Origin of the sequence: Thalassoglobus sp. JC818, from assembly GCF_040717535.1 — a bacterium.
Lineage (GTDB): Bacteria > Planctomycetota > Planctomycetia > Planctomycetales > Planctomycetaceae > Thalassoglobus.
In genome coordinates, this window is record NZ_JBFEFI010000010.1 from 1 (window position 1) to 115,343 (window position 115,343).

Annotated in this window: 83 protein-coding genes and 1 tRNA gene; 34 read left to right on the plus strand and 50 right to left on the minus strand. The window is 52.3% G+C overall.

What is annotated here, in order from left to right; translation table 11 throughout:
• Positions 1-240: 240 nt before the first annotated feature.
• From AB1L42_RS20660 to AB1L42_RS20670, 3 genes are all read right to left on the minus strand, one after another.
• Entirely contained in the window at positions 241-540 is a 300-nt protein-coding gene (locus tag AB1L42_RS20660; RefSeq protein ID WP_367060812.1) for a hypothetical protein, read from the minus strand.
• Positions 541-665: 125 nt separating this feature from the next.
• Complete coding sequence (locus AB1L42_RS20665) at positions 666-1,646, minus strand: hypothetical protein (RefSeq protein WP_367060815.1); 981 nt, start codon at positions 1,644-1,646, stop codon at positions 666-668.
• A gap of 1,293 nt (positions 1,647-2,939) precedes the next feature.
• Positions 2,940-3,398, minus strand: coding sequence for a hypothetical protein (locus tag AB1L42_RS20670; RefSeq protein WP_367060818.1), 459 nt, complete (start codon positions 3,396-3,398; stop codon positions 2,940-2,942).
• 1,190 nt (positions 3,399-4,588) lie between these two features.
• Between AB1L42_RS20670 and AB1L42_RS20675 the strand changes: the two genes are divergently transcribed.
• The 4 genes from AB1L42_RS20675 to AB1L42_RS20690 all read left to right on the plus strand — a co-directional run bounded on the left by AB1L42_RS20675 (position 4,589) and on the right by AB1L42_RS20690 (position 9,000).
• A complete protein-coding gene (locus AB1L42_RS20675) occupies positions 4,589-5,251 on the plus strand; it encodes a PEP-CTERM sorting domain-containing protein (RefSeq protein WP_367060821.1) in 663 nt (220 codons plus the stop codon).
• A 786-nt stretch (positions 5,252-6,037) separates the two neighbouring features.
• Positions 6,038-6,877, plus strand: coding sequence for a hypothetical protein (locus tag AB1L42_RS20680; protein ID WP_367060824.1), 840 nt, complete (start codon positions 6,038-6,040; stop codon positions 6,875-6,877).
• Between the two features lie 369 nt (positions 6,878-7,246).
• Positions 7,247-7,555 (plus strand): hypothetical protein, encoded by a 309-nt coding sequence (locus tag AB1L42_RS20685; protein ID WP_367060827.1) that lies wholly within the window; start codon positions 7,247-7,249, stop codon positions 7,553-7,555.
• 335 nt (positions 7,556-7,890) lie between these two features.
• Positions 7,891-9,000 carry a PIN domain-containing protein gene (locus AB1L42_RS20690; RefSeq protein WP_367060829.1) on the plus strand — a complete coding sequence of 370 codons (1,110 nt, stop codon included), beginning with the start codon at positions 7,891-7,893 and terminating at the stop codon, positions 8,998-9,000.
• Between the two features lie 521 nt (positions 9,001-9,521).
• On the opposite strand, the gene tssH is transcribed toward AB1L42_RS20690, so the two are convergent.
• The 12 genes from tssH to AB1L42_RS20750 form a co-directional block, all read right to left on the minus strand.
• Positions 9,522-12,236, minus strand: coding sequence for a type VI secretion system ATPase TssH (tssH, locus tag AB1L42_RS20695; RefSeq protein WP_367060832.1), 2,715 nt, complete (start codon positions 12,234-12,236; stop codon positions 9,522-9,524).
• Positions 12,237-12,642: 406 nt separating this feature from the next.
• Positions 12,643-13,752, minus strand: a complete 1,110-nt coding sequence (gene tssG / locus AB1L42_RS20700; protein ID WP_367060835.1) for a type VI secretion system baseplate subunit TssG — start codon at positions 13,750-13,752, stop codon at positions 12,643-12,645.
• Positions 13,710-15,548, minus strand: a complete 1,839-nt coding sequence (gene tssF / locus AB1L42_RS20705) for a type VI secretion system baseplate subunit TssF (RefSeq protein ID WP_367060838.1) — start codon at positions 15,546-15,548, stop codon at positions 13,710-13,712. The genes tssG and tssF overlap by 43 nt, the downstream gene beginning before the upstream one ends.
• 8 nt (positions 15,549-15,556) lie before the next feature.
• On the minus strand, positions 15,557-16,042 hold the full coding sequence (gene tssE, locus AB1L42_RS20710; RefSeq protein ID WP_367060841.1) for a type VI secretion system baseplate subunit TssE: 486 nt from the start codon (positions 16,040-16,042) through the stop codon (positions 15,557-15,559).
• Between the two features lie 117 nt (positions 16,043-16,159).
• Positions 16,160-16,960 (minus strand): type VI secretion system accessory protein TagJ, encoded by an 801-nt coding sequence (locus AB1L42_RS20715; RefSeq protein ID WP_367060844.1) that lies wholly within the window; start codon positions 16,958-16,960, stop codon positions 16,160-16,162.
• A gap of 4 nt (positions 16,961-16,964) precedes the next feature.
• Positions 16,965-18,551, minus strand: a complete 1,587-nt coding sequence (gene tssC / locus AB1L42_RS20720; protein WP_367060847.1) for a type VI secretion system contractile sheath large subunit — start codon at positions 18,549-18,551, stop codon at positions 16,965-16,967.
• A gap of 186 nt (positions 18,552-18,737) precedes the next feature.
• Complete coding sequence (tssC, locus tag AB1L42_RS20725; protein ID WP_367060850.1) at positions 18,738-20,228, minus strand: type VI secretion system contractile sheath large subunit; 1,491 nt, start codon at positions 20,226-20,228, stop codon at positions 18,738-18,740.
• Entirely contained in the window at positions 20,225-20,758 is a 534-nt protein-coding gene (gene tssB / locus AB1L42_RS20730; RefSeq protein WP_367060853.1) for a type VI secretion system contractile sheath small subunit, read from the minus strand. The genes tssC (AB1L42_RS20725) and tssB overlap by 4 nt, the downstream gene beginning before the upstream one ends.
• A gap of 327 nt (positions 20,759-21,085) precedes the next feature.
• Complete coding sequence (gene tssA, locus AB1L42_RS20735) at positions 21,086-22,186, minus strand: type VI secretion system protein TssA (RefSeq protein WP_367060856.1); 1,101 nt, start codon at positions 22,184-22,186, stop codon at positions 21,086-21,088.
• Positions 22,187-22,494: 308 nt separating this feature from the next.
• Complete coding sequence (locus AB1L42_RS20740; protein ID WP_367060859.1) at positions 22,495-23,184, minus strand: sigma-70 family RNA polymerase sigma factor; 690 nt, start codon at positions 23,182-23,184, stop codon at positions 22,495-22,497.
• Between the two features lie 4 nt (positions 23,185-23,188).
• Entirely contained in the window at positions 23,189-23,578 is a 390-nt protein-coding gene (locus AB1L42_RS20745; RefSeq protein ID WP_367060862.1) for a hypothetical protein, read from the minus strand.
• Between the two features lie 377 nt (positions 23,579-23,955).
• Positions 23,956-25,308, minus strand: a complete 1,353-nt coding sequence (locus AB1L42_RS20750; RefSeq protein WP_367060865.1) for a YHS domain-containing protein — start codon at positions 25,306-25,308, stop codon at positions 23,956-23,958.
• A gap of 549 nt (positions 25,309-25,857) precedes the next feature.
• Here AB1L42_RS20750 and AB1L42_RS20755 point away from each other — a divergent pair.
• The 6 genes from AB1L42_RS20755 (at position 25,858) to AB1L42_RS20780 (ending at position 34,480) form a co-directional block, all read left to right on the plus strand.
• Entirely contained in the window at positions 25,858-27,609 is a 1,752-nt protein-coding gene (locus tag AB1L42_RS20755; RefSeq protein ID WP_367060868.1) for a hypothetical protein, read from the plus strand.
• Positions 27,610-28,102: 493 nt separating this feature from the next.
• Positions 28,103-29,185 (plus strand): DUF1559 domain-containing protein, encoded by a 1,083-nt coding sequence (locus AB1L42_RS20760; RefSeq protein WP_367060871.1) that lies wholly within the window; start codon positions 28,103-28,105, stop codon positions 29,183-29,185.
• Positions 29,186-29,814: 629 nt separating this feature from the next.
• Positions 29,815-30,906, plus strand: coding sequence for a DUF1559 domain-containing protein (locus tag AB1L42_RS20765; RefSeq protein WP_367060874.1), 1,092 nt, complete (start codon positions 29,815-29,817; stop codon positions 30,904-30,906).
• Between the two features lie 209 nt (positions 30,907-31,115).
• Entirely contained in the window at positions 31,116-31,532 is a 417-nt protein-coding gene (locus AB1L42_RS20770; protein ID WP_367060877.1) for a hypothetical protein, read from the plus strand.
• 68 nt (positions 31,533-31,600) lie between these two features.
• A complete protein-coding gene (locus AB1L42_RS20775; protein ID WP_367060880.1) occupies positions 31,601-33,358 on the plus strand; it encodes a CRTAC1 family protein in 1,758 nt (585 codons plus the stop codon).
• Between the two features lie 75 nt (positions 33,359-33,433).
• Complete coding sequence (locus AB1L42_RS20780; protein ID WP_367060883.1) at positions 33,434-34,480, plus strand: tetratricopeptide repeat protein; 1,047 nt, start codon at positions 33,434-33,436, stop codon at positions 34,478-34,480.
• 64 nt (positions 34,481-34,544) lie between these two features.
• On the opposite strand, the gene AB1L42_RS20785 is transcribed toward AB1L42_RS20780, so the two are convergent.
• From AB1L42_RS20785 to AB1L42_RS20795, 3 genes are all read right to left on the minus strand, one after another.
• Complete coding sequence (locus AB1L42_RS20785) at positions 34,545-35,756, minus strand: cytochrome c3 family protein (protein ID WP_367060886.1); 1,212 nt, start codon at positions 35,754-35,756, stop codon at positions 34,545-34,547.
• 493 nt (positions 35,757-36,249) lie between these two features.
• A tRNA-Ser gene (locus AB1L42_RS20790) sits at positions 36,250-36,334 on the minus strand.
• 223 nt (positions 36,335-36,557) lie between these two features.
• The gene (locus AB1L42_RS20795) at positions 36,558-37,463 is read right to left on the minus strand and encodes an STAS domain-containing protein (protein WP_367060889.1); all 906 of its coding nucleotides are present in this window, start codon (positions 37,461-37,463) and stop codon (positions 36,558-36,560) included.
• Positions 37,464-37,992: 529 nt separating this feature from the next.
• Here AB1L42_RS20795 and AB1L42_RS20800 point away from each other — a divergent pair.
• Together AB1L42_RS20800 and AB1L42_RS20805 are read left to right on the plus strand one after the other, a co-directional pair.
• Positions 37,993-39,828 (plus strand): sodium:proton antiporter, encoded by a 1,836-nt coding sequence (locus AB1L42_RS20800; protein ID WP_367060892.1) that lies wholly within the window; start codon positions 37,993-37,995, stop codon positions 39,826-39,828.
• 175 nt (positions 39,829-40,003) lie between these two features.
• A complete protein-coding gene (locus tag AB1L42_RS20805; protein WP_367060895.1) occupies positions 40,004-40,957 on the plus strand; it encodes a peptidylprolyl isomerase in 954 nt (317 codons plus the stop codon).
• 22 nt (positions 40,958-40,979) lie between these two features.
• Here AB1L42_RS20805 and AB1L42_RS20810 read toward each other — a convergent pair whose 3' ends face one another.
• From AB1L42_RS20810 to AB1L42_RS20835, 6 genes are all read right to left on the minus strand, one after another.
• The gene (locus tag AB1L42_RS20810; RefSeq protein WP_367060898.1) at positions 40,980-41,816 is read right to left on the minus strand and encodes a hypothetical protein; all 837 of its coding nucleotides are present in this window, start codon (positions 41,814-41,816) and stop codon (positions 40,980-40,982) included.
• Positions 41,817-41,986: 170 nt separating this feature from the next.
• Positions 41,987-45,664, minus strand: a complete 3,678-nt coding sequence (locus tag AB1L42_RS20815) for an FG-GAP-like repeat-containing protein (protein WP_367060901.1) — start codon at positions 45,662-45,664, stop codon at positions 41,987-41,989.
• Between the two features lie 46 nt (positions 45,665-45,710).
• On the minus strand, positions 45,711-46,085 hold the full coding sequence (locus AB1L42_RS20820) for a hypothetical protein (RefSeq protein ID WP_367060904.1): 375 nt from the start codon (positions 46,083-46,085) through the stop codon (positions 45,711-45,713).
• Complete coding sequence (locus AB1L42_RS20825; RefSeq protein ID WP_367060907.1) at positions 46,057-46,815, minus strand: metallophosphoesterase family protein; 759 nt, start codon at positions 46,813-46,815, stop codon at positions 46,057-46,059. Before AB1L42_RS20825 ends, AB1L42_RS20820 begins: the two co-directional genes overlap by 29 nt.
• A gap of 96 nt (positions 46,816-46,911) precedes the next feature.
• Positions 46,912-47,898: an adenosine kinase gene (locus tag AB1L42_RS20830; RefSeq protein WP_367060910.1), complete on the minus strand. Its 987-nt coding sequence runs from the start codon at positions 47,896-47,898 to the stop codon at positions 46,912-46,914.
• A gap of 290 nt (positions 47,899-48,188) precedes the next feature.
• Entirely contained in the window at positions 48,189-51,464 is a 3,276-nt protein-coding gene (locus tag AB1L42_RS20835) for a response regulator (RefSeq protein ID WP_367060913.1), read from the minus strand.
• Positions 51,465-51,810: 346 nt separating this feature from the next.
• Here AB1L42_RS20835 and AB1L42_RS20840 point away from each other — a divergent pair, with 346 nt between their 5' ends.
• From AB1L42_RS20840 to AB1L42_RS20850, 3 genes are all read left to right on the plus strand, one after another.
• Positions 51,811-53,589, plus strand: coding sequence for an ABC transporter ATP-binding protein (locus AB1L42_RS20840; protein ID WP_367060916.1), 1,779 nt, complete (start codon positions 51,811-51,813; stop codon positions 53,587-53,589).
• Positions 53,586-55,508 carry an ABC transporter ATP-binding protein gene (locus AB1L42_RS20845; protein WP_367060919.1) on the plus strand — a complete coding sequence of 641 codons (1,923 nt, stop codon included), beginning with the start codon at positions 53,586-53,588 and terminating at the stop codon, positions 55,506-55,508. Before AB1L42_RS20840 ends, AB1L42_RS20845 begins: the two co-directional genes overlap by 4 nt.
• Positions 55,509-55,982: 474 nt before the next feature.
• The gene (locus AB1L42_RS20850; RefSeq protein ID WP_367060922.1) at positions 55,983-56,984 is read left to right on the plus strand and encodes a nuclear transport factor 2 family protein; all 1,002 of its coding nucleotides are present in this window, start codon (positions 55,983-55,985) and stop codon (positions 56,982-56,984) included.
• Positions 56,985-57,102: 118 nt separating this feature from the next.
• Here AB1L42_RS20850 and AB1L42_RS20855 read toward each other — a convergent pair whose 3' ends face one another.
• Complete coding sequence (locus tag AB1L42_RS20855) at positions 57,103-57,621, minus strand: hypothetical protein (protein WP_367060925.1); 519 nt, start codon at positions 57,619-57,621, stop codon at positions 57,103-57,105.
• 149 nt (positions 57,622-57,770) lie between these two features.
• On the opposite strand from AB1L42_RS20855, the gene AB1L42_RS20860 reads away from it, so the two are divergent.
• The 3 genes from AB1L42_RS20860 to AB1L42_RS20870 all read left to right on the plus strand — a co-directional run bounded on the left by AB1L42_RS20860 (position 57,771) and on the right by AB1L42_RS20870 (position 60,673).
• Entirely contained in the window at positions 57,771-58,286 is a 516-nt protein-coding gene (locus AB1L42_RS20860) for a hypothetical protein (protein WP_367060928.1), read from the plus strand.
• Positions 58,265-59,263, plus strand: coding sequence for a tetratricopeptide repeat protein (locus AB1L42_RS20865; RefSeq protein ID WP_367060931.1), 999 nt, complete (start codon positions 58,265-58,267; stop codon positions 59,261-59,263). Before AB1L42_RS20860 ends, AB1L42_RS20865 begins: the two co-directional genes overlap by 22 nt.
• 444 nt (positions 59,264-59,707) lie before the next feature.
• Positions 59,708-60,673 carry a protein phosphatase 2C domain-containing protein gene (locus AB1L42_RS20870; RefSeq protein WP_367060934.1) on the plus strand — a complete coding sequence of 322 codons (966 nt, stop codon included), beginning with the start codon at positions 59,708-59,710 and terminating at the stop codon, positions 60,671-60,673.
• 176 nt (positions 60,674-60,849) lie between these two features.
• On the opposite strand, the gene AB1L42_RS20875 is transcribed toward AB1L42_RS20870, so the two are convergent.
• The 4 genes from AB1L42_RS20875 to AB1L42_RS20890 form a co-directional block, all read right to left on the minus strand.
• Positions 60,850-61,587 carry a DUF1080 domain-containing protein gene (locus tag AB1L42_RS20875; protein ID WP_367060937.1) on the minus strand — a complete coding sequence of 246 codons (738 nt, stop codon included), beginning with the start codon at positions 61,585-61,587 and terminating at the stop codon, positions 60,850-60,852.
• Between the two features lie 210 nt (positions 61,588-61,797).
• Positions 61,798-62,973: a hypothetical protein gene (locus AB1L42_RS20880; protein WP_367060940.1), complete on the minus strand. Its 1,176-nt coding sequence runs from the start codon at positions 62,971-62,973 to the stop codon at positions 61,798-61,800.
• Between the two features lie 86 nt (positions 62,974-63,059).
• Positions 63,060-65,168 carry a hypothetical protein gene (locus AB1L42_RS20885; protein ID WP_367060943.1) on the minus strand — a complete coding sequence of 703 codons (2,109 nt, stop codon included), beginning with the start codon at positions 65,166-65,168 and terminating at the stop codon, positions 63,060-63,062.
• A 172-nt stretch (positions 65,169-65,340) separates the two neighbouring features.
• Positions 65,341-66,822 (minus strand): MotA/TolQ/ExbB proton channel family protein, encoded by a 1,482-nt coding sequence (locus AB1L42_RS20890; RefSeq protein ID WP_367060946.1) that lies wholly within the window; start codon positions 66,820-66,822, stop codon positions 65,341-65,343.
• A gap of 179 nt (positions 66,823-67,001) precedes the next feature.
• Between AB1L42_RS20890 and AB1L42_RS20895 the strand changes: the two genes are divergently transcribed.
• The 3 genes from AB1L42_RS20895 (at position 67,002) to AB1L42_RS20905 (ending at position 72,503) form a co-directional block, all read left to right on the plus strand.
• The gene (locus AB1L42_RS20895) at positions 67,002-68,126 is read left to right on the plus strand and encodes a hypothetical protein (RefSeq protein WP_367060949.1); all 1,125 of its coding nucleotides are present in this window, start codon (positions 67,002-67,004) and stop codon (positions 68,124-68,126) included.
• Between the two features lie 307 nt (positions 68,127-68,433).
• A complete protein-coding gene (locus tag AB1L42_RS20900) occupies positions 68,434-69,474 on the plus strand; it encodes a KpsF/GutQ family sugar-phosphate isomerase (protein ID WP_367060952.1) in 1,041 nt (346 codons plus the stop codon).
• 2 nt (positions 69,475-69,476) lie between these two features.
• Complete coding sequence (locus AB1L42_RS20905) at positions 69,477-72,503, plus strand: hypothetical protein (RefSeq protein WP_367060955.1); 3,027 nt, start codon at positions 69,477-69,479, stop codon at positions 72,501-72,503.
• Between the two features lie 125 nt (positions 72,504-72,628).
• Here the strand turns inward: AB1L42_RS20905 and AB1L42_RS20910 are convergent, their stop codons facing one another.
• Positions 72,629-73,630: a sugar phosphate isomerase/epimerase gene (locus AB1L42_RS20910; RefSeq protein WP_367060958.1), complete on the minus strand. Its 1,002-nt coding sequence runs from the start codon at positions 73,628-73,630 to the stop codon at positions 72,629-72,631.
• A gap of 173 nt (positions 73,631-73,803) precedes the next feature.
• On the opposite strand from AB1L42_RS20910, the gene AB1L42_RS20915 reads away from it, so the two are divergent.
• The 3 genes from AB1L42_RS20915 to AB1L42_RS20925 all read left to right on the plus strand — a co-directional run bounded on the left by AB1L42_RS20915 (position 73,804) and on the right by AB1L42_RS20925 (position 77,679).
• A complete protein-coding gene (locus tag AB1L42_RS20915) occupies positions 73,804-74,259 on the plus strand; it encodes a hypothetical protein (protein ID WP_367060961.1) in 456 nt (151 codons plus the stop codon).
• Positions 74,260-74,978: 719 nt separating this feature from the next.
• Positions 74,979-76,646, plus strand: coding sequence for a sigma-70 family RNA polymerase sigma factor (locus AB1L42_RS20920; RefSeq protein WP_367060964.1), 1,668 nt, complete (start codon positions 74,979-74,981; stop codon positions 76,644-76,646).
• A 172-nt stretch (positions 76,647-76,818) separates the two neighbouring features.
• Positions 76,819-77,679, plus strand: a complete 861-nt coding sequence (locus tag AB1L42_RS20925) for an alpha/beta hydrolase (protein WP_367060967.1) — start codon at positions 76,819-76,821, stop codon at positions 77,677-77,679.
• 61 nt (positions 77,680-77,740) lie between these two features.
• Here the strand turns inward: AB1L42_RS20925 and AB1L42_RS20930 are convergent, their stop codons facing one another.
• Genes AB1L42_RS20930 through AB1L42_RS20940 form a run of 3 tightly spaced genes read right to left on the minus strand, consistent with a single transcriptional unit; the run spans position 77,741 to position 79,966 of the window.
• Positions 77,741-78,649 (minus strand): DUF1559 domain-containing protein, encoded by a 909-nt coding sequence (locus AB1L42_RS20930; protein ID WP_367060970.1) that lies wholly within the window; start codon positions 78,647-78,649, stop codon positions 77,741-77,743.
• Positions 78,650-78,666: 17 nt separating this feature from the next.
• Positions 78,667-79,350, minus strand: coding sequence for a hypothetical protein (locus tag AB1L42_RS20935; RefSeq protein WP_367060973.1), 684 nt, complete (start codon positions 79,348-79,350; stop codon positions 78,667-78,669).
• Positions 79,334-79,966, minus strand: coding sequence for a hypothetical protein (locus tag AB1L42_RS20940; protein ID WP_367060976.1), 633 nt, complete (start codon positions 79,964-79,966; stop codon positions 79,334-79,336). The genes AB1L42_RS20935 and AB1L42_RS20940 overlap by 17 nt, the downstream gene beginning before the upstream one ends.
• Positions 79,967-80,502: 536 nt before the next feature.
• Between AB1L42_RS20940 and AB1L42_RS20945 the strand changes: the two genes are divergently transcribed.
• The 4 genes from AB1L42_RS20945 to AB1L42_RS20960 all read left to right on the plus strand — a co-directional run bounded on the left by AB1L42_RS20945 (position 80,503) and on the right by AB1L42_RS20960 (position 85,816).
• Entirely contained in the window at positions 80,503-81,423 is a 921-nt protein-coding gene (locus AB1L42_RS20945) for a hypothetical protein (protein WP_367060979.1), read from the plus strand.
• 158 nt (positions 81,424-81,581) lie between these two features.
• Positions 81,582-83,525 carry an SHD1 domain-containing protein gene (locus AB1L42_RS20950; protein WP_367060982.1) on the plus strand — a complete coding sequence of 648 codons (1,944 nt, stop codon included), beginning with the start codon at positions 81,582-81,584 and terminating at the stop codon, positions 83,523-83,525.
• Positions 83,526-83,747: 222 nt separating this feature from the next.
• Entirely contained in the window at positions 83,748-84,479 is a 732-nt protein-coding gene (gene rph, locus AB1L42_RS20955) for a ribonuclease PH (RefSeq protein ID WP_367060985.1), read from the plus strand.
• A 275-nt stretch (positions 84,480-84,754) separates the two neighbouring features.
• Entirely contained in the window at positions 84,755-85,816 is a 1,062-nt protein-coding gene (locus tag AB1L42_RS20960; protein WP_367060988.1) for a hypothetical protein, read from the plus strand.
• Between the two features lie 155 nt (positions 85,817-85,971).
• Here AB1L42_RS20960 and AB1L42_RS20965 read toward each other — a convergent pair whose 3' ends face one another.
• Complete coding sequence (locus tag AB1L42_RS20965) at positions 85,972-86,982, minus strand: trypsin-like peptidase domain-containing protein (RefSeq protein WP_367060991.1); 1,011 nt, start codon at positions 86,980-86,982, stop codon at positions 85,972-85,974.
• 270 nt (positions 86,983-87,252) lie between these two features.
• On the opposite strand from AB1L42_RS20965, the gene AB1L42_RS20970 reads away from it, so the two are divergent.
• Positions 87,253-90,411 (plus strand): fused MFS/spermidine synthase, encoded by a 3,159-nt coding sequence (locus AB1L42_RS20970; protein WP_367060994.1) that lies wholly within the window; start codon positions 87,253-87,255, stop codon positions 90,409-90,411.
• Positions 90,412-90,510: 99 nt separating this feature from the next.
• Here AB1L42_RS20970 and AB1L42_RS20975 read toward each other — a convergent pair whose 3' ends face one another.
• The 9 genes from AB1L42_RS20975 to gcvT all read right to left on the minus strand — a co-directional run bounded on the left by AB1L42_RS20975 (position 90,511) and on the right by gcvT (position 99,581).
• Positions 90,511-92,031, minus strand: coding sequence for an inverse autotransporter beta domain-containing protein (locus tag AB1L42_RS20975; RefSeq protein ID WP_367060997.1), 1,521 nt, complete (start codon positions 92,029-92,031; stop codon positions 90,511-90,513).
• 242 nt (positions 92,032-92,273) lie between these two features.
• Positions 92,274-94,025: a phosphoenolpyruvate--protein phosphotransferase gene (ptsP, locus tag AB1L42_RS20980; protein WP_367061000.1), complete on the minus strand. Its 1,752-nt coding sequence runs from the start codon at positions 94,023-94,025 to the stop codon at positions 92,274-92,276.
• 84 nt (positions 94,026-94,109) lie between these two features.
• Complete coding sequence (locus AB1L42_RS20985; protein ID WP_367061003.1) at positions 94,110-94,391, minus strand: HPr family phosphocarrier protein; 282 nt, start codon at positions 94,389-94,391, stop codon at positions 94,110-94,112.
• A gap of 152 nt (positions 94,392-94,543) precedes the next feature.
• Complete coding sequence (locus AB1L42_RS20990) at positions 94,544-95,014, minus strand: PTS sugar transporter subunit IIA (RefSeq protein ID WP_367061006.1); 471 nt, start codon at positions 95,012-95,014, stop codon at positions 94,544-94,546.
• Positions 95,015-95,138: 124 nt separating this feature from the next.
• Positions 95,139-95,498 carry a ribosome-associated translation inhibitor RaiA gene (gene raiA, locus AB1L42_RS20995; RefSeq protein ID WP_367061009.1) on the minus strand — a complete coding sequence of 120 codons (360 nt, stop codon included), beginning with the start codon at positions 95,496-95,498 and terminating at the stop codon, positions 95,139-95,141.
• A 361-nt stretch (positions 95,499-95,859) separates the two neighbouring features.
• Positions 95,860-96,363, minus strand: a complete 504-nt coding sequence (locus AB1L42_RS21000; RefSeq protein ID WP_367061012.1) for a hypothetical protein — start codon at positions 96,361-96,363, stop codon at positions 95,860-95,862.
• A gap of 118 nt (positions 96,364-96,481) precedes the next feature.
• Positions 96,482-97,264 (minus strand): SDR family oxidoreductase, encoded by a 783-nt coding sequence (locus AB1L42_RS21005; RefSeq protein WP_367061015.1) that lies wholly within the window; start codon positions 97,262-97,264, stop codon positions 96,482-96,484.
• A gap of 363 nt (positions 97,265-97,627) precedes the next feature.
• Positions 97,628-98,341 (minus strand): pyridoxine 5'-phosphate synthase, encoded by a 714-nt coding sequence (locus AB1L42_RS21010; protein ID WP_367061025.1) that lies wholly within the window; start codon positions 98,339-98,341, stop codon positions 97,628-97,630.
• Between the two features lie 154 nt (positions 98,342-98,495).
• The gene (gcvT, locus tag AB1L42_RS21015; protein ID WP_367061028.1) at positions 98,496-99,581 is read right to left on the minus strand and encodes a glycine cleavage system aminomethyltransferase GcvT; all 1,086 of its coding nucleotides are present in this window, start codon (positions 99,579-99,581) and stop codon (positions 98,496-98,498) included.
• 120 nt (positions 99,582-99,701) lie between these two features.
• Between gcvT and AB1L42_RS21020 the strand changes: the two genes are divergently transcribed.
• Positions 99,702-100,859, plus strand: a complete 1,158-nt coding sequence (locus tag AB1L42_RS21020; protein WP_367061031.1) for a serine hydrolase domain-containing protein — start codon at positions 99,702-99,704, stop codon at positions 100,857-100,859.
• 60 nt (positions 100,860-100,919) lie between these two features.
• On the opposite strand, the gene AB1L42_RS21025 is transcribed toward AB1L42_RS21020, so the two are convergent.
• Positions 100,920-101,576: a Maf family protein gene (locus AB1L42_RS21025; RefSeq protein WP_367061034.1), complete on the minus strand. Its 657-nt coding sequence runs from the start codon at positions 101,574-101,576 to the stop codon at positions 100,920-100,922.
• A 26-nt stretch (positions 101,577-101,602) separates the two neighbouring features.
• On the minus strand, positions 101,603-102,355 hold the full coding sequence (locus AB1L42_RS21030; RefSeq protein ID WP_367061037.1) for a protein phosphatase 2C domain-containing protein: 753 nt from the start codon (positions 102,353-102,355) through the stop codon (positions 101,603-101,605).
• A 169-nt stretch (positions 102,356-102,524) separates the two neighbouring features.
• Here AB1L42_RS21030 and AB1L42_RS21035 point away from each other — a divergent pair, with 169 nt between their 5' ends.
• A complete protein-coding gene (locus tag AB1L42_RS21035) occupies positions 102,525-103,334 on the plus strand; it encodes an alpha/beta fold hydrolase (RefSeq protein WP_367061040.1) in 810 nt (269 codons plus the stop codon).
• A 40-nt stretch (positions 103,335-103,374) separates the two neighbouring features.
• Here the strand turns inward: AB1L42_RS21035 and AB1L42_RS21040 are convergent, their stop codons facing one another.
• The 4 genes from AB1L42_RS21040 to AB1L42_RS21055 all read right to left on the minus strand — a co-directional run bounded on the left by AB1L42_RS21040 (position 103,375) and on the right by AB1L42_RS21055 (position 109,753).
• Positions 103,375-104,949, minus strand: coding sequence for a hypothetical protein (locus tag AB1L42_RS21040; RefSeq protein WP_367061043.1), 1,575 nt, complete (start codon positions 104,947-104,949; stop codon positions 103,375-103,377).
• Entirely contained in the window at positions 104,949-107,492 is a 2,544-nt protein-coding gene (locus AB1L42_RS21045) for a cytochrome oxidase (protein ID WP_367061046.1), read from the minus strand. Before AB1L42_RS21045 ends, AB1L42_RS21040 begins: the two co-directional genes overlap by 1 nt.
• 324 nt (positions 107,493-107,816) lie before the next feature.
• Positions 107,817-108,593 (minus strand): FliA/WhiG family RNA polymerase sigma factor, encoded by a 777-nt coding sequence (locus AB1L42_RS21050; protein ID WP_367061049.1) that lies wholly within the window; start codon positions 108,591-108,593, stop codon positions 107,817-107,819.
• A gap of 731 nt (positions 108,594-109,324) precedes the next feature.
• A complete protein-coding gene (locus AB1L42_RS21055) occupies positions 109,325-109,753 on the minus strand; it encodes a hypothetical protein (RefSeq protein WP_367061052.1) in 429 nt (142 codons plus the stop codon).
• 362 nt (positions 109,754-110,115) lie between these two features.
• Between AB1L42_RS21055 and AB1L42_RS21060 the strand changes: the two genes are divergently transcribed.
• The 3 genes from AB1L42_RS21060 to AB1L42_RS21070 all read left to right on the plus strand — a co-directional run bounded on the left by AB1L42_RS21060 (position 110,116) and on the right by AB1L42_RS21070 (position 114,803).
• Entirely contained in the window at positions 110,116-112,164 is a 2,049-nt protein-coding gene (locus AB1L42_RS21060) for an ABC transporter ATP-binding protein (protein ID WP_367061055.1), read from the plus strand.
• A gap of 168 nt (positions 112,165-112,332) precedes the next feature.
• Positions 112,333-113,682 carry a sigma-54 dependent transcriptional regulator gene (locus AB1L42_RS21065; RefSeq protein WP_367061058.1) on the plus strand — a complete coding sequence of 450 codons (1,350 nt, stop codon included), beginning with the start codon at positions 112,333-112,335 and terminating at the stop codon, positions 113,680-113,682.
• A gap of 20 nt (positions 113,683-113,702) precedes the next feature.
• Positions 113,703-114,803 (plus strand): prenyltransferase/squalene oxidase repeat-containing protein, encoded by a 1,101-nt coding sequence (locus tag AB1L42_RS21070; RefSeq protein WP_367061061.1) that lies wholly within the window; start codon positions 113,703-113,705, stop codon positions 114,801-114,803.
• A 17-nt stretch (positions 114,804-114,820) separates the two neighbouring features.
• On the opposite strand, the gene AB1L42_RS21075 is transcribed toward AB1L42_RS21070, so the two are convergent.
• Positions 114,821-115,342: a hypothetical protein gene (locus AB1L42_RS21075; RefSeq protein ID WP_367061064.1), complete on the minus strand. Its 522-nt coding sequence runs from the start codon at positions 115,340-115,342 to the stop codon at positions 114,821-114,823.
• Position 115,343: the final 1 nt, after the last annotated feature.

Genomic DNA, 115,343 nt, shown 5'->3' on the forward strand with positions numbered 1-115,343 from the left:
AGAACGGAGAGCTTATGTTCGCCAACAAGACAATGCAAATAACGACTCGTTTTAGATATGTCGTGAAAGAACATTAAATTTCAACTTTCCAGGTCCTGCGCTCTTCATTCTTCAGGGCTTGCCACTTGACCCGGTCATCAAAGCTCGACCGAAATCGAGCCTCTTAGCCAGTGTCAAATCTGGATTGTCAATGAACTTCGATGTCGGCCGAATATTTTGACCAAAAGCGTTCGAAAAATTCTAGTAGTCATAATGCTTGTCAATGCACTTCCCTTCATCATCAAAGGAAATTAGGACGACCGGCCAGGAAAATGGACGGGAGAACTCCCATAACGTATCATAATCATGTTGATTATCTGGAGTTCCAAGCAACTCAACAACTTCGTCTTTACGCATTCCAACCGCAATCATTGTGAACTTCTGCATGTCAACGGGAGGAGTGTCAAATGTCACAATGCCATAGCCAAATAGTAACAGTCCGAATAGTACGAGCGTCGCGGTGACGACAAACAACTGTTTTAGGGTACTCGAAGAAATCATGACTTTGTTTCGCGCGGGTGCCATGCCCTCGCTTGCGTGGGCATGACTCCCGGGTTGGGGGACGATTCAATCAATCGGTGTTCACGCATCACTCAATAATTTGTAAGCCCCAGCCTACTGGACCCTTATTGGAGAAGCTTTGGATTCCAGGGACCAAAATCAACGCCGTCCCATGTCTTCATTTCCGGTTGTCCATCGCGTCCTCTAAACTCAACGGTTGTACCTGGGACGAGTCCGAGTGATTCCCACGTAAAGATCTCATCTTGGAGTGGAGAATAAAGCTGCACAATCTCCGTAGTAACAGCTTCATCAACTCTTAGTACACCATCAACCCAGTGTTTGTACGTAATCTCTTCAGGAAACCAACAGCTGTGATCCACTCCAACGTGTTCTCTCCAAGAGATCGCCTTCTCGCTTCTTGAAGTTCGGGACATTTCATCCGATGAAACCGCCACAGCCTTCGTGGGAATGAAATCACGCTCAGGATCGAGTTCGTATGACAAAATAGCCCCGCGGTCTGACAATAGGATGAGCCTGGAAGGTTGCTCTTTTCCTTCGTCAGCAAACCCGACTTTTACTTCCAAGCTGTTTTCGATGAGTTTGTGTAGAAGTTCAGAAGCGAGCTTCGATCGACATGTAGCGAATGACCCCGGCCAGAACCCCAAATGCGTTGTTGGGCAAATCTGAAAATCAGCGCTGGCTCTTAGATTTCCGACTGGAGGAAGTCCGGTGTCGTCTTCATGAGCGATGGTATTCTCATTTCCGATTGCTGAAATATATCTTCGAGTGTCGTAACGTCTCGCATACACACTACCTGCGATTTCCTCAACATCCTGCAATGTGATCGATGCTCGGTCGGACCGAAAACCATCTTCATCGAAGTAGAACTTTTGCCTGACTGGAATGTTCTCAACGGGATCCCTTCGTTCAGGTGTGCTGTCATCGTCAATTTTTCGGATTGATTCGAATTCGACTATTCCCGAATGAGGAAAATCGACTTGCCGCCGTTTCCACAAGACTTCCCAAATCTTAACAGCATCGTCTGTTGAAACTTCGATAAGCGGGGTGCTTGACTCACGTTCAAGCTCTGCAAAAACGTGCTGCATCCTCTCTTCGTTGAACTGGAATTCAGACGCCTGAGATGGGGGTGCGTTCTCCTGAGCCAAAACTGAGCGACCCGCAGTTGACACAAATGGCAACATACATAGGCAGCAATAGAACATTCTCATAGCAATTCTCCTAATGGGCACCACGGAACCATCAAGTATCAAGCATCACAGCCGAACGTTCAATAGCTGGTTGGGGCGAGTCGTCATTTCCTCTCCGATCGTACACAGCCTGGGTGCCGTGCCCTCAAGTACTTTCCGAAGTGCCACCCAGCCTCAAATACACGGCTACTTCGGTCAGTTGGTTGCGGTGGTCCCAGGCATCGGTCAGGTAATCTGTGTCCTCCCTCAGTTCCGTCCCCTGCATGCGGTTGCCTTCGTAGAGTTTGCACGCTTCCGGAAAATCATAAAGGCCCCGCAATGATGCTGGTGTATCACAACATACCAGAACGTCGGGCAATAGCCCGACCTACGCTTACTTCTGGCTCTACAACAAGAATGCTGTGATCGGCCTGTCGAAGATGAACCCGTTGCCACGGGATCCCGCCGTCAACAAGAACTTGAGCAAGAAGCCCAAGCCGCCGCCAGCAGTCGTGCCGGTGTTCAAGCCGTGGAAGCCTGCTCAACCGGCGAAGCTCCAACCATTCAAACCGGCACGGCCTGCGAACATTGTGATACAGAAGTGACTGGAAACGCAAAGATGCTATCGCATCCGTGCCTCGAAATCCCCGCATTCAAACCGGAGAATTCGCTCTTGTTCTGGGTCCCGAACCAGATACTCGCTCTCAACTTGAGGTAAGCTATACCCCGGTAGAATTTCAACATGGGAAAGCGTTATCTGACTTAGCTCCGGCTGTTTGATCTCTAATCGTCTCACGCCAATGAAGTCCAGAGAGAGCTTTGTGTTGGAGTCGCCACTGTCTTTGCAAAGCACAATTGACAAAGACTGTTGCATGATACCAGTTGCCCCGAATCCCTGACGTATCGTGAGCGACTCAAGCAATGTGTACTCCGTTGGTTTCAACGCATAATACTCTGAGATTTTGTCATCAACAGCTTGTGTCATCGCGAAATCTCTCCCGGCAGATGGCTCCCTGATTCACGACCTAGCCGGAACTCCGGACTGTATTCATAAAGATAATGATAAATGTCGGGGATTCCCGCAGCCTGGGTGCCATGCCCTCGATTGCGTGGGAATGCCTCATTTGCTCGCGGACGATTCAATCAAATAGTCCCTGAGACTGGAAAGTTATTGATGCAAATCAGTCACATAGGGCCAGTCTGCTCCGCCTGTCAATCTCCTTCCAATGCAGCAATACGAACTCTGTGTTTTTCAATCTCGACTCTCATCTCTTGGATTGCCAACGCATCGCGAGTGCTATCAAAACTGTTGCCTACGATTAAACTAGCTTCTTCAATCAATGCACTCCCTCGCTTGGGATGACCCTGATCTTCACACCAGGCAGCGAAAATGAGCAATTGGGAGTATCGGTCATAAGGTGTATTGTGGCCCACAGCCACGCAGTGCTGAAAAGTCTCTTCCATTTCTTCAATCGGTCCCAGGAAATAGGCTGTGGCGACCAAGAGTTGATTGGATAGAAAGCGGATCAGAAAAACATCATCAGCGTGATCTTTTCTCGACTTATCGATCAATCGTTTTAGTTCAGCCCGAACTGTTTCGTATCCGGTTGAATGCACGTCTCTCAACAGTCGTCGCGACTTATCACGCAATTCGTTCGCCGTTTCCGACACAACTCAGTCTCCTCGGCCACTACACGGTCCGCACCCGAGCATGAGTGAAAATCTTCTGTCGAAGGTTCAGAAACCTATCAACGTTAATCGCATTGCATTTCATCCAAGGAAACGACTTCAAAACCATGTCTGCCAATCTCTTGACGCACTTACGGTTCGTAGTGTCAGTTTAAATCCGTAGCCTGTTCGATCCAACGCTTGCCCATTGAGGCGACATGCTCTTTCCTCATCACGACTCTCTGCTCATTTCGAATGCTCTCGACGACATGCGACTCACATTTTCTCTTTCCATAGTCTGGATATGCGCGTTCGAGTTTCTGCACGAGCGTTCTTGCCTTTTCGAACTCACCTTCGTGAGCAAAGCACACACATTCCACCTCGATATCGAACACGGGAGCATTCCTGAAATCGCACCAATCTACGATTCCCGAGTCTTTCTCCAAGCAGAGGTCTGCCGGAGCTGTCCTCACCCGAGCAGATTCACATGTCGCCAGAAGCCACCGCAGCCATTGTCTCGCACGTATGCAATCTGAGTCTTCTCTTACGACGCGACAAAACAAGTGAAAAGATTCTTGATACTCTTGGTAAAAATACGCACACACTGCTTCATAAAACAGCCGAGCATCCACCAAGTTGCCAACCCACGGTTCGGAGCTGGACTTCATTCGCGTTACCGACTCTCGACGCGCTCGAAAAAATGCAAATGCCAGATCAAAACTTCCCGTTCTCATGTACCCAACTGCAAACTTATCCAGCTGTCGCATGACACGTTCTTGTTCATACTTCTGAACCTCTCTCCAAACTCTCCATCCCCCAAGCAGCCAATAATCCACAAACTTCTTGAAGTGACCAATCATTCGCATGCAACACTTCTGGCTTCAGGTATCTCTTTAAGCGCCACTAATTCGTGATGATCAACGGAATCACTTTCTTGCGAGGAGTTTCCCCCACTCATCACTCACGAAACAGCGTGTCGCAACGCTTGGTCCAATTTTGTAAACCTCAACGATTGACAGCTACTCCAATGTCCCGAATCCCTCTCTTGATCTAAGGGATTCGGTCTATTTTTCTGGATTTTCTTGCAACACGTCTCCAGCAATTCTACGGTCGAACTTCGCGAAATTTCTAGTCAACCCGAACATGTCGGGACGAGCTACGCCATTGGTGAACATGACCGGAGGATTTAAACGATGAGGTCTCACATTTTACTACTCGCCGTCATCGCCTTCTGCGGATTGGCGGCAATTACACCTGAGTCGACTCGGGCTGGATTGATTACAAACGGAGGTTTTGAAGCCGCAACCGCAGGGCTTCCCGACGATTGGAATTCCACAGGAAATCTCAGGGTTGTTGGGAATCAAGGCGTGACGGAGGGATCACTTGCCGTCGCGTTCAGCCATGGCAATCTTCCATCGACAGGGGCGCTTTGGCAAACTTTCGCCACGCAAGCAGGTGTGGAGTATTTGCTTACATTCGACTTTGGAAAGTACTCGGTCAACCAGCCAAACCAAGCTGCAACTCTCTATGTAGATCTCATCAACGGTGCTGGGCTCGGCGGAACTTCCTTTATGTTCGATGTTGTGACAGACTCAACGCCTGGCCCGGGTAACTCCAGTCCTTCAGCAGATGTTTACAATTCCTATTCATACTGGTTCATCGCCGTTTCAAGCTCCACGACTTTGCGATTCGCCGACTATTCTGACCCTCAAACGGCAGGTGGCGGGTTCGACGCAATGCTGGACAACGTTGATGTCAACCCATTTAATACGGTACCAGAACCGACGTCGATGGCGCTCTTCGGCCTAGGTGCAAGCACGATCGCATACGGTACACGTCGACGACGGAAACCGTAATCAACTCCCTGCCGCTGTCGAGCACACTCCCCCCTCCGCCACGCTTTACGAATGAATCTCATCAACACGCTTGGGTGGGTCCCCGCGTGCCACAAGCTTTCCAATGCGATGAGTCTAGACACGCCGGGCACCACTGCTTTCTTGTCTAGCAGTGTTTGCTGGACGTACGATGGTTTGACCAGATTCCACACCGGAAACGGATCAAACACTTTCTCGAAGCCGGGCAGTTGGACGAGCCGACCTTCTCCTGTTATGGACGAATGACCTTGTTTGCCAATGACTCTTGGAGAGCGACGTTCTCAGAGAGCGTAGACCGTGCCACGCAGCCGTAGGTATGGCACCCAGCACCCAAGTTCTTTCTGCAATGCCGCCGGCCTGGCAATTCTAAGTACCGCCATGGAATAATGTGTGGAGGCTTATGCAAGCGAGGGCATGGCATTCCGGCCCAATGAATTTGATTTTGATCATTCTTCAATGGAAGCGGCTATCATGAACAAGTGCCTGACGATTTCTTTTCTGGCGATTTCAGGTCTGATGCCATCGGTTGCACTTGCAGACGAGAATTCCCCGTCCACAAGTGAAATGTCTACAACGATCTCTGAAGCTCGTGAGTTAATTCTGGCGGCTCGGTTGCGTGAGAATAGAATCCTGAAAAACATTCGTCTGAAATGGGTTCATCAATTTGGAATCTGCAAAGATCCCGACCAAGTGTTGGACGAAGGATTCGACCGAAGCTCCCCCGTCTCAACAACATTTTGCAGTTGGCTATCTAATGACGGGACATTTATGAGCAAAGCCAAAGGAGAACCGTCGTCTGTAGATCCCGTTGACAAAGACGATCAAGTTGTCTTAGCCCAAACCAACTTCTCTACATATTTTCTGGAAACTCCTGCCTCGCGTCTTTATGTGGCAATGCACAAACAGCGTTCCAAACACGATATCTGGCGTGGACACGTCCAGTGCCGTGAATTTGGCTTTGACGAGCGCGCGGGCGTTTCTCCTGCAGTCCCCGTCGGGGCAACCGGTTCTCGATCGAGAGATCTTTCCATTTTACTGTCACTACTCAATTCGAAAACCGCGACGGTCTCTCTCACAGACGGTGTCAGCGACTGTGGAATTCCGTCGAAAGTATTGCAGATCAAACGCGCTCCCCCTGTTGATTACACTGTGAGTGTCTATTTTGACCCGGAGCATTCCATGGTTATTCAGCACAAGCAGAGCAGGGGAGGAGTTTTGCAGTCGAACAGCGTCGTCGTTGAAACAATGACCGTTGCAGACGGGGATCAGGAGTTCGTCCTTCCAGAAGTGATTGTCACGTCCAGTCGAACCCCTATTCCAGGACCAATACAGATTCAATTTCCAGGACCTATAAACCTTCAACGAAGAGATCAATGGACACTACATCGAAGCATCGTGACGCTCGCCAAATTCCAGTCTGTTCCCCTGGAAGAAATGGTCATCGATTTGCAGGGAGCCGAGCCGAGGTTTTCCCGTCAGGGGATGCTTGATGGCAAACGGAAGCGTTACCCAAGCAACCAGCTGACGGGAGTTGAAAGAATCACCGCACAGAATTTGGACGAACTTGTGAGCGGGCTGTTTGCAAATGTGAAAGAAAAAACCGAATGAGAGGGGTTGATCTCACTCGTTTTGAGCCGCCGAATGCCACCTGAGCTGCTTGAGTTATTGGAACAGCCTTGCCGAAAGTGTAGTAAGTGCGGGGCAATGCCCAGAAGGCCTCCCATGATTTCTGACAATGTAGCAGGCTGGTCAAAATGGGCAATATCGCACGTGGCTAAGATAGCTATGGTAATATCCGCCGTGCTCGTCGTGCTGACTGGCACGTCAATACTGATAGTTGGAGGCAGTAAGCCCAGATTTAGCACTCCGTCTGCATCGGCTCACAAGGCCAAGGCTCAAGGCTTGCTTATCGCCAGTGTAACTTTAACTAAGACGACCGAAGATCCAAGCAGTGACTTTCTCCCAAAGGAGGCATGGGTGGAAGCGATCCCTGAGTACTACGAGTCATTTCCTGTCAGAAAGAGAATCACTTCGAGAAAGCGGTTGTGTATACGGATTGATTTCGCTGAGTCAACGCTATTCTCGAAGGGTACGTTGTTGTTCGATATTGACATGAAGTGTAATGGACAAGAGTTACCGTCTGTTGGCGGAGGTCGAGATCGCAATGGGTTTACATTTAAGGTCGACATTGATGACTATAACACCTTTCCCAAATCTGGGACAGTCACGTTCATTCAAAAGAAGATGGAGATTGCGACACATTTCAACTACGAAATCCATAAATGAATTACCTTTGTCGGAGCAGGCAGCGCGAGGTGGCCCGACCGAGATCGGCTGGGCCACCCTGCGGACCGTACGTTGCTGGCATGTTCGGCCGTTAACCGACAGAGGAAGTCGACGAAACCACGAAAACGTCAGGAAATGGGTATCTGCGTCAATGCTGTAGACTCTTCGAGTTTTTCGATGGAAAGAATGCATCGCCAACTTTACCATCCAACAACGACCAAAGCATGCCCACGCAAGCGAGGGCATGGCACCCGGCTCAGTAGTTCTTTCTGCAATGCCACCCAGCCATCGCGAAGTCGGGCGAAATCAAATGTACAATCACTTGTCGCGACTCCGTGTTTTTGGAAGTTCTGTCGCGAGATCATTTCCTTTTCAGTTGTTCCGAGATAGCGTTGCATTACCTTATTCTTGACACATGTGTTTGGGTTGACCTCGCGGTATTCGAGGTCAATCTCATCGCCAAGCTCGCCAAGTTGGTCGATGACGGTAAGGCCACGGTAGTTCTTCCGGAGCTCATTCGATCCGAATGGGATGGCTGCAAAAGAAAGATCGTGGACCAAATCACGAATCAAGTCGTTGAAAGCCGACGGTCTGCACTTCAATTCCAGTCGTTCGTCGCCGAAGGTGATTCCAATACTGTGCCAGACCAAATCTCCTCTGTTGATCCCAAGGCACTGGGGGCAAAGATAGCCGCCAAACGAATTGTTGCTATTGAGAGGATACTTGATTCGGACGAAACTATTGGAGTATCAGTGTCGAGTAACAGCCGGTCGTTAGCAATTCACCATGCTCTCGAGAAGAAGGCGCCGTTTCGGATGCGAAATAGTATGGCGGATGCATTGATATTTTTTTCAGCGGTTGAATGGGCAAATGCGATGCCCGAGGATAGATCGGTCTTTGTGACTCACAACACAAAAGACTTCTCCGACGAAAAGAGAGGCGAAGATGACAATGCATTCAAAGACCGTATTGCTCCTGAGTTGCAATCACTCATCGAGAATAATGGCCTGAAATACTTCGTCGTTGTCGGACGAGTTCTCAATGAGATTGAACAGTTCGTAGCTACGGAAGACGAAATCGCACGAGAAGAAGCTGTTGTCGAGCGGACACACACAATGGACGAATTGCTGGAAGAGATTATTTCTTGCGATGGAATTGCGCAACAAGAGATGAAGGAAATGCTATCCGGTAGTGCAGTGACCAAGATGCTCGAAGAACAACAAAAGATCAAGGAAATGCTATCCGGTAGTGCCGTGACCAAGATGCTCGAAGAGCAACAAAAGATCAAGGAAATGCTATCCGGTAGTGCCGTGACCAAGATGCTCGAAGAGCAACAAAAGATCAAGGAAATGCTATCCGGTAGTGCCGTGACCAAGAAGCTCGAAGAGCAACTGAAGAGAAAAGACCAAGACATAGACAAGGACGGAAATGCGGTTCACGAGTGAAAGATGCATGGGCATCGTTCGTCTACGCGACAGAACCATCCGGCGACCCTGAGCGTCGGATTTGAAGGCAATGGTTTGAAATGCCTCTAGAGTTTGAACCAGGCTTTTGAGAGTTGGGGTTAGGGAAGTAAGTCAGTGTGCTGGAGGGGAGGAAAACGTGGAGTCGTAGGCGGAACGTGCTCTGGAACGAAAGCACGGGTGCCATGCCCTCGCTGGCGTGGGCATGTTTTCCAGATGGCATTCCAAATTCGATTGATGAAATTCATCAGTTCAAATGAGGTCCTGGTTCAATCCATCCTCTCAAGAGAATTCCAGAGCAGATCACTCTTCACTCTGCCAATCTCCATCGATACAGACATGGGGTTTGACGTCCCCAAACATCTTAATAGCTGTTCTCACTGCTTATACAGCGAGGAACGCTATCTCACATTCGACAGTCGGCCCGCTGGTAGTTATTGATTCAGAGATCGCTGGGCGGCTCGGGTACGTCTTGTCCGGGCCGCCCAGTCGATGCGTTTTGATTAGCTCAGTGTAAAGACGAACTCGCCATCTTCGCCGACGTCAACGGTGGCTTGATTGGTCTTTGTTCCTTCCGCCATGCGTGACAGGAATTCGGCGGACATTTGGGGCAGCATGGAACCGTTGAGAATTTTGTCGACGTTTCGAGCTCCGCTATCGACTTCTGTGCAGCGACTCACGATGTGATCGAGAACGGCATCGGTCCAGACGAGTTCTGCTCCGTGGTGTTCAGCAACACGCCGTTTGACTTTGCCGAGTTTCAGCTCCGCGATCTTTCGAAGAATTTCGTCCTTCAGCGGGAAGTACGGGACGATGTTCATACGGCCGAGGAATGCCGGCTTGAACGTTTTGAGAAGTTCCGGATGAAGTGCTTCGGCGAGTGCTTCTGGTCCGGGCATCAGTTCTTCGTCGGCACACAATCCCATGATGGTGTCAGTCGCAGCATTTGAGGTCATGAGGATGACGGTGTTCTTGAAGTCGATGTCTCGTCCTTCACCGTCTTTCATGTTCCCCTTGTCGAAGACCTGATAGAAGATGTCCTGAACACCCGGATGGGCTTTCTCCATTTCATCGAGCAAGACGACGCTGTAAGGCTTTCGACGAACAGCTTCGGTCAGAACGCCGCCTTCGCCGTAGCCGACATAGCCGGGAGGCGATCCCATGAGCAGAGAGACTTTGTGTTCTTCTTTGAATTCGCTCATGTTAATGGTGGTCATGTTCTGCTCTCCGCCGTAGAGCAGTTCCGCCAGCGAGATTGCCGTTTCGGTTTTTCCCACACCACTTGGTCCGACTAGGAAGAAAACCCCGATCGGTCGACTTGGATCGGTCAGATTCGCTCGTGATGTCTGGATACTTTTCGTGATCGCCTTCAGAGCATGATTCTGACCGACGACACGATCTGCGAGTCTCTGTTCAAGCTGGAGGATAGTATTGATCTCATCGCTGACCATTCGCCCGACCGGAATCCCTGTCCAGGAGGAGACAATTTCCGCGACCGACTGACTGTCAACACAGGGCTGCAGAAGCGGCTCTTCGCCTTGAATCTCTGAAAGCTCCAGCGTCAGTTTTTCGAGATCTGCCAGAAGCTTTTGACGGTCCTCATCGGAGAGTTCCGCTTGCGCGGCGGCTTCGGTTTTTGAGGAGTCTTTCTCACCTGTTTCGCTCCCGGGTGGGAGAACAAGATCTTCGAGAGAATTTCCGGAGAGCTGAGCCCGGATCTTTCGAATTGTTCCGACGAGTTCGCGTTCCTTTTCCCAACGCTCCATCAATTCATCGTATCGAGCGTGGCACTCTGCTTTGACCTTTTTAAGACTCTCGATTTTCTCTTGGTTGTCGGCACCAATCGCAGCTTCGCGTTCGAGTGATTCGATCGCGACCGCCGTTTGATCGATGGTTCTTTGACAGTCTTCGATGCTGGCGGGAGTCGCTGTGTGGCTGATGGCAACACGGGCACAGGCGGTGTCGAGCAAGCTGACGGACTTGTCGGGGAGTTGCCGGCCGGAGATGTACCGGTTCGACAAACGGACGGAGTCTTCAATTGCTTCGTTGAGGATCTCGACATTGTGGTGTGACTGCAACGTCGCAGCGAGTCCACGCATCATGTTGATAGCTTGTTCTTCGCTGGGCTCTTCAACTTTGACGACCTGGAAACGACGAGCGAGCGCGGCGTCCCGTTCGAAGTACTTCTTGTACTCAGCCCATGTCGTTGCAGCGATGGTTCGAAGTTCTCCACGAGCCAGTGCAGGCTTGAGCAGATTCGCAGCGTCCCCTTGCCCGGCCTGTCCCCCTGCCCCGATCAGAGTGTGGGCTTCATCGATAAACAGAATGATCGGTGTGACTGAGCGATTGACTTCTTCAATCACCGATTTGAGACGGTTTTCAAACTCTCCTTTGACGCCGGCTCCAGCTTGCAGAAGGCTGAGGTCGAGCGTTCTCACAGCGACGTCTCGAAGTGCGGGAGGAACATCTCCTTGAGCGATGCGGAGAGCGAAGCCTTCGACGACCGCGGTCTTTCCCACCCCCGCTTCACCTGTCATGATTGGATTGTTTTGACGTCGTCGCGTCAGGATATCGACGATCTGACGAATTTCTCGATCTCGCCCAAGCACGGGATCGATCTTGCCATTGCGGGCACGTTCAGTCAAATCGATCGTGTATTGATCGAGAGACGGAGTTTGTGATGGTCCTTTGCCTGGTGTTGCACCACCGGCGCTGCCTTTGACAGGCTCGGTATAGCCAGCTTCGACGGACTCGGAGGTGATGTCGAGAAAATCTTTCGCGAGCGACTCTGACGAGATCTTCTGAAGCTCAGGAGAAACTCCTCGCGCGATCTGACTCAAGGAACTGTCATCGAGCAGTGCAAGGACCAGATGTCCGGAACGAGTTCGTGGGGCTGCGTAGTTGACGGAACCAATCACCCACGCTTCGCGTGCCAGATCAACCACGTGCTGAGACAGAACGGGCTGGCTCGAATTGCCGGACTTGAACTTGTCGATCGCTTTAGTGAGATCGCTCGTCAGTCGAGAGACGTCGACGGAAAACGCGTTGCAGATGGCTGCGAGATCGCTGTTCGGCACTTCCAGAAGCTTCAGCAACCAGTGCTCCACTTCAACATTGTAATGCGTTCTTGAAAGACATAATCCGGCAGCTGCTTCGAGCGTCCGCGTGGATGTGTCGTTCAGCTTTGCGATCAATGGTTTTAATTGAAGACTTGCCATGGTGCCGCCCACTATTCGAGTGATGAAATGCTGAGAGCGAATTGCTCATGCGAGTTGGTGAAAAGTACTTTGAAAACTGTTCTGGAAGTGAAACTATTAAGGTGCGAATCGAAGAGTTCTCTTAAAACACCCAACGATTCAATTTCCGCTTTGATGCAACTTTTGAGCAAACCGCTCACCCCTGTGAAGACTCTCAATGACTCTTGGTTCCCGCGATGTTCGTTCGTTGACTCAGTGCCTGCCAATTTCAATTGTTTCGGTCCGAATTGATTCTGCTGACCTCGAAGTCGTCATGGTCTTGTGTGACCGATTCAAATTCAAGTTTCAGCAGGAGTTGTGAATTCATTTCACCGGCGAATTTATCCCCGTTTGCTGTCAGTCAGCATCTTCAATCGCGTTTGTTCCTTCAGTTCGAAAACGGCATCCCGCCGTATCCGTATCGGAATCGTGCATCATTGACTCTGGTGTTCTCCGGTGGCTTTCCTAACCAGGTCGTCCATCCCAGCATCGGTTTCGACTCATCACTGCGATTGAGCGACATCGGACAAACTTCTTCAGAGGGGATCGAAAACTCGAGTTCAAAATCGAGGTCAATGCCTGCATAGTGATGAACAAGTTCAGTCACTTGCTGATGCCCATCACTTCCCGGAAGGAACGTGAGGAACTGCTTCCAAGTCATCAGCCGAAAAATGACTCGGAACAGACTCTGGATCTCACGCATTCGTGAGCCTGCGACGACGTTCGCGCCCAGCTGCATGTTTCCGCCGAGCATTGAGTTGCCAACAACGAACGACGACAGACATTCACTCGGCAAGTACATCCAACGTTCGCACATTTGTTCAACGTCGACATCGGATTGAAAATACGCCTGCAACAGTTGTTTCAGTCCGGCCGCACTTCGACAACGATCGGCAAACAAACCTCCGAAATACAAAATAACTTCGTCGTGAAAAGAACTGCGATCCTTTAGACCCGGACCGGCAATGCCTGTCACAGCTCGCAGCGAAGTCGTGATCGCATTCTCTCGGTGTTCAATGAATTGGCTTCGCTCGTACACAAAGGGCAAACGATGTTTCTCGCTCGCCTGAAAGAAGAACGAAAGGGCTCGATGATTGAACAGATCGAAAAAGTCTCGGAGAGAATAGTCCTTATTCTGGACGTGAGATCTTTCAATGACGAGCGAAGTGTAGTGCGGAGGAAGAACTCCATTCGGGCCGGTCAGCCCCATGAATGTCGCTGTCACTTCCGCCGACGGGTTATCGTCGTCGTCCAACTGCCGAATCCGCGATATTTCCGTCGAAGGGAACGTCAGCGACTGGAACGACCGAAAACGGATTCTCTCATTCTGGAACAATGCGTCCATCCCGATGGACCGTCGGTAGCGGCTGTCGACTTCCAGCATCAACGCACTCTGCAACAGTCGCACAGCCTGAAAGAAATCAAACTCCGCATACCGCTCGGTGAGAAGGCGGATCAGATCAGAGGTCGATGACCGACCTTCGGCACCCACTTCCATGATGTGACCCCTTTCTCTTTGCGAAGGACTGTATTGGCACTGGTGCGAGTGAACGAATTGAGCGAAGAATACATCGATAAGAATCGGTCGACGACGCTGCAAAAGAGATACGCGCTGTCGCCGGTGTAGCTTTCGTCATCGAGGAGAAATTGGACTTCTGTCCCACGTGCAAAGATTCCCGCCACGCGAGCGACACAAGGTTCTGCCTGCACTTCCAGAAGACCTGAAACGAGTTTCTCGGTGTGCACGGAAGCAATCGGATCGTTAAGCCGCAGAATTTCCTGGAGAGCTTTCAATCCTTCCTGACCGGTCAGCGACAGGTGATTCAGAGATAACTGAGAAATCAGCGGCCACAAGTTGCGGATGCCGAGATGTTGCCGGACCGTTCGTGTTGGAGAAACGAGACAATGAATACTCCCGACGACGCCGAGTCCGCCAACAGGATTCAGGCGAATTTTCGATAACTCGCGTTTGCTCAATTGCTCGGGAATGAGCCTGTTGAAGCATGTCAGCCGGGTGCGGAGCGTTCCGTTCCCTTTGCGTAAGTCGCGAAACTGTTCATCCACGAAAGTCATATAGACTTCAGAAGGACCATCGGAGTTCCCGACGTCGCGAGCTTTCGGGCCGGGACGCCGGGTCGCGTTCCAATATCTTGACGACCGGCCATGTTTGTGAGAGACGGAGAAGAAAGGAGCATACACATCTTCGGAATCGTCATCGGTAACGCGGACGTCGTCGATCGTGTAAATCTCTTTGAAGCCTTCGGCCCGTCCATCGGGAATGAGACGGTATTCGGAGCGATTTCGCCCGAGTGGAATGGCATCGGCTGTCTGTTGAAACAAGTTGACAATCGGTGTGCATCCCAGCTTGATGACCGACGGTCGCACTAGTGATTCGAGATCTTTGTCATGTATCTTGAGATACACCCAGAGATCCAGCTTTGAGCCGGCCGCTTTACGCACTTCGGGTGTTAACCCGGTGATTTCGAAGAAGAGAAATTTGCGAGGCAGAATGAAGTATTCCGTCAGTAATCGATACCCGGGAAAAGACTGAACGGGTGTTGGAAGCACTGCGTCTTCATCATCGAATCCGACTTGTCGGAGAGATGAAGCTGGGAGGACGCATGCTGGTTTGTCCGGATCATCCCCGCCGATTGCGACTTCGAGGCTGGCTGTGGAGAGCAATTCGACGAGGCGAGCAGCCCGCTCGAAGTTGCTCATGTCAACATAGAAGCGCAGCTTATCGAAGTCGTACTCTGAGATGCGTTTCTTTTGATCAAACGGCTGCAAAGTCAAATGCAACGCAGACTCGGCATTCGCTGACTGTGACGTCTGAGGACCCTGAAATGGTGGGGGAAGAATCTCTGCGTTTTGTACGGTCAGGGGGAACAGACGAACTGATGAACATGTTCGATAGCTGCCCGAGAAGCCATCGACTCGTTCTGTCTCGAGAGGAGTTCCTCGGGGAATCTCTGATCCTCCGACCAGATCTTGCTGCTTGGGGCTCATCGCGAATTCGACGATCGACATCGAGGGAATCGGCGACACCAGATGCGGATATAGAATTCCGAGAATCGCATCGACGAGTTCAGGAAACGTATCGTCCAGCTTCTGCCGCACGCGAGCGTTGAGAAAGGCGACTCCCTGCAGCAATCGTTCGACGTGCGGGTCTTGTGTTTCAGTGGCACTCAAACTCAGGCGGTCTGCAATCTTCCCGTATCGCTGCGCAAAGTCTGCTCCAGCTGTGCGCAGATATTCCAACTCGCGTTGGTACCAGGCATCAATTGAATCGGCCATTCTTCCGTTTACCCCACTTCAAATTGGCCGGAGGCCGATTCCATGATCGAATCAAACCGAACGTCCTGTTCGAGCGACTCGATGACCAGTGTCGCCAGAATGCGGAAGCGAAAAGTCCGATCGTAGTAATCTGGATTCTTGACTTTCTCGACGCGTACATTCTTCAGCCTTGGCTCGAAAAGCCGCAGCGCTGTCTTAATGGACGAGATCAGCACGTCCGGCTCGTTGATCGCATTGAATCCGGCGGCTGTAAAATCGGGAAGTCCGTAATTGATCAGCGAGTCCTCGAGCGAATCGAACTGCGGTGGCCAATCCTGACAACGGTACTTGGTGTTCAGCAAATCTTCGACATCCCTGCGGACTGAGTCCTCGATCTTCCTCAGCAGTTGCGTCTCAGTGACTGGGTCATCCTGCTGTCGATCTGGTTCATCATCCATCAGGCGATCGAGTACGGACTGGCGAATCTGGTGACGATGACGGTCCCCCTGACTCATCGAACGTCTCCTTCCGTCGGTTCAGTGAAATTCGTCGCCATCAACACTTCTTCAATCTCGAATATCTGCCAGCACGCAGGTCGCACGTTTGATCCCAGCTCGGAGCCTACGATTCACTTACTCTCGTTCGATGACGATTTCCGTGATTTCCAGAATGGACTTCACATCTTCCCCGACGAGGATTTCTCGTTGGCCTTGTCCGCAGACAGGTCCGTTCGGCACTTTCTGCACCCAATCCGTTGCTCTTCCAACGTGAACTCTTCCATCTTCATTGGAAGCAGAATCGAAGTAAATTGCTGGCACGCAGACACGTCCTGAAAGTTCTCCGACGGTTTTAATGCGTGCCTTTCGCCACAGTTGATCGACGAGATTGGTTGGAGCGTCAAATTCCAGATCGTCAATTTCCTCAAGGTTGACCCAGTAATACTCACCAGTCGCTGTGAAGACTTCCAAAATCGGCCCCATCAGGTCGTCGAGATCTCGAATCCCTTGAAATGGCTCGCGATTGCATTTGCCGGTTAGTTCCGGTTCTGCTTCACTGGCTTGCTGAATCTTCTCGACAGCTGCGGCAACATCTCCTTCACGCAAGCAGGTGAGTGCTTCGAGTCGTTTCTGTGTTGAGTCATTCGGTTGCTTGATGAACTCAGGCACGCGGCCTTGCTCGAAAACTTCTTCTCTCGCAACCTCACACCGAATCAGATGACGAATCATCGCCGCCCCGATCATGGCGTCTTTGTCAATCTTCGTGATCGCTTCCAGTTGCTTGTCCGCGCGTTCCCAGTCGCGAGTGAAACAGAGAAGCTCACAGTAAAGGCTTCTCTTCGTCACATCTCCCGGCGTTGAACGGACATCGTCAGCGGCCTGTGCCACAGCTTCGGAGAGCTTTCCCTGCTGAAAGAGTTCGATCGGTGTCGTCATGCCACTAGTCCTTCTTTCCTTGACTTCCGGGAGCACTGACCTCCCGCGCCGTCAATGTCATTGTTGATGTGAGTGCGTCCAGTTGATAGTGCGGCAACAGGTGGATGAGCACTTTATAAGTTCCCGGCTTTCCGGGTACTTCGTCGACCTGAATCTCTGCTTTGAGGAGTGGATACTTCGCCTTCATTTCTGGCGAAGCTTTCTCATCGGGAGTGACGTAATCAGTAATCCAGCGTCCGAGATGATCCTCGACCGCCTGGGCACTTTGCAAGGTTCCGATTTTGTTTCGAGCTTCGATCCGCAGAAAATGAGAGATACGCGAACAACACAAAACATACTGAAGCATCGCCGACACGCGTGCGTTCATCGTCGCGACGTCGTCAGTGTAAGTCTGTGGTTCGTGAACCGATTGATTCGAGTAGAAAGCCGAGAACGGAGTGCCGTGGCAGGCTGAAAGCGGAATGAAACCGTGTTGCGTCAGGTCCTGTTCCAATCGATCACTCAACGCCACTTCGACCGACGTCTTTTGGGCAGCGCTCGAATTGTCCGTTCCGAAAGAGTGCGTCGGGAATTCCGTCACCACTCCTCCACCATCGACTCCGCGCTGCATCCCCCGAATGTCTGCGAACCAGCCACTCTGCAGGTAAGCTCGCAGAACAACGCAAGCGAATCCCCACGAAGCTGGCCCCCACAGGTAGTTTTCTCGATTGGGTGCGGTGAGATCTTCCTGAAAACGAAAGCCCTGAGGCGATGCCCCATCATCATCGTGTGGCAACCGCATCAGCAGTCTTGGAAGAGTGACCCCGAGGAACTGTGTGTCTGGGTTTTTGCGGAGTGTGAGCCACTTGCGAAACTTGACCTGCTGAAAGATCTTGTCGATCTGAAGAGGTTGATCGAGCTTGCCGAAGTCGCTGACACCCAGCATTTCTGGAGTCGCAGAAGTGATCACCGGACAGAATGCAGCTGCCCCCACTCCGGAGAGTTCATTGAGTAAATCGATGTCGTTGGGATGATTGGTGAACTCGAAGTTCGCAAGCAAAAGTCCGTAAGGAGTTCCTCCGGACATTCCGAATTCTTCCTCGTAGATCTTCTTGAACATCTGACTCTGGTCAAACTCGACAGCATTGTCGAAGTCTTTCCGCACTTCACGCTTTGTCACGGAGAGAATGCGAATCTCGACGCCACCGGTCGATTCGTTGCCACCAGCGTCTCGCTGCAGTTCATCAGACCGATCGCAAAGGATCTTGAGTCCTCGCCAATTCGACTCCAGATCCTGAAACTGCGGGTGATGCAGCACAGCATTGACTTGTGCTGCGATGATCGAGTCGAGTTCCCCGATCGCATCCGAAAGACGATATCGAATTTGATCAATTGACTGGCTGGACTTTTTTAGAGAGAGGGCCCACTTGTGAATCCACGATTCCCAGTCACCATCAATACTCTCGTGTTGTGGAATCTTCCCACTTCGGTGAGGCGCGACGAACTTTTGATCAACGGTCGAAAGAATGGACTCCAACAGGGTTGGTTCTTTGGATGTTGCGTCAACAGTCTGATTCAGGGACGTTGTTGAACTCACCAGTTCACCGCCCATGTTCAATCCCTCCCCATCTTCAGCGCTTCACCAACTCCAGCGAGACTTCGACCCACTCTTGCTTCGAACTCAACGAAATCGAAGGACTTTGTTTCCTGATGAAGACCCGATTTCGACCGAGCTTCAAGAGGCGCAAAAAAAGAGGTCCCGCCATCGCGTGACGGCAGGACCTGTCGTCTTCACTTCCTAAGCTTTCTGAGGAAGTTTGGCGACCATTCTCAACGAGGTCGTCAATTCTTCGAGTTGCAGCCACGGACGCAAATGGGCCACGGCATTGTAAGATCCAGGAGAACCTGGAACTTCTTCGACGACGATCTGGGCTTCTGCCAATGGATATTTGGCTTTCATTTCGCCAGATGCGTTTTCATCATCGAGCACGTAGTCGGCGATCCATTTTCGCAGGAAGTCTTCCATGTCCTTGCGTTCCATGAACGAGCCAATTTTGTCCCGAGCAATACACTTCAGGTAGTGAGCGATTCGCGAAGACGCCATGATGTATGGCAAGCGAGCGGAAATCGCTGCGTTGGCTGTCGCTTCCGGAGTGTTGTACTTCTTCGGACGCTGACATGTCTGTGCTCCAAAGAAGACCGAGTAGTCGGTGTTCTTGAAGTGACAGAGCGAAAGAAAACCTTCTTTGCTCAGCTCTGCTTCACGACGGTCAGTAATTCCGATTTCAGTCGGACACTGTGAATCGACGTCTCCGTCGTCACTCATGAAGTTGTGAACCGGAAGACCTTCGACTTTTCCGCCGTTCTCAACACCTCGAATGGCAGTACACCACTGAGTTTGAGCGAACGCTCGTGTCATGTTTGTTCCCATGACATACGCGGCGTTCATCCAGCAGTAGTCTTCGTTCTTCGTAGCGACTGCTTCGCCACTCTCGTCGAGTTCGACTTCTTCGTAACCGAACTCATCGATCGGCTTAGTGCTGGCACCGTAAGGCAGGCGAGCCAGAACGCGAGGCATAACGAGACTCACGAAACGGGAATCATCCGAATCTCGGAAGGAATTCCACTTCGTGTATCGTTTCTGCATGAAGATCTTTTCGAGATCGCGAGGCTTCGAGAGCTCTGTCCACGATTCGAAACCGAACAGCTCTGGAGCTGCTGCTGAAACGAATGGACAGTGGGCTGCCGCAGCCGTTCCCGAGATTTTCTCGAGGAGATCAATGTCATCGGGATGATTGGTGAACTCGTAGTCCCCGATCAAAGCGCCGTAAGGCTCTCCACCGGGCATGCCGAATTCTTCTTCGTAGAGCTTTTTGAAGAGTTGGCTCTGGTCGAATTCGACTGCTTTGTCGAGATCTTTGAAGAGTTCTCGCTTGGTGAGGTTGAGCATTCGCAGCTTCAACATCTTGCTCGTTTCCGAGTTCATCACCAGGTGATGAAGACCTCGCCACGAACCTTCAAGCTTTTGGAATTGCGGGTTGTGCATCACCTCAGCAAGCTGTTTCGACATGGTGGCGTCGAGCTGCTCAATTGCTTTGCGAATCTTCGCAATCGCACTTTTACCGACGAGGTTCTGCCCTTGAGTCGCAATCTTCACGAGATTCCGAATCAAGTCTTGTCCTTCATCTTTTTGCACTGATGAAGGCATCGATGTCAGCATCTGGTCAAGCAGGCTGACCTCCGAAGTTGACTCGGCCGCTGCTTGATCCTGTTGTTGTTCGGCGCTCATTCCTCACCCCCTTTGTCGCTGTCAGATGAATCAGTTCCGATTTCCTCGGCAATTTTCTTTAACTGCTCAGTGTCACTCAGAATCTTTTCGAGCGCCTGCTCGAGATCTTCTGACTGGTCCATCGTGGTCAACAGATCTCGGAGCTTATCACGTGAGTCGAGGAGTGCCTTCAAAGCGGGAATCTGCTCGACGATCTTGGCTGGATCGAAGTCGTCCATCGAATTGAACTTCAACTGGACGGCCATCTCTGAATCTTCTTCCCCTTCGACCATGGTGTTTTTGACACGCATGTTCAGCTCAGGAGAGATGTTCGACATGATGTCGTTGAAGTTGTCTCGATCGATTGAGACAAACTTGCGCTGGCTGAGGCTCTTCGGCGGGTTGGTTGGATTTCCTGAGAAATCGCCCATCACACCCATGACGAACGGAAGCTCTTTCTTGACGATTGCGTCACCAATTTCGACATCGTAAGTGATGTGGACCCGCGGTTTCCGCACACGATCAAGCTTGTGCTGGATAGATTCTGGCATCGACGCATTCCCCCGTTCTTCGGTGACTGAGTGTGAAAACTCACCAGTTTGTAAAAGACAAGATTTGGAAGAGTCAAACGGTCAAAACCGCTCAGCGACCCTTCAACTGTGCGGCAAAACGATTGCTGTTGTCAAGTTGAACGCACACTCGAAAACGATGTGCAACTTTGAAGACAGGTCATTCGTCAGGGCAATCATTCATACTACGTCAATCACAGAACCGGTTCATCAAAAACTCAGGTGTGAGTCAGATCGAACTCATCGGCAGCGAAAAATGGGGATTGAAATGGCCTCAACGAACTCTTCGTCCAGTCTGCAAAACTCCTTTTAATACTCTTCGTCCGGAACAACGATTCCGACATCGCGATACAAAGATCGCCGAACATCAGAGTCGCTGATCAAATCTTCGTACAACTCCTGCGGAGTCATTTTTCCGCGTCGGATCACTTTGCGAATCTCCGACGGAAGCAAACTTTGCGGCTCATGTTGTTCGATCCAGCGAGCCACTTTCTCGAGCTGATCAAAAGCATCGTTCCGACTTTGAATACCATCGCGTTTCGCGGGCGGGGCAGTTGCTCCTGCTTCGCCGGTTCCTTCGCTGGCAGCTTGCTCATCCGATTCTTCTGCGTCGTCTTCATACGCAAGGCGATCTCCTGCCAACTGCATGAGAACGTCATCAGCCTCGCGAATCGCTGCTTCGAACTTGGAGAGATTCGGCGCAAACTCATCGCCGGCATGTTCACTGAACACATCATTCAGTCGCGACAGCTCAGTCTGACACAGCGCGAGATTCGCTTTCGTCTCGGTGAAGAATTCCGTCGGCGTTTCTGCAACAGCCTGACGAAACTGCTCTAGCGTTACTGCCCCGCGAGAGATTCGGATTTCCCGTTCAGCGGGGTCGAGCTGTTCGATCTGCTGAGCCTGAATGTATTGCCACATCACAAGATGACCGAACGAGCCATCGCTCGTCAGCGGCACTCTCATGAGAGGATACGAAATCACGTCCCCGTTCAGTCTGGCAATGGGGAGCAGAGTAGTTTCGATACCGTCTTCATCCGGAGTGGGTAGAAGTTCACCCCAGAAACGGGTGACCAGTTCGGACGTTAATTCGATTGACTTGGCGAATCCTGCAAAGCCATCAAGACGGATGGCCGCCTCAATCATATAGGCAGCGATTTCGAGATCTTTCGCTTGGGTGCGAAGGTACTCTTGCCCTTCGTCCCAAACTTCACGCCAGAACGGAATCGAACTCGCCGAAGATTCACCGTCCTGATCGCTTTGTGTTTCTTCCTGACGAGCGGAATTTCGCGCATCTTTCACACGACGAAAAATATTGTTGGGATCGTCATCGTCGCGTAAATCGATGCCGCCCGGCTGATCTTCACTGATCGGTTCAAGCAACAAGGGGAGATCAACGTCGGTTCCCATCGGCCCCTTTCTAATGTCTTCTCAATTGCCAAATGCATTCACCAGTCTCTGCGGAGAAGTTGGTGAATCCGCACGATCTTTGCAAATGGTTCCTGTGAAGCGTCGAGCACTGGACGCACCACGTTTGGTTAAAGTCGTATCAATTCGACTCAACGCTGCATCATCTTCTTTGAGAATTCTGGCCATTCGCAAATTTTGGTCGAAGAATTTGCTCGTGGAAGTTGAGAAGTTCTGAGAAGAAAATGCAATTAAACTCTTTCCCTACTCTTTCGGGAGTCTAACGCCCGAAACACAGAGTTTCAAATATTTTACACGATTTGCGAATTCGTGAGCCGCATCATTAACGTTTCGAGTGCTTGTTTGTGGACTCGACTCGCCCAGGCTTTGCTGATTCCGACTCGCTCGCCAGCTGCTTTGATGGTCATCCCGTCGTAGTAGACTCCCTCCACAATTTCACGCTGCTGCTCCGGCAACTCCTTGATCAAATCCCTTAGTTTCTCCAGAAGATCAAGCTGCTCAACCTGCCGCTCTTTCTCTTCATAAGAATTGTCGACGGCCTCTCCTCCCGGCCTGTCTTCACTTCCGAGTTGGGAGACAAGGAACACCGTCGCCAACGCATTGGTCGTTGAAGCAAACCACGAGAGGTCTTCGTTATTCGCTCCGCCAGAAGAACTCGTCGCGAGCACATCATTGGCACTTTGCTCGTATCGTCCGCGATTAAAGTCGGCCTTGCTGAACCATGACATCTTTCCGAGACCGTCCAGAATCGCTCCGCGAATGCGGTAGTAAGCATAAGTCGAAAAGCTGACCCCGCGTCGCGCGTCGAAGTCTCGCGCAGCTTCCGCGAGCCCGATCTGCCCGAACCCGATTAGGTCATCGAGATCGACATGCTTGGGGAGCCGTTGATGCAACTTCCACGCAATCGACCGCACCAACCCCTGACAGCTGTTGACGAGGTCACGTGGAGACGGAACACCCTTCTCACCTTGAGTCGTCATTGCACTATTGCCCCGTCAAATCCGACCAAATTTTTTCCAGCCGACGACGTGAAACGGGGTCTTCGCAGAGAGTCTCAGCGACCCAGTCCACAAGCTTCTTCGATAGCGGAGCTTCAAGACCTTCGATCTTCGAGGTCACCACTTCAATCATCTCAGCAGCTACTTCGGTATCGAACGATCGATTTGTTCCCAACCGATTCCTCAACTCCTGAAGCTCCTGGCGAAGTTGATCGGTTTCCTGAGAGTCGACGTTTTGAGCGTCTGCAGAACTCAATATCTGCGACAGAAGATTCAGCTTGGGAAGCCGCTGGACGAAATCTTCAGACCCATCTCGATTCGTTTCTCGAGGTGAGTTTGAGTGCTGGTCGCCTGAGCTTGAATTGACTCCACTCATCGTGCCCCCCAACTAGTGACCGCTGCCATCCACTTCGCAAATTAGATCAAGTTGATCCATTGACTGCACTCGCCCCAACTCGTTTCTTTCGATGAATACGGCGTTTGCTGATGCAGATTCGCAAAGGCTCTCAATGAAGTACTCTCAGATATATTGTCTCAAGATTGTGCTTAAACCACCATCTTCAACTCGCACATCCAATCAAGTTCAAGATTACTTCACAATCGAAACGGTGCTGCCCAGCATCTAAAAAACTCGCCTCTTTCAATCGCATCGACAGAGAAGCTCAAGTTCTCAAAAAACAAATGACCTTGCGACAACATTCGCCGCAAGGTCATTTGTGAAGATGGCAGACACGTCAATCCGTGTCAGAAAGCTCACTCGTTTCCTGAAACCTGGACCACTCGATCCTGCTTCAGTGAATAGCTCTCAGGTTGAGCATTGAACTCTTCGAGGTTTTCAATGCTTGAGAACATGTAGAAGCGACCACCGCAATCGACGAGGTAGCGTCCGACTTTCACTTCGTGAGTTTTCACAAAGTGAACTGGATCACATCCACCAAAGGCGACAGCGTACTTCTCTGGATCTGCCTGAAACTTGCTCAGACATTCTTCGCTGGCGAAGTGATAGATCCGACCTTTATAGACAGCTTCCTGTGCTGGATCGGGAGTGACTCGAACGCCTTCTCTCCAGGAAACGATGCAGATCTTTTCCAGATGGCTGATTGGTGACGGAGCAACTGGCTGAGCAGTTTCTTCAACCTTTGGAGCTGGAGTTTCTGTCAGTTCTGGCAGAGGTGGCAACTGAGCTTCCTGCGGAACTTCTGGAACTTCTTCCATGTCAGCATCCATCGGAGTCCGGTCGATCGCTGGCACTTCTTCAGCGTCGATCACTGGAACTTCTTTGAGTTCTGGAGCTGGGACATCTTCTGGATCGAGTGGTCGAACAGCTTCTGGGTCAACCATTGGCTCTTCGGGTTCGACAGCTGGCATCGGGCTGACTTCTGTCGAAACGTAGTATGGTCGGTAGTGGCATTCGATGCCGCAAACGCTGATCGCTTCAACAGCCATTTCGCGAACACGTGTGGACGGTTCAACTGGGCAGCCTTTTTCGTCCATTTCGTAAGCTGTTTTGGCAAGTGCGTTCAGAGTGTCTTCATCGCAGCAGTTCTTGCAGCGGCAATCTTCAGCGCGTTCTGCTTGTCGTTCACGTCGTTTCATCTTGTGTTTCACAGAATCGACGGCAGTCGTGTAGAAGCCAACGCAGCTGGCCCACACTCCCTGACTCTGCTCACAGCTTTGGCAGTTGTTGCGACCTCGTCCGGAGTTGCATCCGTTGCGGTCCAGCATGTCGCGCAAACCCTTTGCCGCAGCAAATCGAACGCGTTCGAACTGATCTTCCTGCATCGCGACGATCAGCATTTCCTTGGCTTCTGGAAATTGGCTGCAATCGAGCGAGGCGAGATATTCAATCGCTTTGATTCGGTTGGGAACGTCGAGTTCACGAGCGCGAATTTTGGAAGCCAAGCCTTTCGGAGTGGTTTCCTCAGCCATATGAAATGGCTCTTTCAGGAGACGATCCTTCTCGAAGCGACGCAGGAATTCACCCCAGGGAGGCGCACCTTTGTCTTGTGCTTCGGAAATTGAAACGAAACCGGTCGTCAGACACATCAGGCACAGGAAGACCATGGCTGCCCGACTCGGTGTTCGCCGTGTGATTGTGGCGGACATTGGTTAAGACCTCCGTGAGAAGAGTTGAGAAATCGATTCATTGTCTTCATTCGGAATGAGTTGTCTTCTCCGACAAGACCGCTTTGGTCGATGCAAGTGGTTCGACAGGAAACAACCGCGAAACTGCGCGTTGGTCTGAATAGGTAAACTCTACGGAAGGAATCCACCGGCAACTTCCGCCGAACCGGCAGCTTCGCGCGCTCAAATTCACTGTCAACCGCGACCTGTGCTTGTCGCTCGAACCCGTTATCTTCTCACAAGATCGAGGCAAGATTCAGTTCGCCCCACCAAAAACGACGCACTCAATCAGGCACTACAAAGTCGAGTCCACACTCTTGAATGACCCGTGATGGTCGTCTCGACGATGTCAGTTCCGCCTCAGAACGAGAGAACAAGGAACGGGACTCCAACCCAGAGAGACGTTTGTGAAGCGAACCGTCACACTCTTATGATGCGAACGAACCGATCACCACTCCATGGGCCTTCAATCGTTCGCGTGCTTGCAGACTGGCCCAAAAAGAGTCTTTCAACTCGAAATCCACGATCCTGATGACCAATCAAGAAACCGAACCAGCAGCGACCACAAAACGGACTCCGCGCTCGCGAAGTCGAAAGTGGATCTTCCGAGTCATTGTGATCGCCTTTCCGTTTCTATTGATCGGACTGTCAGAAGTCGTCTTGAGAAGCATCGGATATGGGACGGATCTCTCACTGGTCATTCAATTGACAGATCTCGATCGAGACCTGCCGTGGCAGATCAACCCGCGAGCAGATCGCGTTTACGTCGGGATTGGTGACGTCATGGGCCCTCAGCCTCGCCGCATCGACATTCCTCCTCTACAGGAGATCGATCGCGTCGTCGTCATCGGTGGATCGACAGTGATTGGTTTCCCGTATGCTCCGGAAGTTGCATTTCCGAAGTACCTCGAAGTCCTCTTAAACGATGTCTCTCCCGATCGTCCGGTTGAGGTCCTCAATTTGGGAATCACCTCGATCAACAGCTTCGCCGTCGCTGACCTTGTGCAGCAATCACTGCAACTCAACCCGGACTTGATCATCCTGCACACGGGCCACAACGAGTTTTACGGACCAGGCGGACCAGCTTCGACGGCTCAGCAAATTCCGCCCTCGTTCGCCCCCTCATTTTATAGTTGGCGGCGAACACGGCTCAGCCAGTTGTTGACGTTCACCTCAAAGCAGCAGGCCCAAGACGATCTCTTGTCGGTCTTACCTGCCACGTTTCAGATTCCTCTGGAAAGCGAGATGGTCGCCCAAGCGACTGGAAATCTGGTGTCAAATCTCGACGCAGCGATCACGACCGCTTCGAACGCCGGAGTTCCAGTCATCCTCACCACTGTCGCCTGCAACTTACGCGATCAAGGTCCGCTCAACGCTTTTCTGCCTCACGACACGACGGAGATGGAACAGAATGACTGGGCGATGGCGATGCGAGACGCGGAGATCGCCATGCTCGATGATGATTACGAACTGGCACAGGAAAAACTCAACGCTGCCATCGAAATCATCCCGGAACAGGCGCTCTCACACTATCGACTCGCACAATGTCTCGAACGTCTCGACGATCTGAATTCTGCATTGAAGGAATTCGAACTCGCTCGCGACTACGACGGTTGCCGCTTCCGTGCCCCGAGTCAGTTTACACTGGCAATACAAGAAGTGGCTGCTTCTCATCCGTCGGTTCAGTTCATCGACGTTGTCGACGGCCTCAATGACCACACAGAATTCTCAGTTCCTGGCTTTGATTTGTTTCTGGAACACGTTCACTACAACCAGAAGGGTCATGTTGCCCTCGCTCGAATCCTCGCTCCAGCGGTTCAAAACGTGCGAGAACTTGCCTGGCCATCGGAATACGACATCACCGATGAAGAACTCGTCGATCAGGTCGGATTGGTGACTGAAGACGAACTCGCCGCGTTGTCCTTTTCGATTCACGTTCTTGAATCAGGACCGTTTCAGAACACGGTTGATCACCAGCGACACACTCAGTTTCTCGTCAACGAAATTCTCAGCAAACTCGACCAACTCTCACCAAGTCGCCGTGAGTGTTTCGAGTCACTCAACACCGATTTCATGACAAACTCCCTGATCGCGAGCCTCGTTAAAGAACACCTGCGCCTCGGCAATCTCGAAGACGCTCATGAAATGGCACAAGTTCTCTTGAAGCGAAAACCCTGGGAAGCCGAATCATATCAGTTGGCAGCTCAGGTCGCAGAAGCACGCTCTGACAGCCAGGCAGCGGAGGCATTCAACGCTCGCGCCAGCGAACTTGCCGTTCGGTGAAATCGCTAACGGAACCTCTCGAGTAGATTCACGAAACTCAGCAGATCGCATCACACTTCTCAAGCAAGAATTCATTCACCTGGAGTGAATCTGCACTCGGTTCCGACCAAGACTTTCGAAACATTATTCTTGCTCAGTGAACTGTTTCAAACCGTCCTCAGTCGACAGTCTGCACAAAACCAATCATTCGCTGTGTAGTCAATCTGAACAAGAATCTTTGCAAAGTTTTGAAATTTTTTCCCAATAACCGGATGATTTTTGTGCTGCCGGCGCCTATCTTTCCCTGCCACATACCTGTGTTGATCAATACGTTCGATTCACGAACGCTCCGCGATTTCAGGCGCAAAGCGTGACTTCGAAGGAAGTTAGCCTACAAATTGCGATTTCTGAGCAGAGAAAACACCCTTCGAACACGGACGACTTCGCATCGCGATTACGCGTCCATCCCATTTTCTGTTTGGTTTTTTCTAACTTTTTTTGGAGACCTTGCTTCATGATTAAACACTTACGTCAGAGAAAAGCGTTCACCCTGATTGAGTTGCTGGTCGTGATCGCGATCATCGCAATCCTGATTGCACTGCTGTTGCCAGCCGTTCAGCAGGCTCGCGAAGCAGCACGCCGGACTCAGTGCCGAAACAATCTCAAGCAGATCGGACTGGCACTGCACAACTACCACGACGCTTACAACCAGTTCCCGAACACCGTCATGGCTTACGGGAACCCAAACCTGTACGAATCAGGCAATGGCTGTAACTCTTGGGTCCGCAGCCGTGGCTGGGGATGGCGAGTTTCGATCCTTCCTTACATCGATCAAGCTCCGCTCTTCAACTCACTCGATATCGAGAACACCGGTTTGAACGGCTGCTTTGGAGCCAACGGTGGTGTGCCAAACGACACCCCAAGTTCAGTCGCCATCTCAACTGTCATCACAGCTTACCTTTGCCCAAGCGACGACACCGAATCCAGCATCGGAACTTACTCAGGCCGAGCAGTCCACGGGAGTAACTACCCAGCTGCTGTCCGTGCCCGTTCAGACCGAAGCCACGGAGCGGAACGAAACACAGATGGCGACCTGGGCCTGATGACCCGCGCCGGAGCCAGCGTCGAAGACGCAAAAGACGGTTCGTCTAACACAATCGTCGTCGGTGAAGTCTTCCGCGGCAAAACTTTGGTTCGTACGAGTGGTGGATACCCATCTGCTGCAGGACCAAACGGCACAGTCGGAAACACTCATAACCGTGAACGATGCCGTGAATGGTTCGAGAGTACAGCCTGGTGTCAGTGCAACGGTGGTGTTGTTGAAGACACAAGCCTGCCAGCGAACGACGGAGCCAACCCAAATCAATGGCGCCAGATCTGGCGTATCAACGATTCGAAGCCAGATCAGATGACCTGGACTGACCGTAACAACTCAGGAAACGGTGGCGGATTGCCACTCTCCAGTGCTCACGCTGGTGGTGCTCAGGCACTGTTCGGTGACGGAGCAGTTCGGTTCGTCTCAGAAAACGTCGACGGAGTTTCGTGGGCACACATGTTCTCACGATCTGGAAAAGAAGCGAACGTTATCGCCTTCTAGTTCCTGTTCGTCTGATGTTTCATGAATTACTCGAAGAGCACGGCAGTACTTACTGCCGTGCTCTTCTTCTTTTAGGAATGCGATCGAATACATCGCCCTCTCTTGAACACAGCGTCTCCTTGAAGGTGTCTTTGCAGAACTGAACGATCAGTTCTTTCTTTCCGGGCTTCGATCTCTTTCCGGCGCACACTCAACAGGATTGTCACGCTCTTCAGCAATGGCGCGGTCTCAGGCAACAGCTTGCTGACAGATCCTTGAGTCCCGTATCCGTTTTGAATGTCACTGGGCCCGTCACTTCGAATACTTCAGCTCCAAGTTCGACCACTCGAGCTGTACTCAAAGTGAGTAAAGATCACGGAGAACTTTTGATGTTTTTTCTCGTTATCTGGATGAATTTCGCGACTTCGATCCGTTTCTTTCTGTGTTTCACACTCGTGTAGATGAATACGACCGATGCATAAGCGATTCGCTATTCCGGGCGCAAAGTATGGCTTCTAACGAGGTTAGCTTGCCAACAGTGCACTCATAGCGTACGATACATGTTGATAAGTGAATGTATTGATGCTGCGAATTTGCGTACATCCCGTCTTCAGTTCGGTTTTTCTGTCTTTTTTTGGAGAATTCACTTCATGAGCAAACACCTACGTCAAAGAAAAGCGTTTACGCTGATCGAACTGTTGGTCGTCATCGCGATCATCGCCATCTTGATTGCTCTGCTTCTGCCAGCCGTTCAACAGGCTCGCGAAGCAGCACGCCGGACGCAGTGCCGAAATAATTTGAAACAAATTGGTCTTGCGCTGCACAACTACCACGATGCTTATAATCAGTTCCCGAACACCGTCATGGCCTACGGGAACCCCAACCTGTACGAGACAGGTAATGGCTGCAACTCTTGGATCCGCAGCCGCGGATGGAGCTGGCGTGTTTCCATTCTGCCGTATATCGATCAAGCTCCTCTCTACAACTCAATCGATATCGACAACTCAGGTCTGAACGGTTGCTTCGGCGCCAACGGTGGTGTGCCTGATGACACTCCAGGCGCTGTTGCCGTCGCCACGATGATTCCCGCTTACATTTGCCCAAGTGATGATACTGAGACAAGCGTTGGCGACTGGTCAGGTCGCGCTGGACGACCAGTTCACGGAAGTAACTACCCAGCAGCTGTCCGTGCACGATCTGATGCAAGCCATGGAGCAGAGCGAAACGTTGACGGCGACTTGGGATTGATGACCCGTACTGGAGCCAGCGTTGAAGACGCGAAAGACGGTTCTTCCAACACCATTCTGGTTGGTGAAGTTTTCCGTGGAAAGACTCTGGTCCGAACCAGCGGTGGCCTGCCATCACCAGCTGGACCGAACGGGACTGTCGGAAACACTCACAACCGAGAACGATGCCGTGAATGGTTCGAAAGCACAGCCTGGTGTCAGTGCAACGGTGGTGTTGTTGTTGACACGAGCCTGCCAGCGAACGATGGAGCTAACCCAAACCAATGGCGTCAGATCTGGCGAATTAACGATCCAAAACCGGATCAAGTGACATGGACTGACCGTGTTGATGCTGGCAACGGCGGTGGCTTGCCACTCTCCAGTGCACACGCTGGTGGTGCTCAGGCACTCTTCGGTGACGGTGCGGTGCGGTTCGTCTCAGAAAACGTCGACGGAGTTTCGTGGGCGCACATGTTCTCTCGATCCGGAAAAGAAGCGAACGTTATCGCCTTCTAGTCTAAACTCTCTTGCGTTTTACTTGATCTTTCGTGAACATCGCACATCGCTGTTCAGCGATATTAGTTCACTCAGAAACTCGTGATCGAACAGATAGCTTTGTTCTCTGTTCTGCCGAAGTGAATTCTGCAAACGAGCGATCTCAATCGCTCGTTTGCTTCTTTTCTCACTTTCATAATCTTGTCTGATCGTCAAAGAAAGACTCAGAAATGTTCTCACGGCTTTGGATTTGCTTTTCAGTCGTCGCTCTCTTGCAGGTTGGTTGCAGCAACCCTGCCCTCGAAGAAATGTCCACCGAGATTCCTTCCCTCAGCTATCCTGGCCTCGAAGATTTCGATCAGACGGCCATGATGGAAGTCGGATACGCATATGGCGGCGGCAATGTCGCTGGCTTGAAAGCTGCGGTTAAGAAAGACTCGTTCAAGAGCGCAGTCGATCAGTTCGAATCTGCACCGCTTCCAGAAGACGCAGCCAGCAAACAACCACAAAAAGACGCTGTTGTTGCAGCCGCCCGTGAACTCATCGAGAAAGCAGGCGGAAGTGATAACGAAGCAATTAAAGCTGCGTATGACAATCTTCTGAAAGCAATTTCTGAACTGCGAGTTGGGAAACCTGCTCAAGAGTAGATCAAGCTTTGACGAGTGCTTACTCAGGCTGTTCATGTTTCTATCTGGAAGATAACAGCAGGCCGTTCATGAACTCCCTGCATTGGATCATTCAAAAAACGAATCACGCTGCAATTGCGGTGTGGTTCGTTTTTTTCGTTGCTACAGGCTGGCAGATCACAGCTGATGAGCCTGATCCGCCTTTGACCTTCGACCAGAAACTTCGCGTCCCATTTCGCCATGTTTCTCCGCAATCGCCCAAACGCCACATTCATCTGACAATGGGATCGGGAGTCGGAGCGCTCGACTATGACCTCGACGGATTCGTCGACCTCTATTTCGGTCAGGGAGGTGGCTGGACGGGTACACTCGATCCAGAGTCTGGTCTCGGTGACGTTTTGTGCCGAAACATTGCAGGCGAATTCCAGGACGTCACGGAATCCGCCACGATTTTCGCTCCTGGATACGCGATGGGCATCTCTGTCGGCGATTGTAACAACGACGGGTTCCCGGACGTTTACGTCAGTAACGTCGGACGGGACCGCCTCTATTCAAATAACGGTGACGGAACATTCACCGAACAGTCCGAAGCGTGCAACCTCAAGAATTCCAAGTATGGAGCAAGTTGTGCCTGGACTGATTTCCAATCTGACGGCGTCCCAGATTTGTTCGTCGTGAACTACGTTCAAATCTCCGTCGACGACTACAAGACTTGCACGGACCAGTCTCCTGAAGGAATGGACTTCCCCATCGCCTGTCCTCCCTGGACATACACCGCCGAACCCGATTGCGCATACGTCGGCCGCGGAGACGGCACGTTCGTTGAATCCTCGCAAGAACTCGGTTTCCGGACAGCTCCCAGTCAACCCGGGCTTGGGATCATCACCGCAGATATCGATCGAGATGGAGATCTCGACCTGTATATTGCCAACGATTCAACTCCCAATCAGCTCTGGGTCAACAACGGAGGAGAGTTCAACGAACAAGGTTTGCTCTCGGGAACAGCATTAAACCGAGTCGGAGAACGTGAAGCTGGGATGGGTGTCACCTGTGATGACGCAGACAACGACGGACTGCTCGATCTGTTTGTGACAAACTACTTTGCCGAAACGAATACCTTCTATCGAAATGAAGGTTTCGGCTTCTTCCTCGATGTCACCCCCGAGGTCGGTCTCGCCAGGGCGAGTTATTCGTATCTCGGTTTCGGAACGAGCTTCGTCGACTTTGACAACGACGGAGAACTGGATCTGTTCGTGACTAATGGGCACATCCACGACCAGTTGAACATTCTCAAACGCGATGTCCCTTACCAGCAGCAATCACAGGTATTCCGAGGGAAGAATGGGCAGTTTGAGGACGTGACCGCAACAGCCGGAGAACCCCTTCAAAGATATGGACTCGGCCGCGGAACAGCGATCGCAGACTTTGACCGCGATGGGAGACCGGACGTCGCCGTCAATCACCTCGATCAGTCAGCACTCCTCTTGCGGAACACCAGCGAACAAGCTGGGCACCCTCTCCGACTTCTACTCGTTGGAACACGATCTTCACGCTTGCCAGTTGGAGCCATCGTCACCGTAGAAACCCCCAAGCAAAAGCTCACACGAACTCTTTCCCTGAATGAAAGCTACCTTTCGAGTCGACATCGCGAGATGGTGTTCGGAATCTTACCAGACTCGAATGCTGAAGAGTCTGCAGATGCCTCGCCAGTGAACGTCGATCAGGTCACCGTCAACTGGCCATCAGGGAAATCGGAGTTGTGGCAGAACCTCAACACCGACGAACTTCACGTTCTGGTGGAGGGGACCGGGACTCCAATTCCTTCAGAAAACGCCTTTCCACGATAAGGCCGTTCCTCAAGAATGATGTCGACTGAGCCAACGCTGGCTCTCTCTTAATTGTCGACTGAAGAAGACACTCTGATGCCGGATACTCACGAACCCGCCGACCAACAATCTCCTCCTGATTCTCGCCGTTCACCGTGGGCTGGCCGAATTCTGCTTTTGGTGATTCTCGCCGCAATCGGCTTCGGAATCTGGAGTTCGCAGCAGCAAACAGCCATCCAACAGTGCCAGGCAGCACTCGCTGCCGGGGAAGTCGACCGGGCTCGATCCATCCTCACCCATCATCTCGCTTCGAACCCGAAGGACCAGGAAGCTCGCATGCTTCTGGCTTTAAGCTACCGAGAAACCGATCCACTGGAAGCAATCGAAATCTGGTCACAAGTCCCAGAGAACGCAGACGAATATCTCATCGCCCAGCGATTTATCGCTGAAGCAGGCTTCAAGGCGTATCATTCTGTCGCTGCGGAAAAAGCTCTCGAAACGATCCTCGAACAGGACCCTCAGGATTTCGCATCGCAGCTCACACTCGCAGAACTGTACTTCCGAGACCGAGCGTTTCAGCTTGCGCTTCCGGAAGTCCGGAAAGTCATCAGCCTCGATCCCGATCGAGTGAAATCATATCACTTGCTGGCGGAGACCCTCGCCGGGCTGAATCGCCAAACAGAAATGATCGCCCCGCTGCAACAAGCGCTCGAGCTTGATCCGGACAACTACATGACCCGATCGAGCCTGGCATATGCATTGAAGATGTCAGGAGAACTCGACGAAGCAGAAGAACATGCTCGATGGTGCCTTGAAGAGACTCCATCCGATGTCGAAGTTCGAGTGATCCTCGCCCAAGTCCTGCGGCAGTCGAACCGGCTGGATGAAGCGAAAGACGAAGTCGAACAAATCCTGCAGCGTTCTCCCAATCACCTCGAAGCAAATCTTCTCAAAGGCGAACTTTTCCTCTTCGAGCGAAAACCTGAGGAAGCTTACGAGGTTCTCAATCCGTTGTATCGAAGGTACCCCGAAGACCGAAGAATTATCGCTCCACTTCTGAAAGCGGCTGCGATGAGCGGACGACCGCAGGAAGCAGCACGATTGCAAGAAGCCCTGCTGAAAGCCATTCCGGAAAAGGAATGAGTCACCACAAGGACACGCAAGCTTCACAACACATCGGGCAGAATCAACTCTTCGGTTGACTCGTCTACGGATTGACGTGATGCGGAACATCTCCCGTCCCGAGCGACTCGTCAGGATCTCGCACGCGAATCCAGTGGTCATGAAACTTGATTCCGCGTGTCAAATCCATCGCTGGCATATGACACTCGATGCAGTTGGTCTTCGGCGAAACCGGGCATATCGTCTGTTCCTGATCCTGATGACAGTTCAAACAGGTCTGGATTTGCTGAGCCTCTGTGCGAGACGAGACCGGAGCATGCGGATCGTGACATGACGTGCATGAGAGAGTTCGTCCAGACTCCAGGAAGCAAGCACTCTGTAAGAGCCCGACCGGTTGAAAGCGGACCAGCGAGTTCGGGTACGCTTCCAGCCTTTCAGGAGCAATGTCATCCGGCAGTCGATGGCACTCACCGCACATTCTGATTTCCTCATCGGCCGTCCAACCGCTTCGAATACTCGAGAGCGTCAGAGCCTCGTCCGCATTTTCAGCAGCCTGCACGTGAGCCTCCCCCGGCCCATGGCATCTTTCGCAAAAAATGCCACTGGTCAATTGAATGAGTTGGCTCCCCTCAAGCGTGGCAGTCGTTGTGTGACACGCAATGCACCGCTGGACATCTTCCGAGGGAATCGTCCTGCCCCACAAATTGACATCAATGACAGGGTCCAGATCGTCCTGACCGGGGGTCGCATCGAGCGCATCATCGGAGGTGTATCGAGTCATCCGATGTTCAATCCCGATCGTTTCCCCTTCTTTATTTTTGAGCAAGGTCAGAAACGTGACCGCATGTTCCCCCGACCCGACCGCGAAGTCGAGAGGAAACGCCCGCTGCGGAAAGATTGCTGGAAGCGCGACCAATAAGCCTTCTTCATCACAGCTGTACTCGTAAGTCCCGTACGGCTGTCGTTCCTCAACCGAGCGGCCACACATCAGATCCGCAATCTCGGAATCTGACGTCCTCGCAAACGTTCTCGCATGTGGAGAATTTGTCTCAACGTCATGAATCCCCTCGTGACACTCCCGGCACTTTTCATGACCGACGTATCCCTTCGAATCCAGAATGACGATCGTGTCATCGTCTGATTTCGAGTTGCTCGATTCCAGAGTCGGAACCTGTTCCGGAGATTTCTGACCACAAGATGCCAGAAAGGCACCGCATGCTGCGCCGAGGAGAATCATCGCCGGCAAACGAAAATGACCGATGAGAGAATTACGTTTCTGCGGCAGGTGCAAGTTCATGGACAGTCTTGAAGATTTGATAACCAGACAAAATTCGAAGCCATAGTGTACTCCCCAAGAGAGAGAAGTCACCACTGGTTGTCGTCACTCTCGTCCAATACCTCTGCAGCAACACATCCTCTCGAACTCATCTACAATTCGATGAGATGGCGAACTGGAACTCAGGCGTCATTCCAATCCACCTGCATCGCATTGATCAATTGAATGTTACTTGCTGCTGACTTAACCAAGCCTGCCCTACAACGTCGGCCCTATTGACGGGACCTCAAACAAATAGGTCTGTCCAGACGATGTACGTGTCACATCGAAATAGAATGAAAAGCTCCCTCGACTAACGGGCTCAGAGTACCCACGCTCCCAACTATTGAGGGTTGAGGCCAGAGTGGGTTTGTGCTTCGGGAGACGACTGTGTAAGTACTATCGTCTTGCCACAAACTCAGAAAGCAACAGGGGATAGCACATCCTGTCGCTTGGCTTCGCAGAGTCAGAAGAGCGGAGAGGGGGGGATTCGAACCCCCGGTGAGTTTCCCCACGCCGGTTTTCAAGACCGGTGCATTCGGCCACTCTGCCACCTCTCCGAGGCGGGCACGATATCGGGTTTCACACAGCCCGTCAATCAGTTTCCAGAGATTTGAGTGAGCGAAAGCCGACTTGATCCACGGTCAAAACGCTGAGCCAATTGTTCTTCCGCGAGGAAACGACTCACCGAGCCAGTAAACCAGAAGCGAATTGGCGAGTCTGGAAACAGGATGGGTTGCGGCGTAGACGGCTGGCTTGGATAGGCTTTTCGTTGCCAGGGCCTTATTCCGATGCGACTGGACGTTGATCAGCTGGGAGCGTGCTCTTCTGGGAATTGACATTCTGGTCGTCAGAGTGGACTTCAGCCACGGTCAGCCCTTGCTCAGCTGAGATCAAACGTGCTGTTTCAGCGAGTTTTGATTTGGCTGACTCAAGGGATGTTTCAGAGGGGACGACGTCTTGCACGGTCAGTTGCCAAACCGCGAGTGTTGATTGATACAACGACTCGTTCAACGGCGATCGCGCCGGTTGGTCTCGCAATGTGTCGAGGAATGGTTTGAGTTTCCCGTCAGCTCTTGCTGAAAATTTCGTCCAAGCGCGGCTGGGGTTTTCTTCGCTGCGAATCTTTTCGATCTCGCTGATTTGCTCAGTTAAAACGTAATACTGCCGCGAGGCCTGAGTTCCGACGACGCCGTTCAGCAGGTTGGTTGACGCTGTCAGTGCAAACACTCCAAAAATTGCCACAGCGACGACCATCGGGATTGCCAAGAACTTATTGCGTTTCAACCAGTCGTTTGGTGACTCTTCGACAACTCGACTGATCGCCTGCTGAGTCGAGTCTTCAATCGGCACGATCAGATTGACCTTCATCTTTTCGAGAACGAGTCTCATGTCAGGAGACGGTTCGGCAACGAGTGCCTGTCCAGACTCGTTGACCATTTTCCCCAGCGAAACAATGGCACTGATCAGCTCTGTGCCGAAATATCGCGCCCCGCTCAAATCAAAGATGAGATTGCGAAACTCGCCGGACGACATCAGCGTTTTGATTCGATGAAGCTCGTTATGAAATGTTCGTGGTTCGAAGCCGACAATGCTGCCGGTCGGTTTCACGATTAGCGTATTTCCGCGTGCGGAGCAGCTGAGAATGCTGTGATCCCGCACGTCGTCCATTGTCACTTCAGTCTTCATCACAAGTCCGATCCGCTTCGTTGTTGACCGAATTCTCCGATCTAAATCAATCTCTTGTCGAAGGATCTGACGCTGAGACTTCTCGAAGAAGACAGGAGTTCTCTGCATTGCGGAACAGTTTCAGCGTGGCTCAGCGCAAACAGATCCATTCGATGCAATACATTAGTCGCGATTCATGAATACTCGATGAAGACAAAATTCGCCGCCACACTCGATGATTACCATGCTTGGTAAGTGGAAGTCTTCAGATGTCTTTTTCCCGATCTCAAACCAAAACTGAGACCGGAGTGAAGTGTCATCAATTCAATCACATGTTCTCTTGCGTCATTTTCGTGACCACGAAATACTGTCCCCACGATCGCTTGCCGATCCGGGATGTCATTTGACGTCTGATTGTCAGCATTGACCGATGATTTGATCATTGTCATGGCAGCCAGAGTTTCGCAGCATTGCGATGGCGTCCTATGATTCGGGAGCGAAAAGATTGATGCCCCAACTTCCGTGAGCCTTCCGACAGAATCGACTCATCGTGCACGAAACGGATCTTCTTATTTCGCTCACCCTGATCGTGGTATTCGGGACAGGTGCTCAGTGGCTGTCCTGGAAGCTTCGGCTGCCATCGATTCTGCTGTTGCTGGCGAGTGGATTCATTGCTGGCCCGGTCTTGAATGTCGTCGATCCAGACAAACTTCTGGGGCCTTTGCTCTTCCCGTTTGTTTCGATCAGCGTGGCGGTGATTCTTTTTGAGGGAAGCCTCTCGCTCAAGCTTCCAGAGCTGAAGCAGATCGGAGCAGTCCTAGGATACATCCTGAGTGTGGGTGTTTTCATCACATGGGGACTGATCGCACTCGGTGCCTACTACATTCTTGATTTCTCAGTATTCGCCTCGATTCTCCTGGGGGCGATCCTCGTCGTGACTGGACCAACGGTGATTGGCCCCCTGCTTCGGCAGATTCGTCCGATTGGACAAGTGGGACCCATCGCTCGATGGGAAGGTATTGTCATCGACCCGATTGGAGCTGTGCTCGCGGTTCTGGTTTTCGAAGCGTACGCTCCGTTGCTCTCAGAAGGTGTCAATCAGAGTTCCATCGTGGCTCTTCAGAATTTGCTTTCGACGATTCTCTACGGAGGAGGCATTGGAGCTGCTGCCGCGATTATTCTGGCATGGGTTTTGAAGAATCATGCTGTTCCTGACCACCTTGAATCACTGGTGACTTTGCTGTTTGTGCTGACAGCGTTCACAGCTTCGAACTTGTGTCAGGAGGAATCTGGGCTGGTAGCTGTCACTCTGATGGGAGTGATGCTCGCGAATTCTGGAGTGACTTTGAAACACATCCTGGAATTCAAGGAGAGCTTGAGTCTCCTGCTGATTTCGGGGTTGTTTATTCTGTTGGCCGCTCGAGTCGAACTTCGCTCGATTGTGCAACTTGGCTGGCGAGGGTTGGCGTTCGTCGCATTCGTCATCTTGATTGTTCGACCGGTCGCGATTTTCATTTCGACGGCATTTTCGCAGCTGAACTGGAAGGAACGACTGTTCCTGTCGTGGATGGCTCCGCGAGGAATTGTCGCGGCGGCGGTTTCTTCTGTCTTCGCGTTCAAACTTTCGGAATACGGAACTGAAGGCGAGCAATTCGTCTCCGCTACTTTCATGGTTATCGTTGGGACTGTGGTCGTCTACGGCCTGACTGCGTTTCCTCTCGCTCGTAAGCTCGGGTTAGCGTCATCGAACCCACAAGGTGTTCTCCTTTTGGGGGCGAACGAATTGGCCCGAGCTATCGGTGGAGCGATTCAGGAGGCAGGTATTGTCGTGTTGCTGGTTGATACCAACCGCTGGAATATCGCAACTGCGAGAATGGAGGGGCTTCGAACTTCTTCTGTGAACATTCTGGACGAAAACGCCGCTCACAGCCTCGATCTCGGGGGAATCGGCCGGTTCCTGGCACTGACCCCGAACGATGAAGTCAATTCTCTCGGAGCAATGCACTTCGCTGAGCTGTTCGGTCGTGCGAACGTCTTCCAACTTACTCCCTGGCGTCGTGCAGAAAAGCAAGAACGATCCGTTTCTCATCTTCGTGCACGGTTCTTGTTCGGAGAAGATTACAGCTATCAAACACTTGTCGATCGGCTCGATTCGGGGGCGGTCATCAAGACGACAAAACTGACGTCCGAATTCACGTTCAAAGACTTTCAGGAAGCGTACGGCGGCGACGCAATCCCGCTCTTCACAATTCACAACAGTAAGCTTGCGATCCTCGATTCGACATCTCCTGAACCCAAAGTGGGTCAGAAGCTCATCGCGATTGTTGATCCTCAGCCAGCTTCACCTTCTCCGACGCCTCCACCGACTGAAGAAGCTGATGCGTGAGCGAGGACGAATTTGAGATTGAAAGTCGCTCTGCACGTTCAAGAACTAGTTTTCCTAGATGAAAGCAAAGCTTGCGCATGCGATACGTTGCCAAATAAAGATGAAGTTGCCATCGACGGAAAGCTTCTCCACGATCACTCACAAACACTGATCAGCCACCAATGAGGCCCGACTGATGCCGCTCGCATTGAACTCAACGACATCGAACATCCTCAGAGCGCGAACTCTTTTCGTGGTGATCATTGCTCTGTTTGTCGCGTCGTCGAGTTTGTTTGCAGCCAACGAAGAAGAACAGCCGATCGCGTCTGTGAATCGTCGTCCGGTGACCGCCAGTCAGCTACGATTGCAGTTCTTTCAGCAAGCTGGTCGTTCACTCGCTGCTCAAAACAACCAAGAGGAACTGATCGACAAATTGATCGACCGGGAACTCATTCGCCAGTTTCTCGAGAAAAAAAAGATTGAAGCTGACTCGCAGATGCTTGCTCGACGCATGGAGTTGCTGACGTCCGCACTGGAACGTCGCGGCGAAAACCTCGAGGACCAGCTGGCGAAGCTGGAAATCACCACTGATGACCTCGAAGAGATGCTTGCGTTCGAGATTGCCTGGCGAACCTACGTGACAAAAACTCTCGATGAGCGTAGGATTCGAGAGTTCTGGAAGTCCAATCAAAGAGACTTCGACGGAACTCGCGTCACAGCTTCTCAGATCTTCCTCAGCTTCCCATCTGATGCAACACCAAAAGATCGTCAGCAAATCCTGGAGCGACTCTCGGGTATTCGAGATTCTGTTCTCTCCGGAAAAGCAAACTTTGCACACGCAGCAAGTGAAAACTCAGAGAGCCCTTCGAAGACTCAGGGGGGACGAATCGGCAGCTTCGAAAGATACGGTCAGGTCTCGGACGCCATCGCGAGTGTTGCGTTTGCCACGTCTCCGGGAACAATCAGTGAACCGTTCACCACGGAACACGGTGCGCACATTGTCTTTGTCGAAGAAGTTTCTCCGGGAGACCTCAGCCTCGAAGACGCTCGTCCTGAAGTCGTCAACAAATTGACTCAGCAGATGTGGAACGAGCAAGTCGCGACTCAAAGGAAGACCGCCCGCATTCGTGTGTTCACTCCCACGGAATGAACGATCCGCAAGTTCGCTGGGCTCACTCAGAATTGATTAAGCGAGTCACTTCCCCTGCTCCTGCGGGGACCAAGAAGATCTCTTTCGCGTGTGGGTCGGCAACGAGAAAACCATCTCGATACTGGCAAAGACCGACCGGTTTTTGAAGTGGTGCTCCGGAGCGCATCAGTTCGGGAGGAGTTTCTCCAGAGAGCTCCGCTTTCCAAATCCCGCCTGCGTAATTGTCCGCGACGAAGATCGTGTTCTCTGCAATCACACAATGGTGAGGCATCTCAAACGGTCGCCCTGAGATGATGACTGACTCAGTTTTATCCTCTGCAATTTTGCGAACCGGATTCTCGAGCGTCGTGACGCAAATCAGTTCCCCTTCCGAAGACTTCGCCAAGCCTCTGACTCCTGCAATCACCGCGAGCTCCTGAACTTCGCCTCCGGATTTCGGAAGACTCCAGATCCGCTGCGTTTCAAGATCTGAAACGATCAAGCGGTCTCCATCAATCAGCAGATCGGCAGCAATTCCAATGTGTCCGTCAGACAACGGGAGCGGTTTCCGATCCTCACCGATGGCATAAACTTCTCGCGTTGATGAGTCTCCTACATAGACTGTTCCATCAGTATCAACAGCCACGCAACGCACCGCATTGAGCGGGGTGCGAAAGGTCTTCGAGGCTTTGAAGAAGACTTCCAGATGTCCATCGACGACCTTCCAGATGCCGGGAAGTTTACGGTCGGCGATATAAACTTCTTCGTTCGGTCCCACTGCCACATCGAGAGGATAAACGAGCTGATCGTTGGCAGTGCTCGTCGCTGAAAGCGCGAGAACAAACATCAATGTGAGTGTTAGAAAGGCCTTTTGCAGCATAGCCAGATCACTTAATGACAGGTGAGGAAGATACGATCCGTGTGGTGAATACCAGTCAGACGGGAATCGTCAGAAATGACAGGTTGAAGTTTTGACTTGGCCATCACAATAGCTCGACCGAGCCACAGATTCAAATCGACCGATGCGAGAATGACGAATCGACGCCAGTCCTACGGAACGCTGGGTGAGTTTTCGGGTATTCGGTCGATTTTGAGTCGTCTCAACGCGGTCCTGAATCCGTCCGGGTCCATTCGCCTCGTCTGATACTTTCGAAGGTATTCCTCATCGTGAGGAAGTGTGACGTTGGGATCTGGTGGATAGCTCTTCATCCCGACAAACGGCAGCGGTTCTGAACTTTGCCCATAGACCGTGTGCAGGTTTGCATCCTTATCCCATCCCACGCTGCGAATGATGAAATCTCGAGTCCAGCCCTCTGGAATGCCCTTATCAGGAACGTCGAAGCTGAGCGTCATTTCGTCTCCGCTTCCCATCACAACCATCTGAGCATCGGTACTCAGCAACAGTTCCCGCACGTCACCGTACCGTGTCATCATTCCGCCCATCGATTGCCAGGCTGGAGACGGATCAACTTGTTCGTAATCAAACTGCTCCGGTCCAAAGTTATCTCCCGGCGTCATTTGAGAGACTCCGCGATAGTGAAGATCGGCACTACTAAGATTCAGCGGAGTCGTTTCTGAAGGGAATTCGACGGTCTCTGTCGTGAAACTGATTTCGTCCCAATACAGTTCCATGCTTGTGGAAATCCGAAGCCGAAAATCATCAGTGAGGAACGGATTTCCTAGTGGAATTGCGATCGTTTTTGTCTTTCCACCGGGAAATCCGCAGTAGTCGACGACTTGGACGAATTCGCCATCCGGACCAGGAACCGAAATGGCTGGCGGAACTGGACCGTCGAGTTGACGGTTCTCGAAAATCGCGCGGTTCAGCCCGGTATCGGTCGGATACATCCAACCGGTCAGGTACAGCGTTAAGTTTTGTGGTGGTTCTTCAAGACCGAGATCGAGTTCAACGAAGCTCTCGTCGGTGAAACCTTGCATTCTTTTCTTGTCGAATGGCTTCGCGTAAACGGCATCTCGATTTTGTATCTCAGGAAGCAAATCTCGCCCGGAATGATTGTGAGCAGAGACCGGAGTTTTCCTCTCTGCAATGCCGTAGATGTGATGTTCTGCAATCGATGGCGGGCCAACTTTTTCATTGGTGACGATTTCGATGTCGGCGGGATGGTCGATTGCGAAGAGTTCCACTTGATCGAAATAAGCGGCTTCCCAAAGTTCTTCAGTCACCTGCAGCTGATACCTTCCGTCGCGAGCTTTGAGCTGATCACCGGAAATCTTCAGGTACTCCCACGGACGGTCCGGAACGATTTCTCCTTGAGCATTCGTCAATCCGATTGGTGCAGCCCAGAGTAAGTCGGTCACGAACTCAAAACGCTCACCATTCCATGCGTAGAGATACGGGCATGATCCCGTCAATGTCTGCCGTTCCCAGACGAGTTGATCTGTCGCGGGCTGGATGATGTTTTCGGGAATTCCATTCGTCCAAACGACGCGGACAGCATCCGCCTGTTCGATTTCGTTAAGTCCGAACCTGCGTGGCCCCGGATCAAGAACTGGCAGCAGTTGAACAAAAGCACCAGCCCGGACTTCGATCGTACACCCAATTCCGAAGTGGTTGATTCGTTGACTCTGCCCGTCCCCTTTGTTGAGTTGAGCGATGACAGCCACATCTAACCAGTGGTTACGGTTGCCTCCTTCATTCTTTAGCCAGATGATCTCCTGCCCGCGAAGAGTGACGAGATCGTCATCGCCGTCCCCGTCGAGATCTCCGCAACGAATGAGCTTGCCGAACTTCTCGTCACCGGTGATTAGTTCTTCGGACTCAACATAAGCTCCTCCTTCGCCGCCATGTCGAAAACGCAACTGCCTGGACTCAATGGTCAGGATGTCGCGGAGCCCATCGTTGTTGTAGTCCCATTCGATCAGAACCGGACTGCCGCGATGGGAGATTTCGTTTGTCGCGATGACCTGCAACTCGCCGGTAGTGGGAATCCGCGTTTGGATTTCCGAAACTCCATCTTCGCCGAGGCAGAGCAGTTCCCACGCCCCATTTCGATTCGCATCGTTGATCGCCAGCGAACGTGCTGGGGAAATCTCATCGAGGGAGTCCAGTTCCAGCCAGCGAAAATCCCCGTGTCTCAGCCCTTCCAGAACGCCAACGGTTCCGTCTTCCATCAGCACGACAATGTCCTGATCGATATCTCGATCGAAGTCGACGATCAGCACATCAGCCACTGTTCCCTCAGGCATTTCCGTCGTGAGCGGCATTTTCTGGAACTCGAAATTCCCGTTGTTGTTCCAATACTCCAGCTTACCATCGGTAATCAGAGCCAAGTCGAGATCGCCATCCGCGTTCAGGTCGCCCGCCCGAACACAACTCACAATCGCAAGTTCAGCGAGTGAACCAGCCTGATCCACTAACTCCAGCGAGATCACCCCACCGACTTCTTCGAGGTTGGTCCGGACGACTTTGATTCCGTCTATACCGTAGAGCACCAGATCCAGATCGGCGGTGTATTGCATGCTGCCTTCGGGAAGATCTCCAACTGCAAGGCCATCAGCATCGTTGTCGAGATCAGCAACTAGAACGTGTTCGAATTCTCCCTCGAAGGAAAGGCTGACGACTTCGGCCCAATTCTCAGTTTGCTCAGAATCGTCAACTTCTTTCCGCCAGACAGACAACTTCGATGGCTGCAGAATGACGAGTTCCAGCGACGTGTCCAAATCGAAATCGACCAGTTGAAGGTCGTTGATGGAACCTTCAATACCGGAAATGAGCGTTTGTTCTTCGAAGGTGATGTCGAGATTGGTGGCTGCCTGATCAGCAAAGACAGCGACGATTTCCTCCAGCCCCTCGCTGAAATCGACTTTGATAAACTCGAGCAAGTTCGACTCGATACGGCGTCGATCGCTTTGAACAGCATCTTCTGGCTTGGTGATGTTTGAGAAAGGAATCAGATTCGCCCGGACTTGATTCCAATTCATCGACTCCACGCCAGCGATTGCTGCGTCGAGGAATTTCATCACGTCTGCCCGAGTCTTCTCCTGAATCCGCTTCTGAAACGGTTCAAACAATGGGCGAGCAGCCTGCAATGTTTCGCGAATCGCTGGGTCCTGAGTTTCGAGCTGCACTGCCAGAACGGAGAGTATGACGAAGAGATTTTCCGGAGCGAATTCGTAGGCCTTAAGAATCGCTGCATTGGATTGGTTGCGTGCATCTTCGCTCGGAGCCACTCTGCCGACGGAATAGATCTCGTACCAGATCGTCGGATCTTCCGGAGACCGTTTGCTGGCTTCGTTGAGGAGTCTAATTTTCTCATTGATCCCTTTGACGGGATCGATGAGGCGAGCCTCCATGCGATAGCTGTAAGGCTCATCGGGTTCTTTTTCACGGAGAGACTGAATTGCCTCAACGGCTGATTCACGTGTGATTGTGTGGTTGGCTTCCTCTTTGTTTTCCCGCTGGCCCCGCTCTTCGACAGCCCCAGTGCGGGCGATTGCCAGATTTCTCCACGGAAGAATTTCGTTGGGAAGAACCTCGGCGAGTTCAGCGAAAACACGATCACTTTCCTGCCAGTCTTTATTCTCCAGCAGGGCAATGCCGACATACCGCGTTCCGAAGAAGTCTGTCGAAACAACGACGTCATCGTCGTAGGACTCGTTTACGTTGTCGGGCTGATCGTTTTGAACCTGCTTCTCTTTCCGTATCAACGCGGCCACGACCAGAACGATCGCAATGACGATTCCAATCCAGACCCACAAACTCTTCATCTTCGGTGTCCCGGGTTCTATTTGAAAATGCGCCAGATCGGCATTCTCATCGATCAAGCGATTCATCTGAAATAAGGCGTGCCGTTGTCGTAAGCAGGCATTTCTCTGCCAGAGCTTCGTCCATGACAGACACAACTCCGATCTCACGCAGCACATCCTCATGATGTTCGTCTACCGGACGTAGAATGCAACAGACATTGGTGAGACGTGCGATGTGAAATAGATCGCGGATCAGACTCTCCGAAATTTCAACGCGATTGAGAATCGCAACTCGCGTCGTCTCTGCCTGAGATTCGCGGACGAAGTCGATCCAGTGAGGAGTCCATTTCACCTGAATGGAACTGTCGTCGATGAGCGATCTCTCAAGGTGCGCAGTCAACAAGGATTGTGGCTCATGGACGACGATCTGCCGTTCCATCATTCACGGTCTCCTTATTCTGCACGGAAGGCAGATAGTCTGTGCGAATTCTGCCTTTTCGGTTCGCTTGCCAGTATTGGCCGGTCTCGACGTTCAAGCAAGTGAGCCAGCCTTCCGGGAAGACTTTGGTGTCAATGCACACAGCAAATCCGCGATCGTTCGGAACGCCAGACTTCTGGGCAGTGTGGCCACAGACAATGGTTTTTCCTGAACAGTGAGGCAACAACCTGTCGAAGCGTTCCCAATACAGGACGAAATCATCCTGTTGATCAACTGGAACATTTTCAATCAGCCCACCATGCACAAAGATATGCTTCTCAGTCTCCCAATACGGAAACAGGCCGGACTCGAGGAATTCCTGATGCTCTCGGGGAACGATCTGAGTCAGCTTCTTCGACTTGGCCGAAGAGCCTCCACCTTTGAGGTAAGACGAAATCGCTTCCTTACCGCCAGATAACTCCCAGTGCTTTTGCGACAATCTTCCAGTGAGCGCTGCATGCATCATCGCATCGTGATTTCCTCGAAGTGGAATACAGCATCCGCGCTGGGTTCGATCGATCACCCAATCCAAAACCTTCTTTGAATCGGGTCCGCGATCGACATAATCGCCGAGGAGCACGATGCGCTCGTCATCGGGAATCGAAACCGCTTTCACGAGCGACTTCAGGACGTCGTAACATCCATGAATGTCACCGATCGCGAATCGAGCAGGACGCACGTCAGTACTCTCCATCGTCTGCAAGAGTCTCCCGGTTCAGAACCACCAGTTGAGGATGCAATATTGCCGCCACTGTCACACGAACAGATCACGAAACCATCGGCGATTCACTTATTCTCCGACCAATTCTTGAATCTCAGCTTCGGTGAATGGTTGAGCGAGTCGTGCTCCGAGTTGTCCCACGACGCGTGCTGCAGCATGTGAAGCCAATCGCCCGGACTGCTTCCAGGTCATTCCGTTTGTGATTCCGTAGAGAATGCCAGCGGCATACATGTCTCCAGCCCCTGTCGTGTCGACAGGTGAGACTTCCACGCCTTCAATCGGAATGACAGCCCCTTCATGCATCAACACGGAACCGTCTCCTCCAAGAGTCAAAGCGACGTTCTCTGCATGATTGTGCAGTTCGTGCGCACAATCGACGGCGTCGTGCTTACCGGTGAGGGCTCGAGCTTCGTCGAGATTGCAGAAGACAAGATCCACAGGCCCTTCGATCAGCGAAAGGAATTCGTCTTTGTGGTACTGAATCAGAAACGGATCGCTGACAGTGAACGCAACTTTCACGTCATGCTTCTTGGCGAGTTCGATGGCTTTAAGAGCAGCGGATCGGGTCGGCTCTTGAGTGAAGAGATAGCCTTCCACGTAAACGAATTTCGACTGTCGAATCGCTGATTCCTGAATGTCTTCGGGAGTCAACGTGATGGAGACACCAAGCGATGTCAGCATGGTCCGTTCTGCATCCGGGGTGATGAGAATGACGCATGTTCCAGATTGGCCATCGTTGGTGGGAACTTCCACGGTGATGCCCTGCTTTCGCATGTCCTGCAGGAAGAACTGCCCGATTTCATCGGATGCAACTTTACAAGCGTAGGAAGCGGTTCCTCCGAAGCCCACAATGCCCATGATCGTATTGGCAGCAGATCCTCCAGCACATCGGGTTACATCAATCCCGGCGATCGCGTTTAGAACTTCCTGCTGCACTTCACCGTCGACTAGGGTCATGACACCTTTTTGAAAGTCGAGACGATTGAGCGTGGACTCATCAACCTTCGCTTGAATATCGACCAACGCGTTTCCAACTCCAAAGACGTCATAACTCACTGCTAAACCTCGCTTGCAACTTCATCGCATTGCTGAAAATTGGGATTTCTCATGTGCGAACTGCTGTCGCACATCGCTGATCGATTGTGCTTGTCGAGAACAGAGGAACAAGCCATTTGCTCAAGTTCCTCAATCCGTGCCACAAACTATGACGCCACAGACAATCACACTGTGCAATCGGACCAGCTTCGTAGAGGAGTGTAGCTCGCAAACCGGGAGAAAGAAATTTCCCCATGTCCCCTTCTGCGACGTTCCGCAAATTCCCGGTGAAAAGTCGAAATGATAGCGAACTATCGCTTTTCGACTTCCTTCTGAAGCTCGGTCATGACTTCGGGAAGCGACCGCTCAAGGGAAGAAATACATTGCTGACAGCGTTCCCAATGCCCGCCCGCCGCAGCTTGTTCCAACTCGGCAGCGATCGAGGAAGAATGAGCGCCAATCGTCCTGAGACTCCCCTTCAGGGTGTGGGCAAATCGGTTCACATCATCAGAATTTCGTGATTCGTAGGCTTGCTGAAGTTTGACGAAGACTTGTGGCGACTCTTCCAGGAACGCCTGGGCAACGTCAAGTGCCAGCTCTTCGTCGTCCATCGCGCTGGAGAGAAGCTGCGCCCAATCGATGGCCGCTTTTGCATTCGAGCATTCTTCAGCGTTGACCGGAGTTGGCTCCGACGACTGACCGTTGGCGTGGTCCGAAGGAGATTGACTGTCATCGTGAATTGGTTCTTGCATCTCTGTAATGTTTTCAGATTCTTCTGATGTTGGGCTGTCTGTCAGTTCTTTGATGACGCGTTTCAATTCCTGAGGCCGAATCGGTTTTGAAACATAGTCGTCCATCCCGGAGTCGAGGCACCTTTCGCGATCTCCCTTCATCGCATGGGCTGTCATTGCGACAATGGGAACCGGTCCGATTTCTCCGAGGCTTTGAAGTTTTCGAATTTCTGCAGTCGCTGCCAAGCCGTCCATCTCCGGCATTTGAACATCCATCAGGATAAGATCGAAGTCTGACTTCTTGGCAGCAGTGATGGCTTCTCGTCCATTGTTCGCGACGGTGACGTTGTGGCTCCATTTCGACAACAGCCCGACAGCGAGTTTCTGATTGGCTGGGCTGTCTTCAGCGAGAAGAATTTTGAGCGAAGTGGTCGATTCAAGCATCTCAGCATTTTCGGCAGCTTCAAAGGACTCGCTTGAATCGGGGCTGTGAACGAGGTCGATGATGGCATCAAAGAGATCGGACTGTTTGATCGGTTTGGTGAGGTAACGCCCAATCCCCAGCTCTTCGCATCGCTTCAGATCTTCATTGCGATCCAGTGAGGTGAGCATCATCACGATCGTGCTGGAGATCTGTGAATCATTCTGAATCGTCTCCGCGAACATGAATCCATCGACATCCGGCATGCTCGCATCTGTGATCACCAGATCGAATGGTTTCTGCTTCTCAAAGGCAGCCCGCAGTTCTCGAAGTCCGGACTCTGCATCCGCCACAGCGAGTGGAGCCATTCGCCAGTTCACACACATCTCTTCAAGAATTTGACGGTTCGTGGAATTGTCATCTACGATCAGCACCCTCAGCCCTTCAACAGCACACAAGTCTTCGACCATTTCAGTCGGAACATCGTAGGCAACCGGCCGAAACTTGGCTGTGAAGTGGAATGTACTTCCTTTGCCGGGCTCGCTCTCAACCCAGATCTTTCCGCCCATCAGCTGCACCAGCCTCGAAGAGATCGTCAGCCCGAGACCTGTTCCTCCGAACTTGCGAGTTGTCGACATGTCCGCCTGTTCAAATGCCTGAAACACGCGAGCCTGTGTCTCAGCATCCATGCCGATTCCGGTATCTGTCACCTGAAACTGCAGCGTGATCTCTTCGTCGGTCGCTTCAACGAGATTCACGTGCAAAATCACTTCGCCCTGCTCCGTGAACTTAATCGCGTTCCCCAGCAGATTCACAATCACTTGCCGGAGCCGGAGTCCGTCGCCACGGATCAGGTTGGGGATTTCAGGAACGATGTGACACGCCAATTCAAGCGATCGACTGTGAGCACGAATCGCCAGCGGTTTGATGGAATCGCCGAGCCACTCACGCAAATCGATGGGGTAGCATTCCAGTTCGAACCGTCCGGACTCGATCTTCGAGAAGTCGAGAATGTCATTGATAATTCCGAGTAAAGACTCCCCTGCGTTGAGGACGGTCTCGAGATAATCTCTCTGCTGCCCGTTGAGTTCTGTATCGAGGACCAGTTCCGTCATGCCGATGACGGCATTCATCGGTGTGCGAATTTCATGGCTCATATTAGCGAGAAACTCGCTCTTCGCACGGTTGGCCACTTCCGCCGCTTCCATTGCCGACTGCAATTCCATTTCGGCCAATTTGCGTTGCGTGATATCTCGAGCGATCCCCACCAGCCCGACAACTTCGTCATCCGCATTCGTGAGTGGAACCTTGGTGGTCAACAGCCAGCGACGAGTTCCGTCCGCCAGAAAGTTTTCTTCCTCACGATTAATAAGCGGTTCCTGGGTTTGCATCACCGCAAGGTCGTCTTCTCGAAATGCCTCCGCGAGTTCAATCGGGGTGAAGTCGAAGTCCGTCTTGCCGATCAGTTCCGCTTCTGTTTCCAGTCCGTACATCTTCACCAGAGCTTGATTCACCGTGACGAAGCAACTGTTCGCATCTTTGATGAAGATATAATCGGGAAGGTTGTCGATGAGAGTTCTCAGCCGGTCCCGTTCATGTTCCAGTTGTTCGGCGATCTGATGATGTTGGGTAATGTCTCGCGAGATCCCGAGTGTTCCAAATACCGTCCCATCGACTTTTCGCAGCGGCATTTTCGTCGCAGAAACCCACGAGACATGCCCATCCGGCCAGACGAGTCGTTCCTCGTGGTCAATGAGACCTTCGCCCGTTTCAAGAATGACTTGCTCAGCTTTGTAAGCATCCTGAGCATGTTCCGGCTGAAAGAAATCGTTATCGGTTTTTCCGATCGCTTCATCGGGTGAATTTAAACCTGACCGCAGTGCTTTGGCTCGATTGATTCTCAGGAATCGACCGTCGCGGTCCTTGAAGTAAATGTCGTCCGGAATCACCGACATCAGCTCTTCCATGAGCAATTGTTCGTGCTCGTAAGCCTCCTGAGTCTTTTCGTGACGCAGCACTTCCTCCCGGAGATCTTCAACAGCCGATTGAAGCTCGAGCGTTCGCGAGTGGATCCGCGCATCCAATTCCAGATTGGCTTGCTTCATGCGGTCTTCCCAGGTTTTACGCTGATACCCGAGAATCGCCGTCGTCCAGATCGCAAAGAGAGTCAGCAGTGTATTGATCACGCTGACAACATCATTTCCATCGGAGAATTGAGAAATCGTGAACCCGACGAGGCACAAGACAGTCACCAGCCCCGCCATCTGCAGGACAAGATTCCGATCCGTCGCGGAGAATGTCAGCACCAGAACAGCTACGTACAGCAGACCGAACGCAATTCCTGGGGGAATGAGGTGCTCCACGACCGAAATGGCAATCGAGAGACCGATCGTCGAAACGATGATACTCTTCCGGGAGGAAAACAACCTCTGCATGATCGAGCGACCTTCACGGATGGGAACGCGACGTGAACGAATTGTTCAGATTGTAGCAAGAAACTGCCAGCCGCGCGGACTCTGAGCAGGAAATCAACCCAGCTTCAAACCTCGCTTTGGCCGACGATGTTCCCAAGAACCGTCGAACTCTTTGTCGTCAGCGTTTGAAGAACCCCAATGCGACGACAGATTGCCCTTGCCCTTCAGAGAGTTCATCAACGAATCGAGAATCTGAAATTTACCGCGAACTTATTTCAAACTCCCTTGTCACTCCTCATGCGGCATTGCACACTTTCGAGGCCCCTACTCTGCCCCCACCGGCATCATTTCGCGCAGGATTTTCGTCGTGAAACTGGAGTCACCCAAACAACCTCCGAGCTCGCTTTGGGCGTTGACTCAGGGAAACCGTCTGCTTTACTCAGCAGCCATTGCCTGCATGGCAGTCGGTATGCTGTTTTTGCTGCTCGTCCCGTTTGTTCTTCAGCAAACTCTCGATCGCCTTCGCGACGGTTCCGCGACTCTCACAGGCACACTCATTCCGGCGGCGGCTCTGCTCATCACGTTGAATCTCCTTCACGGCGGGTTTACATATCTGCGAGGGCGCTGGTCCGCTCAAGCCAGTGAAGCAGTCGTGCAACGTCTCCGGCGAAGACTTTACGCCCACATCGAAGCACTTCCCGCTCGATATTATGACACGAATTCAACTGGCGACATCGTCCAGCGGTGTTCCTCCGACGTTGAAACCGTCCGAGCATTTATGGCGAATCATATTGTCGAAATCGCCAAGGTCGCACTGCTGCTTTTGATCGGGCTCCCGATTCTGTTCTCTCAGGATCTCCGCATGGGACTGATCTCGATCTCGCTCTTTCCCTTCATTATTGGCTTCGGGTTCTACTACTTCCGTCGCATCCATGAGATTTTTCAGAAAGTTGACGAGGCAGAAGGCACACTGACAACCGTTCTTCAGGAAAACCTGACAGGTGTGCGAGTCGTCCGAGCTTTCGGTCAACAAGAGTCTGAAATCGACAAGTTTCGAACCGCGAACTCCGAATTTCGTGATCTCGAAATGGACATGTTTCGCACACTCAGCAGCTACTGGCCCACCTCGGATTTTCTGATCTTTGTCCAACTCGGAACAGTCCTCATCGCTGGTGCTTACTTTGCAATGACCGGAGCGATCACCGTCGGCACCTGGATTTTCTTCTGGTGGCTGACTCAAACGATCATTTGGCCAGTTCGACAGATTGGCCGCGTCGTCGCGGATGCTGGACGAGCCACTGTCGCCATGAAACGTATCAATGAAATTCTCGGCGAGCCTGAAGAGTCTGAGGAACCGGTGCCTGAAGACCCGGTCAGTGGCGAAATTACAGTCACTGACCTTTCGTTCTCCTATGTCGAAGGAGAGCAGGTTCTCGATAACATTTCCTTTTCGATCGCTCCGGGAGAGACAGTGGCCATTGTCGGTCCTCCAGGTGCCGGCAAGTCGACACTCATGCATTTGCTCGTTCGGCTGTACGACTACACCGCAGGTTCCATCACAATCGGTGGCAAGGAGCTGAAGGAAATCAATCGGCACGCGGTCCGAAGTGCTTTCGGCGTGGTGATGCAGGACCCGTTTCTGTACTCGCGGTCGGTTCGCGACAACATGATCATCGGGCGGAGTCATGCTTCACAGCAGGACATTGAAGAATCAGCATTGGCAGCGGACATTCACGGGAACATCTCGGACTTCAAAAACGGGTATCAGACAGTCATTGGCGAACGCGGAGTCACACTCTCCGGAGGCCAACGACAACGTTTGGCGATTGCCCGCGCACTTCTGAAGCTTCCAACGTTTCTCATTCTCGATGACAGCCTCAGCGCCGTTGACACTCGGACAGAAACACAGATCCTCAAATCGCTGCATGCACGCCGTGGCCAGCAGACAACCATTCTGATCGCGCATCGACTTTCGACAACGCGACTTGCTGATCGGATTTTCGTAATGGACCACGGGCGGATCATTCAGGAAGGAACTCACACCGAACTCATCGATGTAGATGGCCCTTACCAGCGTCTCTGGACCATTCAGGGAGTCGTCGAAGAAGAGATTCAGGAAGCGCTCGCGGAGGGATCGGCTCAATGACTTCAGGATGGATTGATGATGATGACTTAAAAGAGAAGAAGCTCGATCTTCGTCTCTGGAAGTCACTTTTGAACTACACACTTCATTACCGGAAAACCAGTCTGATCTTTCTGTTGGTCGCCTTTTCAGCAGCTGGAGCAGACCTCGGGTTTCCGATCGTCACAGGTTCGTTAATTTCGGAAATCGATCGAGACATCTCACAGGTCAACATCGCCTGGTACGCTGGGATGTATCTCACGTTGGCGATCGTGCTGAGTGCCTCGATCTGCGGCTTCATTCTGTGTGCGGGTCGGATTCGAACGAATGTCAGCCACGACATCCGACGTGATGCCTTCGAACAGCTGCAACGATTGTCTTTCAGCTTTTTTGACAAACGCCCTACCGGCTGGCTGATGGCCCGACTGACATCCGACTGTCAGCGGCTGTCCGTCATTTTGGCGTGGGGAGTCATGGATCTGATCTGGGGAACCACCCTTATGATCGGAATCAGTGTCGTCATGCTCTGGTTCAACTGGCGGGTGGCGATCGCCGTTCTCGCTGTTGTTCCGGTTTTGTTTGCAGTGAGCATGCTCTTCAAGAAGTGGATTCTTCGAACTTCTCGACTGGTTCGCCGAACGAATTCTCGCATCACCGGTGTGTACAACGAAGCCATTATGGGTGTTCGAACGACAAAGACGTTCGTCCGCGAGGAAGACAACCTCAAGGAATTCGATCGTCTGACTTCAGAGATGTACGAGCACTCGGTTCGCAACGCAGTGCTATCGGCAGTTTATCTTCCGATCGTTCTGTCGCTAGGCAGTGTGGCAATCGCGTCGGCTCTTGTCATGGGCGGAAATCAGGTCCTCACGTCGACCTTGGCTATCGGTGAGATGGTCATGTTTATGTACTACGCGCAGATGTTTTTTACACCTGCGCAGGAAATCTCGGCGTGGTTTGCAGAACTGCAAATGGCTCAAGCATCCGCCGAGCGGGTTTTGGGTCTGATTGATTCGGTCCCTGAAATTCAGGACTCGGAAGAGGTCAAACAGCGTCTGCAAACACTCGGCAATGACGGGTACCCGAACCATCTGGGAGTGATTGAATTCCGTGATGTCGACTTCCGCTACGGCGACGGTCCGCAAATCATTCAAGGATTCAACCTCACTGTTCAACCGGGAGAAACGATTGCGCTCGTGGGAGCAACAGGCGGTGGTAAGTCTACCGTCGTCAATCTTCTGTGCCGCTTCTACGAACCAACTTCCGGTGAGATCCTGATCGACGGAATCGACTATCGGCAACGCAGCCTCAGTTGGCTTCAGTCGAATCTCGGAATTGTGCTGCAACAGCCACACTTGTTCAGCGGCACAATTGCCGACAACATCCGCTACGGTCGACCGGAATCGACTCAGGAAGAAGTTGTCGAGGCTGCGACCCTCGTGGGAGCACATTCATTTATCACCGAAATGAATGCCGGCTACGATTCGCAAGTCGGTGAAGGAGGTACACAACTTAGCCTCGGGCAGCGACAACTTATTTCGTACGCCAGAGCTGTTCTCAAACGTCCGCGGCTTTTGGTCATGGACGAAGCGACATCATCGATTGATACCGAAACGGAGAAGGTGATTCAGGAGTCGCTGTCCAGAATCCTGCGAGACCGGACGAGTTTTGTGATCGCGCACCGCTTGTCCACAATTCGGTCCGCTGACCGAATTCTCGTCATCTCGCAAGGGAAGATTCTGGAACAGGGATCGCACGCTGAGCTATTAAAGCTTCGTGGAGACTACTACAAACTCTACACGGACCAGTCGATTCGCGACGTCGGTCGTATTGAATCGATGACTCTCAGCGACGACGACTCCGCCGAAGATTTCAACACCACTTCGTCTCGATCAGAGAAGAACCATTCATCTCTGTCGCCCACACTACGGCAACAGAAGTGACGTTCTTCAGGCAGCGACGCTGAGAAACCAGTCTCGCTGCTGGATCGATTCGAAGTCGATTTCGTTTCGAGAGAGCCCTTCCCACAACATTCCATTCCTTGGCTTGCACTGACTCGCACGAGCAAACTCAACGTTCTCAATGAGTAAGAGTGCGCAGGCGAGTACATCGGAAAGATCAACTTGCTCTTTTGAACTCGGCAACTCCTAGCTCGGAAGCATCATTCCGAAGATTGCTCGCGAGGAAAGCTGACGCGAGTTCCCGCTCTGCCCTTGGCGATGATTGCATTCTTAATCGCTCTGAGTAGACTGAATGGAAGAGTTTTCGCACTTCCAATTCTTGTCCACTCAGGTTCAACACCATGCAACTCTCACAGATTCTCCACATACGGTCCAGAAAACGACCAGTCGTGTCGCGTATCTCTGGGCAGTAGATTCTTAGAGGGTTGCAATTGTGTCTCTAGAAGAGTTCATCCAATGATCCGATATGGGTTTCCGATCTGGTTCCGTGCATTCAGTATTGGACTTTCACTCCTGATTCTCGGGAGCAGCCCTCTAGCTCTTGCTCAAGACGACGATTCTTCTCCCGCGACCGACGCCGAAGAATCCGCTTTCGAAGTCCCCGAAGAAGAAAAGCCCTTCTGGGATAGCGCACAAGCATTCGTCGATGCATACTCCGCGAGAGATGCTGAAGCCATTGGGAATCTGTTCACTGAGGATGCAGAATTCTTCGACGAACTCGGCGTCAGCACAACTGGCCGAGACAACATTGTCGCACGTTATCAATACGCCTTTGAGTCATCCCCGGAAGCGGTCATCGAATCGATTCACATCGAGGGAGTTCGGCATCTGAGCGACAACATGGCCATTGAAAAGGGAACAGTGGTCGCATCAGCTTCGGCCGACAGTCCCCGCTTTCTGGCACACTACCACGCCATCCACAAACTTGGTGAAGATGGAACCTGGAGAATTCATGTTCTGCGGGATTCACCACGGGAAGAACTTGGTCGCGGCGAACAACTCGATCAGCTCTCGTGGATGCTCGGTGATTGGATCAACGAAGATCCGGAAACAACTGTCCACACCAGTTGCGACTGGTCCGAAGACGGAAACTTCCTGCTGCGACAGTTCACGGTCATGACTCGTGATGGTCTTCAGATGAATGGAGTTCAACGCACAGGGTGGGATCCGATCCACAAGAAACTGCGGACTTGGACTTTCGATTCCGAAGGTGGCTTTTTCACCGGCTTCTGGACGAAATCAGAGGAAGGCTGGATTCTGACATCAGCTGGCGTGACTGCATCTGGAGAGACTGTCACTTCGACAGCCACATACCAGATCATCGATTCCGAAATGGTCATCTGGCAATACACCAACCTCATCATCGGCGACGCAGTCCACGGAGCAGGCGAGCCCGTCACCATGGTGCGAAGCGCTCCCTCACCGAGTCTTGAAGAAGAAGCGACCGGCGAGGAATAGCACAACACTTTCGGCTTCGATCAGGATGTGAAGACCGAAGCCACAATTACTGATCTGCAGATCCCCTGATCACGGAGCAGCGAAACGAAATCACTTCGCTCCATTTGAAACATATCCGTCACGACAACGAGTTCACTATGAAGCCTTTATCAGTTGCGAAGATCCTGTTTGCTGCTCTGTTGGTCTTCACCCTTGGCGTCCCCGCACAGAGTCTACACGCACGTGGATTCGGCGGCGGAGGTGGTGGTCGAGGGATAGGAGGCGGCGGAGGCCGCAGTTTTGGTGGTGGAGGCGGTGGCGGTCGCAGCTTCGGCGGAGGAGGTGGCAGAAGCTTCGGAGGAGGCGGGGGAATCAGCAGACCCTCAGCACCTTCGATGAGCCGTCCATCTCGACCTTCAACTCCGTCATTCAGTCGACCATCCACACCTTCGCGACCGACGTCTCGACCTTCGATTCCGTCTTCGCGTCCATCAACACCATCGTCACGGCCTTCGATTCCTTCGTCGAGGCCATCACTTCCATCTTCGCGCCCATCTGTTCCTTCGCGACCGTCAACACGCCCATCGGTCCCATCAACCCGACCCGGACTGCAGCCTGGCAACCGTCCGAGTACTCGTCCTGGAAACTTGCCGAGCATTCAACCCGGCAATCGTCCAAGCATTCAGCCAGGGAATCGACCAAGCACGTTGCCCAGCACTCGCCCAGGAGTCGACACCGGACGACCCCTGCCTTCGCGTCCATCGCAAAGACCTTCCCAACGTCCTTCCCTGCCTGGTTTGGGAGGTGGTGACCGACCGGGTATCGGAGACCGTCCTGGAACTGGAGACAGGCCAGGAATTGGTAATCGCCCCGGAGCTGGAGATCGCCCCGGTATTGGAGACAGACCCGGAACAGGCGACCGACCTGGAATCGGCGACAGGCCAGGAGCAGGAGATCGTCCCGGAATCGGTGACCGGCCCGGCATTGGAGACAGACCCGGAATCGGAGATCGGCCTGGAATCGGCGATCGACCTGGGAACCGACCGGATCGACCGTCACAACTTCCAAGCTTCGATGATCGTCGGGACAATCTCCAAGATCGCCTCGACAACCGCAACGATCGGATTTCAAATCGCGGAGATCGCTGGGACGATCGGCAAGACCGATGGAACGACAGAAACGATCGCTGGAATGACTGGCACGATCGACACTACCACCATCACGATCACTGGCACAACGGCTACTGGCACGGTCCGTGGTACCCAGGCAGTCGTTGGAACTACTGGTGGGACAATTATCCCGTGTTGTCAGCCTTCGGTGTGACAAGTTGGGCCATCAATCGAGTCGGTTGGGCCTTCGGTTATTACGACTATTACAACCCGTATGCGACTTCGACTTACATTGACAACAGCTCAATGGTCTACAACTACAGCCAACCACTCATTATGACACCTGATGAGACGACACTTTCCGCGGATCCGCAAAGTGATCTCACCGAGACACCGATTCCGGAAGAAGTTCTCAGTAACTTCGATCAGGCGCGTGTCGACTTCTACAACGAAGACTATCAAGCTGCGTTGAAATCGACGGATGCAGCTTTGGGAGAGTTGCCAAACGACGCGGTGATTCATGAGTTCCGAGCGTTGGTTTCCTTCGCATTAGGAAACTACAACGAAGCAGCCGCGACGCTTTATGCGGTTCTCAGTGTCGGTCCCGGCTGGGACTGGACCACGATGAGCGGTCTCTATCCGAGCGTCGATGTCTACACGACTCAGCTTCGTGCACTGGAAAGTTACTGCCGTTCGAATCCACAGGATCAACCTGCCCGATTTGTCTTGGCTTACCACTACGTGACCGCCGGACACGACGAAGCAGCAATCCGACAACTGCAAGGACTCGTCGAAGCAAATCCTCAGGATCAGGTTTCACGCGAGATGCTCGAACGACTCGATCCAGACGCAGAAATTCCGGACAGCCCAAAACAAGTTGAACCTCCAAAACCAACGCAGGCGATTTCGGAAGACCAGTTGGTGGGGACATGGACAGCCACACGCGGGGATTCGACCTTCGAGATGACACTCGGAGCTGACCGTGAATTCAGTTGGTCATACTCGCAGTCCGGCGGAGACGCTCAGAAAGTGACCGGAGTTTGGGGGATCGATGACGACGGAATTCTCGCCATGGAAATGAATGACGAAGGGACAATGCTTGCCCAAGTCATCGTGAAGGGAAATTCACTCGACTTCTACATGCTCGGAGACACTCAGGGGCAGGACCCGCTGAAGTTTCAGAAGAAGTAGACAGTTAAACAATGCCCGGACGAGGGGATATGAGTCCTCGGACGTGCCAAGAAACGGAATCGCCAAACTGGACTCGCAAGTTCACCGAAACCGACACACCGAATTGCGTGTGTCGGTTTCGGTTCAGTTCGTTGCAGCTGTCCGGGTTTTGACCATTTGTGTATGTGCCTGCCGCGACATGCCGACAATTCTCCGGCATGGTCGTGGCTTTGTGCATTGACACTTCGAGACATAATGTCTCTGCATGGTTAACTTTCACAGCAATAGATAAATCGGCCGCCTGAGCATGAGAGGGCGACCGCTAGAAAGAGTGATTGAATTGGATTCACAGTACTCTTCAATATCGTCTTCGCAAATTCGCAGCCGCGAACACAACGAAAATGATGTCAAACGGTCCGAGCGAGTGCATCGAGAGGTGCCATTTGCTCCAGAAGAGGTAGATCAGTGGAATCTTCAGCGGGCGAAAATTGGGAAGAGCGGTATCTGAAAGAATTTCGAAGAAAGTTCTTTGCACCGAATCGATCCGAGCTCAAACTCACTTACGGAGCACGGACGGATGTGGGGCGGGTCCGGAAGCGAAACGAGGATCACTTCGCAGTCATCCGCAACGGTCGCACTCGACAGATCATGCTGTCGAATCTTGATCACCATCTTCAGGATTATCCTGAGCACGTTACTTTTGGACTCGTTGTCGCTGACGGAGTTGGTGGAGGTCGGCGAGGAGACTACGCGAGCCAGCTTGTGCTGCAAACGATGCTCGAACTCTCAGGACGGGCGACCAGCTGGGTGATGCGTTTGACGGATTTCGAAGCCCAGGAGGTCCGGGAACGTGTCGATTCTTATGCTGCTGAAATCCAAAGCACGTTCCGCAAATTGATGAATGACGATCCAGAGTTGAGCGGAATGGGAACGACTTGGACCTCTGCCCACATCCTGGGCAACGATCTTCTCGTCGTTCATGTTGGCGACTCGCGAGCTTATCTCAGCAGCGAAGGACAACTGACTCAACTCACACGCGATCACACACTCGGCCAGGAACTTGTCGACCATGGACTGCCAGAGTCAGAAGCCAAGCGTTTCCGTCACATGCTGACCAACAGCTTCGGAGGAACCAGCGAGAAGGTTCGAGCAGAGATCGCTCACCTTGAAGTTCAAGCGGGTGACCGACTCATTCTCTGCACAGATGGTCTCAGCGACATGCTCTCTCAAGAGACGATGCAGCAAGTTCTAATTGAAGAAGCGGAACCACAATCGGCCGCTGATCGACTCGTCGAACTGGCACTCGCTGCGGGCGGTCGTGATAACGTGACGACGATTGTGGCGCACTTTCATCCCGATGAAGAAGTCTCCAAAGAAGATATCGCCCGCCTTGCGGAGACGGATGTCGACGTTGATATTTTGCGAGACTGAACAGCTCTGTCACACTTGAGCGGCCAACAAACTCTCTCATGTTCCGGGGAATTCTGTCGCATTGAGCTTTGTCCATCAACAAGTTGAGGCCGTGTTTCAACATGAAACACGGCCTCAGGTCATTCAGTTTCAATCAGTAATCAAATCAAAGTTCACGAACAAGAGACTGTTCGATCTTACTTCGCTTGACGGATTTTGAGGTCTTTGAATTCCACCCACATGGGCTTGCCTGCATGCAGCTGCAAAGCCAAAACGCCTTCAGTCCTCGCGAACTCGGGATGGTTGTCGGTGCAATCGAGAATCAGCGTTCCGTTGAGGTAGTGCTGCAAACGATGACCTTTGGCAACGATTCGGACTTCGTTCCAGTCATCGAGTTTGAAGAGTTTCTTAAACTCGTCTGCGGTCAGGAAAGTTTCGACAAGCTCTTTTCCGTCGGCAGTCCAAACGGCTTTTTCTCCGACCAGACACATCCGGCCGCGTTTGCCACCTTCGTCGTAAATGAACCCAGCGACGCTGGGGAGTTCGTTTTCGTTACGGATTTCGTGTTGGTAGCCGCGAACCACCCATTTGTTTCGAGCTTCATCCGGGTTGATATGTCGCGAGCGATATTGAATTCCGGAGTTGTTCGTTGTTGAACAACGAAACGCCAGTGACAACTCAAAATCAGAGACGGGCTCTTCTTCCCAGATCAGGAATGTGTTTCCGTTGGCTGAATTTTCAGCAGTCGTTTCCCCATGAATCACACCATCTCGGACCGACCACAAGCGGGAATCTCCATCCCAACCGGACAGATCTTCACCGTTGAAAATCGTTTTCCATTCACCTGCTGACGGGTCAGCAGCATTGGCATGATTTGACGTAAATCCTTGAGACAGGACGACGAATGCAGAAAGAGCGAGCAGTGTTCTTATCATGTATCTCTCCGAAAACAGACAGCTTTCCATCGGGGTCAGAATAGATGCACATCCTCGCCTGCTCATGAAGAGGCGTCAATGGTGCATGCAAGTTTTCCGATGCCATTCGTTTGAGAACGAAGAGAAGAGCCAAACCAAATCAATGATTGGTATACAGATGAATTCCGAGATTAATCGCGCATGTCTGCAAGAGCCGATGCGAAACGTGCATTACTGAGCGATTGATTTCGAACCGCTTGCGGAACCCGCAATCGGGAATCCAGCGGGGAGAGGTCGTGAAGCAACCCAGAAACCGTAGTCGTGTAAGAACGACTTCAACTCCTGATGCAGCTCGTAGCTGTCGGGATAGACCCAGAATGTGATCGTCGCGTTCGTTCCTTGAGAAATCAAAGCACGCCGGAATTGTGAGTGCGACTGCAGTGCCTCAGCAGAAGTCTCTCCACGTACATCATCCGCCGGACGGATCACCCAGTCCGTCACGCTGACTTTGACGAGACTGGCTCCATATCGAGAGTCTCCGAGCAAGCCATTTGAATGTCGTTGAACCAAAAATTCCATCTCGTAACCGTTCACCGGACCAACTGTCGCTTGATAGCGAGGCTGTTTGAGCAGAAAGTCTTTGCGTCGCTGCATTTGCTGTTTGACGAGATCGGTCAATTCATCAACCGGCACATAAGAGACCTGTCCGTTCTCAAGGCAGAAGTGAACCTCTCGCCCCGAGACGGCCCGGCCGACAGGGTTCAATCGGTGCGCCAGTTTTTTGGTTTCAGGTTCTTCATTCTGCACGTTAGCGAGGCGTTCTCTGAGTTGTCCGATCACTTCTGAAGATCGTTCATTCTCTGCTTCGATGAGTGCCAGTTGTTGCTGTCGCTCCGTGAGCGAACTCTCAGCTGACAACAATTGGCGTCCCAGCTCTTCCGACTGCTGCAGCATCTCTTCACGATCACGTTGCTGCTGCAGGAATTGATCGCGAACAGTTTCCCACTCTCCCCCAAGTTGAGCGAGTTCCTGTTGCATCCGTTCGAAATCTTGCAGCATTTTCGCAGAGACAGCTGCATTCGGAATCGGCTCGAATTCTTCGATCTCCGGAGGAACAAACGGAGCAACTTCGACTGGAGTTTTCTTCGGAACAGCGACCGGGATGAAAGCGAAGTCGACGGAAATCGGCTCGTCATCGTCCACCGGTGCATTTGCCCACAGGGTCACGGTGTCGGAAGATTCGATTTCCGCCACTGGTTCCTGTTTCGGAATCGACAAGATCGGTGTTCGGCTCACGCGCACACCGGCCACGACAATCAGAATGATCAGAATTCCGACGATGTTGGCAACGATGTCCAGAAAGGAGTCCGAGCCAAACGCCGTCTCTTCAACTTGTCGACGTACCATGGTTCAGAACCTTGTTACCGAGTTTGCGTCAAACGTTTGTCGTTCACGACTGATTTTCACGCCACCGAGCAGAATCATCGGACCAATCAGTCCAATGAATATTCTGCGACGGTTGGCGTCCCCCATTGATTCGTCAAATCTTTGACCCGGGCGTAGTGCTGATTGCCTCCCGGATGGATGACGATTTTGACCGTTGGTTTCCAAAAGAATGAATCAGGAGCCGCTTTCCAGGATTGCGTATGCTGGCGAACTGCACGCGTCACCGCTCGTTGAATCTGACCGGACGTTGCTTCGAGTGGAACGTCGATATCCAGTTCATCCTCGATGCTGATCAGTTCCGGGCGAAGGTGAATGGCGATTTGTCGTTCGATGCCAATGGCGCCGCGGCGTCTCGGAATTGTCCAGGGAATCGACATTGGTGACTCGTCATCATCCCCACCGGGACCAGCTGTGAACTGAGAAGAACTACTGTTCCCAGTCGATGATGCATCGAATGCATCAATCGGACGAGACGCCACATTGGGCAGAAGGCTTGGCGGCTGTTCTGGAACGATATCAGGCAAATCGCCGACAGCTGGCGAGTCCTTCCCCGTCGATCGTTCGTCTGCATTGCCGGACGAACGAGATGATCGTCCGCGAATCATGGTTTGTGGACGTGCTCGCTCTGACGCATCTGCTTCCCCAGGTCGCCCCTGAGGGTTCGACCGTGAGAGCAGACTTGATTCGGCGTCACTCAATCCCAATGACGATCGCTTCGGATCAGGACGCTCTTCACTCAACGGTGAAGAAGAGCTTGAATCCGGCCGTTCACGATCGCCTGCAGGACTGAGTGGTTTTAGTGTCAGCGGTTGAGTGGAGGAACTATACGGTTGGCTCGCGGCACTCGACGAAGGAGTTGTAGGTCGAACCTGTTCATTCAGTGGAACTTTCTCCACGAAGCTTCGATCTCGTCGATGCGGCGAGACCCACTTTTCGTCACCGAGATACATTCCCCCGCTCGACTTCGATGCATTCTTCATCGATGGCAGTGAGAACGTTCCGTCTGTATCTGCAAAATCGAGTGGGCCATCAGAACGAACCAGACCATACCCAGTTCGGGCAGCGACGTGTTCGCGTTCCGAAAGAACCTGTCGTACGGCACGCTCGCAGGCAGCCGCAGCACCGGGATCGGTTTCCGGCCAATTCAATTGTGTTTCGTCACTCACAAGTTCATAACCGAAATCATGATCGAGTTTGGAAAGCAATCCCCGAGCGACATAAAACCCGGTCGTTCCTCCCGGTCGCACAACGAGCAAGAGGTACGGTTTGTCGACGCCGGTTCCGTTACGTTCCCAGTATTCGAGAAGTGCCTCTGCCCCTGACCGCAATGGATTGTATTCCGGAGGAAATCCGCTCAATTCCATCGCACTCAACGCGATGCCTTCCGAAACGAACCGCAGCTCTGTCGCAGTACATTCGATCAGAATCGGCTTCTTCGCTGTTCCGGTCATCGTGTCGTAAGCGACGATTTCAGTGGCTGCCGTCGCGTTCGAAAGATTTTCTTCCGCTCGAGCGATCTGCCGCGTCAATTCGATGGATTCGGTCACCATCTGATTGCGTGCAGCAATTTGAAGTTGTTCGTCTTTCTCAATCTGACTCAGCACGTCACGAAGTTTCTGCAACCGATCTTCGTTAACGATGACGGATGTCTTTTGCCGTTCGAGTTCTTCTTTCAATTCAGCAACGGCAGCCAGTCGCTGCGAGATTTCCTCCGTCTTGTCCTCGATTTGAGCTCGCAGCGACTGAATTCTGTCGGCGAATTCCAAGTCCATTTTCCGTTGGATCTGATCGCGTTCGTTGAGAGACCTCAAGTGCTCGGCACGTAGACGTTCTTGTTGCCTTTCCCAGAGGCGACGTTCCCAAGCGACATCTTCCTCAGATGTTGGCGTCAAAAGTGGGTCGATCGGTTGATCCGGATCGATTTCGTTTGGCTTTTTGACAGTCAGTGGAAGTTCGGGAACTTTCGGGAGTTCCGGGAGTGGATCAACGACCTCAACCGGGCTCTGAATAGAAACAGTCGGAAGTTCAACAAGAGCTTGCTTTTGAATCCGACGAGTGGTGATCAGCAATAGAAAGATCAACGCCCCCATCGTGCAGACGAGAACTGCAAGAAAGGGAAACAGGTTGACAGATGGTGTACTCTTGCGTCGGCTCACGATGTTGCTGACCGCTGGTTATGTTGCGCCACAGGTCGTGGCTGTCGGATCGAAATCAGTTCAGTTGTTCGCGATGGCTGGCGATCATTCTCGCCGTGCCTGTTGAACATTCATCACACTGTCGTCGTATGTTCGCGTAAGCAGAGGCTTAGCGATGACGACTCGCAACCGCTTACGCGGCATCCCGAGTTCGGGCTCTTGCTGTCAGCAGGTGCACAGCTGCGGTGAGGTTGTGAAGCGTTTGCTCGAACGTTTCTCCTGTCCGGACAACTTCGAGATTTCGATCGAGTTGAGTCTGAAGCCGGACCAGTTGTTCTTCCTGGCCGACAATCCGTTCCAGCTGTCCTCCATGTTCAAGCAACGCTGCACTCTGACGGGTCATCGCCAAAGTCAATTGCTCAAGCTGTCGCTGCCACGAATCAGTTTTCGACTGCCAGGACTCGACGCGGGTTCCGAATTCATCAAGCGTTCTTGCAAGGTCGCGATGCTGCTTCGTCGCCGCTTCCTCAGCACTTTGCTGAATCTGAGACGAAAGAGTATTCAGTCGCTCGAGCAGGACAGCTTCTGATGCCTGCCGGTCGTCGTTGATTCCAGACAAGTTCTTCGACAGCTGTTCACTCAGTGACTTTTGAGCATTCAGGAACTGGTCCCGATATTCAGCCAGCTGTTGAGCGTGATTCGAGAGCGCAGTTTCCGTTCCGTCTGAAAGTGATCCGGAAAGATGAGCCTGTTGCTGCTCAAGAGTGGAAACCCAGTTCTGTCGAAGTTCATCAAGGGCTGATGACCATGTTTCCGTTTGAGCGCTGATCAGTTCGGCTGTCTGCTTCAGAAGATCTTCGGCTGCTTTTGTCTCAGCATCAAACAACGGATGCGAGCGATCTCCGGTCACTCCGATTGGGAAACAACGATTCACTTCGAGTCGGCAACGCTCATCGATATCCGTCAACAAACCCTCTTCTGCCCGTTTGACGAACAGCGATGCAAAGCCGAGGACTAGCGACAATGACAACGCCAGTGCCGTCGTATCAAAAGCAACCGCGAGGCCACCGGTCACAGCGTCGAGGGAAGTATCGAGTTGCTCCGGAGTCACATTGGCAATCGCCAGCGTGATTCCCATCACAGTTCCAAGGAATCCCAGAATAGGAATCGACCAGATGACCGTTTGAAGGAGTGCATGACTCGCTTGCAACCGATCCATCGCAGATTCAGAGAGATAAACGAGATGTTCGCCCAGCCCGTCACCGTTTCGGCGTCCCTTGAAGAACGCGAGCAAATGCTCCAGTCGGCGTCCCCATTGGGTGTTTTCCAGCGACTGGGAAGTCGAGGTCAGATGACTCTGAAAACGAGCCACATTCTCCTCAAGCTCGTCACTCGGATTCGAGATTCCGAAGGTCGTCACCTTACGAAACGCCCTTCGCTCGAAGATCATCGTGACCGCTTTGATCAGGATGATCGCGAAACCGACGAAGAACAGTCCGGCGAGAACCCGTTCCAGTGGATGACCGCAGAAATAACGGATCGCGAGGTCTTTGCCGACAGGCAAATGAGGAAGACCTTGGTACAACCCCCAAGTCATCGCCCCCGCCCAGATCCATGGCGCTGTAAAGAAGCGATAGACGAGGCCAGGTTCCTGGAATTGATTTGGCTCAGGCATGATAAAATTCACGTTCTGGGGCACACTTCGGCAATCCATGCCGAATCTTGCGAATTTGTAGTACAATCGTTCGTATCACTATGATCGACTTCTTCGACAAAGATTGTTTACGGAATGCTTGATCCCTGTCCGTTTTCAGGAAGGTTCTCGAAGAGACTGTCGGAAGTGAGAGGTTTGGTATGCCCATCAAATTTCGGTGTCCCCACTGCGAGCAATTCCTTGGAATTTCTCGTTCGAGAGCTGGTGCCATCACCGATTGCCCGACTTGCGGAAGGACGATTCGCGTTCCGCAACTTGATGGATCGATCGTTCCGCTGCCCAAACCCGAAATCAATCTTGGAGATAGTCAGCTTCGCGATGCGCTCTCCGCACTCGCCAGCCTTGAGGGTGATTCATCTGCCCAACTGACCTTGACAGCGACTTCAACCGAGAAAAGTGCTTCGAAGTCTCGTTCAGAGCCGGAAGTAATCGATTCAGTCGATCCGAGACCGGTTGTCGTCCCGATTGCGGAGAAGCAATCCGTCGAAGCACTCGATGCATCCATCAGCGATGGCGAAATCGATGTACTCGCGGAGCTCGGCAAGCTCAATGCGGCACCTTCATCTTCGTACAAGAAAGTGAACTCGCCTGCTCCCCAAACGAGTAGGCATTGGAGATGGTTGATTCTGGGTGGAGTCGCTGCCTGCGGTTTCAGTTTTCTATTGGGGCGAATGTCCTCCAATGCAAGTTCAGTCGAAGAACCACAGGCAGTGGTCATCGCGAATAAAGTTCCCGCCCCGGATCCGGAGGTTGTCGTTCCTCCTGTCGCTCCCGAGGCCGAAGAAAATCCCGAGACTCCGGTCGCTGCTGACCAGCAAGATGCGACACTCGTCGGAATTGTGACTTGGACTGATCCAGCTGGAGAAACTCGTCCTGATAAGGGGGCTCGCGTGCTCATCCTTCCACGCGAGCGGTCGGGAAAAAGTCGGCTTCCCGAAGAGGGCTTACGTGTCGGCGCCAATTCGAGTGACGAAGCAGTCCTTTCGGCAGCGATTGCCGCACTCGGCGGTCAGTTGACGGAAGCCGATTCCGAAGGCAAGTTTCATTTCGCGCAACTTCCTCCGGGGCAGTATGGAGTGCTGGTGGTGTCGCGATTTCAATCTGCTTCTTCCGCTCAGCAACTGGCTCCAGAGGTAATTGAGTTTCTCCAGACGTATTTCAATCAGCCTGAACGGCTCTGGGGGCGCGTCCAGGCGAACTTCCAATTCATCAAGGTTCCGACCGAACAGGGTAAGCAAATCACAGTCGAGTTTTCTGATCGTTAGATCGTGTGAAACACCCTGCCCCATTCGAGTTAGCATGCGGACGTTTGATCTCGACAGGGAGAATCACTTCCCGCCGAAACTCTTGCAGATTTTACAACCACGCCTCCTTGAAAAGTGTTGAGACATCAACGACGCGATCGTTCGACGCGGAGTTTGACTGTCTGGCACACCTCTCGAAGGCTTCAGCTGCGAAACTCTTGCAGAGAAATCCGCGTTGACCGCTTCGACGAAACGCTCGTACACTCCGTCCTCGAAACCGCTCTCGATTTCATCTCGAATGGATTCTCCAGTCTGCAGGAAGCACTCTGTGAGCACCTCCGCCAAACAACTTATTCCTTTCAGCCAGTTCGAACAGTTACGAGCCGGCCGCGAGATTATTCGTACCGAGGCAGAAGCCCTCCTCAGCATGGCGAGGGAACTCGACGCATCGTTTCTGCACGCCGTCGATTCCATTTCCAGATGTTCCGGAAGTGTCATCGTCTGCGGAATGGGCAAAGCTGGCCTGATCGGCAAGAAGATTACCGCGACCCTCTCATCAACCGGCACGCGCGCCCACTTTCTCCATCCAGCGGAGGCAGTTCACGGCGACTTAGGCTGCCTCCATCCGGACGACATCCTGCTGACGCTTTCCAACAGCGGAGAAACAGAAGAAATTCTCAACGTCATTCCCGTTGCGAAAAGATTGGGATTGTCGGTGATCTCCATCACAGCCACGAATCAGAATTCCCTCGCGGAACAGTCCGATATCGTGCTTCCCATTGGAAGAACCCGAGAAGCCTGCCGATGGGGGCTTGCACCTTCGACCAGTACAACGGCGATGCTGGCCTTAGGAGACGCACTCGCACTCGTCGTCAGCGAATGCAAAGGATTTCAACCGCACAACTTCGCCCAGTTCCATCCGGGCGGAAGTCTTGGTCAGAAACTCAAACCTGTCGTTGAGGTGATGCGTCCACGTGATCAACTGCGGATCGCGTCTGATCGAGAAACAGTACGACAGGTAATTTCCCGTTCGGCACGTCCGGGACGCAGAACTGGCGCGATGCTTTTAGTCAATGAAGAAGAAGCCCTGACCGGGATCTTTACAGACAGTGACCTCGCCCGGCTCTTAGAGTCACGACAGGACGAACTCTTCGATGATCCCATTGCCAGCGTGATGACTCGACATCCGCTGACGGTTTCCGCAACGGCCCTCTTTTCAGAAGTCGTCGATCTTCTTGCAACTCGCAAGATCAGCGAGATTCCGGTCGTCGACAATCACGGGGCTCCCGTCGGGTTGATTGACATCACCGACGTCATTGCGTGGCTCCCGAATGAACAAACCCCCGGACCACATACGCAGGAGAACTGACTGTGGTTCGATTTGTGGTCTGTCTGGCCGTGACAATGTTTCTGGCCTCCGCGTACTTCATGTATGCCGGAGTGATGCTCCCGTTGACGGCCATTCAAAAAGCCCCTGATCCTCTCCCGTCGCTGAGTTCCACCGACTATCGCCCCCCTGTCCTCTCCGAAGCTGCCGAGCAGTATTTTCCGGATCTGGACTGGGTGAACTCCGAACATCTGGAAACGTTCGAGTCTCAAACACAAGACCTGATGCTGTTCACTCAGAATACGAAGCGAGTCTTCGTCAGCGGACAAAGTGGAAGCGGTGAAGACGACGGACGAACGGTGGAAATGTCCCCCGTGGCTGTCCTCTGGAAAGATCCACGAAATCCGGAAGCGCGCCCGTTCCGCCTGATTGCCGACCGCGCGCTCGTTCGATTTCAAAACCGATTCTTCGACGAAGCTCTCGAGCTCTCCAACAGCCGCCCCGGCAGAGTGGTCTGGGCATCGCTGGAGGGGACCGTGCACATCGACGGACCAGATGGGCTCGTGATCGACGGTCAGCAATTCATTCTGTCAGAACAGAGTGCCCAGCTTTATAGCGACCGTCCCATCCGATTTCGGTATGGTCCCACCGAAAACGATCAAACTGAATTCAGTGGATCATCTGACCAGATCGCAATTCACCTGATGACCGATGACGCCCCGCTACTCGGAAAAGATCTCCCGCAGGTGAGCGGAGTTCACAGCTTGATTCTTCGTAAGAACGTCCTGATCAACACGACCTTCGTCAGCGACGGTAAGCGAGAGCAAGCGAAAATCGCGTGCGATGGACCATTTGAATATGACTTCCAACGTCGCTTCGCCTCGTTTGAAAGCGACGTTGTTGTCGATCACATTGTTCCCAATGGTCAAGAATTCGACCGACAGCAATTGCATTGCCAGCGGTTGGAAATTGATCTCGAACCGGAACTGGCATCGGAAGTCACAACTTCGAAAAGCAAGACTTTGGAGTTAGACAATCTAACGTTTAGACGATTGCAGGCGTTCAATACCACTCGTCGGCTGGGTGGGCGAATTACACCTGTTCAGCTCACTTCCGATGAACATCAGGTTCAGGGAACGATGAGCCAGCTCATCTACGACGCGTTGACACGGACGGCGGTCATGCTCGATGAACAGGGAGTCATCGTGCGTCAGAACGAGACGACGTTCCGTTGCCCGCGAATCAAATTCACTCACACCGACAAGAATGACCTGGAGACAATTGAGTGCCTCGGAGCTGGTGAGTTGCTCGTCACGAGCGAGTCGTTTGGTCAAACTCCCGTCCGCGCAAAATGGGACCAAGAAGTCAACGTCCTTCCAGAGTCCGGCACGAATTTGCACATCGTCGAATTGAACGGAAATGCAGAATTTACGATCCCGAAAACGGATGACCCCAAAGCGGGTGCCCTCAGTCAGGTCGGCATCGCAGCCGATCAGTTGAAAGTCTGGGTCGATTTCAAGAATGCAGAGTCGCTGCAAAAATCGGATTCGCTCCTCAAGTCGCAACTGCCAGTCTCTCGGGCACAAGCCATTGGAAACGTGGCGATGGTCTCACGCGACGCGATCATCGAGCGGGCTCAGACGATCGATGTCCGAATCGCTCATTCTGAGGAATCTCGTGAAGCAACGGAATCCAATTCCCAGCCTCCCACCAAAGAGAACGGACGCAGCAACAAGTCAGACGAGGAAGCTGCCAATCCACTGCGAGTCGCTGCCCAGTCGATCACCGTGCACCTAGAGCACAATTCGGCCGATGGGAAAGTGGATGTTCGCAAAGTTGATGGTCGCGGAGATGTCGTCATGACCCATCAACCTGAGCCGAACGAATCGCTTCAGGAATTGGGTGGTGAGAATCCGATTGTCATGTCCGGCGTGCGCGTCGTGGCGCATCGCGACCGCCAGCAGAATGAATACGTCACACTTCTCGGCCAACTCGACGATCGCGGCACAGTCACTGAACCAGCCATGATTGCGTTCGGCTCTACAAGGATCGGCGGAGCGAATCTCGCGTTCGACCGGACCGGAAATACAATCTCCATTCTCGGCCCCGGAAAACTACGTGTGCCGGTCTCCAAAAATCTTGAGGGCAAGGAACTCGACACTCCCGGCATGATGGAAGTCGTCTGGCAGGAACGAATGACATTCGACGGTGAAACGGCGCGTTTCTTCGATTCGATTCGCTGCTCCTTCGACAATCACGGAGAAAACCTCACCAGCCTGAACTGCGAGAATCTTTCAGTCCGCCTCACAGATCGAATTCGATTCGACAAAGGGACGAAGGATTCTGACTCCGTCGAACTTCACAGCATTCACGCCACGCAACTTGTGGAATTTGAATCGTATGAGTTCCTGAAGAATCAGCTCGTTGGCGTTCGAAAGGGTCAACTCGACGATTTCATTGTCGACCAATCTGCTGATCGATTCACTGGTCGCGGTCCAGGTCAGTTTCATATTTGGTCGTTCGGCAACTCAATGAAACTTGCCCCGGATGGAAAAGCTGAAGCCAATCGCCCGATTCAGGCCAATGAAGATCAATCCTGGAGATACTCGACCATTGAGTTTTCGGGAGTGATCAACGGAAAGATTACAGATCGCTCGGCGAGTCTGGAGAATCAGCGAATCGAGATTCTCTCAGCCCCCGTGGAACAGGCTCACATTAAATTCCATCGAGACGAAATTTCGTCCGGACGCTCACAGGCTGCAAACGCAGTCTGGCTTGGCTGCCGCAATCTCCGGATCAATCAAAAGTCGTTCGGTGACAAGGACTATTGGGAACTGTTTGCCCGAGAAGCCACAGAGCTGGAAGGCGAACGATTTCGAGCAGTTGCGGACGAGCTTTCGTTCGACGAACGCATGGGACGTTTCGTTCTGCGGGGAATTGGCCGCGAAGCGACCCTCTACTTCCAAGAAGCACCGGGAACGCAGTTCCGCCCTTCATCGCATCAGTTGATTGAATTCATCCCGAAACGACGAAGCGTCACCGTCGACGGTTCGACCGGTGTTGGCGGCTAGACCACGTTTTGTGATTTCTCATCACTCGCCTGAACGCACTCTCAAAAAACAAAGCGAGCCATCCTGATCGACGATCGAGAATGGCTCGCTGGCTTGTGTTGCCTCAGAGGCAATTGCAATCAGATCTATTCTGCAAATGCTGCGTCGAAGGCGACGTTGCTTGGCTCGAAATCAATGTTGTGACAGAAGTCAGCAGCTTCTGCGGCACCTTGATCTCGGTTCATGCCGGAATCTTCCCACTCGACAGAGAGTGGCATGTCGGCTGGATATCCAGCGGCATTCAAAGCGCGAATGATTTCTTCGAAGCGAACTCCGCCACGTCCCACGCTGCGGAAGTCCCAGCCGCGTCGTGGATCGCCGAAGGAAAGATGGCTGGCCAGAATTCCGCTGCGTCCGTTAAGAGTTGTCGCAGCATCTTTCATGTGCACGTGGTAGATTCGGTCCGGGAATGCTCGAATGAACTCGACCGGATCAACTCCCTGCCAGATCAAGTGGCTTGGATCGAAGTTGAATCCGAATTCTTCGCGGCGATCGATCGCAGCCAGTGCTCGTTCGGCTGAGTAGATGTCAAAGGCGATTTCAGTCGGGTGAACTTCCAGAGCGAAACGCACTCCGCATTCCTGGAAGACGTCAAGAATCGGATGCCAACGATCGGCGAACTGCTGAAATCCACCATCGAGCATCGACTTCGGTGTCGGTGGGAAATCGTAGAGCAGATGCCAAATGCTGGAACCGGTGAAACCGTTAACCACTCCCACTCCCAGCTTCTGGGCAGCGCGAGCGGTGTTCTTCATCTCTTCGATGGCTCGTTCGTTGACTCCGGCAGGGTCACCATCTCCCCAAACGTATTCTGGAAGAATCGACTTATGGCGTTCATCGATGTTGTCGCAGACAGCCTGACCGACGAGGTGGTTGGAAATCGCGAAGAGCTTGAGATCGTGGCGTTCCAGAAGATCACGTTTTTTCGCGCAGTAAGTGTCGTCAGAGAGGGCTTTGTCGACTTCGAAGTGGTCTCCCCAACAGGCGAGTTCCAATCCATCGTACCCGAACCCTTTGGCCTTTTTAGCGAGTTCTTCCAGCGGTAGATCCGCCCATTGGCCAGTGAACAAGGTAACAGGACGACCCATCTTATACTCCTCTCGCGGAAATCGAATAAATGAACGAAGACTGATCTGAATTCAACTGTGAGAAAAGTACAGAACGATGCCTGAGAATTCAAACCCTCCCGCCTACCATCCAGAGATCAACGTCTCTATAACAGCACAAACCGCATCGCCTTACTCAGCAGGAAACGCACTCGATGGACGCTTTCCCGATTCAAGTCAGTTCACGCATTCTCCATATCCTCGGAGCCATCATTCTGCTCGGAGGAGCGATCTTCTTCAAATTCATCGTTCAACCCGCCGCTTCGGAACTCCCTGAGAACGAACACGCGACGATGAAAGAACGGCTGATGAAGAGCTGGCGGCAACTGGTCGGGCTGGCCATCGCACTGCTGATTTTCTCAGGCTTCTACAACTATCTCGTGGTCGCACTTCCAGAGCATGAAGGCGACAAGCGATATCACATGTTCATGGGAATCAAGATTCTCATCGCGTTCGTTATCTTCTTCATCGCTTCGGTCCTGCCAGGACGTGCAGCAGCTTTCGAGAAGATGCGACAAAACAGCAAAATGTGGATGACGATCACGATCACGCTGGGGCTTGTGGTCATCGGAATTGCAGGTTTCCTGCGAATGCGTGGCATCCCCGGCTGATTCACACAGTAAGTTGACGGGCCTCTTGAATTGACTCAATGTGTTGGTGATCGCGAAGCGATTTTGCGATCACTAACTCGCTTTTGAATGGATGCGTCGAACCTCGGGCAAGCACCACAAAGCGCGTGAAGAGTCTTTTCTGAACTCAAACTCTCTTGCCCGGCAAATCCAGTACACAAATGACCACCTGTGGAAATAGCAGGTGGTCGATTTCGTACAATCTCGGGAACACGCTGACTTCCCATTCTTCCAGGACTTCCTCGTCACAGAAAAATGTCGAAGTGGCGAATTGTCCCACACTGATCGAATTTGCATCAATCTGACACACTTCTTTCCGTCAGATGACACACTGAGCGAGTGCTTCGAATTCGCCTCAACATGTTTCCAAAAAACAACTTCCAACAATCTTAGGAAGTTTCTTTCGTTGGGCGCTCCCTCTGCTCTCTCAAGAGCGGTCTGTTAAGAACCAGGGAACCTTTTCTCAGAAATATTGTTCGCATGCGAACTTTTTTAGTAATCCCAACGTCTCTTCACCCGTACTAACACCTGAACGGCAACATTAAGCATGCATGGGGAAACCAAAGTCCTCTGCTCAAGCCATAAAGAAAGATTTCGAACAAATAATCAGCGACAATGAGATTTCTCAGAAGACGTCGCTGTTGATTCACGGTTTCAGTTCAAGACGAATGTGAAGCGGTGACTGTGGAAAGGGTTTTGTGATGAGCGAGAAGTTCAATCATCCGGTCATGAAACAACTGACCGAACAGCAGAAACGATACGCTCCGATTGATAAGCGTCTCGAGCAAATGGATCGCGCAGAAAAACTTCTGACGCAGATCGATGAAGATCGCTCCTATCGATATCAGGATCTCTGCGAACAGCTAACGACATTCCGCCCTGACAAATATCCAGACCTGTCGATTGACGGCGGCGACCTGGCTCATGACCTCCGACTATTCGTCGAAGAACTCTCGGCAACAACAAACCTGCCCGTCGAACAGGCTGGCGAACCCGTTTTGACCGTCAATGATCTGAGCGAAGAGTACAACGTTTCAACGAAGACCGTTGATCGCTGGCGAAAACGCGGACTTGTGAGTCGTCGATTCCGCTTCGGAAATCGATCACGTGTCGGCTTCCTCCGCTCATCCGTCGATCGATTCGTCAACGAGCATCATACCGAAATTCAGCGAGGCTCCAAGTTCTCACAGATTACAGAAACTGAACGCCAAGAGATGATCGCCAAAGCCCGCCGGCTCGCCATTCATGGTGCGTGTCCGTCGGAAGTCAGTAAGCGGCTCTCTCGCGCATTCAACCGATCGCCAGAAGCGATTCGGTACACAATCAAGCAATACGACGAAGAAAACCCCGAGAACGCAGTGTTCCCGAATTCGACTGTTCCACTGACCGATGACCGCAAGATGGAGATCTACCAACGCTTCATCAACGGGATGTCTGTTGAGTTGCTCGCGGAAGAATTCTGTCGCACGAAGACCAGCGTCTACCGAATTGTGAACGAAGTGCGAGCTTCGATTCTGCTCAGTAGCCCGGTCGCGTTCATGGACAGCCCCGAGTTTCACGAAGACGGCAAAGAACGGGAAATTCTCGGACCACCGCCAGAAGTTGAACAATCCGGCCGCGTTATGAAGGCTCCTCCTGGACTGCCTCCATACCTCGCCAGTTTGTACACCGTTCCGCTTCTGACACGGGAGCAGGAAGGGTACTACTTCCGGAAGATGAACTACCTGAAGTTCAAAGCTGCCGAACTACAAGAACAGATCGACCTCAAGCAGCCGAAAAGTCGGCAACTTGACAAGCTTGAAGACCTGATCAATCAAGCGGTCGCGGTCAAGAACTTCCTGATTCGCAGTAACCTGCGACTCGTCGTTTCCATCGCCAAACGACACATGAAGCCGACCGTCAACTTCTTCGAGATGGTCAGCGACGGAAACATGTCGTTGATGCGTGCGATCGAGAAGTTCGATTACACCAAAGGGAACAAGTTCTCGACCTACGCCACCTGGGCGATCATGAAGAACTACGCCCGTTCGATTCCGGCAGAGAACAAGGTTCTCGATCGATTCCGAACCGGGAACGAGGAAGTATTCCACTTCTCCGAAGATGATCGAGGAAGTCAGTTCTACGATGAGGTGACTAACGCGCGACAGCACGAAGTCATCATGTCGATCCTGGAACACCTCGACGACCGTGAGAAGTCAATCATCCTTCATCGATATGGACTGGAGAAAGGTTCCGAACCGGAAACACTCGAACAAGTTGGTTCGAGGTTCGGGGTGACCAAAGAACGGATTCGTCAGATTGAAGCCCGTGCGATGCAGAAGATTCGAAAGATCGCCACTGAAGAGAACCTGGAGATTCCGGGAATCTAAGTGGGGCCTCTCACTTTGGGTGCAACGAGTCCTCTCCACTCCTGGAAGCCTCAATGTCCAACTTGGACGTTGGGGCTTTTTCTTTTGATGTTCATCTCCGATGATTCAGTGATCAACTCACTCATCGTCATCTTCAATTGACTGGCAAACCATTGACCATGGGTTCCCACTGATGATGTTCCGGGCAAAGCAGATTCAGTTCGCGCTACTGACAATCATCGTTCAGTTTGCAACCGCTCCAGACTTGATGGCTCAAGACTCACCAACAGGTGGGCCGTCGCTGGACGAAGTCTTCCTGTTTCGTCCTTCCAGATTTCCAGAAGGAAACTGGAGTCCGATGAATCTGCGTTTCGAAGACGTCGAGTTTCAATCTGAGGATGGCACGAAGCTTCATGGCTGGTTTTGCCCCGCTCCCAGTTCCGTCGCGCATGTCCTCTATCTTCACGGGACCGGTAAGAACCTCAGCGATCGCGCTCAACTTCTTGAGAAGCTCACCAAGCAACATCGGCTCAGCGTGATGATATTCGATTACCGAGGCTATGGACGTTCGGAGGGGCTCCCGACAGTTGACGGAGCGATTGCTGACAGCTTCGCAGCACGGGCCAAATTTGCTGAGATCGCCCAAATCCCTGAGTCCGAGATCGTACTAATGGGGCGATCACTCGGGGGGGCCATGGCCATCCAAATCGCCGCTGTCCTCCCCCCACGCGGGATGATTCTGGAAAGCACGTTCGCTTCTTACCGGGGAGTCGCAGAACTGCACGCCCCGAAGTTCGCATTTCTAATTCCGGACGAAAAACTCCACTCCGTCGAACTGATCTCAGAGATCAACACGAGCTTCCTGATCAGCCACGGCGACCGCGACCGGCTCATACCATTCGCCGCAGGTCAAAAACTCTTTCGAGCAGCCCCTGCCCCCAAAAAGTTCATCCGAATTCCCGGCGCCGACCACAACGATCCCCAGTCAAACAATTACTACAAAGCACTCGATCGATTTCTGAGATCGCTTCCACGGATGATCCAATCGCAGTAGTTCTTTCCTTCTGCACATTAAGGCCATTGCCTGCTTCGACGAGTACAACTTCACTGCTCGCTCAGAAATTATCCCCTGGAATGATTTCGTTTCCATTTCGAGTTCCCAGAGCCCGCCAGACATTGCGATCGATGGTGTCCGCGATAAATCGAGCGGCACCGTCCCCCATCCCCACATTGACGCCGCCGGGATGCAGGCTGGTCACGGTCACGGCAGCGTACGACCCCGACCGAAGGTCGTTGAGATCTCCGTTTGTGCAACTGTTACGATTGGGGGTCTGAACAGTCGTAAATTCCTCTTCGTCGTAGAGTGTATATCGAGGAAGATGGGAACGGGTTTCGCACTCCTCTGCAAAAGCATCGAGATCTTCATGAAAGACACTCGTTCGGAGCATCAGCCGGTGATTCCATTGGAGACTGTCAAAAGGAATGTAAGATTGAGCGGTGCCCCCGAGCGAGACGAGACGTTCAGAAAGAGCAAGAGTCGTAGACAGGCCATCAGTGACATCACGAGGTGAGATCGGGTCGTTCAACTGATTCGAGTTGAACCCATCCCGAAAATGTCGATTCGTGCCGTCCGACATCAGGTAGCTTTCGTACATCCCGGCTCCGGTGCTTTCCGGATCGGAGGGACACGCCATGACTTCCCGTGACGAGACCGGGTTCATCGTCTTGCCGTTTACAACGATCGGTTTTTCCTGCTCCAGGAACGGGAGCACTTGAACGTTCCAGTATTCTCGATTGACAATCGCCCCGGGGAAGTGGCCGTAGACTTCCTCAAACTGATGGAACGCCAGACCAATTTGCTTGACGTGCGACAGACATTGCGTCCGACGAGCGGACTCTCGGGCACTCTGGACGGCGGGAATTGTGATCGCGAGAAGGACTCCGATCACACCCATTGCGACCATGAGTTCCACAACGGTAAATCCATTTCGAGCTCGCGAACGATCTCTCGAATTCCGTCTCATGATTGACTCCTTTGCGTCTATCGAGGAGAGGCATCTTCTCGAAGGACCGGGTGATCATCTGCAAGAGGGACGTGAAGCTCACGCTGATCCGGCTCCTCAGAAGCAACTATCGTGATAAACCCTTCGCCGAGGGCGACTGTTTCTGGAAGTGGTTCGTTCTCTAGATCCATGACGTCAGTTTGTAAGAAATATCTGACTCGATATTCCCCTGGTTGCAGACGGAACTTCGTCGGCCTACTCGTCAATTCGAGACTGAATCGGTCAGTCTTCGGCGGCTGAACAGAAATCCAGGACTCCGCCACTCCGTCAATCAACTGAAAGTCTTCTTCCGTAGCCGTGGCTTGCCTTGGAACAACTGCCACGTACCTGAAAACCGGGTGTTCCGTAGCTGGCTGTTCATTCAAAACCACACGAAACACATGCTCGTGGTTCGTCGGATAAGTGTGAGAAGCATCTGAAAGTTCGAGTCCGTTCAAAGTAAAACTCTGAACAGACTCATCTTTCTCACTAAGTTCGGGCCGGGCATGCTTTGCCTTGAACTGTTCAAAGGCAGCGTCTGTCAAGCGGGCCGGCTGCATGAGCCAGTAAACAAGACATGCAACGACCACGACTGCCCCGACAATTCCAATTTGAACCTTCAATGTTCCCTCCGCATCCATGTTGTTGATGAATGTTTCCTGATACTCATCGCGGCGTTCCATCTGGCCACAGAATCGGATGATCCTCGGAGAGAGGAACAATCAAGTCGCGTGCATCCGGTTCGTCTGACTCAACGATCGTGAGGTTTCCCTCGCCGAGAGCAACCGTTTCTGGAAGCGGTTCGTTCTCAAGGTCCATCACTCGTGTTTGCAACAGATAACGCACTCGATATTTGCCCGGTTTCAATCGAAATTTGAACGGGTCGCTCGTGTATTCGCTTCCAAACGGATCTTGTGAAGGTGGCTTCACCGGAATTGTGAAATCAGCGATTCCATCAACAACTTGAAAGTCCTCCGGAGTCGCGTCAACAGGCCTCGGTACCACGATGACCATTCGAGCTGTGTAAAACTGGCTTCTCGGAAGCTCGTCGAAACTCACTTTAAGGAGATGGTCATAGTTCGTTGGATACGAGTGCGACTCTGATTCAAACGGCTGGTCGTTGAGCATCGCCGCCTGAACCAAGGGATCGGTCAGGTTCAGTTCAGGTCGACGATGCGCCGCTTCAAACAACTCCTGAGTCGCTTCGGTCATTCGCGGAGGTTGAAAGAACCAAAAGCAGAAGCCAATCGCGAGAACCAGGCAGCCCAGTCCTCCCCACCAGTACTTGTTCGGTCTCATTCGGACGCCCCTTCCATGGAATTTCGATGCGCTTTAACGCTCTTAAAAAGCGGCACGCCAAGTAGATCTCAGCTTCAAGTCTTCTTAGACAACTCTGCACATTCGAAAGCGGACTGCACGATTCTTTGATGCAATGCAGCCCTGACGACTTACAATGTGCTCTAAAAACCGGAATCGCGGAGTGCCTTCGTCGTCGTAAGTCGAGACGAACCTGATAGGACACACTCAAACGACGAGTCGCTCGAAGACTTTAGCCCAAGCTACGTAATCGTTGACTGGATAAAAGAGACGTCGCGAACAACAGAAAGTAAGAACTCACCCATCGTGTGACTTCCTGGTTAAAGGTTGACCGCCCACACACGCATCAGAGATAACAAATCCAAGACAGCCAGGCAAATTAAAAACACTAAGCGGGCTTCGAAAGCCCAAACTCAATGCGAGCCAGTTCAACATCCGTGCCTGAAATCGCTTGAACTCTGACGCGCCCGCAGCCAATTTCTCTTTCCAGTGATCGATTCTACTTGAGGACAAAACTTATGCGGCTGTGTCGCTCCATCGTCTGCGTCATTGCGCTGCTGGGAAGTGCTCATCTAATCGCAGCGGCGGCGGAGGTCGGTTCGCAGGCTAGTGAGCCGCTGAAGGTTTCGGCTCCTCCGGCGGAGATGGAACTTGATTCGTTCTACGCGAAGTATTTGAGCGCGAATGGATATCCGATCGTCAGTTCTGAGCGTGTCAGTGATTATGCGCTGAAGGAAGCGGGGTATCTTGTCAATCAAATGCTGGCCCATCGGCCGGATGTCAAACAAGCGATGATCGACAGCGGTTCGAGGTTGATCGTCATGGCGTACGACGAGTTGACGACCGATGTGCCCGAACATTCGCATCTGAAACCGAAAGACTTCTGGGATGCACGGGCGCGGGGATTGGGAGGATCGAGAACTGATCCGGTCTGTTCGTGCGGCGAGGAGAACCTGTTGGCCTTCGAAGGTGATCCTTATTCGACGGAATGTATTCTCATCCATGAGTTCGCACACAATATTCACTTGCGAGGCTTGGTCGAAATCGATCCGACGTTTGACCCGCGTCTCAAGCAGACATTCGAGCAAGCAATGGAAGCAGGTCTTTGGAAAGGCAAATACGCTTCGACCAATCATCATGAATATTTTGCAGAGGGTGTGCAGTCGTGGTTCGGCAACAATCGTGAGAACGATCATGATCACAACCATGTCAACACTCGCCAAGAACTGATCGACTACGATCCGGGGCTGGCTGCTCTTTGCGAAGAGGTCTTCGGAGAAACAGAACTCGTCTACACAAAACCTGTCACACGACTTTCTGGTCACCTTGCAGGTTACAATCCCGATGAAGCTCCCAAGTTTGTGTGGCCTGATCGTCTCAACGAAATGAAGAAAAAAATCCGTGCCGACGCTGAGAACCGAGGCAAGACCTCGGAATAGGAATGGCTCGGTGATGTCCGCATGAACGGACCAGAGACGAAGTTTTCTTCGACGAGATCACCAATCTTTGAGACCGCGCTTGACGACTGCCTTTCGAGAACTTACAAACGAAAGTCATCAACACATATTTCTACGATCAACTGTTCTCAGGATTTCTCATGCTTGGCTCCATTCAACAGATGATGAACGACCTGACGTTCCGACTCGCAGCGGTCTCTTTGATCGTCATCGGGATGAATACCCTGGCGAATGCCGAAGAGATTCGGACATGGCAAGATGCGACCGGTCGCTTCAAAATTGAGGCCAAGTACGTCAGCACGGAAGGCAATATCGTCAAGCTCGAACGAGCTGACGGAAAGAGCATTGAGATTCCGATTTCGAAGCTCAGCAAAGAGGATCAGGACTACCTGGACGACTTGAAGAACAACCCGTTCAAAGTCGCTGAGGACGACAACCCATTCATGGTCAAGGAAGATCAACCCGGTCAGGCGGCGCCGGCTCCAAACCGATCCGGAGGGGTCCGCTCCGGATCGGTTGAGGTGACGGTCGACTGGGATCAGTCCGAACATATTGATGTCGGACTCGCTGGCGATGGCTGGGATTTCAGTGTCGAAGGGGATCAGGAACTCGACTTCATCCCTAAAAACGTCGGCCTTCCGTCTCGTCAGGAGTTTTTTGAAGGGATCAAAGGTCTCGCGATCAATACTGTCGCCCGCAAGGCTGTGGTTGGCTTTGTCGCTGATCGTCCAGGCGGAAAAGATGATGCTGTCACACGACTGGTCGTCTGCGATTTGCAATCGGGTCGAAGCACGGGCGAAGTGACACACCCCGGGAATTTTGTGCCTCTCGCTCTTCACGACGACGGGGCCACCCTCCTGATGCGAACCACGAAGTTCGGATTTGGTAACAGCAACGAACTTCAATTGTGGAAGATTCAGGGACGCTCAATCGATGTCGAACGGATCGTGACTCCTCATCAGGATGACTGGAAGAGCAACAACGATCTCAATTGGGCAGCATTCATCGACCGCGATACTTTTGTCACGAAGAGTTCCGGGGGCATCGTCGCGTTCTGGGACATGAAGAGTTTCCAACCGATTTGTGATTTCAAAGTCGATGGCGGATCCCGCCCTGCTCTGTCCATCGATCGCAAAACCCTCGCGTTTTCAACCGGTGAAAAGATTGGCCTTTTCGACACACAAAGTCGTGAAGTCATCTGCCTGCAAAGCACTCCCCGCAAACTTCAGTGGCCGAATCTTGCGTTCAGCCCTTCCGGAAAACAACTCGGCTGTATCGCGTTCAATTCCATTCTCATCTGGAACACAGAAACAGGTGAGCTTTACCGAGACTTCGAAACTCCCGGGCTGAACATTAACGGCAAGCTGGAATTCTCCGATGAGGACTTCGTGCTCGCTGGCGGTCGCTATCTCATCGAGTTGGAAAACATGATTAAGCTCTGGGATTACGAAGGGGCTGGTTCAGTCGATGCGATCGGCGGGGTCACGTTTTTTGCAGTCAGCCCGCATAAGCAAGGCGGAGCTCTCATGCCCACACTGATTCCACACGATGCAGCGCTGGATGCTCTTGATGCTGCATTGAATCAGCCGGACCTGTTCATCTTCCGACAAGGATCATCTGTCCGGCTCGACCTGAACGGCATCTCTGGACAGCATCGCGCGGAAGTCGAAGCTGACCTCAGGAAGAAGCTCTCAGACCTCGACGTGCAGGTGACAGACTCTGCCCCGTTAACTATTAAGTGCACTGTGACGGGACCGAAACAGGAGAAGATGACTTACACCCGATTCGGGACTTATACCGTTCAGGTTTACAACACGAAAATCGAATTCGTCTACGAAGGCAAAGTTGCCTGGCAGTCGTCGGGAACGAACATTCCACACTTTGTCCACATCGGTTCGGATGAAAACTTGGGCGACATTCTTCGCAAGAAGTCACAGCAGGCGGACTACAGCTTCTACAAGAATCTTGTTCTGCCGCGATTCCTTCAGAAACCGAGCGACGGAAGTCAGCAGAACAAGCGAGCCGGACAGACGATCGGGTCATCCAAAGTGGTTCCTGTCTCAAGCAATCGCCAGCGGCGATGATTCATCGTTCTGACATTTGATTTGCGCTCTCCTTTCGGACAAGCACGAAGGTTTCTACACTCCTCGATTCTGCGGCACTTTGGGAACAGCTTCAGGACTCCTGCACACGAGTGCGTTGAGCGATCACGTCAATTTTCTACTGCGGTATGCTCAACCACTGCGTCGATCAGGAACTGTCAGCCGCTCCCGAATCAAACCAATCTGCGAATCGAATGAGTAGCTATGTCACGTCACGATGGGCGCCGGCCCGATGAACTCCGCCCTGTTCAGATTGAACGTCCTTACTTTGGATCAGCTCCGGGGAAGGTTCTCATCAGTGCTGGCCAGACAACGATTCTTTGTTCTGCCAGCCTCAGCGAAGACCTTCCTCCCTGGAAGCTGAACAGCGAGAATCCCACCGGATGGGTTTCCGCCGAATACAACATGCTTCCCGGAAGTACGTCTCCTCGCAAATCGCGACGCACCGATGGACGCGGCACCGAAATTCAACGCCTGATCGGTCGCAGCTTGCGAGCTGTCATCGATTTCAAAGCTCTCGGCCCACGCATGATCACCGTCGACTGCGATGTCATTCAGGCAGACGGCGGAACCCGAACGCTCAGCATTACAGGCGGCTTCATCGCACTCGTTGATGCCGTGCGGAGCGTTGAAGATCCAACCTTCGATCCGAATGCCGTCTTTCTCAACTCAGTCGCAGCTGTGAGCGTGGGTGTCGTCGAAGGCGTGCCTGTTCTCGACCTCGACTATCCCGAAGACAGCACCGCTCATGTCGACATGAACGCTGTAATGACCGGGGACGGCAATATCATCGAAATTCAGGGAACCGCAGAGCGATCAGTTTTTTCTCGCGAACAACTCAATCAACAACTCGACTTCGCAGCCGCAGGAATCGAGGAACTGACGCGTATTCAGCAGACCGCACTTGGCGAAGACTGGCCGATCGCAACTCGTTAGGACGCGACGATTTCGTCACTTTCTTGATGACGAACCTAGCCCCGGATCTGACGGTTGATCGCGAATTCGTCTGTGTTTTCCGAGATGGAGTCTGTTCAAAGACCCGTCTGGACACAACTTTCGATAGCTGATAGAAACCTGAAGCCGAATTGGATGTTTTCTGCAAAAACGAGGAGATTGTGTACTGACTGGATGTCAGGCAGGTTTTCTCGGCAGGAAATCCAGTTCTCTCTCTCTCTCTTCTATCAACTCCAGATCAGCACACGGAGGGTGTTATGGTCGCGAGATTGTTTCTGTCTCTGATGACATTGGCATTTTGCACGTCGATTTTGGGTTCATCTGCGAACGCCGCAAGCATCGAAGCGGATCCCGGAAAAAAATATGAGCTGACGAAAAATCGCGGCCCATGGATGATCAGCGTCGCGACATTTCACTCTGCATCGCCTGACGGTGTCACTCGCAAAGGGAAGTCTCCTGAAGAGGCTGCACACGAGTTGATCATCGAACTCCGCAAGCTGGGCATGCCAGCTTACATGTATGTTCATGATCCTGACCAGCAGCGAGTGACAGTCAAAGATGTGCTCGGCCGCGAAGAGTACAAGAAAAACCTGCGACGCATTCGTTCCGTTCTGGTCATCGCTGGCAACTACGATGACATCGACGACAAACTCGCTCAGGACTCATTGAAATGGGTGAAGAAACTTAACCCAGAGTGTCTGCAGACCGGTGTTGTTTTCCAGGCGACCGAAGCACGTCCAACTCCGCTCAGTGGGGCATTTCTGACGATCAATCCGCTTCTCTCCCCTGAAGAAGTTCAGCAGAACCGACAAGATCCGCTGCTGGTTCGCCTGAACAGCGGACAGGAGCATTCGCTGTACGATAATCCCGGCGAGTACACTCTCGTCGTCAAACGCTTCCTCGGCAAAAGCGCGACCGTCAAACCGGGTGACAAACTCCCTTCTATCACTCAGTTTCTGAAGGACAACGACCTCGATGACGCTGGGGAGTCGGCTCAGGAACTCGTGACAATTCTTCGTGGTCGCTACGACGAAGGCTTGAACAAGTCTCCCGGAATCTTGAACGAAGTCGAAGCGTACGTTTGGCACGATCGACATGAGTCGTTTGTGAGCGTTGGATCGTTCAGTTCTCCGAATGACCCAGCGATCAAAAAGTACATGGAAGCTTTCAGCCCACGTCTTGTGACATTCGACAATGGAGCCCAGAACTTCCAGCCGGTCCATCTTTCGATCGCCGGATTCGGGAAAAATCGCAATGAAACTCGTCTGTTCGTCTTCGATCCTGAACCGCAAGTCATTCGTGTTCCGAAAAAGCGATAGACTCAGAAATCAAAACAAGATCCTCGCCCCACTTGGGACGAGGATCTTTTCATTTAGAGCGATTTAAAATTTAGTTTGCACTGACTCGAACGAGTTAACTCAGCGTCTTCATGAACGCGACCGCGCAAGCGAGTCCACAGTGAAGAGCCACTTGCTTAGTCGACGATCAACGGGATCGTCATGATCTCTTCATCTCTGATCAGTCGAACTTCGAGTTCCTCTCTCGAAGACACCTGCACCAGAATTCGATGGATGTCGTCAATGTTTTCGGTGATCCGATCATTGATCGACACGATCCAGTCTCCTCGTCGGATTCCAGCTCGTCCTGCTGCTCCATTCGTGTCAAAGTCAACAACTTCCACGACAGACGGGGAGAGAAGATCGAACTCCCGAACCATGGAGCGAGGGAGATGCCGAATTCGCGCTGTCACGCCCAGCTGCCGACGTCGAACTTCTCCATGCTGCAGAAGTTCACCGATCACCCACTGAACGGTCGCGCTTGAAACAGCGAATCCCAAGCCTTGGGCATTCTGAACAATGGCTGTGTTCACCCCCACCACTCGTCCCCGTGAATCAACCAGCGGACCGCCACTATTCCCCGGATTGATGGGAGCAGCATGCTGTATGATGTTCTCGATCAGTCGACCATCGCTGCCGCGCATGTTCCTTCCGAGAGCACTGACGACGCCGGTTGAAACTGTCGAATGCAGCCCCAAGGGACTGCCCATCGCAATGACAAGTTGTCCCACTTTGAGAGCTTCCGAATCGCCGATAGCTGCATATGGGAAATCACTGGACTCCAACCGCAACAAAGCTAAGTCAGTCGCTGGATCATTACCAACGAGGACCGCTTCCACACGATCCCCGTCGATCGTCTCCGCAACCATTTTCTGGATTCCGTCGACGACGTGACTGTTCGTGACTGCGTACCCGTCGGGAGTGATCAGAAAGCCGGACCCATTTCCCTGCTGGCCGTTGCGGTGCTGTCCCCACAGACTCACGACAGCTGGGGAAACCATTTCAACAACGCCCACAACAGCTGCTGAGTACGCGTCCAGAACGTCAGAATTCTCGACAGGCGCGGTATTCGGAGAAGGTCCGGAACTTCCTTGCGGCTGGCCGTCAGAAGAGACCGTCCGCAGCAAATATTGATTCAACCAGTTCATCGTGTTTTCCTCCTGCTTGAGACTGCAAGAATCGTATGCATCGGAAACTGGAGGTCCAGCTTGGAGCCGTCGGTCCAAATGTCGAATCACAGCTACAATTCACCTCACCTGATGAAACACTTGTCAACGTAACCTTGCCTTAACACGATCTTTACACTGAGTCCCTTCTGGTCGCAGATTCACTTGGGTAGACTCTTTTGCTGTTGGCAATCAGAAGAGATTGCTCCCCTCGCCACTTGCTCGCACACTCGAAACGGTCCCCTGACTATCGTGAGATCTGTCGCCAAAGAAGCTGTTGTTCCTCCGCTCGTTGTTGCAACATTACTGACCTGTTCGGGTGCCTGTGCACTCGTTTTTCAAGTCGTGTGGATTCGCGAACTTCGATTGATTTTCGGCGCGACAACCTCCGCCTCAGCTGCGGTCCTGGCGATCTTCATGGGAGGACTGGGGCTCGGTAACTTTTTGCTTGGTCGCCGCATCGATCGTAACCCAGCTCCGCTCAGAGTGTATGGAAGATTGGAAGCTGGCATTGCTCTCTCAGCTGCCATCAGCCCGCTACTGATTGAACTATCACGCTCGATATATCTGGGCCTCGGAGGGCAAGCGACACTCGGATTTCCGACGGCGACAGGGCTCCGACTTCTGTTCTCCACTCTGATCCTTGGTGTTCCCACAATCTTGATGGGAGGGACGCTCCCCGCCGCAGCGAAAGCTGTCTCCTCGCCGAAAGACCCTTATCGACGCGGAGTCGCGCTCGTTTACGGAATGAACACGCTCGGTGCTGTACTCGGTGCGGGGATTGCGAACTTTTACCTTCTGGAAGCATGGGGAGGGCGCTGGACACTCTGGACAGCGTGCGTTTTCAATGCTGGACTCGCGAGTGTGGCACTGCTCCTCTCCGCTCGTTATTCGAAAGCTCCAGTTGAAGAACACCCACAGGAAGTTGATAGAACAACGACGGATTCGACTACAAAAGAAGCGACCTCCAGCCAATTTGTGACCGTCTGCCTCACATCTGGTTTTGTCGGCTGTGTTTTCTTTCTGATGGAATTGGTCTGGTACCGCATGCTTGGCCCACTGCTTGGCGGAACGACCTACACCTTCGGACTCATTCTCTGCCTGGCCCTCTTGGGAATCGGGATCGGCGGTGCTGCCTATTCACTCTTAGCACGCTGGATCAGGCCGACGCATCGACTGCTGGCTTTAACCTGCGCTCTCGAAGCCTTCTTCATCGCACTCCCATTCTTCTATGGAGACCGCATCGCCCTGTGGGTTTTGGAACAGCAACAGCAGGGAGTCGACACCTTCTCTGAACAAGTCTGGAACTGGTTTCAAATCGGCGGCTTCGTCATTCTGCCCCCAGCGATCATTTCAGGGTTTCAATTTCCTGTATTGATTGCAGTCGCTGGGACTGGTCGTGAAAACGTGGGTCGCCAAGTCGGGCTGACCTTCGCTGCGAATACATTGGGTGCGATTTGCGGATCGCTCGCCGGCGGCTTTCTCCTGCTTCCTTTGCTCACAGCTCCCGGGTTGTGGATTGTCTGTATCTGGATTCTGATCGGACTCACCTGTTTGCTCGCATTGGCCGGTCGACGAGAGGAAGGAGTTTGGCTCAGCCCTGCGGTTGTCACGACACTACTAGCTGGCTGTGCAACGCTGTTCATTGGACCAACCGCCGTCTGGAGACACTCCGGGATCGGAGCTGGCCGCGCTGAGCTGAACGGAACCGGACAAAACGCGGAACAGCGATTCATCAACGAAAAGCGTCGACAAACACTTTGGGAGGGAGAAGGACTCGAATCGAGTGTGGCTGTCACTGCGACCGACAGCCTCGCCTTCCTGGTAAACGGTAAGAGCGACGGGAACGCCTATGGTGACGCGGGGACACAGATCGGTCTCGGATTGATTGGCCCACTCCTGCATCCCGACCCTCAACGCGGACTCGTGATCGGTCTTGGAACTGGCGAGTCCGCAGGATGGCTGGCAGACTGCCGCAGCATGAAATCCGTCGATGTGATCGAACTCGAACCGATCATCATGTTCATGGCCGAACTCTGCACTCCGATGAATCGAGACGTCCTCAACAATCCGAAAATTCATATCGAATTCAACGACGCTCGCGAGTTCCTTCTGACCACGCCCAATGAGTACGACCTCATCGTCTCAGAGCCGTCGAACCCATACCGGGCAGGCATTGCGAATCTCTACACGCGTGAATTCTACGAATCCGCCGTTGCCCGATTGTCGAGCGACGGTCTGTTTCTTCAATGGCTTCAGGGGTACGAAGTCGATCCACGCACGGTGAAGTCCGTCCTGACAACGCTGCGCTCGGTCTTCCCTTCTATACAGATCTGGAGAACGAAATCGCGAGACCTGGTTCTCGTCTGCGGTCAATCGAAAGACAGTTTCTCTTTTGAACGCGAACAACTCATCGAACGTCTTCAGGACCCGACGCTGTCGGAAGGACTTCAGAAAGCCTGGCGAGTGACTGACCTCGACGGTGTCCTCGCTCATTATGTGGGCGGCGATGATGCAATTGATGCCTTTCTCGATGGAAGTAATGAATTACTCAACACCGACGATCGAAATCTCCTCGAGTATGCTTTCGCTTTAACGGTTGGAAAGTCGACTCGATTTTCCATCCACGAACTGCATCAGCTATCCGACCAGTCCGGTCATCCGTTTCCGATTTCCGTTGACGATGAGCAGAAAGAGACCATCGCTCGACGTCAACTCGCGATGTTACTTCACCTTGGAGGCGAGATTCCAACAGATGAAGAACCCGAATCTGTCGATCCTGATCGCGTCGCAGCATACCGAGCATATCTCGATGAAGACTACGAGGAAGCCGCGAAGTACTTTGATCAAACCGAACCGGATTTGTCCTGCCCGATCGACACTCTTATCTGCGCGCATTCCATGGCAGAAACCGGTCGAGAAATTGAAGAGGAAGTGCTCGCAGCAGTTCGCGATCAAAACGAAACCGAAGCTGCGGCAATTGAAGCCATCTCTGCATGGCACCGAGGTGAGCAGGAAGACTCGATCGAGCATATGGTCGCAGCGTTCGAAAGACTGCGTCAGAATCCTTGGGGAAGTTGGTACCTCTTCGACTCGCTGATTCGCCTGTCAGGACGTGCTGGGCAAGTGAGTCCACAAGCAGCGGAGACAATCTTCGCTGAACTCGAAGAGCCGTTTTCGATGTTTCGTCTCGAAGATAAGCGTCTCCTCTTGCGATACCTCGCTTCGGAATCTCTATCGCCCGACAAAACAGTCATCGCTTTAGAAGCATTGGAGCCGAACGTCCCATGGATCGGCTGGCTGCTCGAGAACCGCGCTCGTGTTTATGAGTCGGTCAATCATCCACTCTCACGGTCGGCAGCCGGAGACCTTCAACAATTCCAATACTCCGAACCTGCAGATCGTCGGTGAATGCAACTGTGCGACCTTCTTCATGGAGCATGTCAGGCGTTGATGTCGCGACGTTAGAGCATTTTCTGATTTTGTGTGCACAGGAAAGAGCAACTTGCTCTAGTAGATCTGTCGTCGCGGCAAATCGGCGAAGCGACGCCGAATTGGATCGGGCAACGGCTGATTTGCTTTTGGCGAGAGCGGAATTCGAATTCTCGCGAATCCCCAGAATTGCGTGTCACGAAGTTGGTCATGTGACAATTCTACACCTGCTTCGAACCGCGACTGATTTCCCAGCCATGGAAGAGCGTAGCAGCGATATTCAAGCCGTGATTTCGGACCAGTGATAGAACGAAACCCGAAAGCGGAATTTCCGAGGTGATAGATTCCGTTGAACCAGCGAAGTTCCCGGCTGTCCTGCCATCCCCAATGCAGAAGGCGGCAGCCGTATTCGATTTCGAAACCTCGGTAGGCCCGTTCTTGAAAGTTGTGAGTGAAAATCGTTCCGTTCGAAAAGCCGCTCATACGATCCGCCGATTCACCACCCTGATTTGGAAAGTAAGCGGTGATGCGAAAGTCACGTTCGAGCGTCAGCACTTCGATCCCGGTCGTGAATTGGTTGAAACTGTTGTCGTCGGTGGTGTTCATGTGATCGAAGTATCCATAGACACCCCAAATCCAATCCTTCTCATCGATCCAACGATATCCCAATCCGAACATTCCGGTGCTTGCATCTTCACTGTCGAACTGAGCTCGCAGGTCGGAAAAGACGAGACTGTCGTTCGTTTCCCAGAGCGGAAGCATCCCGCGGATTTCAGTCACCGTTCGTTCTGAACCCGGCATGACCATCAGATCGATAAATGGAGCAAGATCGCTCGTTCCCAGACAAGTCTGACACTCATCCGAGAACGACCCGGGACAGCAATCGTCTTCCATCCAATTCTGATGGAACTCTGATGAAGCGACTGGTGGCGGAATCGAGTCCATCGCTAGAAACGGGTCCGGATCAGAGAACAGTTCGGGACCAGCTGGTGATGGCTGCGGTTCGAGCACTGGCGGAGTCGCAGAGGGCGAAGGCATTGGCTCGGGAACCGGGGCCAGATCTGGCATTTCGACTTCTGGAGGAACCGGGACGCTCATGTTCGCCGGGTCCGGTTTCGATTCGGGAAGCGGTTCAATCGCCGGACTTGGATCAGAAGAGATGAACGCTTCCGCAACAACCGGAGGCTGCGCGGGAATTTCAACCAGCTTCGGAGTCGGAGTGGCTGGGACTAACTGTTCAGATTCACTCTGCCCAGCTGTCTGCAGCACCTGTTGAGGTTCAGCAAACTGAGTAGGTCGCACACTCTCTGTACGAGCGTTCTGTTCCCGGACAAGCTGTTCCAGATCCAGAATTCGAGGAAGACTCTCATGCTTCGGGACAGGCCGGCATGGCGGCGGAAAGTCCCCTGTCACGAAACCAACAAACCGAGGCGGAGGAGGGGCATCACTTTGAACAAACCCCAAAAACTTTGGCGGAGCGGGCTGTTCGGATTGCACGTATCCAATGAAGCGAGGAGGTGGAGGCGCATCGCTCTCCGCGAACGCACTGAGTGCGAAACAGAGTTGGGCAGAGAGTACGAGTCCACAAACAAGACGCATTCGAAAGAACCATCCATGAAACAGTTTGCCGACTTTACTACTCGCTTCCGGCCGTTGAGGTCAATCTGCCCAGAAGATGATCAGGCTCGACGAAGAGGTCACAGGCATATTCCGCCGTTTTTACTCGGAATTTGCCCCCTCAGAAGTAACTCTCATCCAGCGATCTTGATACTTGCAAGAGCGATGAATGGGACATTCGCTTTAGAGAATTGAAGCTGCGACAGCCCAGCTTGGAAAACACCCTACGGCAAATCTCGATCCGGGAGAAATCGTTTGAGTTCTCCTCGCAGAAAGGTCTCGATATCGCGCGCAAGATCAAGCTGATAGCACTTTTGCGCCAACTCTTCACATTCAGTGATGGAGAGGTTTCGAACAAGTTGTTTGATAATCGGGACCGACTGGGGAGTCACACTGAGATTTCGCAGCCCCATTCCAATCAGTAGCGGCACGAACATCGGATTCGAAGACATTTGCCCGCAGACCGCCACAGGCAATTTGGCATCCCGAGCGGCGAACAGGACTCTACGAACGAGGAACAAGACCGACGGATCGCTGCCATTGTAGTACTTCGCGACCATCGGATCTGATCGATCCGCAGCGAGTGTGTATTGGATCAGATCGTTTGTGCCGATCGAGAAGAAATCGACTTCGTGAGCGAATTCCTCAGCCATGATCGCGGCCGATGGAACTTCGACCATCATCCCAACCGGGATGTGTGGATTGTGTTCGATCTTCTGCTCTTCAAGGTCCTCGCAGACATCGCGAAACACCATTCTGGCTTGTCGAAACTCTCCAATCGAAGAAATCAACGGAAACATGACCCGGGCATTTCCGAACACAGCGGCTCGCAGGATGGCACGTAATTGGGTCTTGAAGAGTTCCAGATACTCGAGGCTGACACGAATACTTCTTAAGCCCAGTTCTGGATTACTGACTTCGTTGTAGACATGCTTCATCGCGCCGGGGATTTTATCCGCTCCGACGTCGAGTGTTCGAATCGTTACCGGTCGTTCGCCGAAAGTGTCAATTACTTTTCGATACGCCTGATAATGGTCTTCTTCGGAACGTTCTCCCATCGCACCGAGGTACAGAAACTCGGTGCGGTACAACCCGATTCCATCAGCCCCGCGTTCCTTACATTGATCGGCTTCTTCCGGGAATTCGATGTTCCCGCACACCTCAATCGAAACGCCATCAGTCGTGATCGCCTGTCCCACACCGAGTTTGCGGAGCGCCTGAGACTTCGACTGGAATCGCTCTTTGATCAACCGGTACTTTTCGAGAGTTTTCTCATCAGGGCCGATGATCAATCGCCCCTCAGTTCCGTCCAGAATGACGGTTTCACCTCCGGAGATATCGGTGAGAAAATCTCCGACTCCGACAATGGCCGGGATTTCCAGAGCGCCTGCAAGAATCGCTGTGTGGCTGGTACTGCCGCCTTTTTCAGTGGCGAATCCCTGCACGAACTTGCGGTTGAGCCCCGCAGTCTCGCTGGGGGTTAAGTTGTAAGCGAGAACGATCACTTCAGTTGTCAGGTGCGACAATTCTTCCCGTTGTTCACCGAGAAGATGTCGAAGCAAGCTGCGTTCGAGATCGAAGATGTCAGCAGCACGTTCGGCGAGATACTGATCTCCAAGATGCTGAAGTTCTTTCGCGTAGCGTCTCAAGATTTGAGATGAGGCATGCTCGGGAGATTCGTGATCGTCCCGGATTCGTCGTTCGATCTGCTCGATCAGCTTGGGATCTCGTACGAACTGTAGATGGGCTCCAAAGATCGAAGCGTATTCTTTGCCGAGGTGCTGGGCAGCCAGCGACTCGTTCGCCGCGATTTCTTGAGCGACTTTTTCCAAAGCAGCGTGGAGACGTTCCACTTCCACGTCGACAGCATCTACGCTGACTGAGTCCTTGGGGATTCGAAAGTCTTCAACCCCTAAGACAAATGCTGGTCCAATCGCGACACCGGGTGAAACAGCAATCCCATGTCTGACCTGCATTGAATTCCTCGAAACGGTATGTCATCACTCTCGATGGCTGTCCACCTGCGCGATGGAGGTCCATCTGTTACTCGCGACCGATTACTACGATGGCTCTTCGGGTCGAGAGAGCAATTCCTCGAGTTCATTCAGGACCTGCTCAGCTTCATCCCCGGTTGCTTCCAGTTCCAGCATCGAATCAGGAACCGCGGCAAGCTGCACGAGGTCAAACATTGAGGAAGCATCGGCAGTCTTGTCGCCATAGGTGATTCGAACCTGCCCCGAATGACGACCCACGAGAGCAATCACATTCGAGCATGCACGAATGTGAAGCCCCTGCGTAATCTTGAGTCGCACCGTTCGGCGGAGCACAATCGAACCATTCATGAGTCCTGAATAGACTTTCTTTTGGAGAAATCAGTGGCGACTCGAAACAACCCAAGTTCTCAGTGACGGCACGAAACCTCACTTTGACCAGGATTCCTCGAATGCCATTCCCTTACCGCGAATCTCTCACAAGAGTTTAGAAATCGGAATTTTTACACGAGGTTTTCGTCAGCTTCCTGCAACAGATCGACGACTTGCTTCTGCGTTGTCGATTGCTTGAGGAAACTACAAAAGTCGTCTTTCTTCAAGTATCGAGTGATTGTTTCCAACCCGCGAAGATGGTCACCTGGTCGGTCGGGGGGAGAAATCAGCAGGAACAGAATGTAAACTGCTTCTCCGTCGAGGCTTTCAAAATCTAATCCATCGTGACACAGAGCCACTGTGGCGATGATGGATTCGACGGAAGGGTGCTTCGTATGTGGGACGGCAACTCCGCGGCCGATACCGGTCGAACCGAGTTCTTCTCGCTTGAGAATCGCCGCAACGATCGCTTCTTCATCAACTTCCCGAATCTTGCCGGCTGCTTTGAGGCTAGCCACCATCTGCCGAATTGCAGATTCCTTCGACTCGGCTTTGAGCTCTGGAAGGATCGCATCTGGAACGACAAACTCGTTGAGTTTCATGTGTCGCGGTTCCTGGTCAATAAATCTCAAAATGAGTTGCTGCGGCGACGACTCGAATTAGACCGTCTTCCCAAACAACATGAACATCTAGCGCGTCGTTTCAACGACAAAATCCTGATGACGATTACTCGTCGTCATCGCTACCGACAACTTGATCCGAGACAACTTCGTTCAGTGGCTTGTCTCGCCGATGATCTGTCAGCTTCCCTTTGTATTTTCGAATCTGTTGTTCCATCTTTGCCAGAACCTGGTCAAAACATGGCCCCACTTCGTCAGCACTTGTTTCGTGATGAGTTACGAAGTCGTGTTTGTGTTCGGCATCAACCAGCATTTCGACGCGAACTCGATCACCTTCGTAATCCAGTGTCACTTGAATCGCTGTCACGCGTTCGAAGTAGTGGAGTAACTTCTCCGCCTTGCGAGTGATGTAGTCGCGAAAATCCTCGCTAATTTCACCATGACGACACGTAATCGCGACTTGCACCGGGCAACCTCTTTCAACAAACAGCAGACGGTTTCAAACAAATGTGCTCAAATGACACGACAAATGGTCAAGACTCAAAACGCGATTTTAGTTCAACGTGGACGTGCGTCAATTCACTTCTCGAATTCGCTGGGGCAAGTTGTGACTCAACGACATGCATTGATCCGTTGATAAGCGACTGCCCAAACATTGAATTCATTCCCACTCGACTCAGAATCACGTAGTTGAGTGATCAAGATTCATTGAATTGAAGTATTGCGTACGAATCTTGAAAGACAACTCCAAGACAGCTCGGGAATTGATTCCGCTGCTCAGGAAGCATCAGAACATTGCTGACGACCTTTGATCAGCCCGCAGTCACTCAGTGAGCGTGATCATGGTCATGATCGTGTGTCACTTTTGCAGTCATCGATTTGTCACCAGCTTTGACTTCAACCTGACCGGTGATTTCCTCGATGTCGTCGACCGATTCAGGCAACGCTCCCTCAGCAGATGTGAATCGAGACGTCGTCCCCTCTGCTTCACCTTCGAGCGGATTCGCAGCCAGTTCAATGACGGTTACGTCATCTCCTTCTCCCAGCATGAGAGTTGACGTGGCCGCTTCTAACGGAACAGCGGTCTCTGCATCATCACCGAGAATATAGACCGAGACTAAACCGTCAGAGTACACGATCTCTCCGTGATAGTCGCCGAACTCCAGAATGTGACCACCATGCGGGCCTTCAGCATGATGGTGATCATGGACCGGATCGGTATTGACGACGTCGTCCACATCTCCGAGTTCGCGATAGCCATCATCAGATCCGCATCCGTGAATGGCGACCATCAACCCCAGAGCCAGAAAGCCTGCAGAGTACCTACCCATCGACCTCTCCAAGAATGAATGAATCACTGAAAAGCAGCTACGAACACGCCGAATGTGGATGCATTCAATCAATTCGATTGACTATCCACAATTCAAACGAGTTGGCGGCAATGAAAGATTACTGTTTCCCCTCGGCTCGATTTGACCACCATGGCAAACTGATTCCCCCATCCATGACGACGGTGCTGCCGGTCATGTAATCGCTCTCGCTGCTCATCATAAACGCGGCAAGCTTTCCAATTTCTTCAGGTTGGCCCAGTCGCCCCCACGGAATGTTCTTGGCGCCACTTTCGAGTTGTTCTTCAGAGAAGAATTTTCGTTCTCCCGGTGTGTCGATCCAGCCCGGATGCACAATGTTCACGCGAATTCGATGCTGTGCGAGTTCGATGGCCGCCGTTCGTCCCATTTGGTCGATGGCTGCTTTGGCCATGTTGTAGGCCATGGCTGTCGGAATCGGGATTGTCGCGTGCGGGGAACTGATCACGAGAATTGCTCCTCCGTTCCCTTGTCGAATCATCTGCTGAGCGGAAGCACGTACACCGAAGAAAGCTCCCCACATTGAGACATCGATCGTGCGGCGGAAACCTTCCATATCTGCATCGACCATCAGTTCTCGGTCACTGTAGGCGGCGTTTGAAACAAAACCGTTGAGTTCGCCCCACTCTTTGACGACTTCCTCGATCAGATTTTCGATCGCACTCTGCTCGGCAACGTCTCCCTGTAAGACCAGGCACTCGCGTCCCATTCCGCGAATTTCATCTGCCAGACTCTCGGCAGCATCAGAACTGGACCGATAGTTGACCGCGACATCCGCCCCTGCGCGAGCCAATTCGAGAGCGCATCCTCGTCCGATCCCTTGAGATGCACCGGTAACGAGGATCTTTTGATGACTCAAATCCATGGATCGCTTTCTGATAGACTTTTGATAGCTGAATTGAGAAGGAAGAAGTGATTTACTGAACTTTATCAATGTCCACGAAGTGCTGAAGCCGACCGCCGTCGTGAATAACTGGCGATCCAGAAAACAGTTTCGAGACACGTCCTAAGATAGCAAAGTCATTCCCTCACCCCAAATGCTGCGGAATTTCGAATTGCAGTGTTTTCCGTACCGTGAGGACCGATGGTCAGAACGACTGGAAACTTGCTTCACCAAGAAATCGCAACTCGCTGAGTGTTCATTGCCGTCTGAAGAGATTTAAACTCCAATCATTGCAAAAAGCCCGCTCGACTCTTCCATCGCTCTTGAAACCTTGATCGCGACAAGCTACGCGATCAATTCTTTCATCTCACGAACTGCTTTTTCGAGTCCCACAAAGACAGCCCGGGCGATGATGCTGTGACCGATGTTCAACTCACCGACGCCCGGAATTCGAGCGACAGGCACAACATTGCGGTATGTCAGTCCGTGTCCCATGTGCAGCAACAGTCCGGAATTTAGGGCAACTTCCCCAGCCCGATAGAGCTGATCGAGTTCCGCTTTTCGGCTCTTCTGGTCAACAGCATCTGCATACCGTCCAGTATGCAATTCGACAGCTTCCGCTCCGAGTTCTCGTGAAGCTTCGATCTGCTTTTCGTCCGGATCGATGAACAAACTGACTTCAATTCCGGCAGATTGAAGTCGATCGACACAACGTTTGACCCGGTCTCGATGAGTCACGACATCAAGTCCCCCTTCAGTGGTGACTTCTTCACGTTTCTCCGGAACCAAAGTGCACTGATCTGGCATAACTTTTAGAGCAATGTCTGTGATTTCTTCTTCTGCCGCCATTTCGAGATTCAGTTTGACTTGAACCGTCTCCTTCAGCGTGAAGACATCACGATCCTGAATGTGTCGCCGATCCTCGCGCAGGTGGACGGTAATCGTATCTGCACCGGCCAGTTCAGAGATCACCGCTCCCCAGACGGGATCGGGTTCATATGTTCGGCGTGCCTGACGGATCGTTGCAATATGGTCAATGTTGACTCCAAGCTCAGCCACAATCACTCTCCTGTAAATTGTTTCAAGGTGGACTTGTCGACGGACTTTGCTCCCGCCAATCAAGCAGGATTGACGATCGATTTAAAACAACACGCCGGGTTTCAGAGTCGCGGGTCGGCAAAGATCAATGTCAGGAGGACTTCACGCCCTCTGTTCATGATCGTTTATAGAATGGAAGCGCCGTGACCTCTCCGGGTTCGCGTTTCCCTCGAATATCGACCTCAACCGCTGTACCAGGAGTGGCGTATTTTGGATCGATGTACCCCATCGCAAGTGACTTCTGAAGCGTCGGAGAGAACGTCCCGGAGGTGACTTTTCCGACCTGCTCTGCCTCGACGTGCAATGTCGCCCCCTCGCGAGCAATCCGCCGGCCAGACAACATCACGCCAATTCGCTTGGGAAGTGATTCTGATTCGTTTGCTTTTTGACGAATCGCTTCGTGACCGAGAAAAGAACTCTTCTTGAGTTTGACCCCGAAAGACAAGCCTGCCGTTATTGGATCGACGGTCTCATCCATTTCGTGCCCGTAAAGCGGCATGGCTGCTTCGAGTCGTAAGGTATCGCGACACCCGAGTCCACACGGTTTAAGGCCCGACTGCTCACCGGCCGCGGCGCAAGCCGTCCACACTTTCACTGCCTCGGCATTTTCGACAATGACTTCAAATCCATCTTCGCCAGTGTATCCCGTGCGGCTGACGAGGGCTTCAACACCGTCAACGCGACCTCGCTGGACGGTGTAGTACTTCATCGCAGACAGATCAACATCCGTCAGAGTGCTCAAAATCGCCTGCGACTGTGGCCCCTGAATCGCTAACATGAACGTCTCTTGAGTTCTGTCATCAATTTCCACGTCAAAGCCAGATCGATGTACCTCAAACCAAGCGAGAATTTTCTCTCGATTGGAAGCGTTCACCACAACGAGAAACTCTGTTTCGAGATTGTAGATCAGGACGTCGTCGAGAATTCCGCCAGACTCATTACAGACGAGCGAATACCGAACTTGTCCCGGCTTGGTCTGTGCGACATGGTTGGTCGCCACATGATCCAGAAATGCGACAGCCCCTTCACCCCGCACCCAGATTCGTCCCATGTGTGCGATATCAAAGAGACCACAGCTTTGACGAACCGAATCATGCTCTTCAACAATTGACGAGTACTGAATGGGCATCGACCACCCCGCGAAGTCGACCATTCGCGCTCCTGATTCCTGATGCCAGTTTGACAAAGCTGTCTGTAACATGATTTTTTCCTGATTCAGTCGACTCGTAACACACTCACGCAACTCAGCACGCTCATCGATTGACGAGCATCTTGCAGACTTCGCGATTGATTATCCAATGATTATAGAGAATTCTATCAAATGAACTTCACCAACACGCCACTTCTCCAAATCGGTTCCGATTCTGATGTCGGACTCAACAAAGATCGCTGGTCGAAGGTTCTGCATTCCGCACAAGCGCTCATTGACGAAAAGCACGTTCCCGGGCTCTCATTTCAGGTCCAGTGTGGCGATTTCGCAACACGCGTCGAATCGTTCGGACAGACCTTTCTCGCCAACAGCGACACACCCATCAGCGACGAAACACCTTTTCTGATCGCATCCCTCTCCAAACCGATGGTGGCGATGGCGATTTTGATGCTCGTCGAACGTGGCGAGTTGACGCTGAACCACAGAGTCAGCGATATCGTTCCGGAATTCCGAGGGGCAGGCAAACGAGGCATCACCATCAAGAATGTGCTCACTCACACCTCGGGTTTGCTCGACATGCTTCCCAACAATCGAGAGCTGCGTTCCTCTAATTCGTCCATTCTCGATTTCGTGGTCGCCACGGGAAAATCAGATCTCGCATTCCCGACCGCAACAAATGCTCAATACCAGAGCATGGGATTCGCACTGCTGGCTCCAGTTGTGGAAAACATCACCGGAAGACCACTCAGCGAATTCATGAGAACAGAGCTCTTCCAACCTCTCGGGATGGATAATTCGTGGCTGGGAATTCCTGAATCGGTAGAACTGAAAAAGCCGGTCGCGGAAGTTCGTGTTCCGGATGACCAAATCGGAGAAGACCACTGGAACTGGAACAGCGACTACTGGAAAACTCTTGGCGCCCCGTGGGGAGGAGTTGTTGCTCCCGTCGAAGATGTCAGTCGATTCTGTCGCTGGGTCCTGGCAGGCGGAAAATCACCTGATGGAACTCAGTTGCTGCAGCCAGAAACGGTTCGACTCGCAACGACCAATCGCTTGAAAGACTTCCCAAACATTCCGGAGTCGATGATTCGCTGCCGAGGCTGGGGATACGGATGGCGGATGAATTGGACAGACCATCGCGGAACGTTCACCGACCTCTTCGATGAACATGTCTTCGGTCACTGGGGAGCGACCGGGACACTTATGTGGATCGATCCAAGTACACAGACAGCAGTCGTCATCCTCTCCACGCAGCCAGCTTCACGCTCAGTTTCTCCACTCGTGAACCTTTCCAATCAGATCGTCGCTGCCTTCGATGAAACTGCGTAGAAGCAGGGGCGTGCGAGACAAACGAAGAGTCTCAGAACGATGAACCTAAGACCGTCGTGTTCACTTCTCAGAACTCGAAGCAGACTGCGCTGCGTTTATGACACCGCGCTTACTTAGCGTCTCCCACACCCACTCAAGGGGCAAACCGATCACGTTCGTCAGGCTGCCTTCGATCGATTGAACAAACAGACTGCCCGATGCCTGAATTCCGTATCCGCCCGCTTTTCCCAGTGGTTCGTCGGTTGAGAGATACCAGTCGAGGAGTTGCTGATCGACGGGATGAAACGTCACGCGACTCGAAACCGTTCCGGTGGTTCGGCGTCCATCCGGAGTCAGAATGCAAACCGCAGTGATCACTTCATGAGTGTTCCCCGAGTAGTAATCCAGAAACCACGTTCGAACGGTCTCTCTCCAACTCTCTCCCCGAGGTTTTCCGAGAACCGCATAGCTCGCGTCTGCAGATTTGGCGAGGACAATGGTGTCCGCCGTAATCACTCCGAGACTTTGCTCCAACTGAACCTGCTGGGCAACGTCATCGCACTTCGTTAACGCGATTCGGGAAAGCTGATTGAGAATCTCATCCCGGTTGTTGATTCCTTCGAATCCTTCTTCTTCGCTGTCGAGCGGAGGACGAATCGCGATCAAATCGGGCGGAACGATCTGCTGCAAGAGCATGCGTCGCTGAGGAGACTGTGAACCCAGAATAAGTTGACTCATGCGAGCTACGCAGCCGATCGTTTCTATTACTGCACGTATAACACGATGCAGGTGATATTGTCTTTCGATCCCCCATCCTGAGCTGCTTTCACGAGTGCATCTGCGGCAGCTTGAGGATCGTCATTGGTCACGAGAATCTCTTGCATTTGTTCGTCGCTGACCCCGTCAGAGACACCGTCGGTACAGAGTAGATACTGATCACCAGACTGAGGAGCGATACGCACAGCATCACTTCCTTTGGCCCCATCTTTTGATCCGAGATACCGGTAAAGCACGTTCTTGTAGCGGTGCGTCTCAGCATCTGCCGGACTGATTGTCCCGGCTTTCACGAGTGCTTGAGTCAGCGAATGATCTTCAGTCAATTGACGGAATTCATCATTGCGGAGCTGATAGGTGCGGCTGTCTCCCACACCTCCAATGTAAAACGATTGATTGGCACGGACGATGAAGGTAATCGTCGTCCCCATACTTCGAAACTTCGGTTCGATCTCCCCGAGTGCCATAATCTCGGAGTTTGCATATTCAATCGCCTGATCAATCCGTTCAACGACTACTTCATCAGTCGTTGTGGCGTCCCAGTCGAAGGTCTGGTCGAGTCGTTTCGAAATCAACTCAACAGCCAGTTCACTGGCTTTCTCCCCTGCACTTTGGCCACCCATACCGTCAGCGATCAGGAAATAGCGCCCGTCGGAATGAATGAAGAGTCGATCTTCATTATTCTCACGAAAATTTCCTGTGATCGAAACCGAGCCCCAAGTGAGCTCGGAGGAATCTGTCATGGACTCACCTTGAAAATGTCGCTGTGTTGCCCAAACTTTCAATTGTAACCGTCGAGGTGGAAACCACAACGCAACAGTATTTTCCAGATCGTCGGAGTCAGTTCAATGCCGGACCCGGATTTCTATTCAGGTCGTCACCTGTTTTCACAAGATGACTGGAGTTCACGCAATGGTGCCCTCACTCAAACGCATAGATGGTCGACTCGTCAACATCCTCGATCAAGGAACTGGACCGGCCATCCTCTTTGTCCACGGCTTCCCCCTTGATCACTCGATGTGGAAACACCAGATCGAGGCTCTCTCTGATCAATTTCGAGTCATCGCACCTGACCTAAGAGGATTCGGAACGTCAGAAAGCGATGACGATCAGACGACGATGCGGCAATTCGCTGACGATCTCGCTGCCATCATTAGAGCGACAGATGGCGTCTCCAAGGTGACTCTGTGTGGTCTTTCGATGGGGGGATACATCGCATGGGAGTTCCTGCAAAACCATCCGGAACTCATTGAACGTCTAGTCCTTTGCGACACGAAAGCAGCCGCCGATTCCGCCGAGGCTCGACAGACGCGCTTCGAGAATGCTGATCGAGTTCTCAACGAAGGCCCTGCTTTTCTCGCTGAGGGGATGATGGAAAAGCTTTTCTCGAAATCGTCACTCTCCAACAAATCCGGGATTGTCGAAGAGACGAAACAAGTCATCCTCAACTCTTCCCCGCAAGCAATCGCAGCTGCGCTTCGAGGAATGGCTCAACGCTCGGATATGACTTCCACCCTGGCTGGAATCGAATTGCCCACACTCATCATCGTTGGCGAAGAAGACAGCATCACAACCAAAGATGAAATGGAAACAATCAGCCAATCGATTCCGAATGCCGCGTTTTGTGCAGTCCCCGATGCAGGACACATGGCTCCGCTCGAACAACCAGAGACTGTTACCAACGCTATTCGAGAGTTTTTGAAAACAAACCCGACCAGCTAGTCAGAGAATTAGAAACGAATGAGTGAACTCATGCGCAGCTCTAGTTCTCGCGAGCGATGACCTTTGGAATTCGATTGAGAGTATAGTAGGCATCTGGATGCAGGAGAGGTTTTCCATCGGCAGAGCGAATCCCTCGAGCATTGAGTTCATGCACGAAAAGTTCTCGCATTCCCTCGACGGTCAGCTTCACAGACAGGCGGTCATCCGAGACTTCTGCTGAGGTGATCGTAAGTTGCTCGTTTTGAATCTCTTCACTGCCGTACGATGATTGATACAGATACGTGAAGCTGTTCATCTCATACGAACTCACATCACCCGCTGTTGCTGGGTCAACTTCTTGAGTAAACGTTAATCGAAAACCGTCATTGAGGGCGGACATCTCCTGAATCTCAAACGGCACTCGTCCCGTCCACATGACGCGTTGTAACCCGTAAGAGGAAGTCCCCAAGCTGCTCCATCCGCGATTGCTCAGTCCTGCGAAGAGGCTCCCATCTTGAGCTTGTTCCAAACGCAAGACAGCAGAGGCCATTCGATCTCGAAACGGAAAACAGGCTCCCTGATATTCTCCATCGACTTTTTCGAGAAAGACACGATGGATGCTGGCGAGCGTGAACTCTCCGACGAACAGTTGACCGCTGAACGGTCCAAACTTTCCGTCGCTGGCATCGAGAACAATGTCTGTGACTGACTGTCCGACTTTCTTGTATGGAAACCAAACGGCAGGAGGCACCATCTGAGGCAAATTCTTGATTGCTCTCGGAAATGGAATTCCATTCGGGACCGATTTAATTCCGTGAATCGGAGAACCGGGCTCGCTCATTGATGCCAAGGCTTCAGCGTGATGAAAGAACGCCCCTTCCCGCATGTGATGCAACGAGTTCGTCGCAACCCAGTTTCCCTGCTGGTCGGTATAGAACATGTCACCCTCGGCGTTGCTTCCGATTCCACTCGGTGAACGCATCCCGGCACAGACGGGAATCAACTTGCGATTTTCGAGATCAACCTGCATTCCCCAGCCGCGCCATCGTGCCTGTCGATACCCCAGCGTGGGATCCTGAATCGTTTTCTTGAGTTGGTCACCTTTGAGACCAAGACCAATATTCAGCGTCAACCAGAGATTTCCCTGCCCGTCGAGTTCCGGTCCGTAGGCGTATTCGTGGTAGTGCCCGGTCAATCCCCAGCCCGTCACAACGGTCTCGTAGTCGTCGGCAATGCCGTCTCCGTCGCGATCGCGAATTCGGGTCAACTCACTGCGTTGAACGGTGTAGAAACTGTCATTATGCCACAGCAAACCCAACGGTTCATGCAGACCACTGGCGAACTTCTGGTAGGTGACATTGTCAGGAGGCACGTCGTTGACGCCGTCCAAAATCCAGATTTCCCCCTTTCGGATCGCGACAGCGAGTCGACCATCGGGCAGCTGCGCCATCCCACTCACTTCCAGAGCCAAACCATCGGGGGCTGGCTTCCAGTTCTCGGACCGGGAAGCTGTCCGCGACTCTGGTGTAAAGATCGAGACGATCGGATAGTAGTCATCAATATCCTCGGCAACGCCTGGCTTACCGAAGAAGCTAGCGAAGACAATGACGATCAGCAGCACTCTCCACAGAAACATTACCAGTGATACTCCACTTCAAGAGAAAGTTGGTTGCCGATTGGCGAAGTGAGAACACTTCGCCCTGCTGACTTCTCGTCCTCCGCTTGATCGTTCAATGAATCGTCCTCGACCGTTTCACGATCAGGACCATTCATCGTGACAACACGCATGACCGCCTCGCTCCTAACGAAGACCGTCATCCCCTTCCTGTCTGAGAACAGACGAGGATCATCGAGTGTCGGTATCATTTGGGGTCCCAGAACCATTCCGAACTCTTCGAAAATCGGGGCCCCGTTTCGCGACTTCAAGTGGATGAGTTGTTTCAATCCATTTCGTTCCGTCGGCTCGAATCTCTGTTCAACAATGATGTCCCCCAATTCGGAACGAAACGTCGGTACTCCGTTCTCGTCGAGTCGATATCCAAGGAATCTCTGTTCGAACTCGAACTCAAACCGGTCACCGTTCCGACCTGATCCCTTTCGAACGAAGACAGCCTCAATGACATCAGACAGGCCGAGACGATCCTGACCGAGGGGGACTGCAGGAGGAGTAAACCGATCGAACCACGTTCCATGGGCATCCAGAAATCGACCTCTCCAAATTTCAGAGAGGCCAACCTTCTCAGCATCGAATGCCACATGCACGTTCTCAGGAAATCCGACAGCAATGGCGTGCGTCCCGGCACTCTCCATGAACGTCCGCAGAATCACCGGACGGTCCTTGGGGAAGAGTTCGAAGTCCTGCTGCCTGGCGACGACGATTTTCTCTGGAAAACCTGCCTGATCGACATTGCCCAGATACGCCCAAAGCGCAGCGATTTGATTTTCGACATCTCCGTTTAGAATCTCTTGATTCGAACTCACTCCGTTCGGGAAAAACGACGGCATTCGAGTTCGCTCTTTGAGCGCAATCGGATTGAGTAGAAACTGATCGAACCAGTCTTGATGCACACGGTCCGTGACGCTCCCCAGATCAACACCAACGACACTCGGTAAGCTCTCCGACTGAAGCGGATGACACTGGACGCACCCCGTGTTGAACAATTCGCGCCCCGCCGATTGCAGTTGCTTTTCGGTGAATCCTGACTGATCTGTCGCTGGCTGCCCACTGTTTTCTGCGAGAGCAATCTTGTCTTCTGAATGGAATGCTTTGGGCAGCGCTGCACAAGTTTGCGAAGGAAATCTTGGCATTTGGATAGTGAGATACGGACGGATCGAACTCTCGCCCTTCAGGACGCTTTCAATCCATTTTGACTTGAGCTTCGCCCCCGTGTGAGTCAGTGGCGGCGGAAGTTTTCCTTCATCCCCAATGTCCACATTTCCGACCGTCTCGAAGAACCCGCGTCGACCGGGACCGACTCCGCCCAAGCCGTTTCTTTGGTGGCAAGCAAAACAATTGAGTTGAAGCATCGTCCAGGCAGCTTCTGGAAATGAATTGACTTGTTCTTTTTGGTCACCAATCAACGTCTGCAATTCATTGCGCACCGCAGCAACTTGTTGATCGCTCAGCGGGAAGAACACTTCCTTGGACGTTGGAGACTTCAAACAGCTCTCTTCTGCACTGAAATCGAGTGCGGTCAATGCTGGTCCAAGTCTTGGCTCAAATGACTCGGCAACATCATGACAATTGGCACATCCAAACTGAGTGAAGTATTCACGGCCCTGTTTGATTTGAACTTGCAGAGCCTCATCATCCAGCTCGATGGTTCCGACCGTTGGGAGAGTCATCGCCCGAGTCTCTCGCGGCTGATCGCCCATCAGGAACGCAACAACGTGGGAAGCTTCGATCGGTGTCAGATCGAATGACGGCATGCGACCCGATGGTCGCACTTTCAGTGTGTCCATCAGAAAGTAAGCCAGAGACTGGTGGGAATACTTTTCGTCGAGTTTTCCGAAAGGGACAGAGTTTACAGTCTCTGCGAGATGACTCAGGCCGAGTTCTTCGATCTCTTCTGGTGTGAGCCCTTCGATCAGCTTTAAGAGGGACTGATCCTGAGCTGAGACGTTCTGTCCCTCGGAGTACTCCGGGTCTGGTTCATGGCACGCCACACAACCAATCGTATGAAAGAGTTTCTGGCCGACATCCGATCGACCTTTACTCCAGAATTCATGAGGAACCGGATTTCTTCCCGTCGCTTTGAGCTTGGCGAAGGCTTCAGTTTGAGTTTGCAGGAACGCGACGATTGGATCAACGACGTTCGCCTTCTCGTCAGGCTGCAATCCATGCAAGACATCCGGCATGGTCGTGCCAGGTTTGACGTCGTGAGGTGCCGATAGAAAACGCTTCATCCATTCAGCTTGCACACGACTTCCGACTGCTTTCAAATCGGGGCCACGCTTGGGAGCGGTGTCGTTTTCAAAGCTGAGATGGCAAGCGGTACAACTCAACTCAGTGAGGAGCAGTTTCCCAGCTGTGGATTCTGGAAGTCGACTCGATTTCGCAAAGCGATCAAAGCCAGCCACAAATGGCTCGACACTCTCTGCCGCTGATAAGTTGACCGCACTCCACAGAATGCAAAGCCCAACGATGAGGAGTTGTGCAATCGTCCCGACTCGATTCATTCCGCCATTCCACTCTCTGCGCATTCACCAGTTGCTCGTCTCAAGATCGCTCGCTGGCTGTTAACTCTTGCGGTGCGGTGAAACGCCTCGATCAGTTCTCAACAACATTCAAATTGAGAATGTTCAAATGGGACCGAAGCTCTCGAAATTGCGAGCGAGATATTGATCCATCCAAAAACGTCGACGCATTGTGGCAGAACTCGGATCAAGTCTCCAGACAGTCTTATCAATCCAGGCCGATGATCAATGAAGTTGCAGCGACACCAACAAAAAAAGCCACCTTGCGGTGGCTCAAAAGTTGATGGGATGTCTGGTATCAGCAGCTTAAGCGAATTCAGGGCGGCGACGCCGCAACTGATCTTTGAGGCGAGTCACGATGCTTGAATGCATCTGACTGACGCGACTCTCAGAGAGCCCGAGAGTCTGGCCGATGTCTTTCATCGTCAGCTCTTCGTAGTAGTAAAGAATGATGATCAATCGCTCGTTGCGATTCAAACCTTTGGTGACGAGTTTCATCACGTCACGCTTTTGAATCCCGAGCGTCGGATCTTCACCCTTCGAATCTTCGATCACGTCGACTTCGCTGACGTCTTTGTAGCTGTCTGTCTCGTACCACTTCTTATTGAGGCTCACGAGATTGACGGCATTCGCTTCGGTCTTGAGCTTGTCGAATTCATCAATCGACAATTCCATTTCCGCAGCGAGTTCGACGTCTGTTGGTGGTCGACCATGGCGGGCTTCCAGCGTTTTGCGGGCAGCCTCGAGTTTGCTGGCCTTGCTTCGAACGAGACGGGGAACCCAGTCCATCGTCCGCAGTTCGTCCAACATCGCACCACGAATACGGGGAACGCAGTACGTTTCGAACTTCACACCGCGTTCTAGATCGAATGCTTCGATAGCATCCATCAATCCGAACACACCGGCGGAAATCAAATCGTTCAGGTCCACCCCATCAGGCAACTTGGCCCAAACGCGGTCAGCGTTGAATCGCACAAGGGGGAAATAGTGAACCATGAGCTTATTTCTAAGCACCTGATTCATCTGATCTTTCTTGTATTCAGTCCATACGGCCTGAATGTCGTCTTTGACCTTCGTGGTCATACACTCCTCCGTGACCTCATGTCGATCACCGCATCCGAAATCGCGAACGCCAACCTTCACTCCTACACCGTCGTGGAAGTGAAAACATGAGAACGCTTAATCAAATTATCGGCAAACCGGGGAGATTGATTGAGGCAATTGTTACATGTGACACGATCGACACGAATCTTTCAGAAACATCCTGCAACCAAAAGATTTTTATCGAGACGCAAAAGTGAAATGAAAATCGGGGGGAACATCAGCAACCGGGGGGAAAGTGAAAGATGTTGCTGACGCGAAGCGGGTGATAATTCAATTCGCTGAATAAGGGCAAGCGACACCACGCGAAAAGGTTTCGTCGACCAGAGCAGTGCGCAGATGTTGCCGACTTGCTCAGCCCGACAGATCGTCCCTCAGCCCCTGTGGCAGATTTCGCTGAAAGAGATTGACCAGCGATCAAAAATCAGAAATCGGGACAAAATTCTATTGTTGCGAGAATTTGGAAGTCCGGCCTGTCGCCCCGTATGAAGATCAGAACAGCACTCCGGTTCCGAAGCGACCCGTCAACAGACAAAGCCCTTCCTCGACGACAAGCGTCGAAACTGAACGCGAAGTGACTCGATAGCTTCATCGAGAAATCACCTCGCACGCATTTTGGTCGTGCAGCCGAGCCGACGGTGAACGTGAAAGTGTCGGTCAATGAGACATCCATTCAACTGACCGACACTGTATTGAGCCCACGTTCTACCTTCTTAGTATCCCCAGGTTCGGTAAGCGACACCGTAAGGCGTCTGGCGAACGACTGTGCGGCTGGCACTCACAGGGAATGGCCAGAGTGGAGCATATGTTCGAGTCCGCACCACAGAACGATGAGGTGCATATCGCACGGTTTGCGTCACTCCGACTGGAGCCGGAACGACAACTGGTGCCGGAGCCGGCGCGACATATGTGACAGGCGCGACTGGAACGACAGGACGATTCACAATCACTGGAGCCGGGTAAGCATACGGGACATAAGCAACGGGAGCGGGAGCCACATAAACGGGTGCCGCCGCGGAATAAACTGGAACAGGCGGATAAAGAACCTGGTATTCCTGGGCGGAAACCTGATTCTCAAACCCGAAACAGGCAGCCACGCCCATCAACGCAAACACTCCAACAACAGATTGAGCGAACCTCATTGTCTCTCCTCCCCTTCAGTTTCCTGATGTCTCAATTAAGCCGCTCCGTCCAACGAACGTGACGGCAGTTCTTCCAATCAAGCATACGCTGGACCATTCAAGAAATCACCTGCCACTAGGTTTAGTCTTCCCGAACCACCTATTTTCTCGTCTTTTGAGATTGAAGTTTGCTGATTTGAGAAGAATCCGCAAAGAGTTCCCGTTCGCCAGTCGACTCACTCTAAACCTCATCAAGAAAGCCACTTACACACGGTGCCGAAGAAATGGAACACGGCGATTCGTATAGACACACTTGCTCGCATCCGGTCTAATCCAATCGGACTCTTCGAACGGACTCGAAACAGTACGAAACGGATTATCGCGTGGACAGTTTTCAACGCCTTTTCAAATACGTCTGGCCATTTCGCCGACAGCTCCTTGTCTCAATCATGCTGGGCGTCGTGGTAGCAATTCTCTGGGGAGCAAATCTTTCCTTTGCTTTCCCAGTTATCAAGGTCCTGCTCGAGCGAAAAAATTTGCACGACTACGTTGCTGAGCAGATCGATCACGCCGACCAAGACGTTCGCACTGCGGAGACGGCAGTCGCTCGACACGATAAGACCGTTCAAGAACTCGAGCGAACGAATGTTCCTCCGACTGCTCCTGAATATGTCAACGCTTTGAAATCTCGAGCAGAGGCCAACGAAGACCTCGCCGAAGCGCGAAGCGATCATTTTCAAATGCAGCGGCTTCAAGCGGTGGTCATGCCGTTTGTCCCGCAGAACGAATTTCAGACACTGTTCTGGCTGCTGGCGATTGTCCTGGCTGCAACGGCCTTCAAAGGTTTTCTCGTCTTCCTGCAGGAAGTTCTGGTCGGCCGAATTGCTGAACGAACTGTGATGGCGATTCGAAAAGACTTGCTGAGCAAAGTCTTGAAGATGGACTATCAGTTCTTGTCTCATCAGGGAACAAGTGGGTTGATGTCGCGATTCACTTACGATGGCGAACAGCTGTCGCAAGGGATCGTCCTCCTCGGCGGCCGGCTGATTCGGGAACCATTGAAGTGCCTTTCGTGCATGTTCCTGGCACTTTACATCAACTGGCGATTGACGCTTCTCTCAATCTTCTTCTTCCCGCTGCTTGGATTGTTCCTCTACAAGTTTGGAGACCTGCTCAAGAAAGCGAGTCGTCGAATGATGGAGAGCATGTCGCAGATCTACAAAGTCCTCGAAGAGTCCTTCTCCGGCCTGAAAGCCATCATCGCCTTCAATAATCAGTCACGTCACGAACAGCAGTTCAGCCAGCAATATGAGAAGTACTTCAACAAAGCGATGAAGGTCGTTCGCATCGATGCTGCCGCGAAACCAATGCTCGAACTCCTCGGACTCGCCGCCATGTTTGTGGCTGTCTTTCCCGGAGCCTATCTCGTTCTACGAGGTAAAGAGCACATCTATGGAATCCGACTCTCGTCTGATGTGATGAGTTCCGCGGAGTTAGCCACCTTATATTTCGTCCTCGTCGGGATGCTCGATCCGTGTCGCAAGATGTCATCTGGATTTTCGAAGCTGAAGAAGAGCGCCGCCGCTCTCGATCGCATCCTCATGGTCATCGACCGCGAAAGCCAAATTGTCGATCCTGCTACGCCGAGTCCGACTCAACGGCACTGCGAATCAATCCGTTTCGAAGACGTCTCGTTCCGATACGAATCGAAAGACGCGAAAGCCCAGCGAGGGTTGGCACTCGAACACGTTGATCTCGATGTGAAGTTCGGTGAAGTCATTGCCATTGTCGGTCAAAACGGGTGCGGAAAGTCGACGCTCGTGAACCTGCTGCCGCGATTCTACGATCCGGAGAACGGGCAAGTTCTGATCGATGACACGCCACTCACTGAGATGTCGCTTTCCGATCTGCGAGATCAAATCGGATTCGTGACCCAGGAGACCATGCTGTTCGACGACAGCATCTTCGAAAACATTCGTTACGGCAGCCCCAACGCGACACGAACGCAAGTTGAAAACGCAGCACGCCGGGCACACGTTCTCGAAATCATTCAGGCCCTGCCTCAAGGATTCGAAACCGTCATTGGAGACAAAGGCAAAGAACTTTCCGGCGGGCAGCGTCAACGCATCGCGCTCGCGCGAGCAATCCTCAAAGATCCGGCGATTCTGATCCTTGACGAAGCCACTTCTGCAGCAGATGCGGAAAGCGAATCACTGATTCACGAGACGTTAAATTCATTTGTCAAAGGCCGAACAACGTTCCTGATTTCTCACACGATCTCAAACAGCCTCTTGAAATTCGTGACGCGAATCGTCGTCATGGAACGAGGCCATGTTATCGCGTCAGGAACGCACGAACAGCTTCTGGAAACGTGTCTCGTCTACAAACGGCTCTACAACTCTCCTGCCCGTGTGATTGGCAAAGTCGCATGAAACGTTGAGTGAGTGCGACTGTTTGAAATCTTCGATCAACGGTTTTCTCGCTACTTCCGGCGGTCCTTCTCTGGTCTTTTACTCGCCAAATTCTAAACTTAGGTGTGCGACTCTGGAGTGATTCTTCACTGCAGACACGTTTCCAGCCTCGGTAGGAAAGACCTTACTGTGACCCAGTCCGCTGCGCAGAGACACATCCTCATTGTCGAAGATGAGGACATCATTAGAAATACACTCGCTGAATTCCTCGAGGCAGAGGGATTCGACGTCACGCAAGCTGCTTCGGTCACGGAAGGACTGAACAAAGCCCGCGAGCAAGATTATCAGGTCGCGATCTGTGACATTCAGCTTCCGGACGGCGATGGCATCAAGCTGATGCGGCAGATGCACAAACTCAATCCGTCGCTGTTCGTGTTGATCATCACCGCTTACGGAACCGTTGAGTCGGCCGTCGACGCATTCAAGGGTGGTGCTTTCGACTACCTGACGAAGCCGGTCATCTTTGATGACCTGTCTCACAAGTTGAAAAGAGTATTTGAGTATCGCGATCTTTATCTGGAAAATCAGAAGCTTCGACGCGAACTCGAACAGCCTCATCGATTTGATCAGATCGTTGGTTCAAGCGAACCGCTCAAGGCACTTCAAGATTCGATCGCCAAGATCTCGGTAACGAACTCGAATGTTCTTCTCGTTGGTGAATCCGGCACAGGCAAAGAACTGTTCGCAAGAGCCATTCACTCTGCCGGCCCAATGAAGGATGAAAAATTCCTGGCCGTCAATTGCGGAGCACGACCGGTCGAACTTCTCGAAGCAGAGATCTTCGGTTCTGATGCCCCAGGTGCTTCTCAACCCGGGATTCTACGAATTTCGGCCAGCGGGACAGTGTTTCTCGATGAAGTCGCCCGACTCCCAATGGGGACACAACTAAAGTTGCTCCGAGCGATCGAGTACGAAGAAAGCATGCCGAGCGGAGGTTCGGAGACATATCAAGTCAACTGTCGAATCATCACCTCAACCAGCGAAGACCTGTTGCGACTCGTCGGCGAAGAGAACTTTCAGGAAGATCTCTTTTACCGACTCGACGGAGTCAAGATTCGGATTCCGCCACTTCGCGAGCGACTCGACGATATCCCGGAACTGGTCGATCACTTCATCGCAAAGCACTCCAAAGCATTGCGAAAACGCGCCGTCAGCGCAACCAGTGAAACGATTCGACTTCTCATGGCTGCCCAATGGAAGGGGAACGTTCGCCAGCTTGACAATGCCATCGAACGTGCGGTCATCATGTGCGACGGAACGACGATTGAACCACACGATTTACCTCCGGATCTTCTCGGAATGGGGCAACCGCTTCCGGACACAGACGACCTGCGAAGTGCACTTCGGCATTACGAACGCCTGCACATTACTCGCGTCTTACGGCAATGGCCGGACAAACGCGAAGCTGCGAAACGGCTTAAGCTCGGCCTTTCGAGCCTGTATCGAAAGATTGAAGAGCTCAGCATCGAGCTTGGTTAAAGAAGAACGAGGAGACGACAATGATTTTCGGAGAGCCAAAGATGTTCGTCCGACAGTTCGTAGCTGTCCCGGTTCTTGTCTCCCTGCTCGTCTTGCCGTGCCTTGCTGGATCGACAGTTGGAGAAATTCCACCTGAAGATCATCGAGAGAAGATTCAACAGGCGATCTCAAAAAGCGTTCCATTCCTGATTCAGGAAGGCGAAGGATGGATTGAAAAACGCGGCTGCGTTTCGTGTCATCAAGTTCCATTCATGTTGTGGAGCCTTGATGAAGCAGCGAAGCGTGGCGGTGATGTCGATCAATCCAGGCTCGATCATTGGAAAGACTGGGCAACACAGATCGATCACTTCATCAATCCGAAGAACAAGGCAGATCGAACCGAAGCAGAAGGGGCTGCTGCGAACATCGACACGATGGCCCAACTCTTGTTCATTCTCGGCGAGCAAACTGAGAGTGAACCGCCTGCGTGGCAACAATCGTTTACTCAGCATCTGTTTGACAACCGGTTGCCCGACGGGTCCTGGAATGCTTGCGGCCAACTTCCGTTTCAGAAGCGACCGAAAGACGAGACCACACAGGTCACGACAATGTGGACGCTAATCGCGTTGCTCAGAAACGGAAACACCGACTCTCTCGATTTGTCTGACCCGTTCCTTTCGCAACTTCTCACACCAAAAGGAACCAGCACCGAATGGTGGGTCACTCGCTTATTGCTGGCTAAAGAACTCGGAAGACTCGACGGTCCCCCAACAATCGATGTCACCGAAGCCCGTCAACTGTTGCTTCAGTTTCAACAGGACGACGGCGGATGGGGATGGAAGACCAGTGATCCCAGCGACGCTCTCGCAACCGGTATGGCGCTCTATGCTCTCAGTCAAGCAGAAGTGAAAGAAATTGGTCCTGCCATTTCTCGTGCTCAACAATTCTTAATCGAGACGCAGACCGAGTCAGGATCGTGGGATGTCCACAGCACCAAGGGCAAGCACCAGCATCAAATCACCGACACAGCAACCTATTGGGGGACAGCCTGGGCTGTGATCGGGTTGAGTTCATCGCTTGGCGAAGGCGACAAATATGCCGAAGCTCCACAGCGGGTCAAGCCTCAGCGTATCTCGAACTAACTTCATCTCAGTTAGGTTCACCTGACGTCGCTCGGATAGAATGTTTGCAGATGAATCCCATCACCGAGGCGGAGGATGTAAAGAAAGACTGCATGGGCGACGAGGCCTCTTTCAATCGCTCCTGTTGATTTTTTGAATCGTTCGATTCGAGGGATGGGCTTGGCCAGGGGAATGACCTTCTTCGCCTCTTTCTGAGACTTGTTGACGTCAAACTGCTGCAGCATTCCTTGCCCCAATCCGCTATTGAGCGCCTGATGGAGCGCCTTCACAATGTCAGCACGGCTCGTGAATCTCGAATCAACACCGGGTGCCCAGTTGGTTTCGATTCTCACTCCATCCTTGGGGTCCATTCGCCGCGATTGCTCGATCGTTTGAGCGAGAATGATTACCGTGTGATCGCGATTGGTGATGTCCTGTCGACCGTCTGCATGCAAGCCGATGGAATGGCCATCTTTATTTGACTTCGGTGAGGGTCGTCCTTCACTCTCACAAAGTAGATCGTGAATCTGCTGGTAGGTGTAAATTCTTTGATAGCTCATC

Bases quoted from the DNA above. Each gene is read 5' to 3' on its own strand.
- gcvT (WP_367061028.1), bottom strand. From the start codon at position 99,581: ATGTTACAGACAGCTTTGTCAAACTGGCATCAGGAATCAGGAGCGCGA.
- AB1L42_RS21055 (WP_367061052.1), bottom strand. From the start codon at position 109,753: ATGAGGTTCGCTCAATCTGTTGTTGGAGTGTTTGCGTTGATGGGCGTG.
- AB1L42_RS20895 (WP_367060949.1), top strand. From the start codon at position 67,002: ATGCCCATCAAATTTCGGTGTCCCCACTGCGAGCAATTCCTTGGAATT.
- AB1L42_RS20875 (WP_367060937.1), bottom strand. From the start codon at position 61,587: ATGATAAGAACACTGCTCGCTCTTTCTGCATTCGTCGTCCTGTCTCAA.
- AB1L42_RS21025 (WP_367061034.1), bottom strand. From the start codon at position 101,576: ATGAGTCAACTTATTCTGGGTTCACAGTCTCCTCAGCGACGCATGCTC.
- AB1L42_RS20750 (WP_367060865.1), bottom strand. From the start codon at position 25,308: ATGTCCGCCACAATCACACGGCGAACACCGAGTCGGGCAGCCATGGTC.
- AB1L42_RS20820 (WP_367060904.1), bottom strand. From the start codon at position 46,085: ATGATGGAACGGCAGATCGTCGTCCATGAGCCACAATCCTTGTTGACT.
- AB1L42_RS20855 (WP_367060925.1), bottom strand. From the start codon at position 57,621: ATGCTCGGCAAGTTTCCAGGACGAGTACTCGGACGGTTGCCAGGCTGC.
- AB1L42_RS20665 (WP_367060815.1), bottom strand. From the start codon at position 1,646: ATGCAGCACGTTTTTGCAGAGCTTGAACGTGAGTCAAGCACCCCGCTT.
- AB1L42_RS20745 (WP_367060862.1), bottom strand. From the start codon at position 23,578: ATGAGTGGAGTCAATTCAAGCTCAGGCGACCAGCACTCAAACTCACCT.
- AB1L42_RS20880 (WP_367060940.1), bottom strand. From the start codon at position 62,973: ATGGTACGTCGACAAGTTGAAGAGACGGCGTTTGGCTCGGACTCCTTT.
- AB1L42_RS20925 (WP_367060967.1), top strand. From the start codon at position 76,819: ATGATGTTCCGGGCAAAGCAGATTCAGTTCGCGCTACTGACAATCATC.
- AB1L42_RS20965 (WP_367060991.1), bottom strand. From the start codon at position 86,982: ATGAACTGGTTGAATCAATATTTGCTGCGGACGGTCTCTTCTGACGGC.
- AB1L42_RS20760 (WP_367060871.1), top strand. From the start codon at position 28,103: ATGATTAAACACTTACGTCAGAGAAAAGCGTTCACCCTGATTGAGTTG.
- tssA (WP_367060856.1), bottom strand. From the start codon at position 22,186: ATGGGAACCGACGTTGATCTCCCCTTGTTGCTTGAACCGATCAGTGAA.
- AB1L42_RS20850 (WP_367060922.1), top strand. From the start codon at position 55,983: ATGATCCGATATGGGTTTCCGATCTGGTTCCGTGCATTCAGTATTGGA.
- ptsP (WP_367061000.1), bottom strand. From the start codon at position 94,025: ATGCAGGTCAGACATGGGATTGCTGTTTCACCCGGTGTCGCGATTGGA.
- AB1L42_RS20740 (WP_367060859.1), bottom strand. From the start codon at position 23,184: ATGACGACTCAAGGTGAGAAGGGTGTTCCGTCTCCACGTGACCTCGTC.
- AB1L42_RS20935 (WP_367060973.1), bottom strand. From the start codon at position 79,350: ATGGAACGCCGCGATGAGTATCAGGAAACATTCATCAACAACATGGAT.
- AB1L42_RS21050 (WP_367061049.1), bottom strand. From the start codon at position 108,593: ATGACCACGAAGGTCAAAGACGACATTCAGGCCGTATGGACTGAATAC.
- AB1L42_RS20675 (WP_367060821.1), top strand. From the start codon at position 4,589: ATGAGGTCTCACATTTTACTACTCGCCGTCATCGCCTTCTGCGGATTG.
- AB1L42_RS21020 (WP_367061031.1), top strand. From the start codon at position 99,702: ATGAACTTCACCAACACGCCACTTCTCCAAATCGGTTCCGATTCTGAT.
- AB1L42_RS21075 (WP_367061064.1), bottom strand. From the start codon at position 115,342: ATGAGCTATCAAAGAATTTACACCTACCAGCAGATTCACGATCTACTT.
- tssH (WP_367060832.1), bottom strand. From the start codon at position 12,236: ATGGCAAGTCTTCAATTAAAACCATTGATCGCAAAGCTGAACGACACA.
- AB1L42_RS21035 (WP_367061040.1), top strand. From the start codon at position 102,525: ATGGTGCCCTCACTCAAACGCATAGATGGTCGACTCGTCAACATCCTC.
- AB1L42_RS20940 (WP_367060976.1), bottom strand. From the start codon at position 79,966: ATGAGACCGAACAAGTACTGGTGGGGAGGACTGGGCTGCCTGGTTCTC.
- AB1L42_RS20775 (WP_367060880.1), top strand. From the start codon at position 31,601: ATGAACTCCCTGCATTGGATCATTCAAAAAACGAATCACGCTGCAATT.
- tssB (WP_367060853.1), bottom strand. From the start codon at position 20,758: ATGCCAGAATCTATCCAGCACAAGCTTGATCGTGTGCGGAAACCGCGG.
- AB1L42_RS20795 (WP_367060889.1), bottom strand. From the start codon at position 37,463: ATGAAGACTGAAGTGACAATGGACGACGTGCGGGATCACAGCATTCTC.
- AB1L42_RS20910 (WP_367060958.1), bottom strand. From the start codon at position 73,630: ATGGGTCGTCCTGTTACCTTGTTCACTGGCCAATGGGCGGATCTACCG.
- AB1L42_RS20915 (WP_367060961.1), top strand. From the start codon at position 73,804: ATGGACGCTTTCCCGATTCAAGTCAGTTCACGCATTCTCCATATCCTC.
- AB1L42_RS20780 (WP_367060883.1), top strand. From the start codon at position 33,434: ATGCCGGATACTCACGAACCCGCCGACCAACAATCTCCTCCTGATTCT.
- AB1L42_RS20715 (WP_367060844.1), bottom strand. From the start codon at position 16,960: ATGACGACACCGATCGAACTCTTTCAGCAGGGAAAGCTCTCCGAAGCT.
- AB1L42_RS20845 (WP_367060919.1), top strand. From the start codon at position 53,586: ATGACTTCAGGATGGATTGATGATGATGACTTAAAAGAGAAGAAGCTC.
- AB1L42_RS21040 (WP_367061043.1), bottom strand. From the start codon at position 104,949: ATGTTTCTGTGGAGAGTGCTGCTGATCGTCATTGTCTTCGCTAGCTTC.
- AB1L42_RS20990 (WP_367061006.1), bottom strand. From the start codon at position 95,014: ATGAAACTCAACGAGTTTGTCGTTCCAGATGCGATCCTTCCAGAGCTC.
- AB1L42_RS20920 (WP_367060964.1), top strand. From the start codon at position 74,979: ATGAGCGAGAAGTTCAATCATCCGGTCATGAAACAACTGACCGAACAG.
- AB1L42_RS20975 (WP_367060997.1), bottom strand. From the start codon at position 92,031: ATGCGTCTTGTTTGTGGACTCGTACTCTCTGCCCAACTCTGTTTCGCA.
- AB1L42_RS20825 (WP_367060907.1), bottom strand. From the start codon at position 46,815: ATGGAGAGTACTGACGTGCGTCCTGCTCGATTCGCGATCGGTGACATT.
- AB1L42_RS20815 (WP_367060901.1), bottom strand. From the start codon at position 45,664: ATGAAGAGTTTGTGGGTCTGGATTGGAATCGTCATTGCGATCGTTCTG.
- rph (WP_367060985.1), top strand. From the start codon at position 83,748: ATGTCACGTCACGATGGGCGCCGGCCCGATGAACTCCGCCCTGTTCAG.
- AB1L42_RS20805 (WP_367060895.1), top strand. From the start codon at position 40,004: ATGCCGCTCGCATTGAACTCAACGACATCGAACATCCTCAGAGCGCGA.
- tssC (WP_367060847.1), bottom strand. From the start codon at position 18,551: ATGGGCGGTGAACTGGTGAGTTCAACAACGTCCCTGAATCAGACTGTT.
- AB1L42_RS21005 (WP_367061015.1), bottom strand. From the start codon at position 97,264: ATGGATTTGAGTCATCAAAAGATCCTCGTTACCGGTGCATCTCAAGGG.
- AB1L42_RS20785 (WP_367060886.1), bottom strand. From the start codon at position 35,756: ATGAACTTGCACCTGCCGCAGAAACGTAATTCTCTCATCGGTCATTTT.
- tssG (WP_367060835.1), bottom strand. From the start codon at position 13,752: ATGGAAGTGGGTGCCGAAGGTCGGTCATCGACCTCTGATCTGATCCGC.
- AB1L42_RS20930 (WP_367060970.1), bottom strand. From the start codon at position 78,649: ATGAGACGGAATTCGAGAGATCGTTCGCGAGCTCGAAATGGATTTACC.
- AB1L42_RS20950 (WP_367060982.1), top strand. From the start codon at position 81,582: ATGCTTGGCTCCATTCAACAGATGATGAACGACCTGACGTTCCGACTC.
- tssF (WP_367060838.1), bottom strand. From the start codon at position 15,548: ATGGCCGATTCAATTGATGCCTGGTACCAACGCGAGTTGGAATATCTG.
- AB1L42_RS20765 (WP_367060874.1), top strand. From the start codon at position 29,815: ATGAGCAAACACCTACGTCAAAGAAAAGCGTTTACGCTGATCGAACTG.
- AB1L42_RS20835 (WP_367060913.1), bottom strand. From the start codon at position 51,464: ATGCAGAGGTTGTTTTCCTCCCGGAAGAGTATCATCGTTTCGACGATC.
- AB1L42_RS21070 (WP_367061061.1), top strand. From the start codon at position 113,703: ATGATTTTCGGAGAGCCAAAGATGTTCGTCCGACAGTTCGTAGCTGTC.
- AB1L42_RS20960 (WP_367060988.1), top strand. From the start codon at position 84,755: ATGGTCGCGAGATTGTTTCTGTCTCTGATGACATTGGCATTTTGCACG.
- AB1L42_RS21000 (WP_367061012.1), bottom strand. From the start codon at position 96,363: ATGGGTAGGTACTCTGCAGGCTTTCTGGCTCTGGGGTTGATGGTCGCC.
- AB1L42_RS20680 (WP_367060824.1), top strand. From the start codon at position 6,038: ATGAGCAAAGCCAAAGGAGAACCGTCGTCTGTAGATCCCGTTGACAAA.
- AB1L42_RS20810 (WP_367060898.1), bottom strand. From the start codon at position 41,816: ATGCTGCAAAAGGCCTTTCTAACACTCACATTGATGTTTGTTCTCGCG.
- AB1L42_RS21030 (WP_367061037.1), bottom strand. From the start codon at position 102,355: ATGACAGATTCCTCCGAGCTCACTTGGGGCTCGGTTTCGATCACAGGA.
- AB1L42_RS20945 (WP_367060979.1), top strand. From the start codon at position 80,503: ATGCGGCTGTGTCGCTCCATCGTCTGCGTCATTGCGCTGCTGGGAAGT.
- tssC (WP_367060850.1), bottom strand. From the start codon at position 20,228: ATGAGCGCCGAACAACAACAGGATCAAGCAGCGGCCGAGTCAACTTCG.
- AB1L42_RS20755 (WP_367060868.1), top strand. From the start codon at position 25,858: ATGACCAATCAAGAAACCGAACCAGCAGCGACCACAAAACGGACTCCG.
- tssE (WP_367060841.1), bottom strand. From the start codon at position 16,042: ATGAGTCAGGGGGACCGTCATCGTCACCAGATTCGCCAGTCCGTACTC.
- AB1L42_RS21045 (WP_367061046.1), bottom strand. From the start codon at position 107,492: ATGAATCGAGTCGGGACGATTGCACAACTCCTCATCGTTGGGCTTTGC.
- AB1L42_RS20770 (WP_367060877.1), top strand. From the start codon at position 31,116: ATGTTCTCACGGCTTTGGATTTGCTTTTCAGTCGTCGCTCTCTTGCAG.
- AB1L42_RS20660 (WP_367060812.1), bottom strand. From the start codon at position 540: ATGATTTCTTCGAGTACCCTAAAACAGTTGTTTGTCGTCACCGCGACG.
- AB1L42_RS20890 (WP_367060946.1), bottom strand. From the start codon at position 66,822: ATGCCTGAGCCAAATCAATTCCAGGAACCTGGCCTCGTCTATCGCTTC.
- AB1L42_RS20985 (WP_367061003.1), bottom strand. From the start codon at position 94,391: ATGAATGGTTCGATTGTGCTCCGCCGAACGGTGCGACTCAAGATTACG.